The sequence below is a fragment of the Paenibacillus sp. IITD108 genome (genome assembly GCF_036541265.1).
In the GTDB taxonomy this organism is placed as follows: Bacteria; Bacillota; Bacilli; order Paenibacillales; family Paenibacillaceae; genus Pristimantibacillus.
Map to the genome: position 1 here is coordinate 1 of NZ_JAZHCT010000021.1, position 115,343 is coordinate 115,343.

The 115,343-nt window shown below is 45.5% G+C and carries 95 protein-coding genes and 1 pseudogene; 34 read left to right on the top strand and 62 right to left on the bottom strand.

The window, feature by feature from the left end; genetic code table 11:
- Window positions 1-286: 286 nt before the first annotated feature.
- The 6 genes from V1L65_RS18050 to V1L65_RS18075 all read right to left on the bottom strand — a co-directional run bounded on the left by V1L65_RS18050 (window position 287) and on the right by V1L65_RS18075 (window position 6,922).
- Window positions 287-1,285, bottom strand: a complete 999-nt coding sequence (locus V1L65_RS18050; protein WP_331700621.1) for a siderophore ABC transporter substrate-binding protein — start codon at window positions 1,283-1,285, stop codon at window positions 287-289.
- Window positions 1,286-1,317: 32 nt separating this feature from the next.
- Window positions 1,318-2,076: an iron ABC transporter ATP-binding protein gene (locus tag V1L65_RS18055; protein WP_331700622.1), complete on the bottom strand. Its 759-nt coding sequence runs from the start codon at window positions 2,074-2,076 to the stop codon at window positions 1,318-1,320.
- Complete coding sequence (locus V1L65_RS18060) at window positions 2,073-3,014, bottom strand: iron chelate uptake ABC transporter family permease subunit (RefSeq protein ID WP_331700623.1); 942 nt, start codon at window positions 3,012-3,014, stop codon at window positions 2,073-2,075. The genes V1L65_RS18055 and V1L65_RS18060 overlap by 4 nt, the downstream gene beginning before the upstream one ends.
- Entirely contained in the window at window positions 3,004-3,957 is a 954-nt protein-coding gene (locus V1L65_RS18065) for an ABC transporter permease (RefSeq protein WP_331700722.1), read from the bottom strand. The genes V1L65_RS18060 and V1L65_RS18065 overlap by 11 nt, the downstream gene beginning before the upstream one ends.
- A 477-nt stretch (window positions 3,958-4,434) precedes the next feature.
- Entirely contained in the window at window positions 4,435-6,033 is a 1,599-nt protein-coding gene (locus V1L65_RS18070; RefSeq protein ID WP_331700624.1) for an ABC transporter permease, read from the bottom strand.
- Window positions 6,026-6,922 (bottom strand): ABC transporter ATP-binding protein, encoded by an 897-nt coding sequence (locus tag V1L65_RS18075; RefSeq protein ID WP_331700625.1) that lies wholly within the window; start codon window positions 6,920-6,922, stop codon window positions 6,026-6,028. Before V1L65_RS18075 ends, V1L65_RS18070 begins: the two co-directional genes overlap by 8 nt.
- Before the next feature lie 142 nt (window positions 6,923-7,064).
- Here V1L65_RS18075 and V1L65_RS18080 point away from each other — a divergent pair, with 142 nt between their 5' ends.
- Window positions 7,065-7,670 (top strand): TetR/AcrR family transcriptional regulator, encoded by a 606-nt coding sequence (locus V1L65_RS18080; RefSeq protein ID WP_331700626.1) that lies wholly within the window; start codon window positions 7,065-7,067, stop codon window positions 7,668-7,670.
- Window positions 7,671-7,744: 74 nt separating this feature from the next.
- Here V1L65_RS18080 and V1L65_RS18085 read toward each other — a convergent pair whose 3' ends face one another.
- Both V1L65_RS18085 and V1L65_RS18090 read right to left on the bottom strand, forming a co-directional pair.
- Complete coding sequence (locus tag V1L65_RS18085) at window positions 7,745-9,274, bottom strand: UxaA family hydrolase (protein ID WP_331700627.1); 1,530 nt, start codon at window positions 9,272-9,274, stop codon at window positions 7,745-7,747.
- Complete coding sequence (locus V1L65_RS18090) at window positions 9,267-10,772, bottom strand: tagaturonate reductase (RefSeq protein ID WP_331700628.1); 1,506 nt, start codon at window positions 10,770-10,772, stop codon at window positions 9,267-9,269. Before V1L65_RS18090 ends, V1L65_RS18085 begins: the two co-directional genes overlap by 8 nt.
- A gap of 131 nt (window positions 10,773-10,903) precedes the next feature.
- Between V1L65_RS18090 and V1L65_RS18095 the strand changes: the two genes are divergently transcribed.
- A complete protein-coding gene (locus tag V1L65_RS18095; protein ID WP_331700629.1) occupies window positions 10,904-11,773 on the top strand; it encodes an AraC family transcriptional regulator in 870 nt (289 codons plus the stop codon).
- Window positions 11,774-11,844: 71 nt separating this feature from the next.
- Here the strand turns inward: V1L65_RS18095 and V1L65_RS18100 are convergent, their stop codons facing one another.
- On the bottom strand, window positions 11,845-13,893 hold the full coding sequence (locus V1L65_RS18100; protein WP_331700630.1) for an alpha-glucuronidase family glycosyl hydrolase: 2,049 nt from the start codon (window positions 13,891-13,893) through the stop codon (window positions 11,845-11,847).
- Between the two features lie 157 nt (window positions 13,894-14,050).
- Here V1L65_RS18100 and V1L65_RS18105 point away from each other — a divergent pair, with 157 nt between their 5' ends.
- From V1L65_RS18105 to V1L65_RS18115, 3 genes are all read left to right on the top strand, one after another.
- The gene (locus V1L65_RS18105) at window positions 14,051-14,728 is read left to right on the top strand and encodes a GntR family transcriptional regulator (RefSeq protein ID WP_331700631.1); all 678 of its coding nucleotides are present in this window, start codon (window positions 14,051-14,053) and stop codon (window positions 14,726-14,728) included.
- A gap of 118 nt (window positions 14,729-14,846) precedes the next feature.
- Window positions 14,847-15,923, top strand: a complete 1,077-nt coding sequence (gene uxuA, locus V1L65_RS18110; protein WP_331700632.1) for a mannonate dehydratase — start codon at window positions 14,847-14,849, stop codon at window positions 15,921-15,923.
- 6 nt (window positions 15,924-15,929) lie between these two features.
- Window positions 15,930-16,790, top strand: coding sequence for an SDR family oxidoreductase (locus tag V1L65_RS18115; protein WP_331700633.1), 861 nt, complete (start codon window positions 15,930-15,932; stop codon window positions 16,788-16,790).
- 533 nt (window positions 16,791-17,323) lie between these two features.
- Here V1L65_RS18115 and V1L65_RS18120 read toward each other — a convergent pair.
- The 22 genes from V1L65_RS18120 to V1L65_RS18225 form a co-directional block, all read right to left on the bottom strand.
- Window positions 17,324-17,611, bottom strand: coding sequence for a HesB/YadR/YfhF family protein (locus V1L65_RS18120; protein ID WP_331700634.1), 288 nt, complete (start codon window positions 17,609-17,611; stop codon window positions 17,324-17,326).
- A 71-nt stretch (window positions 17,612-17,682) separates the two neighbouring features.
- Complete coding sequence (locus V1L65_RS18125; RefSeq protein WP_331700635.1) at window positions 17,683-18,501, bottom strand: ABC transporter permease; 819 nt, start codon at window positions 18,499-18,501, stop codon at window positions 17,683-17,685.
- A complete protein-coding gene (locus tag V1L65_RS18130; RefSeq protein WP_331700636.1) occupies window positions 18,498-19,460 on the bottom strand; it encodes an ABC transporter ATP-binding protein in 963 nt (320 codons plus the stop codon). The genes V1L65_RS18125 and V1L65_RS18130 overlap by 4 nt, the downstream gene beginning before the upstream one ends.
- Before the next feature lie 3 nt (window positions 19,461-19,463).
- Window positions 19,464-19,661: a PLD nuclease N-terminal domain-containing protein gene (locus V1L65_RS18135; RefSeq protein ID WP_331700723.1), complete on the bottom strand. Its 198-nt coding sequence runs from the start codon at window positions 19,659-19,661 to the stop codon at window positions 19,464-19,466.
- A 4-nt stretch (window positions 19,662-19,665) separates the two neighbouring features.
- On the bottom strand, window positions 19,666-19,887 hold the full coding sequence (locus tag V1L65_RS18140; RefSeq protein ID WP_331700637.1) for a sigmaY antisigma factor component: 222 nt from the start codon (window positions 19,885-19,887) through the stop codon (window positions 19,666-19,668).
- Window positions 19,872-20,333 carry a DUF5345 family protein gene (locus V1L65_RS18145; protein WP_331700638.1) on the bottom strand — a complete coding sequence of 154 codons (462 nt, stop codon included), beginning with the start codon at window positions 20,331-20,333 and terminating at the stop codon, window positions 19,872-19,874. The genes V1L65_RS18140 and V1L65_RS18145 overlap by 16 nt, the downstream gene beginning before the upstream one ends.
- The gene (gene sigY / locus V1L65_RS18150; protein ID WP_331700639.1) at window positions 20,308-20,880 is read right to left on the bottom strand and encodes an RNA polymerase sigma factor SigY; all 573 of its coding nucleotides are present in this window, start codon (window positions 20,878-20,880) and stop codon (window positions 20,308-20,310) included. The genes V1L65_RS18145 and sigY overlap by 26 nt, the downstream gene beginning before the upstream one ends.
- A gap of 1,338 nt (window positions 20,881-22,218) precedes the next feature.
- The gene (locus V1L65_RS18155; RefSeq protein ID WP_331700640.1) at window positions 22,219-23,892 is read right to left on the bottom strand and encodes a PH domain-containing protein; all 1,674 of its coding nucleotides are present in this window, start codon (window positions 23,890-23,892) and stop codon (window positions 22,219-22,221) included.
- A gap of 1 nt (window position 23,893) precedes the next feature.
- Window positions 23,894-24,373: a PH domain-containing protein gene (locus tag V1L65_RS18160; RefSeq protein ID WP_331700641.1), complete on the bottom strand. Its 480-nt coding sequence runs from the start codon at window positions 24,371-24,373 to the stop codon at window positions 23,894-23,896.
- A 52-nt stretch (window positions 24,374-24,425) separates the two neighbouring features.
- Window positions 24,426-24,923, bottom strand: a complete 498-nt coding sequence (locus tag V1L65_RS18165; RefSeq protein WP_331700642.1) for a hypothetical protein — start codon at window positions 24,921-24,923, stop codon at window positions 24,426-24,428.
- A 74-nt stretch (window positions 24,924-24,997) separates the two neighbouring features.
- Window positions 24,998-25,426, bottom strand: a complete 429-nt coding sequence (locus V1L65_RS18170; RefSeq protein WP_331700643.1) for a hypothetical protein — start codon at window positions 25,424-25,426, stop codon at window positions 24,998-25,000.
- A complete protein-coding gene (locus tag V1L65_RS18175; protein ID WP_331700644.1) occupies window positions 25,423-25,569 on the bottom strand; it encodes a hypothetical protein in 147 nt (48 codons plus the stop codon). The genes V1L65_RS18170 and V1L65_RS18175 overlap by 4 nt, the downstream gene beginning before the upstream one ends.
- A 21-nt stretch (window positions 25,570-25,590) precedes the next feature.
- Window positions 25,591-25,740, bottom strand: a complete 150-nt coding sequence (locus tag V1L65_RS18180) for a hypothetical protein (protein WP_331700645.1) — start codon at window positions 25,738-25,740, stop codon at window positions 25,591-25,593.
- Between the two features lie 20 nt (window positions 25,741-25,760).
- Window positions 25,761-26,663 (bottom strand): hypothetical protein, encoded by a 903-nt coding sequence (locus V1L65_RS18185; protein WP_331700646.1) that lies wholly within the window; start codon window positions 26,661-26,663, stop codon window positions 25,761-25,763.
- A gap of 10 nt (window positions 26,664-26,673) precedes the next feature.
- The gene (locus V1L65_RS18190; RefSeq protein ID WP_331700647.1) at window positions 26,674-27,630 is read right to left on the bottom strand and encodes a type II secretion system F family protein; all 957 of its coding nucleotides are present in this window, start codon (window positions 27,628-27,630) and stop codon (window positions 26,674-26,676) included.
- Window positions 27,623-29,005 carry an ATPase, T2SS/T4P/T4SS family gene (locus V1L65_RS18195; protein WP_331700648.1) on the bottom strand — a complete coding sequence of 461 codons (1,383 nt, stop codon included), beginning with the start codon at window positions 29,003-29,005 and terminating at the stop codon, window positions 27,623-27,625. The genes V1L65_RS18190 and V1L65_RS18195 overlap by 8 nt, the downstream gene beginning before the upstream one ends.
- The gene (locus V1L65_RS18200) at window positions 29,002-29,850 is read right to left on the bottom strand and encodes a hypothetical protein (protein WP_331700649.1); all 849 of its coding nucleotides are present in this window, start codon (window positions 29,848-29,850) and stop codon (window positions 29,002-29,004) included. The genes V1L65_RS18195 and V1L65_RS18200 overlap by 4 nt, the downstream gene beginning before the upstream one ends.
- Entirely contained in the window at window positions 29,847-30,578 is a 732-nt protein-coding gene (locus tag V1L65_RS18205; protein ID WP_331700650.1) for an SAF domain-containing protein, read from the bottom strand. The genes V1L65_RS18200 and V1L65_RS18205 overlap by 4 nt, the downstream gene beginning before the upstream one ends.
- A 202-nt stretch (window positions 30,579-30,780) precedes the next feature.
- Complete coding sequence (locus V1L65_RS18210) at window positions 30,781-31,131, bottom strand: type II toxin-antitoxin system PemK/MazF family toxin (RefSeq protein WP_331700651.1); 351 nt, start codon at window positions 31,129-31,131, stop codon at window positions 30,781-30,783.
- Window positions 31,132-31,134: 3 nt separating this feature from the next.
- Window positions 31,135-31,416: a CopG family ribbon-helix-helix protein gene (locus tag V1L65_RS18215; RefSeq protein WP_331700652.1), complete on the bottom strand. Its 282-nt coding sequence runs from the start codon at window positions 31,414-31,416 to the stop codon at window positions 31,135-31,137.
- 230 nt (window positions 31,417-31,646) lie between these two features.
- Window positions 31,647-32,831: an alanine racemase gene (gene alr / locus V1L65_RS18220; protein ID WP_331700653.1), complete on the bottom strand. Its 1,185-nt coding sequence runs from the start codon at window positions 32,829-32,831 to the stop codon at window positions 31,647-31,649.
- A 136-nt stretch (window positions 32,832-32,967) separates the two neighbouring features.
- A complete protein-coding gene (locus V1L65_RS18225; RefSeq protein WP_331700654.1) occupies window positions 32,968-34,245 on the bottom strand; it encodes a DUF4367 domain-containing protein in 1,278 nt (425 codons plus the stop codon).
- A 268-nt stretch (window positions 34,246-34,513) separates the two neighbouring features.
- Between V1L65_RS18225 and V1L65_RS18230 the strand changes: the two genes are divergently transcribed.
- The 3 genes and pseudogenes from V1L65_RS18230 to V1L65_RS18240 all read left to right on the top strand — a co-directional run bounded on the left by V1L65_RS18230 (window position 34,514) and on the right by V1L65_RS18240 (window position 38,016).
- Window positions 34,514-36,079, top strand: a complete 1,566-nt coding sequence (locus V1L65_RS18230) for a histidine kinase N-terminal 7TM domain-containing diguanylate cyclase (RefSeq protein WP_331700655.1) — start codon at window positions 34,514-34,516, stop codon at window positions 36,077-36,079.
- A gap of 140 nt (window positions 36,080-36,219) precedes the next feature.
- On the top strand, window positions 36,220-36,579 hold the full coding sequence (locus tag V1L65_RS18235; RefSeq protein ID WP_331700656.1) for a hypothetical protein: 360 nt from the start codon (window positions 36,220-36,222) through the stop codon (window positions 36,577-36,579).
- A 91-nt stretch (window positions 36,580-36,670) separates the two neighbouring features.
- A pseudogene (locus V1L65_RS18240) lies at window positions 36,671-38,016 on the top strand (alkaline phosphatase).
- A gap of 224 nt (window positions 38,017-38,240) precedes the next feature.
- Here V1L65_RS18240 and V1L65_RS18245 read toward each other — a convergent pair.
- The gene (locus V1L65_RS18245) at window positions 38,241-41,582 is read right to left on the bottom strand and encodes an outer membrane protein assembly factor BamB family protein (protein WP_331700657.1); all 3,342 of its coding nucleotides are present in this window, start codon (window positions 41,580-41,582) and stop codon (window positions 38,241-38,243) included.
- A 297-nt stretch (window positions 41,583-41,879) separates the two neighbouring features.
- Between V1L65_RS18245 and V1L65_RS18250 the strand changes: the two genes are divergently transcribed.
- The 10 genes from V1L65_RS18250 to V1L65_RS18295 all read left to right on the top strand — a co-directional run bounded on the left by V1L65_RS18250 (window position 41,880) and on the right by V1L65_RS18295 (window position 51,923).
- Window positions 41,880-42,614 carry an HAD family hydrolase gene (locus V1L65_RS18250; protein ID WP_331700658.1) on the top strand — a complete coding sequence of 245 codons (735 nt, stop codon included), beginning with the start codon at window positions 41,880-41,882 and terminating at the stop codon, window positions 42,612-42,614.
- Window positions 42,607-43,449 carry a MurR/RpiR family transcriptional regulator gene (locus V1L65_RS18255; RefSeq protein WP_331700659.1) on the top strand — a complete coding sequence of 281 codons (843 nt, stop codon included), beginning with the start codon at window positions 42,607-42,609 and terminating at the stop codon, window positions 43,447-43,449. Before V1L65_RS18250 ends, V1L65_RS18255 begins: the two co-directional genes overlap by 8 nt.
- 22 nt (window positions 43,450-43,471) lie before the next feature.
- Window positions 43,472-45,052, top strand: coding sequence for an ABC transporter substrate-binding protein (locus V1L65_RS18260; protein ID WP_331700660.1), 1,581 nt, complete (start codon window positions 43,472-43,474; stop codon window positions 45,050-45,052).
- An 11-nt stretch (window positions 45,053-45,063) separates the two neighbouring features.
- Window positions 45,064-46,026 carry an ABC transporter permease gene (locus tag V1L65_RS18265; RefSeq protein WP_331700661.1) on the top strand — a complete coding sequence of 321 codons (963 nt, stop codon included), beginning with the start codon at window positions 45,064-45,066 and terminating at the stop codon, window positions 46,024-46,026.
- Complete coding sequence (locus V1L65_RS18270) at window positions 46,023-46,820, top strand: ABC transporter permease (RefSeq protein ID WP_331700662.1); 798 nt, start codon at window positions 46,023-46,025, stop codon at window positions 46,818-46,820. Before V1L65_RS18265 ends, V1L65_RS18270 begins: the two co-directional genes overlap by 4 nt.
- Window positions 46,820-47,848: an ABC transporter ATP-binding protein gene (locus tag V1L65_RS18275; RefSeq protein WP_331700663.1), complete on the top strand. Its 1,029-nt coding sequence runs from the start codon at window positions 46,820-46,822 to the stop codon at window positions 47,846-47,848. The genes V1L65_RS18270 and V1L65_RS18275 overlap by 1 nt, the downstream gene beginning before the upstream one ends.
- The gene (locus V1L65_RS18280) at window positions 47,820-48,602 is read left to right on the top strand and encodes an ABC transporter ATP-binding protein (RefSeq protein WP_331700664.1); all 783 of its coding nucleotides are present in this window, start codon (window positions 47,820-47,822) and stop codon (window positions 48,600-48,602) included. The genes V1L65_RS18275 and V1L65_RS18280 overlap by 29 nt, the downstream gene beginning before the upstream one ends.
- Before the next feature lie 433 nt (window positions 48,603-49,035).
- Entirely contained in the window at window positions 49,036-49,773 is a 738-nt protein-coding gene (locus V1L65_RS18285; protein ID WP_331700665.1) for an MBL fold metallo-hydrolase, read from the top strand.
- A gap of 275 nt (window positions 49,774-50,048) precedes the next feature.
- Window positions 50,049-51,524 (top strand): stalk domain-containing protein, encoded by a 1,476-nt coding sequence (locus V1L65_RS18290; protein ID WP_331700666.1) that lies wholly within the window; start codon window positions 50,049-50,051, stop codon window positions 51,522-51,524.
- Between the two features lie 84 nt (window positions 51,525-51,608).
- Entirely contained in the window at window positions 51,609-51,923 is a 315-nt protein-coding gene (locus V1L65_RS18295) for a hypothetical protein (RefSeq protein ID WP_331700667.1), read from the top strand.
- A gap of 1,305 nt (window positions 51,924-53,228) precedes the next feature.
- Here V1L65_RS18295 and V1L65_RS18300 read toward each other — a convergent pair.
- The 9 genes from V1L65_RS18300 to V1L65_RS18340 form a co-directional block, all read right to left on the bottom strand.
- Window positions 53,229-54,629: a sulfatase-like hydrolase/transferase gene (locus V1L65_RS18300; RefSeq protein WP_331700668.1), complete on the bottom strand. Its 1,401-nt coding sequence runs from the start codon at window positions 54,627-54,629 to the stop codon at window positions 53,229-53,231.
- A 24-nt stretch (window positions 54,630-54,653) separates the two neighbouring features.
- A complete protein-coding gene (locus V1L65_RS18305; protein WP_331700669.1) occupies window positions 54,654-56,210 on the bottom strand; it encodes an extracellular solute-binding protein in 1,557 nt (518 codons plus the stop codon).
- A gap of 32 nt (window positions 56,211-56,242) precedes the next feature.
- Window positions 56,243-57,109: a carbohydrate ABC transporter permease gene (locus V1L65_RS18310; RefSeq protein WP_331700670.1), complete on the bottom strand. Its 867-nt coding sequence runs from the start codon at window positions 57,107-57,109 to the stop codon at window positions 56,243-56,245.
- A gap of 84 nt (window positions 57,110-57,193) precedes the next feature.
- On the bottom strand, window positions 57,194-58,144 hold the full coding sequence (locus V1L65_RS18315; protein ID WP_331700671.1) for an ABC transporter permease: 951 nt from the start codon (window positions 58,142-58,144) through the stop codon (window positions 57,194-57,196).
- 276 nt (window positions 58,145-58,420) lie between these two features.
- Window positions 58,421-58,609, bottom strand: a complete 189-nt coding sequence (locus V1L65_RS18320; protein WP_331700672.1) for a hypothetical protein — start codon at window positions 58,607-58,609, stop codon at window positions 58,421-58,423.
- A gap of 335 nt (window positions 58,610-58,944) precedes the next feature.
- Window positions 58,945-61,239: a helix-turn-helix domain-containing protein gene (locus tag V1L65_RS18325; RefSeq protein ID WP_331700673.1), complete on the bottom strand. Its 2,295-nt coding sequence runs from the start codon at window positions 61,237-61,239 to the stop codon at window positions 58,945-58,947.
- Between the two features lie 116 nt (window positions 61,240-61,355).
- Window positions 61,356-62,207, bottom strand: coding sequence for a MurR/RpiR family transcriptional regulator (locus V1L65_RS18330; RefSeq protein WP_331700674.1), 852 nt, complete (start codon window positions 62,205-62,207; stop codon window positions 61,356-61,358).
- 40 nt (window positions 62,208-62,247) lie between these two features.
- Entirely contained in the window at window positions 62,248-64,161 is a 1,914-nt protein-coding gene (locus tag V1L65_RS18335; protein ID WP_331700675.1) for a hypothetical protein, read from the bottom strand.
- Window positions 64,162-64,303: 142 nt separating this feature from the next.
- Window positions 64,304-65,887, bottom strand: coding sequence for an FAD-dependent oxidoreductase (locus V1L65_RS18340; protein WP_331700676.1), 1,584 nt, complete (start codon window positions 65,885-65,887; stop codon window positions 64,304-64,306).
- 240 nt (window positions 65,888-66,127) lie between these two features.
- On the opposite strand from V1L65_RS18340, the gene V1L65_RS18345 reads away from it, so the two are divergent.
- The 7 genes from V1L65_RS18345 to V1L65_RS18375 all read left to right on the top strand — a co-directional run bounded on the left by V1L65_RS18345 (window position 66,128) and on the right by V1L65_RS18375 (window position 74,681).
- Entirely contained in the window at window positions 66,128-67,459 is a 1,332-nt protein-coding gene (locus tag V1L65_RS18345; protein WP_331700677.1) for an extracellular solute-binding protein, read from the top strand.
- A gap of 63 nt (window positions 67,460-67,522) precedes the next feature.
- Entirely contained in the window at window positions 67,523-68,443 is a 921-nt protein-coding gene (locus V1L65_RS18350) for a carbohydrate ABC transporter permease (RefSeq protein ID WP_331700678.1), read from the top strand.
- Between the two features lie 15 nt (window positions 68,444-68,458).
- Window positions 68,459-69,289, top strand: coding sequence for a carbohydrate ABC transporter permease (locus V1L65_RS18355; protein WP_331700679.1), 831 nt, complete (start codon window positions 68,459-68,461; stop codon window positions 69,287-69,289).
- Window positions 69,290-69,500: 211 nt separating this feature from the next.
- Complete coding sequence (locus tag V1L65_RS18360; protein WP_331700680.1) at window positions 69,501-70,793, top strand: ABC transporter substrate-binding protein; 1,293 nt, start codon at window positions 69,501-69,503, stop codon at window positions 70,791-70,793.
- A 32-nt stretch (window positions 70,794-70,825) separates the two neighbouring features.
- Window positions 70,826-72,613, top strand: coding sequence for a cache domain-containing sensor histidine kinase (locus tag V1L65_RS18365; RefSeq protein ID WP_331700681.1), 1,788 nt, complete (start codon window positions 70,826-70,828; stop codon window positions 72,611-72,613).
- Window positions 72,614-72,618: 5 nt separating this feature from the next.
- Window positions 72,619-73,362: a response regulator transcription factor gene (locus tag V1L65_RS18370; protein ID WP_331700682.1), complete on the top strand. Its 744-nt coding sequence runs from the start codon at window positions 72,619-72,621 to the stop codon at window positions 73,360-73,362.
- Between the two features lie 29 nt (window positions 73,363-73,391).
- Entirely contained in the window at window positions 73,392-74,681 is a 1,290-nt protein-coding gene (locus V1L65_RS18375) for an ABC transporter substrate-binding protein (protein WP_331700683.1), read from the top strand.
- Between the two features lie 759 nt (window positions 74,682-75,440).
- Here the strand turns inward: V1L65_RS18375 and V1L65_RS18380 are convergent.
- From V1L65_RS18380 to V1L65_RS18400, 5 genes are read right to left on the bottom strand one after another with little or no spacing between them, the layout of a single operon-like run.
- Entirely contained in the window at window positions 75,441-76,460 is a 1,020-nt protein-coding gene (locus V1L65_RS18380; RefSeq protein ID WP_331700684.1) for a DUF2804 domain-containing protein, read from the bottom strand.
- A gap of 33 nt (window positions 76,461-76,493) precedes the next feature.
- Window positions 76,494-78,347 (bottom strand): patatin-like phospholipase family protein, encoded by a 1,854-nt coding sequence (locus V1L65_RS18385; protein ID WP_331700685.1) that lies wholly within the window; start codon window positions 78,345-78,347, stop codon window positions 76,494-76,496.
- A gap of 38 nt (window positions 78,348-78,385) precedes the next feature.
- Complete coding sequence (locus V1L65_RS18390; RefSeq protein WP_331700686.1) at window positions 78,386-79,861, bottom strand: stalk domain-containing protein; 1,476 nt, start codon at window positions 79,859-79,861, stop codon at window positions 78,386-78,388.
- Between the two features lie 23 nt (window positions 79,862-79,884).
- Window positions 79,885-82,194, bottom strand: a complete 2,310-nt coding sequence (locus tag V1L65_RS18395) for a FecR family protein (RefSeq protein ID WP_331700687.1) — start codon at window positions 82,192-82,194, stop codon at window positions 79,885-79,887.
- Entirely contained in the window at window positions 82,191-83,912 is a 1,722-nt protein-coding gene (locus V1L65_RS18400) for a CHASE2 domain-containing protein (RefSeq protein ID WP_331700688.1), read from the bottom strand. Before V1L65_RS18400 ends, V1L65_RS18395 begins: the two co-directional genes overlap by 4 nt.
- A 345-nt stretch (window positions 83,913-84,257) precedes the next feature.
- Here V1L65_RS18400 and V1L65_RS18405 point away from each other — a divergent pair, with 345 nt between their 5' ends.
- A complete protein-coding gene (locus tag V1L65_RS18405; protein WP_331700689.1) occupies window positions 84,258-85,016 on the top strand; it encodes a type II toxin-antitoxin system Phd/YefM family antitoxin in 759 nt (252 codons plus the stop codon).
- A gap of 444 nt (window positions 85,017-85,460) precedes the next feature.
- On the opposite strand, the gene V1L65_RS18410 is transcribed toward V1L65_RS18405, so the two are convergent.
- The 4 genes from V1L65_RS18410 to V1L65_RS18425 all read right to left on the bottom strand — a co-directional run bounded on the left by V1L65_RS18410 (window position 85,461) and on the right by V1L65_RS18425 (window position 93,425).
- A complete protein-coding gene (locus V1L65_RS18410; protein WP_331700690.1) occupies window positions 85,461-86,648 on the bottom strand; it encodes an anhydro-N-acetylmuramic acid kinase in 1,188 nt (395 codons plus the stop codon).
- Window positions 86,649-86,896: 248 nt separating this feature from the next.
- Complete coding sequence (locus V1L65_RS18415) at window positions 86,897-87,676, bottom strand: SDR family NAD(P)-dependent oxidoreductase (protein ID WP_331700724.1); 780 nt, start codon at window positions 87,674-87,676, stop codon at window positions 86,897-86,899.
- 28 nt (window positions 87,677-87,704) lie between these two features.
- Window positions 87,705-88,346 (bottom strand): response regulator transcription factor, encoded by a 642-nt coding sequence (locus tag V1L65_RS18420; protein ID WP_331700691.1) that lies wholly within the window; start codon window positions 88,344-88,346, stop codon window positions 87,705-87,707.
- A 21-nt stretch (window positions 88,347-88,367) separates the two neighbouring features.
- A complete protein-coding gene (locus V1L65_RS18425) occupies window positions 88,368-93,425 on the bottom strand; it encodes an AAA family ATPase (RefSeq protein WP_331700692.1) in 5,058 nt (1,685 codons plus the stop codon).
- A gap of 172 nt (window positions 93,426-93,597) precedes the next feature.
- On the opposite strand from V1L65_RS18425, the gene V1L65_RS18430 reads away from it, so the two are divergent.
- Window positions 93,598-95,112 carry a sensor domain-containing diguanylate cyclase gene (locus tag V1L65_RS18430; protein ID WP_331700693.1) on the top strand — a complete coding sequence of 505 codons (1,515 nt, stop codon included), beginning with the start codon at window positions 93,598-93,600 and terminating at the stop codon, window positions 95,110-95,112.
- Window positions 95,113-95,370: 258 nt separating this feature from the next.
- Here V1L65_RS18430 and V1L65_RS18435 read toward each other — a convergent pair whose 3' ends face one another.
- From V1L65_RS18435 to V1L65_RS18445, 3 genes are all read right to left on the bottom strand, one after another.
- Complete coding sequence (locus V1L65_RS18435) at window positions 95,371-96,306, bottom strand: formylglycine-generating enzyme family protein (RefSeq protein WP_432505353.1); 936 nt, start codon at window positions 96,304-96,306, stop codon at window positions 95,371-95,373.
- Between the two features lie 363 nt (window positions 96,307-96,669).
- A complete protein-coding gene (locus V1L65_RS18440) occupies window positions 96,670-97,203 on the bottom strand; it encodes a chromate transporter (RefSeq protein ID WP_331700694.1) in 534 nt (177 codons plus the stop codon).
- 12 nt (window positions 97,204-97,215) lie between these two features.
- Window positions 97,216-97,872 (bottom strand): chromate transporter, encoded by a 657-nt coding sequence (locus V1L65_RS18445; RefSeq protein ID WP_331700695.1) that lies wholly within the window; start codon window positions 97,870-97,872, stop codon window positions 97,216-97,218.
- A gap of 318 nt (window positions 97,873-98,190) precedes the next feature.
- Here V1L65_RS18445 and V1L65_RS18450 point away from each other — a divergent pair, with 318 nt between their 5' ends.
- Window positions 98,191-99,360, top strand: coding sequence for an ROK family protein (locus V1L65_RS18450; protein ID WP_331700696.1), 1,170 nt, complete (start codon window positions 98,191-98,193; stop codon window positions 99,358-99,360).
- Between the two features lie 201 nt (window positions 99,361-99,561).
- Here the strand turns inward: V1L65_RS18450 and V1L65_RS18455 are convergent, their stop codons facing one another.
- On the bottom strand, window positions 99,562-101,346 hold the full coding sequence (locus V1L65_RS18455) for an ABC transporter ATP-binding protein (protein ID WP_331700697.1): 1,785 nt from the start codon (window positions 101,344-101,346) through the stop codon (window positions 99,562-99,564).
- On the bottom strand, window positions 101,315-102,151 hold the full coding sequence (locus V1L65_RS18460; protein ID WP_331700698.1) for a MerR family transcriptional regulator: 837 nt from the start codon (window positions 102,149-102,151) through the stop codon (window positions 101,315-101,317). The genes V1L65_RS18455 and V1L65_RS18460 overlap by 32 nt, the downstream gene beginning before the upstream one ends.
- Before the next feature lie 267 nt (window positions 102,152-102,418).
- Between V1L65_RS18460 and V1L65_RS18465 the strand changes: the two genes are divergently transcribed.
- A complete protein-coding gene (locus V1L65_RS18465; RefSeq protein ID WP_331700699.1) occupies window positions 102,419-103,099 on the top strand; it encodes a hypothetical protein in 681 nt (226 codons plus the stop codon).
- A gap of 1,069 nt (window positions 103,100-104,168) precedes the next feature.
- Here the strand turns inward: V1L65_RS18465 and V1L65_RS18470 are convergent.
- Window positions 104,169-105,284, bottom strand: a complete 1,116-nt coding sequence (locus tag V1L65_RS18470; RefSeq protein WP_331700700.1) for a CobW family GTP-binding protein — start codon at window positions 105,282-105,284, stop codon at window positions 104,169-104,171.
- 209 nt (window positions 105,285-105,493) lie between these two features.
- On the opposite strand from V1L65_RS18470, the gene V1L65_RS18475 reads away from it, so the two are divergent.
- On the top strand, window positions 105,494-106,615 hold the full coding sequence (locus V1L65_RS18475; protein ID WP_331700701.1) for an alanine racemase: 1,122 nt from the start codon (window positions 105,494-105,496) through the stop codon (window positions 106,613-106,615).
- A 114-nt stretch (window positions 106,616-106,729) separates the two neighbouring features.
- Here V1L65_RS18475 and V1L65_RS18480 read toward each other — a convergent pair whose 3' ends face one another.
- From V1L65_RS18480 to chrA, 6 genes are all read right to left on the bottom strand, one after another.
- Window positions 106,730-106,882, bottom strand: coding sequence for a hypothetical protein (locus V1L65_RS18480; RefSeq protein ID WP_331700702.1), 153 nt, complete (start codon window positions 106,880-106,882; stop codon window positions 106,730-106,732).
- Window positions 106,883-107,005: 123 nt separating this feature from the next.
- A complete protein-coding gene (locus V1L65_RS18485) occupies window positions 107,006-107,443 on the bottom strand; it encodes a thiol-disulfide oxidoreductase DCC family protein (protein WP_331700703.1) in 438 nt (145 codons plus the stop codon).
- Window positions 107,444-107,624: 181 nt separating this feature from the next.
- Window positions 107,625-108,242 carry a response regulator transcription factor gene (locus tag V1L65_RS18490; RefSeq protein WP_331700704.1) on the bottom strand — a complete coding sequence of 206 codons (618 nt, stop codon included), beginning with the start codon at window positions 108,240-108,242 and terminating at the stop codon, window positions 107,625-107,627.
- Between the two features lie 50 nt (window positions 108,243-108,292).
- Window positions 108,293-109,645, bottom strand: a complete 1,353-nt coding sequence (locus V1L65_RS18495; protein WP_331700705.1) for a sensor histidine kinase — start codon at window positions 109,643-109,645, stop codon at window positions 108,293-108,295.
- 20 nt (window positions 109,646-109,665) lie between these two features.
- The gene (locus V1L65_RS18500) at window positions 109,666-110,475 is read right to left on the bottom strand and encodes an acyltransferase domain-containing protein (RefSeq protein WP_331700706.1); all 810 of its coding nucleotides are present in this window, start codon (window positions 110,473-110,475) and stop codon (window positions 109,666-109,668) included.
- Window positions 110,476-110,564: 89 nt separating this feature from the next.
- Window positions 110,565-111,746: a chromate efflux transporter gene (gene chrA / locus V1L65_RS18505; protein ID WP_331700726.1), complete on the bottom strand. Its 1,182-nt coding sequence runs from the start codon at window positions 111,744-111,746 to the stop codon at window positions 110,565-110,567.
- 161 nt (window positions 111,747-111,907) lie between these two features.
- Here chrA and V1L65_RS18510 point away from each other — a divergent pair, with 161 nt between their 5' ends.
- The 4 genes from V1L65_RS18510 (at window position 111,908) to V1L65_RS18525 (ending at window position 115,342) form a co-directional block, all read left to right on the top strand.
- Complete coding sequence (locus V1L65_RS18510; protein WP_331700707.1) at window positions 111,908-112,735, top strand: S1C family serine protease; 828 nt, start codon at window positions 111,908-111,910, stop codon at window positions 112,733-112,735.
- Between the two features lie 142 nt (window positions 112,736-112,877).
- Window positions 112,878-114,299, top strand: a complete 1,422-nt coding sequence (locus tag V1L65_RS18515; RefSeq protein ID WP_331700708.1) for a ComEC/Rec2 family competence protein — start codon at window positions 112,878-112,880, stop codon at window positions 114,297-114,299.
- A 14-nt stretch (window positions 114,300-114,313) separates the two neighbouring features.
- Window positions 114,314-114,526, top strand: coding sequence for a DUF3006 domain-containing protein (locus V1L65_RS18520; RefSeq protein ID WP_331700709.1), 213 nt, complete (start codon window positions 114,314-114,316; stop codon window positions 114,524-114,526).
- 30 nt (window positions 114,527-114,556) lie between these two features.
- Window positions 114,557-115,342, top strand: a complete 786-nt coding sequence (locus V1L65_RS18525) for a DeoR/GlpR family DNA-binding transcription regulator (protein WP_331700710.1) — start codon at window positions 114,557-114,559, stop codon at window positions 115,340-115,342.
- Window position 115,343 lies beyond the last annotated feature (1 nt).

Here is a 115,343-nt window from a genome sequence, read left to right on the forward strand (position 1 = left end):
GAATTTTCATATACATTTGGCCATTTCGAGGCCGCACCGACCATTTATGTATGAAATTTCATATACAATCGCGATTTTCGGGTCATCTAGGCCGTTTCTATAAGAAATTTCAAGCACAACCGTTACCCCAATTACATTTATAGTGCCTACAATTAATCGATAGCCTTCTACTATAGGTTAAAAGTTCAGTAGGAGCATGGATTAACTCTTTCGCATCATTATTGGATTAGTTAAAAACGGCTTGCCTTCTATTATACAAGAAGACAAGCCGTCAAGCTTTCAATTATTATTTCAAAGCAGCTTCAACCTCATCAACCATCTCAGCAACGGAGATTAGTCCGCCGCCAGATAGATACCAATAATCCGGGTTAAGGTATGCAACTTGATTTTCTTTGAACGCCGTTGTATTTTTAACCAAATCATTGTTCAACGTTTCTTTCGCGTTGCCAGAGCCTTCTACTACAGCATTGCGGTCGATGACAAATAGATAGTCTGGATTTTTCTCTGCAATGTACTCAAACGTCACTGGCTGGCCATGTGTCGATACTTCGATCTTCGTGTCAACAGCTGTCAAGCCGAATACATCATGGATGAGACCAAAACGGGAGTTCGGTCCATAAGCGCTTAGATTGCCTTCGTTTGCCAAAATAACAAGACCGTTTTTACCGCTTGCTGCTGCTATTTCACGAATTTCAGCAATTTTTTTATCGATTTCCGTTAGTGCCGCTTCTGCTTCAGACTGCTTGCTGAAAATTTCACCTAATGTTTTCACATTTGATTTGAAGGACTCCATGAAATTTTCATTGTCTACGCCCATAAAGATCGTTGGTGCAATTTCTGAAAGTTCTTTGTAGTAGTCAGATTGACGGCCAGAAATAATAATCAGATCCGGCTTCATGCCATGAATGGTTTCCATGTCCGGCTCTTTTAATGCGCCGGCATTCACGTACTTGGAATCCTTATACTTCTCCAAATAACCCGGAACGCTAGATTGCGGTACAGAAGCAACCTCCACGCCTAGCTTATCTAGAGTATCCAATGTACCAAAGTCAAATACTACAACTTTCTGCGGGTTGACAGGAACTGTATCTTCGCCAAGCGAATGCTTGACAGTAATTTCAGTAGGCTGTGCCGGGCTAGATGGCTCAGAAGAAGGATTGCTGGATGGACTGTTGGACGGCGTGCTGCTTGCCCCGCCCGAATTGCCGTCATTTTTGCCCCCGCATGCTGCCAGCACCATCGTTAGTGCAAGCACTAATATCGCTAATGTTAAGCTTTTTTTCATTTCTTCCACTCCTATATATATATTTATAATTTTTATGTGAAATAAACACCAATTCGATTGCCATTTATATGTTGAATTGGAATGTCCATATCATAAATACTGGTAAGTACATCTCGCTCAATAATATCGCTCGTCGGGCCGTCCTTCACAATTTGGCCGTCTTTAAGCGCGACGATATGATCCGAATAGCAGGAAGCAAAGTTAATATCATGGATAACAAGAACTACTGTTTTGCCAAGCTCCTCAACCAACCTGCGCAGCACCTTCATAATTTGAACGGAATGCTTCATATCCAAATTGTTCAGCGGCTCATCGAGCAAAATATATTCGGTGTTCTGTGCAATTACCATCGCAATAAAAGCGCGTTGATTTTGTCCGCCGCTCAGTTGATCCAAAAACTTATGCTGAATATCGGTCAGATCCATATAAGCTATCGCTTCATCGACCTGCTCCCAATCTTCCTTCGTCAGCTTGCCCTGCGAATAAGGGAAGCGTCCGAAGCTTACAAGCTCACGAACGGTAAGCCGCAAATTAATATGGTTGGACTGCTTCAAAATGGAGATTTTACGCGCAAGCTCCGTGCTTTTCCATGCTGAAATTTCTTTGCCGTCAATCAGCACCTCGCCTTTGTCCTTCGACATCAATCGGCTCATCATGGAAAGCAGCGTACTTTTACCCGCTCCATTCGGTCCGATAAAGGAAGTAATTGTGCCCTTATTAATTTTCAAAGAGACCTTCTGTATGACTGGCTTGCCGCCATAAGCTTTGCACACATCTTTTACTTCAATCATGCTTTACTCTCCTTTAGCAGCAGGTATAGGAAATATACGCCGCCTATAAAGTTAATAATGACACTTACTGTCGTCTCAAAAACAAATACGCGCTCCACGATAAACTGGCCGCCCACCAAAGCAATAATGCTGATTAGAATTGAGCCCGGAATAAGTATCGTATGGCGATAGGTGCCCATAAATTGATAAGCCAAGTTAACGACCAAAAGGCCTAGAAAAGTAATCGGACCTACTAATGCTGTTGAAATGGCTATCAAAATCGTTACTACAATAAGCATATTTTTCACGACATAATCGTAAGGAACGCCTAAATTAACGGAATGCTCTTTGCCAAGCGACATAATATCAAAAAACTTGGTAAACCTTGCAGAATACAAAGCTACAGCACCCACAACAATAAAGGACAACACCAGCAGATCTGTCTTCACATTATTGAAGCTGGCGAACATTTTGCCCTGTATAATGAGAAACTCATTCGGATCAATCAGCACCTGCATAAACGTAGTCAAGCTGCCGAACAGCGTTCCTATCACAAGACCGATTAAAAGCAGTAAGTACAAATGCTTCCCCTCTCGCTTAAATAATAGCCAGTAGAGAAAAGCTACAAACAAAATCATGCCTGCAACCGATAAAGAAAAGTTCATATACTTATTCGTAATCGGCATGCTCATCGAGCCAAAAGCAAATATGATAAAGGTTTGGGTTAGCATAAACAGCGAATCCAGGCCGATAATATTCGGAGTCAAGATTCTGTTATTCGTCAACGTTTGAAACACCAGCGTAGCGTATGCTATCGCTCCACCTGTCAGCGCAATGGCCAGCACTTTTTTCACTCTGCGCTGCAGGGCATAGTCCCAATTGCTCGGCAGATCGATAAACATAAAGGCTGCAATAGCTAGAACGGCCACTACGACAAGCATCGTTAGCTTAAGCTTCATTGGATCTCCTCCTCAATAGCAAATAGAGGAAGATCACACTTCCGAATACACCGACAGTCAATCCGATTGGAATTTCGTAAGGATATATAATCAGTCTGCCAAACACATCGCATACGAGCACGAAGGTTGCCCCGAGCACAGCAGTATGCGACAACGTTTTCTTCAGATTATCTCCCATGTACAGCGTGACAATGTTAGGAATAACTAAGCCTAGAAACGGAATCGTACCAATTGTAACGATGACAACTACGGATATCAGCGCTACAATAACAAGACCTATATTGACAACCAGCTTGTGGTTCAAGCCGAGATTGACTGCAAATTCTTCGCCCATGCCGGCAATCGTAAACTTATTCGCATATAAGAAAGCTACAACCAATAGCGGAATACTTAAGTACATTAGCTCATATCGCCCGCTTAGCACCAAGGAAAAGCTTCCCTGCAGCCAAGAAGAAATATTTTGAATCAAATCATTTTTATAAGCAAAAAAGGTCGTTGCAGCACTAATCACATTGCCGAACATCAGCCCGACCAGCGGAATAAATATGGCATCCTTAAACTTGATGCGGTCGAGGATTTTCATAAATACAAATGTGCCAACTAGCGCAAAAACAAAAGCGATAAGCATTTTTTCCATCGTCGATGCTGCGCCAAAAATCATCAACGCGACTAATATTCCAAGGCGAGCTGCATCATCTGTTCCTGCCGTAGTCGGCGAAACGAATTTATTGCGGCTCAGCTGCTGCATAATAAGTCCCGCGACGCTCATGCTTACCCCTGCAATGATAATACTTATCAGTCTAGGCAAGCGGCTGATCAGCATAATTTGCCACTGATCATCTGTCATATGCCATAACCCAAGCGGCGTTACGTTCTTCACCCCGATGAATAATGAAATAAACGACAGGATGACAAGAAATATAATCATATATCGAAGCTTCATCATAAACCTCACAATACCTTGTCGGTTACAAAGATAATCATTCTCATACAGAGGCAAAAAAAAATAGCCGCCATATTTATTTGATGTTTTCCATTATCCGTATCCATACCCGGATCCAATGATAATGATTATCACATATAAATAATAATGCACAATTATGTATGCTGTCAATGTAAATCGGCTTTTTGCTTATACTTCCTTTATATTTATTCATTATATGTGACAAGAACGTGAACAGACCTGTGATCGTACTAAGAATGTGGCAGAAGTTTTTTAAGCTTGGCCGAATATTCGTTCGTTAATGAAGGAACCGTTACAGTTTTAAAACTGCCGGTCAAGGCGGGCAACCGGTCGAAAAATGCAAAAAGAAAGGATAACTGTGAGCATGATTGGGTCTGAAAAAAGACTCACAGTAGCATCCGCCCAAACTTGATCACAGTATCCTTTTACCGTTGCTCGTTGACCTGACTATAACAGTTACATGTAAACATCCCGTCTTCTATACCGGACAGTACCCAAAGCAATCAATCCAGCTGTTAGAAGCAATGTTAGCAGTAGCGACGGAACATTCACCTCCTCGACAGGTATGCGCGGTGCATAGTGAAAGACGGAAAGCTTTCTGAACCACTCCGGCAAATTCAGGAGATTGCCCAAATAATCTATAAAGAAGGTAACAATTAAATAGCCCCATACCAGAATCTTCCATTGTGGAGCGGCGCCAATGATCAAAGCAGTCAGGCCAACAATAAAGAGAATCGCAGGTAAATAGGCAAATATCCCTTTTACATAGATGCCAAAAGCAATTGGCTCCGCCATAACGGCTGTTGATGCGGCATATAAGCCTGCAGCGGTCATGATGGAATAGAGAACAGCGCTCGCTGCGCTAATGCTCAAGGCCTGCACTAACAGCTTATAACGGGAAACAGGCCGAGCAAACAGCAGATCGAGCCTGCCTTTGGCTTCCTCTTTTAACAAACGAAACGGCACTTGAATCACAGGCACTGTAATAAGAATTGCCATAACGACCAGAATGACCGCCAGAAACTGCTCCGTCATGCTGTATCCTGCTGCTCCTTCAAGCATTTTCCTCATCATTTCATTTTGCTGAAAGAACGACTCCAAATCGCCAAAAATAGATCCATATGAAGCTCCAAGTATAAAAAAACCAATAGTCCAGCTGATGATCATCGTTCTTTGCCATCTGAATTGAAGCCCTATGCCTGTTTTGAGCAAAGCTGAAGCGCGTGCCGTTCCTTTTCGCCCTTTTAGGACGCCCGCTCCCAAATCTCGCTTATGATTTAGCCAAAATGCAGCTGCGCCTATAACACCCGCAATTGCTGCCGCAATAATGACCGGCTTCCATGTCGGCGAAACATACACATTCGTTTGATAGCTCCAAGCTAACGGAGACAGACTCGACCAGTCGGTATTTTCAATATCCGTCATGGCCCGAAATAAATAACTAATTCCCAAAATAGCGAAGCTAATGCCTACCGTGCTTCGATGAGAAGCGGCCGCCTGCGCGATTAAAGCAGTTATTGCTGCAAAGCAAAGCCCCACCGAGCCGAGCGAAGCACCAAACAAAAAATTATCGGCTATTGGCATGCCTTCAATATTTAATATAGATAGTCCTGCCCCTAGCAAAATTGCAAGTGAAAAATTGATTGCAAACAGTTCCAAGCAGGCTGAACCAAGCTGAGCTAGCCGTCCTGCCGAGCGCGATCGAATCAGCTCAAGTCTTCCCTCCTCTTCATCCTCCCGCGTATGTCTCGCCATCAATAAAATATTCATAATTGCTGCAAATATAGCCATAAACAGTATCATTTCATGGCCAAACATAGCACCGCTAGTATAGTTATCGATTCCTTCCGAGGGACCAATCATCGCGATCATTGCAGGATTTTTCAGAGCTTCCGCTATTGCCTGCCTCTCAACAGAAGTAGGAAACATCTGGGCTAGCGAGATTGCCACAGTCATTGACAAAACCGTAAAGCCTGCAAGCCAAAGCATTATGCCAATCCGATCACTCCGCATATGCAAATAAAAGAGCCGCACTGTCCCAGTAAACTTATGCATCTCCTGCACCTTCTTTTTGGTAGTGGCCCATAAATAACTCCTCAAGCGTCGGAGGCGTGCTTTCCAAATACGTAATCGTATACTTGCTCAAGTGCTGAAGAATTGGGTTTAAAGCTGATGCTTCAGCCTGGAACGAAATCCGGCATCCTTCCTGCTTCAGCTCGTAAATGCCCGGCAGCTGATCCATTTCCGCCGCTTCTTCATTCGTTTCCACCTTATAAAAATGGCGCGTTAAATGCCGCAGCTCCTGCAACGTACCTGTTTCAATTATTTCTCCCTCGCGAATAATCGCAACACGATCACAAAGCTTCTCCACTTCCGAAAGAATATGGCTGGAGAGCAGCACTGTTTTCCCAGCAGCCTTCAGCTCCAGGACTGACTCCTGAAATATCCTTTCCATTAATGGATCAAGCCCGGAGGTTGGCTCATCAAATATATATAAATCAGCATCTGAGGCTAAAGCCGCTACTAGCGCAACCTTCTGACGATTTCCCTTGGAATAGGTTTGGCATTTTTTGCGGGGATCGAGCTCAAACCGTTTAATATAGAAATCCCGCTGTTTATCATTTTTCTGGCTGCTCAAATTCATCAATAAATCAATCACTTCCCCGCCGGTTAAATTCGGCCATAAATAAACATCGCCTGGAACATAGGCTATTTTCTTATGAATTTCCACAGCCTCCGCCCAAGCGTCTTTATTAAAAATTTTCATTTGTCCGTTAGACGGCTTAAGCAATCCAAGCATAATCCGGATCATCGTAGATTTACCCGCGCCATTAGGCCCGATAAATCCTAATATCTCGCCTTCTTCTACCGTCATATTAATGTTTTTTAGAGCATGAACGGTTCCGAATCTTTTACTGATTTGTCTCGCTTCAACAAAACTCACGGCCTTCACCTCTCAGTTTTGAACTTTTAACTCAATTACAGTTCAAAATATACGCTGTTTATTAACAATTTGCAATAGTTTTGAACTTTTTTTATTAGTAAAATTCAAAAGTCATATGGTATGATAGGCTTGAGGTGACAGGATGAACGGTTTTGAAAAAAGAAAGCAGCAAAAAATGAATCAAATTTTGCAAGCAGCTACTCATTTATTCAGTACGAACGGCGTACAGCAAACTTCTGTGTCAAATATCGCCAAGGCTGCTCATGTTTCGCAGGTAACCATTTTTAATTATTTCGAGTCCAAGCAAAAGCTTATTGAGCAAGCCATTCAGCATTTTATGGATATAGAGCATAGTAAATTTCATGACATCGTCCACAGTAAAGAGCTGTCTTTTGCTGAAAAAACAGAAAAGCTCATTATTAATAAATCAACGTTAGCCATAACGATTTACCCAGATTTTTATGAAATCATCATGCAGGAATACGCCAAGCCCGACAGCTGGATCAGTCAATCCTTTTGGGAAAGGGGTATGGAGCTTTTTCACTTATTTTTCGAACAGGGCAAAAATGAAGGAATGATCGACCCAAGCCTATCCCACGAAACGATTTTCTTTTATATCGATATGATGACCTCCTATTTGCAAAAGGAAGAGGTTTATAAAACAATACTGCCTCATACAAAAGAGATTATGAATTTGTTTTTTTACGGGATTGCCGGCAAGCAGAATAAACAAGAAGAAAAGCTTTAGTAGGCTTAATTAAAAAAAAAAGATCGCCCCCTGCCTGATTATCCAGACGCTTGGCGATCTTCTTCCTTTTTATATTATAAAATTACACCATCTTTGAATATAGCGATTTCTTTAAAGCCATTGCGTTCATTATGCGTTTGAACCTCGCCGGAGGCAAGGGCAATCAGCTGCTCCCACAGCTCATCAGTAAGCTCCTCCATCGTTTTTTCAGTCAGCAATCGTCCAGCGTTAAAATCAATCCAGTTCTTTTTACGCTCGGCCAAGCTGTTGTTCGTCGAAATTTTAACGGTTGGCACTGGTCCGCCGAACGGCGTGCCGCGACCTGTCGTAAAAAATACAACATGGGCACCGCTGGCTGAAAGCGCCGTAACCGAAACTAGATCATTGCCCGGCGCCTCAAGTAGGCTTAATCCGCGCTTCGTCACTCGCTCTCCGTAAGGAACGACATCGGATACGACCGCATGACCTCCTTTTTGCGTACAGCCTAATGACTTCTCCTCCAGCGTTGTAATACCGCCTGCAACGTTGCCCGGTGACGGATTTTCATAAATTTCCTGATCATGCTTAATGAAGTATTGCTTGAAATCATTAATCAAATGAACGATACTTTCAAAGATTTGCTCATTCTCCGCGCGATTCATCAGTATCGTCTCCGCTCCGAACATTTCCGGAACCTCAGTCAAAATGGCAGTGCCTCCTGCTGCAATCAGCCGGTCGGACACAGCCCCTACCAGTGGGTTAGCTGTAATTCCGGATAAGCCGTCAGAGCCGCCGCATTTTAAGCCCAGCTTAAGTCTGGATACCGGGACTGGCTCACGTTTGAACTGCTCAGCATACTCAACCAGCTGCTCCAGCAGCTCCATTGCCTCTTCTATTTCATCCGCAGCATCCTGCGATTTTAAAAACTTAATGCGCTGCTCGTCAAACTCGCCGATCGCTTTCCTAAACAGCTCAATTTGATTATTCTCACAGCCAAGCCCAATAACAAGCACGCCGGCAGCGTTAGGATGATGGGCAAGCGAAGCGAGCAGCTTCTGGGTATGCTTCAAATCATCTCCGAGCTGCGAGCAGCCGAATGGATGGGCAAAATGATATATGCCGTCTACACGATCACCGAATTCCATTGAGCCTCTGCGTGCAATAATTTCACACGTCTTATTAATGCAGCCTACCGTATTAATAATCCATATTTCATTGCGAATGCCAACCTCACCATTAGGCCGGACATAACCTTGGAAGGTCCGCTCTGCTGCCGCAAGCTCAGCTTGAAGGCTGCTCTGCGCTGCTTGCCCGGCTGACGCCGTTTTAACTGCTTCAACCGGCTCATAGGAGTAATCAAGAAAGCCTTTAAGGCCAGTGCCCATATTATGAGTATGAATCCAGCAGCCTGGCTGCAAGCTCTCCTTCGCCTTACCTATGGAATAGCCAAACTTTAGAATATCATCACCCTGTTGGACAGGTCTTGTTAAAATTTTATGGCCGGAAGGAATATCTTCCGTCACGGTTAACTGTCCTTCTTCGAGCTCAATCTTATCGCCCTTTGTGAATGGCTGAAGTGCAATAACAACATGATCCTTTTCATTTAACCTTACCCAGCTATTCATTTGCTGCACGCTCCATTTCTACAATCGCTTGCTTCAGCTCCGCCGTCAAAGCGGGACGAAGCTCTGCCACATTACAACCCCAAATATCCGAAGCAGCAAGCAGCAGAGCGATCGTTTCGCCAAGCGGCTGTTTGCTTCCGGCAGCTTCCCGCCATATTCCAGCTACCTTTGCAAGCATTGTCTCGTCGTCGCGAACTAGATAGGATTCTCCTTTAAGTGTCTTGCCAGCATATCCTTCGGCTGTTTGCTCCACCTTATAATATCTGAGCAGCCCGGCAAATCCCTTCAGCAAGCCTTGCGGTACTTTCTCCCCACGCTCAATATAGTAAAGAAGAGAAGGCAGCAATCTCGTAGTAAACTTGCTCAAGCTGTTCATAGCAATATCGGAAAGACGATGGCGAATAAACGGATTAAGAAATCTTTCATATACCTCGGTTGCGTATTTGCAAAGCTCCTCTTGCCCCATCGGCAGCGCCGGAATAATTTCACGCTCTACAGTTTCTTTTACAAATGCCCCAAGCTGTTCATGCTCTATCGTTTGGCGCACCTGTTCCATCCCATGCAATATCCCAATCGGTGTCATCAATGTGTGCGCTCCGTTAAGAATACGCACCTTGCGGGTTTGATAAGGCTTTAAATCCTCTACCCAGTGTACGTTCAGCCCAGCCTTTTGCAGCGGCAGCAGGCGCTCCAGATCGGCATCCGCTTCTATCGCCCACAAATGATAAGGCTCTGCAGTAGTAAGCTGACCGTCCTTATATCCCCATTCCTCGAACCATTTGAATGCCTGCTCATCATCCGGATAGCCCGTTACAATACGGTCAACAAGTGAGTTCAAAAACTGGTTATGTTCTAAGATCCATTTTTTAAAAGCATCTGGATAGCCCCAATCCTCGCTGTATTGCAGCACACACTCGCGAAGACGGTCGCCGTTGCGCTCCAGCAGCTCGCATGGCAAGCATACTAGCCCTTTGGAAGGATCGCCATTAAAAAAAGTATATCTTTCAAAAAGCAGCTTCGTTAATTTTCCCGGATAGGAATGTATCGGTTCGTTCTCCTTAAGCGCCTCCGGCTTGTAGACAAGTCCCGCTTCCGTTGTATTGGATACGACAACCTCCAGCGACTCGCTCTTCGCCAGCTCCAAAAATTTATTCCACTGCGAATAAGGATCGAACACCTCGCCGAACACAGAAATAATTTCCCTGCGCTCCACGTTGATTCCATTTTCCAAGCCGCGAATTACTAATGAATATACACCTTCCTGCGCAGCAAGAGCATCGATTTTGGGCTTGCCGCTTATTCTCGGCTGCGTAACTGCAATAGCGCCCTCATACAAGCCCTGCTGTCTGCAGGAATGAATCATCCAGTCAAAAAAACCTCGCAAAAAATTGCCTTCGCCAATCTGCAGCACTTTAATCGGGAGCTGTGCGGTCTGCTGATGCAGCTGCTTCTGCTGCTCGGTCCACTTTTCTATACGCCTATGAATAGTAGTATTCATCTGTTTACCCCCTCGGTTTAATACCTTCATTATATCGAAACAATAATGAGCCTATAAATACACTAATAAATCATATTTGTACTCTTTTTTGATGTTTGCTACACTATTTATGAAGAAATGGAGGGATAGCGATGAATCCATACCGCAGGCGCTTCGACAATCAATCCGTATTTCCATTTGAATTTGTTTATAAGGATACAAAAAGCGCGCAAAATGAGCTGCCTAATCATTTGCACGACTGGTATGAAATTGCTTTTATATATAGCGGCAGTGGAACTTTCTTTATTGACCAGGCTTACTACGATGCTGAGCCAGGCGATTTGTTTCTGATTCCGGCCAATACGATTCACCGTTCTTTTCCGCAGCAAAACAATCCCAAAACAGCAACTGCGATGTTCTTCAACGCATCATTTGCGTACAGTGCTCCGTTAGGTGATTCCTATACGTATTTGCGCTGCTTCGAGCTTGCCAAGCGGGAGCGAGCCTATCGTCATAAGCTTCAGGCGGAAGCCCAGACTAGTTTGATCGCAGCGCTAGATCGCATTCAAGCAGAGCTGACGCTGCAGCAGGTCGGTTACCGGCAGGCAGTCCAACTGGAGGTGCATCGCATGCTGCTGGAATTCAGCCGGCTCGACAGCCTTGCCGGCCATCATGCTGCAGGCAGAAGCTCGGAAGAGATGCCGGATTGGCTGGAAAGCTCGTTCAGCTATATTAACGAGCATCTGGAGCAGGCGGAATACTTGCGGCTTATCGAGCTTGCCAAGCGCGCCAACGTATCCGTTGCCCATTATTCAAGATCATTCAAGCGATTTACCGGTATGAATGTAACGGAGTTTGTCACTACGAAGCGAATCATTCGAGCGAAGGAGCTGCTGCGCGAAAAAAACAGCAATGTGGCCGACATAGCGCTGGCTTGCGGCTTCGAGAGCATTCCACATTTTCATCGGACATTCAAGAAGCTGACCGGCACAACGCCGGCTGGCTATAAATATAACGAATGAAGGACACACGCAAATGACCTCATCCGCCGTTGCCGGGTTTGAGGTCATTCTTATTTCTCAGCTATATAAAATTAGTAAATCGTGCGGCCTTGCTCATCGGCAATGCCTGACTTGCGGAAGAAGTACGTGTTGACGACGTCTCTCCAATGCTTGGCGCTCTCCAGCTGGATTTCCGCTCTGCCCAGCACATGCTCGTAACGATCCTTATCGATCACACCCTCGAGCTTTTTCCAATTGTTTATTTGCTCTTCAACCTGCTCTACCCCTAAGAAGTGTGTATCGTAAATATGCTGGATTACTGTTTTACCAGAATGCAGCTTATGCGTATACGGCACATGATGGAAAAATAGCAGCAAATCATCTGGACAAGCAGATACATCCTCATAGATCTCGGCATGCTGCTGTGCATACTGCGCCGCATAGCCTGTCCCTGTAGCTTCCGTACGATCTACGCCAATCCCGTCACGATCGGCAAAATGATACGTGCCCCACTTAGAATATTCATAGCCATCTATATCAGGGCCATAGTGGTAATGCGGAGTAACCATCCAGCCCACACCAAGCGGAGAGGTATAGTTCTCATAGGTTCTCCATGATCCCATCAGCCAGCCCACAATAATGTCAACTGCCTGCTCGTCTGGGCCGAACGTTTGATAGGTCCACTCCTTGGCAATTCTCTCGGCCGACAGCTCCGGATTCCAGAGCAGACGGCCATAGCCGTATAAATTAGCTTGCGCCAAATGATGTCCTGTCCAGTTATCGTCATTACCGATGCTTGTAACTGCTGCTATGCCCGAATGTGTGTAGGCGTACACTTGACCAGCTGCGATTTTTTTAATCGTAGTTCCTTCACCCTGCAAATACGTGTCATATTCAAGGGCTTCCTTCCATTGGGGTATCAGATAGCATACATGCCGCTGCTGCCCTGTGTATTCCTGCGTAATTTGAAATTCCATCATTTGATTCGTCTTTTCCATTGCTCCGAATAATGGAGATACCGGCTCTCTAACTTGAAAGTCCATTGGACCGTTTTTTATTTGCAAAATAACATTGCTTCTAAACTCGCCGTCCAGCGGCTTGAAATGATCATATGCCGCCCGCGCGCGATCCGTCGAGCGATCCCGCCAATCCTGATGGCAGTTATAAACGAAGCAGCGCCATAAAACGATGCCGCCATAAGGCGCCAGTGCATCTGCCAGCATATTAGCACCATCCGCATGATCCCTGCCGTATGTAAACGGACCAGGACGGTTTTCGGAATCAGCTTTTACAAGGAACCCGCCGAAATCTGGAATGTAGCTGTATACCTCCGCTGCTCTATCCTTCCACCATTGCTGCACCTGCTCATCAAGAGGATCGGCTGTCTCAAGCTCGCCCAGCTCGTAAGGTCCCGCGAAGTTAATACTTAAAAACAGCTTGATGCCATAGCCGCGGAAAACAGCGGCGATCTTGGCCACATCAGGCAAATAGTGCGCGGTGATCAGCTTTGTCTCCTGCAAAAATACGTTGACATTATTAATAACAATGCTGTTAATGCCGATGGATGCCATCATGCGGGCATAGTCTTTAATGCGCGGAGAGTTTGCCAAAATTTGATATTGGTCATAAAAAATAGATCGTCCTGAATAACCTCGCTCGATCGAGCCGTCCATATTGTCCCAATGATTGATCATACGCAATTGGAAGTATGGCTTTTCAGCTATTGCAATTGGCTGATTAATCTCTCCGGCCTGCAATAATCGAAGAAAGTGAAATACGCCATACAGCAGACCGCGGTCCGACAAGCCAGCGATAACAATGGTATTATTCTCTACCGATTCACGAATAAAAAAGGCTTCCTCCCCCATTGCAGCCAGCTCGGCAGTCACAAACAATTGCTCATATTGAGCCAATTGCCCAACGACGCCTACAACTATTGCAGCATGGTTGCCAGCCTTCTCCATAACAGCTGGCGCTTTGCCAGTAAGTCCGGCAATCCCTTGTGCCAGCTCTTCCTTGGCCGTTTGTGCAACAGCGGTTTGCTCCCCTACAACGACAATTTGCTTCAAATAAGGAGCCATCGCCTCCGTTTGCTTTCCTTGATCATAGCTCAACCATGCTTGATAGCCTTTACTATTCATGTAACTTTTCCTCCTATTTCATTCATGCGCTAGCATTGTCCTTCTTTCGTAAGCTTAAAAGCTGCATGATGTATATACGAAACGATTCCCCTTCCATACTACCACACTTGTATGGTAGTATGGAAGGGTGAACAATTGAACCGTCAGAGGTGAATATATGTATTTGGGTGAACGTCAACAATCGCTCTCGACTAGAGAAATGGTTTATAGAAAGCTGCGCGAGCAGATTATTACAATGGAGCTGGCTCCCGGCACTCCGCTATCCGAAAATGAAACTTCGACCTTATTCGAAGTTAGCCGAACACCTGTCAGAGAAAGCTTTATGCGCCTTGCGCAGGAGGGGCTTGTTCAAGTATTGCCGCAGCGCGGCACCTTCGTCTCCTTGATCGATACCGACTTGGTCGAGGAAGCTCGTTTTATGAGGGAGCAGCTGGAAGGCGCTGTTATTCAGCTGGCATGCCAGCAATTTGATCAGCAGGCGCTGCTTCAATTAGAAATGAATTTAAAGCAGCAGCAGCATATTATCGAACAATCCGATCATAAAGGAATGTTCGAGCTGGATCAGCAATTTCACGGCATCCTGTTCGAGGGCTGCAACAAGCTCAATACTTGGAATGCCATGCAGCAGCTGACTGTGCATCTGAATCGCAGCAGAAGATTAATGCTGGCGAGCGACCGCAATTGGCAGCATCTGTACGAGCAGCATCGCCAAATGTACAATGCTATCGTTGCGAAAGACGCCGAGCTCGGCAAGAAAATTATGGATCAGCATATTAACTTAAGCGTTCATGACCAAAAGCTGTTGAAGGAGAAATATCCTACTTACTTTAAATAACGTGATCTTTTCATAACGTACCGCAAAAATACAAAATAATTCATGTGCAAGTTTTGATAAAGTGGATTAATTACAATGCTGCTCCATTTAAAGGAGAGGGAGAGGGAGAGGGTTAAGCATGAAAATGACATTTCGTTGGTTCGGTGAAGGCAATGATCCTGTTCCGCTAGAATATATCAGGCATATTCCTGGCACAGATGGCATCGTATGGGCGCTGCATGATATTCCTGTGGGCGAAGTGTGGCCTATTGAAAAAATTCAGGCCGTTAAAGCTCAGGCAGATGCAGCCGGACTTCACACTGACGTTGTTGAAAGCGTTAATGTGCATGAGGATATTAAGCTAGGACTGCCTGCGCGGGACCAGTATATTGCGAACTATAAAGAAACGATTAAAAACCTTGCCACAATAGGAGTCAAAGTCATTTGCTACAACTTTATGCCAGTATTCGATTGGCTGCGTACAGATTTGTTCAAGGAGTTGGAGGACGGCTCAACAGCATTATTCTATGAAAGCAGTCGAATAGACAATATCGACCCTTTTGTGCTGGTGGAACAAATTAATGCCGATCGTTCTATGACAATGCCGGGCTGGGAGCCTGAACGCCTGCAGCATCTTGCGAAGCTTTTTGAAGCTTATCGCGAGGTTACTCCAGAAAAACTATGGGATAATTTAAAATACTTCCTTGATGAAATCGTCCCGGTTGCAGCCGAGCACGGAATGGCGATGGCCATTCATCCAGATGACCCGCCTTGGCCGATCTTCGGCTTGCCGCGCATTATCAATACACAGGAATCGCTGCGCCGCCTTGTCAGCCTGCATGATCATCCCGCCAACGGCATTACGCTATGCTCCGGGTCACTAGGCGCTAATCCTGCCAATGATATCGTGGCTATGATTCATGAATTCAAGGATCGCATTCATTTCGCTCATATACGCAATGTTCGGGTGTACGACAACGGCGACTTCATCGAAACGTCGCATCGCACACAGGATGGGACAGTCGACATTGCAGGCATCATGAAAGCTTACTATGATATTGGCTTTACCGGCTATGCGCGCCCTGACCATGGACGCCATATTTGGGGCGAAAAGTGCAGGCCTGGATACGGCTTGTACGACCGCGGACTAGGCATTATGCATCTTTGGGGATTATGGGACGCTTATCACTATGCGGATACGAAGAAAGGAGAGTAATGAACGATGACTGCTAAACAACAACCTGTACATGAATCCCTGCAAGGAAAAGTGGCTGTCGTTACCGGCGGCTCTGGCGTGCTGTGCCGTGTCATGGCATTGGAGCTTGCCAGACAAGGGGCGAAGCTTGCCATTCTGGGCCGTACGCCTTCCAAAACAGAAGCCGTTGCTGAAGAAATTCGCGCAGCAGGAGGCACCGCCATTGCCGTGCCTTGCGATGTTACCAGCGCAGATAGCGTGAAAGCGGCTGCCAAGCTGGTACAAGAGCAGCTTGGCGCATGTGATATTCTTATTAACGGCGCAGGCGGCAATCATCCAAGCGCTAATACAACAAATGAAATTTATAGGCCGGAAGATACAGGCAAAAACAATATAACGACCTTTTTCAATTTAAGCATTGATGGCTTCCGCCAGGTGCTCGATTTGAACTTTATCGGCACTTTGATTCCTTCGCAAATTTTTGCGGAGCAAATGCTGGATCGCCAGAGCCCGGTCATTATTAATATTTCATCCATGAGCGCTCCTTCTCCTATGACCAAGGTGCCGGCTTACAGCGCAGCCAAGGCCGCGATCAACAACTTTACGCAATGGCTGGCCGTTCACATGGCCGAATCAGGCATTCGCGTCAACGCCATCGCTCCCGGCTTCTTCCTGACAGAACAAAATCATAAGCTGCTAGTTAACGAAGACGGCTCGCTTACCGAACGTTCAGGCAAAATCATCTCTCATACACCGATGAGACGCTTCGGCAAGCCTGAAGATTTACTTGGCGCCTTGCTATGGCTCGTCGATGATACCGCTTCAGGCTTCGTTACCGGAACGACCATCCCTGTCGATGGCGGCTTCATGGCCTACTCAGGCGTGTAAATCAAGCAATTTAAAAGGGATTCTGCTGCGGTCAAGTTTGAGCGGAGGGCTGCTGTTGTCCGCAATGAGCGAAATGGTCACATATTCCGTTATTTACCTTAAAACTGCCATTTTTTTATTTTCGCGGACACCCATTCCGCTATACAGTTTTAAACAGGGCTTTTTCTGCGATTTATTGTCCAATAACGGAACGTCTGTCACTTTGCTGCCTCAAAACTGCGATTTTAGACGCAATAGCGGAACGTCTGACCAGCTAGGAAGATTGCTGATTCATTGGGGATGAAGCAACATCGAAAGGGTGGCGCTGCGATCAAGTTTGGGTGGAGGGCTGCTGCTGTACGCCAAATTTTGGGTATATATCAAACTTAAAATGACCTTCATAGGAAGACTCTCCCACTTCTCCATCCTCACAAGCGTACAACAAAGCCCCATTCCGGTCGGAACGGGGCTTTTAAGCTTTTAAAACTTCACAGCATCGAGCGGCGCCAATCCCAATAACAACACGCTCCCTGATGCTTATTATCTACACTGCGTTAAACGACCTTCATAATGATTTCCTCATACTGCTCATTAAAGCTGATATGCAGGTCCTTATCCTCTACATACCATACATTGTCTTCCTCCAGGAAGAACTGTATGCCTTCCACATTCGCCACCAGTCCTGGACTGCGTGGCTCTTCCTTTGCAATCCCGAGCGATAAGCCGGGATGTACGCTGCCGCACCCTCCTAGTCGGACAAAGATGCGTAAGCTGTCACCTTCGCTTAGATCCATTTCCTGCTTATACCATCTTGCAGCTTGCTGTTCTACGATCAGCTTCATCACTTATCACTTCCTCAAAGGGTACTTTAGTCTATTTTAGCCTATTTATGCCCTTTGGTCACCAATTATGATTAATGATCGACAGCCGTACTTGATTTTAAATAATAGGAAGCCGCAAATAATGCTGCAGCAATAACCGCTACAGTAGAAGCCAGCGACCAAAAAACCATCATCGGCGCCGCTATGCTGTCCATTACCGTCTGATAAGCATACCCGCTTAAAGCGCCTGGGCTCCACTTCATATATTTAGGCAGCAGCGAGGCTGACAGTGAAAGAACAAGAATGACACCAATAGCAGAAAAAGCTGCGCCTGCGCCGCTTCTAAGCAGCGTACTGAACAATATGGTTAAAGTGACAATAAGCGTAAGCCAAGTCCCATAAACAAGATAACTATTTAAAAATAACACGAGCTTTACTTCACCAAATAAAACGATTGTATAATAATAGGCTGCTCCATACCCTAACAACAGCGCAACCCATGCCAAAATCGTATTGGCTGCCCATTTGGATGAAATAAAGAACCAGGCGGGGATTGGCTTAACCAATATTAAAGAAGCAATGCCGCTATTGCGCTCAGCGGAAACAGCACCCATTCCGACCAGCGCAATGACAAGCACGCCAATCGTGCCGTATTGCTGTAAAGTAGAAGCCAGCACCTCAACCGCACTTGGCATAGGAATATCGATTACTGTGCCAGTCGGCAAATTGCCCGCCTTCTCTAATATAAGAGGCATATAATAGGTTGATAATGGCTGCATAATGCCAAGCACCATAAATACCAGCGGTACCCACACAAGCTTAAAGCTGCGAACCTGCTCCAGCAATTCCTTTTGCAGCATAGCCGTCCAGCGAGCAAGCCCTTTTGTTCTGTTCAATTGCACCGTGCTCATCGCTCGCTCACCACCCTCATAAATAATTGCTCAAGCGATGAATGGCCGACTTCAAGCTTGCTGATTTTCAGCTGATTGCGGGTTAAGTGCTCCATAAGCCATTGCCTTCCCTCGTCAAGCTGCTGTGCAGTAAACAAAATTAACCGCTCCTGCTTTTCAATATTATCAAACAAAGGTTTTCCTGAAACAGAGCTTACAGCAGCTTCGGCAGCGCGAAGCCATGATTCAAGCTTCTGCTTGCCTTCAGAGCCTTCTCCCTCCAGACGCACCTCTATAATCGGCTGGCGGTGCTGCTGCTGGACTTGCTGCAGCGAGCCCGAAAGTGCCACCTCGCCCTCACGAATTATTATAATATCATCGCAAAGCTCCTCCGCATCATGAAGTACATGCGTGGAGAACAATATCGTCATTTCACTTTTTAGCTCCTGCAGCAAAGACAGCACCTCGCGCCTGCCGATTGGGTCAAGCGCTGAGACAGGCTCATCCATAACGAGCAGCCTCGGCTCATGCACAAGCGCCTGAGCAAGACCAAGCCGCTGCCGCATGCCTCCTGAGTATCCGCCGATTTTTCGTTTTGCCGCCTGCTCCAGCCCCACTCTTTTCAGCAGCAGCCCAGCCTTCTTCTTCGCCTCTGCCGTCGAAAGCCCGCATAGCCTGCCAGCGTACACAACATACTCCATTCCGTTCATCCAATTGTAGAAGCTCGGCATTTGCGGCAAATATCCGATCAGCTGGCGGTAATCCTCAGGTCTAGTAGCGGTAACCTGTTTGCCTTCACGATATGCAATTGAGCCTCCGCTAGGCTCCAGCAGCCCCGTCAGCATTCGCAAAGTAGTCGTTTTTCCGGCCCCGTTTGGACCTAGCAGCGCTGTACAGCGTCCTTTTTCAATCGAAAAGTTGATTCCTTTGACTGCTTGAAAGCTTCCAAACGCCTTCGTCAAACCTGTAACCTCAAGCATCGTTTAACCTCCATTTTTCCTGCCGAAAATAAAAAATATAATTGATCCGATTAAATTGCCACATATAATAATCAGCACCCATACCCATTTCGGGCCATTCGTCGCTTCACTGCGGACGCATACCACCAATGCGCTAATCATTAGAATAAGCTGAAGAACAATAAGCGGAAGTATAAGCGGCAGCCAAGCTGAAATATTCAGATCATTAATACTTTCCATTGCCATTTCTCCTCCTGAACCATTCTTTACGTACAACAATCCAATAAACGATTAAAGGAATAGGCGACTGAATAAGCCCCCACAATCCCCAAAACCAATAATTGCTGCCATGCTTGCGAGCATCAATAAACAGCCAGGTCGATTGCGTAATCAGCACTGCGGCTACACATAACCAAAACCATATTGAATTAGCTAGTTCTTGTTCCATCTCGCCTGTTTCCTCTCTGTAAAAACACGGCCTGAGCGTACTGCCATAATTACCGCACCCGTTATGCCGGCTGCAGCTGCTGCTATTTGTATGCCAATAAACCAGACGGTATGTTCACCCAGCATCCACAGCATCATGCTAAGCAGCGGCAGAGCCGCCAGCCAAAATTTAAAAAGATCACGCTTTTGCCTTTTCGCTATTTCGCTTTTGCTGCTCGCTACAAATTGCTCAAATGCTTGAAGCTCTGGCACTTTAATCGTGTGAGCTTCCTCAAACCGTTTGAATTGCTCCACCAGCTGCTCTGTAATTTCCTGCTCCGATGAATCGGCATCCGCTGTCCTATTTTTATGAAAATGCAGCATTTCTTCTTCCTTTGGACTGATGTCCTTGGATTGGCTATCCAACGTTTTTTGCTGCTTTTCAGTTCGATTTACTCGATTGTTCATCCATAGTCAGCTCCTTCCTTAACTGAGAAATGCCATAGTGTATTCGCGATTTGACTGTGCCTTCAGGAATATCCAATATTGCTGCTATTTCCTGCTGCGTGTACTGATAATAGTATTTGAGCAGCACCGGCATTCTGACATGCTCAGGCAGCAAGCAAGCAGCCTCTAAAACATCAGGCCAATCCTGCATAGCACGCAAGGTGTCATAACGAATCGCATGATACATTTTCTCTTCCTTCAACCACTGTTGCTCCCTGGCCTCCTTGCGGGCCCGATCTATCATCAGCCGGGAGGCAATCGTAATCAGCCAAGTGGAGAACTTTGCGCTGCCGTTGAAAGAAGCAAGTTTTTCAATTGCTTTTACAACCGTATCCTGCGCAATATCCTCTGCCCTGTTTTTATCCATCGTAATTTTCAGTGCATAATGATAAAGAAAGCTATAGTTTTGCCGCAATAGCTCGGCGAGAGAGGCGCTATTGCCTTTCTTCGCTTGTTTGACAAGCGACTCTTCATTTTCCGCTTGTTTGACAAACATTTCCTCTTGCATGGGGCAGGCCTGCTCCCTTCTTAAGTAGCTCTTATCAGTAAGACGAATAAGTTCGCCGTTTCGTTCAAACGTATTAATAAAATTATAAAATAATCTGAATTTCAAATAATTTAACTTTCGCCGCTTATATTTGGCAGGTTAGTCTTGATGTAACTGGTAAGATTAGCAATCTGTTACTGTTAATGCGATCGCCGATTCGAACTTACTGCATCGCAGACCAAGCAATGATGAACCTCTAAGGGTTGCCACAAACGCTATTCGTGCAAAAATGACAGCTTGAATTTTTTAACGGTTGCTATTGCGCTTAATTTCCCAAAAAGCACTGATTTTGCTCAAGAAATGGTACAATAGCGCTCGTAGCAACCGTTAAATGCTCAAATGAGCTAAAATAATCGAAATAGCATTATTGGCAACCGTTAGGGCAACTTTGGCAGTTATTGATGCCGATTTTCGCTCTGGTCGAGTAGACGTGAGCCTCACGGCTCACGCCCCTCTTAGATCCTTACGTGCCCAATTAAGGCATACGGCTCCCATATCATCATTTGCAAGGTTGCAATGATCAGCTATAGATATTCACATAAATTTTGGGTTCGGGTAAAGGATTACGTTTTAGAAAGAGATTAAATTTGTCATGTGACTCGATCGACACCTGTTGCTTTGTGACCATCTAATTCCCTATGGCATTTCGTCAGCAGTTCCTCATTCAAGAGGTGATATAGCAATGTGAATTTCTCTTTTGGCTTTTCTTCTGCAATCTCTGCTATTCTTGATAGTTTTGTTTGCACTTTTGTACCTACCCCTGTGTGTAGAAAATGTGCCCATAACAAGATCGATGATATGTCACCGCCTTCCCTTCGCCGACATTACTCGGTTTCATCGGTAGTACGCAGTGATCCGACTCCCTGTCCATCATTTGACATTCTCCCTTGTGATCGGTTGTTTGTCATACTCCCTTGTGGGAGAACGGACAGGCTCTCCCAAGTTGCTGTGAAGTCATTGTATAGCATGCCTGGCTCTTCAACCCCGGGAGAGCTCATTCATCCTTACCTTTAACGCCTGAATGAGTGTTGTCTTCCGTACTTTCGAAAACGTCGACCTCTCCGCTTTACTCTTTTCGAGGCTCAATCACTTTCAGGCCTACTACCTAACTGTCTACGCTTAACGTCTGAAATTACTTCCAACCGTCCAAGACTCGCTATTGGTGACTTGTTTTTAGCCTTTCCAAGCAGGATTTCCACCCGCTAAACTTCACAACCTGGGCTTGGTCGCACCGAAAATTGAGTTATAACTTAACAAAACTCCCCTAATCGTAGCTATGTACAATCAGGGGAGTTTCTATTAATGCTGCGCCGGATTGGATCTGCTGTACCAGCGCCAAATCGGCTGAACATGCTGCTCGTCCATACATTTTACATGGTAGGCAAATGAGCTGCCCATTGCATTGGCAGATAAAGAAATAAGCTTTTTGCGTCTTTGTCCGGCTGTTCCAATCGTTTTCATCGCCATAATTTGCGGTCTGCGTATACTGCAGGTCACCCTGTTAATTACCCTCCAGCGAAACGTAAGCTGGCCCTCCTCAAGCAATAAGCCTGCCGATTTATGGCATGCCAGCCTCCAAATATATACAATAGGCAGCAGCAGCAAGGACCAGGCTCCATACCATTTAAACACCGTAATCAATCCAATATTGACGGCCAAAGTCAATATAAGCGGAACGCGAATATAATTAATTAAAGCTCGGCGAGGCGCTTTTAACAGGCTTTCCCCTGCTGGCATAGACAGCTGCGGAACAAACTGCTTCAGCATAAGCGCTACCTTGGAACGGTGAATATAAGGATGCAGCGTCAACTGCTCTTGCTTATCCGTACTCACAATTTGCAGCTGCAGCTCACAAAAGCCGAATGGCTGCCTCAGCAGGCTTTCCTTCATAATGACAGCCTGAACCTTTTTCGGATTGATAAGAAACGTTTTTTTCTCCAAAAGGCCGTAAGATATATACAGCTGACCAGCTTGTTTATTTATCGTAAAGCCGCTGTATTTCAGTACATAAAGTGCGATGGACAAAAGCCATACTGCTACTAGCAGCAATAAAATGATCGTTGTAATTACGATCATCCCGTATCGAAATACGCCGGCGCCGGAAGATTCCAATACTTCATCGACGGACTCCGCAGGCAACATCAGCTCAATTACATTGTTGGCAAAGGAATAAATACCTGCAATGAAAGCAAGCGCCAGCCCAAAATTCAAAGATGAAGCCGCTGCTTGCATAAGCTGCACAGGGGTAAGCTTCACACTGGCATCATCACTGTGTGCAGACGAGACAATGTTGGAAGAAAAATCTGTCCCGGAAACTGACTGTTTCTCCTTTGTTTCTTCTGCATAGGTATCCATTTCTACAACAGGCACATTCACGTCCTGATGCTCGACATAACGTCGTTCTGGCGCTTCGTTCATTAGCAGCTCGTCATCGCTTCGCTCATTAACATGACCTGCTTCGAGCTCCTGCTTTTTCTGCATCGACTGTTTTCGGGAGCGCAGCATAGCGGAAATATCATTTGCCGCCCGCAGCGATAATGCCGGCAAGGAGCCGTCGCCCTTCTTGCCTCCGCCCGGTGTTTCAATCGCAACCTGCGCTAGTCCAAGAAGGCGATGAATCAGCTTTTGCTGCACATTGACAGAGTGAATGCGCGAATAATAGATCGTCTTCTCATCTCGAAAGAAAATTCCTTTTCGAATGATAATGCGGTCTTCCTGCAGCCAGTAGCCGAACCGCTTCCATTCCATATAGCTCATCGCGAGAGCAAAGACAACCAGCACTGCGCCAATCGCAATCGTCAAAGGTGACAGCTTCAGCCACTTCGTATCTCGAATGATCAGTAAAATAATAAGCGGCAAAAAAGATTGAATGATTTGAAAAATGATATAAATGATATAAAGCGGATGCAGCATATGTCTTTGCTCCGAACCGCCGCCGCTTTCAGCCTTATTATTGCGTTCCTCGTTCTGCATACTATTCCTCCTGCTCCTCAACCCGCGCAAGTATGCCGATTCTTCGCTTCAGAGCTTCCGCCTCCTGCAGCTTGAGGCCGCTTATTTTATGCGTAGTCGCTGCTGTTACAACCTCTACACTGGCCAAGCTGTACTTGCGCATTAAAGGGCCGCTTTCAAGCTCAACATGCTGTACTTTTACCATCGGAACAAGCACATTGCTAATAAAAATTATGCCTGATTTAATTTCGAGCTCTTCTTCGAAAAGCTCATATCGGAATACTTTTTTCTTAATGGCAGGAGCAATCCACCCAAATACTGCTACCGACAATACGAATACGGCTACAGCGATCCATACCGGAACCATCGTCCAGTCCTTCAGCTGAGCAGCTATCGCATATGCGATAATAGCTAATAATAATATCCCATTGCTAATAAACTGAGAAATACGATACACCTTGAAATAATCAGGGTGCAGTTGTTTAGTAAGCTCACGAAGCATTCTAATTCTCCTCCAATAAAATCCTCCCTTCTATTACAGCAATATTTGTTTATCAAGTCAAATGATTTAGCAGGGTAAGCTCTGCTGTTCCTTTAATTTGCCATATGATCGGCTCCATTAATTGAAATGCACGCGGATATTCAATTTCTACAATCATTACGACTCCCGGACGATAAAGCTGCACACTGTAGTCATATGCTGCATTGTGATAGGAATAAGGAAAGCTGTAATGATCATTAATCACTTCGAATACCAGCACTTTAGCCTGGTGGCGCAGAAAGGAATGCTGCAGCGGCATTCCGCTGCGATCAAGCCTTAAATTTGTTTGCAAATACAGCCAGGCAGCTTCCTCCGCCTGCCCTTCGTCAATACGCAATATGCCTTTGCCGAGCGCCTCCATATTAAGCTGCTGCGCAGCGGCATGCGCGGATCGATTGATAGCCTGCTTCGCCAAAAATAAAGTTTTCATCGACATTTCCTGCTCAATCTGCAGCATATGCACGGTCAGCCAAACGGTCAGCATCGTCAAAATAAGTACAAGCTTATACAAGTCTATCACCACCAATCCGCGCTTATTATTTTCTTTGAGAAGTGCCTTATAAACCGGCACTTTGAATTCGCCGCTTAATAAGGCACATACTCGCTCATTTTCATGCCAAAAGCTTTCATTCTTTCATCCGCAGCTATCGGCTCGATCCCAATCAGCCGGTCAATCATAAATAGCTGCTCGTAAGGATAGCTAATTGTTAATGAAATGCCAGCGCCTCTAGGGACAGGCCTTGCCGCATTATTCGGATCTGCCCCTGTAGTCGAACTGAACTCGTACTGAAGCAAGTCCGGCTGCAGGCCGAATTGAGCTAGCCTCATTTGCGACTGCTGTTTCATAGCAGCACTGATATAGCCATAGGCGCCGCTTGCCCCAACCTCCAGCAAATAATCAACCTCCTGCTGCAGCACCGCCTGCCTGACGATTACAATATGCTTATAAATAGGCGAGAACATAAGCCAGCAAAGCATCGCTGAAAATAAGATGAACACCAGCAGCTGCTTCATGGGCTGAGCTGCCGAATATGCTGGGACATGGCTCCTCCTGAACGATTGACCTGCGTATTCATGCCATTCTCCCCGCCAGCAACTCCTTCATAAATGAGTATTGCCGTAATAATAAGCAGCAGTGTAATTAATAAAGACCTCATCTCTGCAACACCACCTCAATATTATGGAAGCATCTGGCTAATACGAGTATTGGCTGCATTGCCTTGGGATTCAATTTGGCTTCTTGTTCCTGTCGTATCCTTGGCAATAATAGAATTGAACAAAACTACAACGACCACCAGCAGCATTACTGTAATTAAAATATTGCGCATACTCTCACCCCCTTATTAATTTACTGCAATGTCATAAAAAGCTTCTGTCCTTCTCTTACCCACGGATATATAAATACTTGAAAGGTATACAATATCGGAATGCCTGCGAGAACAAACAATAAATAGGAGGTTGATTCCTTTTTGCTCTCCTTGGCAAGCTCCAGCTTGTCCTTATAATCTGATATTCTTTGCTTCAGCAGCTCGTAGTAATGGCTGCTTTCGTGCTGCCTGAGCGCATCGATCGTCTCAATAAAGCTCATTCCTTCGTCAGTGCCGAGACGTTCCTTCAGCCTCTGCAAAGCGAGCCGCGGATGATGATACCAATCTGCAAGCATCTGCTCCAGATCAGCTCGAATCATTTTTGTAAATGGAACGGTCCGCGTCAACTTTGCATGGATATGCAGCTGGGAATCGGATAAATAAAGCAATTGATTGCTGACGATATATATTTCTTTCGTTATTTGGAGCGTTCGCACTTTGCGAATGGAGCGCAGCCAGCTTTGATCGTACATTAAAAACAATAATGCTGCTGCAGCCATTGCCAATATTATGCTCGGGGGCATCGACGCTGGCATTGCTATATGCAGCTTAAGCATGACAAGCATCACAGCTATCGTTAAGGCCGCCATGATAACTGCAATACGCTTCCCAACAAAATACCAAGCAGCATCCGCTGAAAATCCGCATCCCTTTAACAAAAGCTCCCGCTCAGAAAAACTTTGCTGATCGCGGCTAATCCGCAGTAATTTCAGCAGCTTCTTCGGAGCTTCATGTTTTTTCCAGATCAGCAGACTTAAATGAGTCCAGCGATTTTTCCTTTTCGGTACAGCAATGCGCAAAATAATAAAAAGAGCGAGCGCTATTATGATAAATTGCAGCATCCATGAGCTGAAATAAACAAGTGAGTCCATCCATAGATACATCACATACCTCCTATAGTTTTTTGCGGGAAAGCCATAAGCCCATTAAGAAGGACAAGACAATCAGTATGAGCGCGTTAAGCAGCATATCTCTGCCTTCCGGATCGACTAAATAATAGTAGTAAGCATTGGCGCTGTTGTACCTAATATTGATGCCGACAAAGACAGCTAAAAAAAGAAGCGGTGAAAAATTAGCGATCCTGATTTCAAGCAAGCGGTTGCGTTCCTGCTCATTCGAGCGCCTCGCTTTACGCATATCAGCAAGCAGCTCGCGCAAGGAATCAGATATTTGCACACCTTCTGTCAAAGCGACGCGCAAAATTTCTGCAAAATGATCCGCCCAAACATGGCCAAGCGCCGATGAGAAAATAGATAAGCTTTCCTGGTCATCCTCACGAATTGATAAATTGCGGTACAGCTGTTCAAATACAGCCTGCATCGGACCCAGCAGCCGCTTCTCGTCAATCGCTCTTTGCAGCGCGATTTTTACCTGCCGCTCTCCTGTTACGAGATAGCATTGATAAAACAGCTCAATCGCCGGCAAAAAGTCCAGCTGCGCCTGCATCCTGCGATGCACAAGCCAGGCTTGCAGCATCATATAAGGCAAACTGCCGAGCGCTGCGCCGAACAATAGCGTTCCTTTCAGCGTTTGAAAAAAACAACCTCCGAAGGCTACTCCTCCCAGCAGCAAAAATAGGCTAAGCAGCAGCACGGATGCTGCAGACACGCGCAGCTGCAGCGTATCCAGCAATAGCGTCAAATGCCGCTCGATGACACGAAGCATAGTCCAGCCTTTTCCCTTGTCTGCAGAACCTTCCTGCAACAGCCGCTTCCAGCGGTTAGCCTGCGTGTAGCTAAGCCGGCTTTGCAGACTGCGCTCATCCCGCCACGCATAAAGCAAATGTCGCCACAGGACAAATTGCAAGCCGAACAATAATGCCATGAAAGCTAAAATAGAAACGCTATTCATCCCGCTTCCCCGCCTCGCTTCCCGCAAATAATCCGCTCTTTAAAGGCTTGTTAGGAAACAGCCAGCAATCAGAAGCTGCATCGTATACGGCTAAATTATTGACAACTGCCTGTCCGCCATGCCACGCAAACTCGCCTATGCGAGTTATAATACGGCGGTGATTAATGCAGCTCATCTCAATACCAATCTCAGTGACAAATTGTGTAACACGCTTGGCCAGCCGCTCTGGATTCATCGCCCTGCCGTCAAGCATGCACATATCGACAATCGCTTCCGGGACATCCTCCAGCGTGTTGGCGTGCACCGTCGTCATACTGCCGGCATGCCCTCTCGTACAAGCGCGAACATAAATATTGGCATCCTGATCGCGTATTTCCGCATGTATAATTCGCTGCGGCGATTGGCGCAGCGCCAGCTTGAAAGCCTGTTCTGAGTGATGAGCAGCATCATCCTCGGAAATTTCATATTCCACAATATTTTTGTTTGGAAAATCACGGCTAAGCATCATCTCGTAGCGGCCTTCAATCGTAATTATCCTTTCCTCATCAGGCAGCTCCGCAATCAGTGCTTTCATAAGGTTAGTTTTTCCGGAATTAGTAGGCCCAATTATGACCAGGTTCAGCCGATCATTTAGGATAGCTCTTAAAAGCTGCACAACCGTTTCATTAGCTGTACGGTAAATAGGTGAAGCCAGCACATCAAGCCCAAAGCTGGCCAGCGTATAAAACCGGATAGTCAGCGTTGGCAGCGAGGTGAATCCAAACCCGGTCATCGTTACTCTTGAGCCATCCCGCAGCATCACCTCAGCCCAGCGCTTGCGGGGATTTATCCGGTCATTATTATAAAGAACGAGATTTTGCTGTATGCGTTCCACCTCGCGTATATGGCTGAATGAGAAGCGCGATAGCCTGGCAGCACCTCTGCGCACCTCATAAATTCGTGTGCCTACGACTTGGATTTCCTCTAGGTCTGACTTGCCGACAAGAATTAGCTCAAGCACGTTTAAGCCAACTACCTCGGCAAACAATGCTTCGGCCAGCGAATCATACGGATGCTCATAATGCGAAATCGTATGGATGCGCAGACGAATCAGACGGTCCTCGATTATAGATAGAACCTGCTTTCTTTCCTTGGGGTAGCCCAATACAGCTCGATTAAGCACCTCCCCATAGCTTCTTCTTTCATCATCCGACAGCCCTCTTGGCGCGCTCAAAAAAGCTCTTATTTCGTCAGCAAGCTTGGCGAATTCCTGTCCGGCTGCGGCAATGGCCTGATCTAATAATGCATGCTGTGCTTCCAGCTCATGCTGACGCGCATGCTGCTCCATAGTAACCGCAAAGCCTGTCGGCGAAAATCGCGGCTGCTGCTCCTTCATGATGATCTGGCTCCGTTCCGGTGCATAATGAGACGTCGATACCAAGGCTGATTGCGGATAACGCCAGGCTGCTTATCCAGACGGTAGCGCTGCATGATTTTGTTTGCGCTCCCGTTCATCGCCAGCTTTCCAAGCTTGTCCTTCTGCAGCCATTGTTCATACTGTCCGCGATCCAGTTGATAATACATCGATTCGGTAAGCTGAAATTGTCCGATTGGCGACAAGTTCATTTCCTTATACACTTGCTTCATTTGAAAACCTCCATTTTTCCAAGGATAAGTTATCGTCAAGCATTCATATTCATGAGGGGCTACTTGATATAGCGGTGCTATATCGATCAGCCAGCGTTTCCCGTCCTCTTGAAAATGAGACAGTGCCGAGGTGGTCGCGATAATCTTGGTACTTGCTTGTCGCATCGCGCATATCGTAGCGGCATTGTCCCAGTAAGCGCCTGCGTCAACAATAATGACAGAAAAGGTTTGACGCGCCACGCTGAGCAAATGTTCAATATGCTGCGGCAAATAAAACTCAGCCTGATCCCGGTTCAAATTGCCGAATAATATAGATAGCTGCGGGAGCTTTTGTACCTTATACATAGATTGCTGAAGCTTTCTTGACGTTAAACTGAACGCCCTTAATTCCGGCTGCAGCTTGTCAAGCGTCTGCTCTGGCTCGTCTAATCCTAAATAACGGTGCAGCTTGGAGCTCTTTAAATGCAGGCAAAGATAAGCAACTGGCAGCTTGCTCTGCTCTGCAATACGATACGCAGCGGCAAATGCCGCCACTGTCGTTCCTATATTGGGAGTGGTGCCAATAAAGGCTATTAATGGCGCAGCTTCGCTCATTGCATATCAGCTCCTTTACCTGCTTCACTTTGCAGCATGCTAAACGATTCCGGACTGTAGGCAACGATCAGCTTGGCAGTGCCATCCTTACAAAGCTCATCCAGCTCCAGCCACTGCTGCTCCGTTAAATTCAAATTCAAGTATTCGATCATGGCATTGGCATCGCGCCTGGCTGCATACATGCGCTCCTGATTGCTTTCAGCCAATGACATCAAATGCGATTGCTCCATGCTGTCGACCTCGACATTGCCCGAGCTTTTCACTGAAGCGACAATAACAGTCTGTTCAAACAATCTGCGCGACACTTCATCGCCGGATACATAGATAATTACCCGGTCGCCTGCCCGAATGCCATTGGATATGGAGCGTATGTATTCCTTAGGAATCTGGAAGGTTGATTCGCTCTTGCGCGGCTGCAGATGATGATAATTAAGCCGCCAGCCTACGATCGGCTCCTGCTGCCCGATCGGCACCAGCGTTTCCAAACCGACAGCAGCCTGTATATCCTGCAGCATCTCGCCGCTATACGCAGCCTGCGGCAAATATCGGAGCTCCACATCAGCACCTGTTATCATTTCTCCTGCCGCTAAAAAACGTTTTGCGACAACGACTCCGATCTGCTTCTGCTCTGCCAGCTTGTTAAGCTGCAAATGATACAAGCCGTACACGAGCGCCGCCGATACGACGACTGCAATCATACTGATAACCAAGCTTCTTCCCTTGCCCATATCACAACCCCTTTCTTGAGCACAAAAAAAGAACGCTCACAGCAGCCGTTTGCCCGGCTTCGCTGTTCGCGTTCTTCGCTATATGCCCATATATAAAATCAATCATTATAAGAGTATAAAATCACTTGTACAAGGACCCTTATAATTCAAATAATACCAAATCATCACAGCACTGTCTATCCCTAAATATTTATGTTGTGTGTTAGAAGTCAATCAATCCAACGCTAATAAGCAAAGCGTCATTTACTTTACGCATTGTCTCATCATCCAAATGTGTAATTTTGTCCGTAAGGCGCTGCTTATCTATCGTTCTTATTTGTTCAAGGAGAACGACAGAATCCCTGTCAAAGCCATGCGTAGTCGCACTCATCTCCACATGGGTGGGCAGTTTCGCTTTCTGAATTTGCGCAGTAATAGCCGCTACAATAACAGTTGGGCTAAATCGATTGCCTATATCGTTCTGAATAACAAGCACAGGGCGGACCCCGCCTTGCTCGGAACCAACCACTGGCGACAAGTCGGCAAAAAACACATCTCCGCGTTTTACGATCAAACTCTACACCCCGCTAACAAGCCGACCCAAAGTAAGATCAGCTTCATCCTCCGCCAGAAAAGCTTCCGAGGCCATATTCAGGTTGATTTTAGCCATTTCCATGTACCCGCGCTGCATCGATTCACGAATTTGACGTTTTTTCCGCTCGACCAAATAAAGTTTCATTGCCTGGCGAATAAACTCACTGCGATTCGAATTTTCTTTTGCCACGATTCCGTCAACCTCCTCTAACAAATGATCGGGCAGACTAATCATAATTCTTTTTGTACTTTGCAAATTGGCCACCTAACCCGCACCTCCAAAACTTTTCCATAAAGACCTATTAACATTATGACTTATTTCCAGCGAACCTATACTTAAACATATCTATGTTGATCGTATATCAGATATGCTGTAAATATACATATATGACACCGATAGATTGACTACCTACTACTATTCGAGATCAAACGCTAAAATTCCTTTTCAAAATAGGAAATAAAACAGTGGAAAAAAAATGCTTTTGTCGAAGCTCGCTAGGACAGCGGATTTACGATTGCAACGATCGATTCTCCCTTTGCGTACACTCGCGGAACACGCGTCGCAAGCATGCATGTTACTTCATAATTTATCGTTCCCAGCTGATCAGCAACATCATCCACCGTAATCTGCTCGCTTCCTTGTTTTCCAATAATTACAACTTCCTCATCTTCATTGACTGGCAACCCGCTCTCGGCTATAGCCTGATCCAAACCGATCATGCACTGATCCATGCAAATTGTCCCCAGCACAGGTGATTTTACTCCCCGCACCAGTACATTGGCTTTGCCTGTCAGCATTCTGCTAAAACCGTCGGCATAGCCAATCGGGATCGTTCCGACCATCTCTTCCTGCTTTGTGAAATACCGCGTCCCATAGCTGACGCCCCAGCCTGCTGGGGCTTTTTTCACATAAGAAATTTTGGACTTCAAGGACATAACCGGCTCAAGCTTAATTTCCGTATGATTCACTTCTATCGATGGGTACAGTCCGTACATACCTATGCCAAAACGTACCATATTGCCAGCAAGCTCCGGCGTATCCATTCCCGCTGCACTGTTGGCAGCATGTATATAAGGCAAATTCCAGCCGCGTTCAGCAATCTCCTTTGCAATCCGGTCAAAACGTTCATACTGCAGCTTCGTATACGTTTTATTTGCTATATCAGCATTTGCATAATGTGTAAATAAACCTTCTACATACAGCTGAGGCGTATTGATGCATGCTTCAATGAAGCTTATCGTTTCCTCAAAGCCAAGCACGCCGAGCCTGCCCATACCCGTGTCTGCTTTAATATGAACCTTCAGCTTTCGACCTTGTGCTTCTTCCGGCAAGGCAGCAGCCGCCTGACGAATATCCTCACGGAACAAGCTGATCGTAATTCCATACTCCCTGGCAAGCGTAAGCCCTTCTGCCGGTACTGCGCCGAGCACAAGTATCGGGGTATGGATTCCTGCCCTGCGAAGCTGCAAGGCCTCATCGAGAAATGCCACTCCCAAATAGTCCATAGCCAGTCTCTCAGCAGCTCTAGCAATTTCGATAGCCCCATGACCATACGCGTTTGCCTTTACAGACGCAAGCAGCCGGCTATTAGCCGGCAAAGCTTGACGCATCGCGTTAATATTATGTTCAAGAGCATCCAATGAAATCTCTGCCCAAGTCGGGCGAAAATACGTATCCAAGTCGATCCCACCTTATCTTGCGTTAACATTACTGATCCGTACAAATGCATATCAAAATAATGTTATACGTTACACCTGCTACTGTCAATCAATTGGAGTCAAGAATCGACTGGTACGTATTGGTATATTTAACAGTTCATTTCCCCATCATGCCTTGAACGGATTGTGCCACTTTAATCATCTCAGATTCTGGCAAATCGGCGCTGGATAAGCGGAATTGCTGCCCTTCATACGTCCATGTCAAGGTTTGCAGCGTGTCTCCGGCAGTAAGTTCCCCGATTGTAAAGCCAAGATCGAGCATGATTCCCGGTACTAGAGAAGCCGCTACGTCCTTAGGCTGCGTTTGAATGAGCGTGTAGTTGTATACGCCCTCATACTTCGTCATCATGCCTGCATTTCCGCCGAACACAATATCTACAGAATCTTTAAACATAACGCCAGTTGGAATATAACTAGGCCCCATAGCGATAAAGCCTTGTTCAGTTATCACTTCATTGGCAGATGCTGTAGGCTTGCCTTTGCCTTCAGAGCCTTTTTCTGATCCTTTATTTTCAGCGCCCTTTTCCTCAGCGCCTTTCACATTGCCTTTTTCATTGCCCTTGCTTTCAGCTTCCGTGCCTGTTTTTTCACCGCGCTGTTCCTCTGTCTTTTCGTCATCGGTCATGCTGTCCTCGTGCGGATCCATTTCTTCTGCGCCATTTTCCTCGGAATCTGCCGGCTCATGCTCGGTTATTTGCTCTGGCGTCATCATTGTAGGAGTATCCCCTGCCTGATTGGAGGAATCCACTCTCATATTGGCATCAGTTTCAAATACGCTCTTATCGAAGTTCGTATTGAAATCAAAGGAAGCAAACTTCACATCAACCAGCACATTGGCATTCGTATCGCTTACTTCTACCTTCAGCGGCTTTAAGTCTGATTTGTTCAGCCAAATTTTTTGGCGTGAGAAGGAACCGTTATTGTAGTTAGCCATTACATCAAATACATATTCTTTGTCGCCAGCTTCGAATTGTCTGGAGCCGTCAACAAGAATACTTTGAACCAGCGTCTGATACAAATAAACTTGTCCCTGATTTTGCGGCCAGTCGCTTTGGAAACGGAACACTTTGTTAAGCTTTGGTGTCAGGACGAACACACCGTCATCATTTCGGAGCACGATTTGTGTAACATTCTTTTCTTCATTCGTTAGTTTAATGCGGTAATTTTGCGGCTTCTGATAGGATACCTCCACTTGATACGTTTGTGGCTGCTGCCCTGTATGCAATGTCATCGTCCCGCTGCCTTGATAGCTTTCCATACTGCTGATAAATTTGTCGAGCTCCTTAACCACGGACTCGGCATCCTTCTTCCCGCAAGCAGATAATATTAGTGTGAAACATAATACGATAGCCGCGGTCCATGCAATGCGACGCATGCGATCATCCCCTCTGCAAATAATGATTTAACTGACTGATAACATATTTATGAGGGGACTTGGCCAAATATGCGGACTAGTTGTGGGCTTGGCTAATTTATTTTTTGCTTCTATATATGTACTCTCTAGAATGCTCTTGCAAACATCTGCGTTTAGTAGAAAGCTATATCAAGCATATGTTCATATTTTAGCGTGTTCCAGGAATTCATTAACAATTTACGCCAATCATGTTACATTATATTCACATATATGAAAGAGGGTATAACTATTGGATTCGAAGCTAGCGGCATATATAACATTAGTTTGTACTTCGGCTGTTCTGAATTTATCTATGCTTGTCTATACTTATTTGAGAAGACATTATTATACAAATATCGCTAATCTGTTCATGTGGAATACATTAACTTCAATGATTTATTGCTTTGGTTATGCCTTTAGCTTAACATCGACTTCGTTAGAACAACTTAGATTTTGGAATATTGTACAATATGCAGGGATGCCATTTTTCCCTCCGTTAGGATTAATGTTTGTCATGCAATATTTGGGTTATAAATTAACGAGAAAAAGAATAATCGCTTTACTTATAATGCCTTGTCTTACTTTACTCATCAATGTTACAAATGAATCCCATCATTTATACTATAAAATATATGATATCCATCCGGTGCTTGGGGCTCCATATAGTGAGATTGCATATGGGGTATGGTTTGTAGTACATAATATTTACATTTTTAGCTGTATGTTCGCTGCGTTCTTATTGCTGCTTTCACGCTGGAAGGAAACAGTTAGTGTATATCGGCCTCAATTATTTGCCCTCATCTGCGGTCAGTTGCTTCCAGTAGTGACTGCATTTTTATTATTCATAGGAGTGACACCCGATGGTATCGATCCTGTACCAATGGTTATTTGGTTTTCTTCTGCTATGTACCTTTGGTCTATTACTTCCTCTCGAATGCTATCAATTATGCCAATTGCGAAGGAAACGATCTTTAATAATATGAATGATGGTGTTATTGTGCTTAATGATACCTATCAATTAATCGAATATAATCAAGCTTGTAAAAATATGTTTAGCGAATTGGATCGATCAACGATAGGGCAGCCATTTGATCAAGTTTGGTATATGTTAACGGGTCAATCATTTCCTGTTCAATTAGATACGATATCAGATAAATGGAGTGTTAAGATTCATCAAGCTGATTATATTTATCAACTGCGCATTTCTATGCTTCCGCAAACAAATAATAGGTCTGGCTTACTTATTATATTTACGGATATAACAGAGCTACATACATTACAACAAAAGTTAGAGCAGCAAGCCTATTATGATGAGCTTACGCAAATATACAATCGTCGTGCCTTTTTCCAGCAAACTGAGCAAAGCTTAATGAAAGTAAAGGATAATTTGTCATCTTTTACGATTATTCTATTTGATATTGATTTTTTCAAAAAAGTGAACGACACGTATGGGCATCAAACCGGAGATCAAATACTAGTACATGTGGCTCAAATATGTAAGGCTGAGCTGGGAGAACATATGCTATTTGCTAGATATGGCGGTGAAGAATTTGTACTCGCTTTAACTGGTTATACACTAGTGGAAGGGGAAAACTTCGCTAATCACCTTAGATTATGCATTGAACAGAAGCCTCTAGTTGAAAATGAACGATTTGTATCCGTTACCTCCAGTTTTGGAGTATCCGTAACGACAGGAGCTATGGAAGAAACAATCTATCAACTTCTTCAAAAAGCTGATGAAGCACTTTATGCTGCCAAAAGAGCTGGTCGAAATCAAGTACAGGTTTTTACTGAAAAGTACGAATTTGTGAAATAGTACAGCAAAATATTAAGAAAGGCTTCATCAAAAGATTGCGAAGCTGAAACAACGCCTATTTTCTATTCAATCTATACAGTTCATATCCGATATATATAATAAATGGGAAATCTGCAATAGTTTTTAAGGAGGCTGTTTACATGAACATATCAGCTGCAGCTCCAATGGGCGGGGGCTTTTCGAGCGGGCAGGGCGGGTCAATAGACAAGCAAATTCAAATGCTGATGAAGCGGAAAACAATTCTTTTCCAAAAAATAACCGATATCCTTAGCGGCGAGGACCCGCCCAAAGATAAAGAAGAAAAAATTAAAGTCATTAGAATAGAAGTTAATATGATCGATCTTCAAATTCAACAGCTCATTCAAAAGAAAATTGAAATGGAAAAACGGGGAAAGTCTGCGGTCGGAATTGGTCCAGATAAGCTTCCTCCATCGCCAAGCGATCTGATTCACCCCGAACGCGAGCAGAGGGAAAGTCATTTTATAAATATTCAAGTGTGATATTTACCAAAACACAATAATTTCCTTATAATTCGATAACATTGAAGCTGTACACTTCCATTGAAATCAAATAATGGAGGTTGATTCAAAGATGCTGCGAATTTCTAAGTTTAGTAAAAGAGCTGTACTATTGCTTTCAGCACTTGTACTGACAGCAGGATTGACGATTCCTTCTGTTTCTGCTGCAGAGGAAACAACGAGTCAAGTCAAAAACGTCATTATTTTAATTCCTGACGGCATGAGTGTGGGAGCGACAACTTTGACTCGCTGGTATCAAGGAGGAGCACCGCTGGCACTTGACGAAATGGCTTCCGGCTTAGTGAGAACCTATTCCGCTGATGCGCCGATCGCTGACTCTGCACCTGGCGGCACTGCGCTCGCAACGGGCTACAAAAGCCATACTGGATTCGTCGGCGTGCTGCCAGACGAAAATACAATGCCCGGACTTGGCAAGATTGCCGATGAAGATAAGCGCAAGCCGGTTGCTTCCGTGCTAGAGGCAGCAAGATTAGCAGGCAAATCAACAGGTATAATTGCAACTTCGGAATTTATGCATGCGACACCAGCTGATTTTACGGCACATTACCCTGACCGAAGCAACTATGATGCATTGAGTGAGCAGCAAGTTTATGCAGACCTCGACGTTGTACTTGGTGCTGGATACCAATATTTGCAGCCTGATGTCCGTAAAGACAAGGAAGATTTAATTCAAGTATTAAAATCTCGCGGTTACGATTATGTAACGACACCAGAGGCGATGCGCGCTTCAACTAATGATAAGCTTTGGGGCCTCTTTGCGCCAACCTCCCTGGATTATGAAATGGATCGCGATCCTACCAAGCAGCCAAGCCTGGCAGAAATGACATCAAAGGCGATTGATGTGCTTTCACGCAACGATAACGGATTTTTCCTTATGGTAGAAGGCTCAAAAATTGACTGGGCTGCACATGCTAACGATCCAATTGGAATAATTAGCGACGTAGCGGCATTCGACGATGCTGTCGCTGTTGCATTGAATTATGCTAAGAAGCATCAGGATACTGCTGTTGTGTCCGTCACTGATCATGGCAACGGAGGAATTACAATTGGCAATATTGATACGTCTCGTAATTACGATAAACTTCCATTATCCTATTTCATAGACCCGCTTAAAAAAGCAAAGTTGACTGGCGAAGGCATTGCCGGCAAGTTAAACAATAAAAAACTATTTGTGTTGGCACGCGAAGCATTTGAACAAAAAGGCGCCAAGTAGTTTGGAATAATGAGGATGTAAACAATCCAATTGTCGTTGTTACCAAAGGAAACGATACACTTGAGCTGCCCGTATACAAAAGTGTAGCGATTCTTAATAACAAGCACATTCAGCTCGATGGCGTAGTCGTATTTAACGGTAAAAAAACTTATGTGCCTCAATCCGCGATTGATTTGCTTCCATAATAGACTGCGAGACGATTGAGGGCATAACGCCGCTCTCAGCTGATTAGAAAAAATCCTACATCACTTCAAGTAAGTGTGTGCACAGCTTCCCAAGATAGAAGCATTGGAGCAGGTTACGGTAGATGAAATGGAGGCTGCAGTTGGCGGCCGCTAACTTATACTTTCTTATATTTTAAACAAAAACCTCGGCAGAACATTTCTGCCGAGGTTTTTGCAGCTTTCCTTCAATTTTTGTTTTCCAAACGATTCAAAATAACAGCAGCTTCTGCTCTCGACAACGTTCTTTTCGGTTTAAAGCTGCCATCTTCGTATCCCATTATAATTTCTTTTGCGATGATCGCTCCTATTAATCCGCGATAATGGCTCTGAATAGCCAGCCTATCCTCAACTTCCGCTAAAGCATCTTCTTGCTCCGTAAGCGCAAGCGCTCTGGCTGTCCACACTGCGGCTTCCTCCCGCGTTATAGGCTGATTTGGTTTAAATGAAGCTTCATCGCTGTCGATCCAGCCTAATGCAGCAGCTGTTTCAATACTTGCTCTTGACCAGCGTGCAGCTGAAACATCGTCAAAGGCCAGTGCACGGGCTTTGGCTGGTATTCCCAGCTTTTTCACAAGCATAGCCAAATACTGCTCTCTCGTTACTTCTGCTCCAGGTCTAAAAGTGCCGTCTGGAAAACCGCTGATGACCCCGGTGGCAGCCAGCTGACTGACTTGCTGCTCCGCCCAATGTTCTTTCATATCGGAAAACGGGTTATGAACTGCTTGTTCGATTGGAGAATGCACAACATTAACTTTGTAGAAAGTTAATCGTTGATTCTCGCTAATAGCAGCCACTTTGTAATCATCGGTTATGTTGCTTGCATAAACATTTTTCCCGTCTACTGTAAGCTGCCATTTCTTCTCGCGTTCAAGGTTATAGGCTGCAATGTAACTTTTTGCGTTAGAAAAAATGTCCTTCATCGTCAAAAGCCATTCCGAATCTTGTTCGTTGACAAATTGCAGAGTAAGGTCAATTAGCATAAAATCGATCCGATGCTCTTCATCCGAGGTCAGGTCTATAAAAGGATTAGTAGTAATAAAAACCAGCCTATCATCTTTTACTAGCGGATTCGCACCTGTTTTTACCTTCGTAAGCTTCTTCCATTTCAGCTTCCCATCTGAATCGAGGACGGTTATCGTACCATCATAGCTTATCGTAGTTATGCTGCCATCCTTTTGTACAATTGGCTTGTTGTATATATAAGTGGTAGGATCTAATTCATATTTCCAGCGTATTTCGCCATTACCAGCATTAATGGCATACATAGTGCCAACATAATGAGTTCGCACACCGAAAGTCATGCTTTCATTTTCATCAACTGGCTTATGCTTTATTGCAATAACGAAAAGGGTATCCTCCTGCTTATTAAATAAAGGCTCATAATGAACAAGCTCACCGTCAAGCTGAATCGCCCACATAGAATTTCCCTGTTTGTCTACTGCCTTCAAATCTGACTGCGCATAGCTGGTATTCCCGCTTTTTATATGACTATTCGACGTAAAGCCTGCGTATCTGTTTCCGTTCGCATCCCAGCCAAGCAATGTACTTTTCTTCTCTGTACCGAAGGATTCAATCAGCTCGTTTTTTCCAGTATCCGTTTCGTATACAGCGAGCTTTCTCTTATTTGTCCCCCAATAAAGCTTCCCGTCGGGGCCTAAAACGGGCTTTGCTGTCATGAACTGCTCCAAATCATGCTTCCATTTGAGTGTTCCGGCTTGATCATAAGCAGCAAGCTTGCCTTCAGAGCTATGAACATATACCGTTCCATCAGCGGCTATGATCGGATTCCAGTAGCGTTCATATGATGTATCATCTGTAGCGATTAACTCTGTTTCCCATTGTTTTTGCAGCGATGCATGGTAGGAATCAGAAAGCGGCTTGGATGAGGTGTCCACCACTTTTATATTAATTCTAGTTTGCAAATTATTGTACTTGGCTGTCAATGTTGCTTCTCCAGGGCTGACGGCATGCAGCTCTTCATTAGCGAAATAAGCAACACTCTTATCGCTGCTTTCATAGAGGATTGGCTTTCGATTCTCTCGTTCCTTATCATCTATCCAGCGTATAGACGCCGGAAGCAAATAGACACCTCCAACCTCAAATGTTGTGTGAATATTTCCGAAAGTTATACCAATCGCTTGATTATTAAAAAATGGGCTCGTAATTTCCAGCATCGCCGCCAGCCCGGCATCGGTGCCAATATAAATATGTTTTTCATCGATATAAGTCATATAATATTCAGAGCCTGTCTCATATTCTGTCCACTGCTTGCCCTCACGGTCGGTTAAAATAATTTGATCGAAGCCTTGAAATAAATACAGATTTTCATCTAACCAAATTGCAGGAGGAGCATACTTAATAGAAGGAGCAGACAGAAGCTGGCCATCCTTATCAACTGAAACTAACTTGTTTTGATAGGGCTGTATGCCTGCAACGCCATTGCTGCTAGTGCTATGCTTGTATGTTACACTGAAAAAAAGAAGCGTGCCGTCACGTTGCAAGCTAAGACTTCTACCATACTCCAGCACATTCGCTTCATTGCTGATACTTAGCTTCCAAAGCTGCTTTCCTTGAGCATCATACTTGGCAATATTATTATTTTTGGTTACAAAGTAAGCATTTTGCTGATCATCAAATAATATCGGCGCCTCTACAGCTCCATCAAGCTCATACTTATGTTTAATTGAACCGCTGCTTATTACAATCGCTTCAGTTGGTTTGTTGGCAATGCCTATCCCGAAACTAGTGGCGAGCTCCTCTGAAGTTGCATCCACTGTAAACAAAATCAAGTTCCCATTTGGATCAAATTGCGGTTCTCCATATTTTCGCTTATCAACCTTGAACTTCCATGCTGCCGTCCCAGACGGATTTAATTGCTCAACATGATATGCGCTTTTAAAAGTCAGCATGTTGTTGTTTTCCTTCTTTATACCGATAATTTCCGATGTATTATCCGATGTAAAGGTATAAACTATATCTTCAGCAGAACCAGAATACATCATTACATCAGTTATACCTGTACGCTCCAGTGCCTTCGTTCCATCAGGACGGAAACCTAACAAACTAAGAGACTCACTCACATAAATTAACCCATTATGTTGAACAACAATTTTACTGAATCCGTCTAAATGCGTTTCATACATCCATTTCTGTGTGCCGTCATTGTTGAAAGCATATAAATTACCGCCTGACCCAACATAGATTACACCATCCCTGCCAACTGTAACTTGACCAGTTTGACGTACCCAATCCGCTCGTGCTGGAGCTACCTCTGCCCGCCAGCGCTCTTTTCCTAATTGGTTGAAGGCGTATAATTTTCCTTTGCCGGTTAATATATAAGTCGTACCATCAGCTCCAATAGCCGGCGGAGCAATAACAGCGCCATCCACACTATTTCCCCATGTCTCGATTACATATCTCATGGATTGATCCGCACTTACATGATTTCCTACAGGCCAGATCATCAAGCACAGCGTCAATGCAATGACCAGTCTAAAAACTCGGGATATCTTTTTCCGGCTCCCCATATTTTCTAGCCTCCTCTATTTGCTATCACGATATACTAAGCTAGCCTAATAATAGAAGATTGTGGGAATGTTGTAAACATATACACCTCTGTATCACAATTTCCATTTGAAACGCCACGATTTCAAAACGCCTCTCCTTTTACACATTATTGAGCATTCCTTTACCGAAGCTTTTCATTTAGTTGATGTTGTACTAACACTTCGCCCTTAACCTATACATGAAATGAAAATGATCAAGCCTTTCTCGATTGATACTTTTTATTTCAAAGCATCTATGAAAGTTAGGAGCGTGAGGCAGTGAATTGGAGCACTAAAAAAGCGATCGCCTTTGATCTTGGCTACACCCTTGTCACGAACAATCGCGTACAGCTGCACCGGCAATTTCTTCGCAATCAAGGCATTGAGCTTGAGGAGGAGATTATACGGCGTGCTTACCATCTGGCAGACAAAAAGTTTATGCGCGCATATCCAAAAGTTATTTCAACCGGATGGGATTATTATTTCCCTTGGTTTGTAGGCAAGGTTAATTTTTTGCTAGGCCATCAATTCAATCTGATTGAGCAAACCAATTTTATGAAACAAGAGATCGACCGATTATGGCAGTCGGGACAGTCATTCTGGACTCCTTTTTCGTGGACTGTGGATACACTTCAAAAGCTTCGCGAACAAAACTTTCGGCTGGCGTTGCTTTCCAATTGGGATGCATCAGCGAGGCCCATACTATCGTTTCTTGAATTAGATGAGCTGTTTGATGTCATTATTATTTCGGACGAGTTTGGTTGCGAAAAACCGGATCCCTCGATCTTCCAAGAGCTGCTGCTGCAATTAAATTGTTCTTCTGAAGAGGTCGTATATGTGGGTGATAATTATTACGATGATGTGCCTGGAGCAGCCGAAGTCGGCATAGCAACACTTCTATTGAATCCTTACGGACGGCTTGGCATGGAAGAGCTTAATTATACGCCTGTCGTTCCAGACATTCGGCATTTGCTAGAGCTTCTTCCTTTGCACAGTCACGCCGCCTATGAATAGTCCGCTTCATGAACGTATTGAGGCTCAATTTCATGCTTTGGGGCGAGCTCAGCAAAAAGCAGCTACCTGGCTTATGAAAAACACCCATCACGCTGTGTTTATGTCCATTAAAGAAATCGCCCATGCTTCGGAAGTAGGAGATGCGACAGTGCATCGATTATTTATGGATTTGAATTACAGCAGCTTCGCCGAGGCGAAGAAGGAAATGCAGCAGAATGCGCACAGCCTGCGCACTATTCGCCGCTTGGAGAGAAGCCAGCAGGCTCCGCCAGCTTCTTGGATGAAAAAGGCCTTGGAGGTAGAACTGTACAATTTCCAGCTGACATTCACCGCTGCCCTGGAGGAAAATATCGACAAAGCCGCGGATTATCTGTGGCAAGCCAGCAAAATCTATGTGGCTGGCTGGAAAATGACTGCCTCCGTCGCACATTCATTATCCTATGCCCTGCACTTTGTATTCGGCAACGTGACTGTTATAGAATCGGCCTCAAGCTTGACAGAGCATGTCGCCAATATGAAGGAGGACTGCGTTCTGGTAGCCATGCAGTTTCCACGCTACTCCAAACCAATAACGAAGCTTGTGCAAGAAGCCAACAAAGCAGGAGCGACCTGCATTTTATTTGCAGATTCTCCGGTTGCACCGTCCGTTTCTTATTGCGATGTAAGCCTAGTCTCAGCAACCGAGTCCCCCGGATTTTTAGATTCTTACGTCACGCCATTATTGATAAGCCAGATGATTATTCAAGTTATCGCTCATAAGCATCCTGATTTCGTCAAGCAGCGGCTTCATAAACACGAGCAATTGTTCAGCACCTTTGGTATCTTTCGACACTAATACTCGTTCTGGAGGTATTCACGTGAAAACTATAAAAACTCCTGTCCTTCTTTTGGCGCTTGCTGTCATGATCATTGTTACTGCGTGCGGGCAAGCAAATCCGAACACTGCTTCCAATCCTGCCGGCTCTTCGAATGCGAACACCGGGCAATTCCCGTCACCTTCTCCAACGAATACTGCCGGATCAGGAGCTATTCCTGCAGGCGGCATACTCAATTATGCGATGCAAAATGATGTGGACGGCTTAGATCCGCATGCTACAGTCTCCGCTTCTACCTTCCTCGTCACTGACAATCTTTTTGAAACATTAGTTGGCGTCACACCTGCCGGTGAGCTTGTCCCGCAGCTCGCCACAGCATGGACCGCTTCTGAAGACGAGCTGGAGTGGACGTTCAAGCTGCGTCCTGATGTCACTTTTCATCATGGAGCTGCTTTCAACGCGGATGCTGTTATAGCCTCTTTCTCGCGTTTGCAAGGGGAGAGCAGTCCCCGCGCCAAAGATTACGCCAATATTGTTTCGATTGTAAAAAAAAGCGAGCTTGAATTAATGATGACTCTTGCCAACAAGGATGCCACCTTCATCTCCTCTCTTGCCAATCCTTGGGCAGCCATCGTGGAAGAAAGCGATGGGAAGCTTTATGGAACTGGACCGTTCAAGCTGGTCAGCTATGAGCCTCAGCAAAATATTAAAATTGAAAAAAATGAAAATTACTATGAGGCGGACTTGCCCTATCTTGACGGTGCAACCTTCACTATTATTCCTAACGAGACAACGTTGCTTGCCGGACTTCAAGCACAAACGGTTCATGTCGGCTCCATTTCTGGAGCACAGCTTCCTCAAGTAGAGGCTTCCACACATTTAAAAACACAAGGTTCCGTACAGAACAGTATTCAGCTGATGGCGATGAACACGGCAGTAGAGCCGCTAAATCATGTAAAGGTGCGCCAGGCGATGTCAATGGCTATTAACAAGCAGGACATTATCGATGGCGTAAGCTGGGGCTTCGGTACCGCTATGGGAAGCCATCTGCCGCATTTGAGCTCCTACTATATAGATACTAATGATGTGCTTCCATTTAACATTGAAGAAGCTAAAGCATTGCTGGCTGAAGCTGGTTATCCGGATGGCTTTACTCTAAAGATGAGATTGCCGGAAGGTTATACGTATCATGTCAATGCAGGTCAAATGATTGCTGATCAGCTAAGCAAAATCGGGGTTAAGGTAGATATTGAAATCATTGAATGGGGCGTATGGCTAGCTGATGTGTATGATGCCCGGAACTATGAATTAACGGTAATCAGCCATACTGGCCGTCTTGACCCGCATGCTTTCTTAAGCCGCTATCAATCTTCTTCAAAGGAAAACTATTTTAATTATGTTAATGCGGATATTGACGCCGCTATAGAAGAAGCAGCAATTGTCAGCGATGCCGAAAAGCGTCAAGAGCAGTATGCTTTTATTCAAAAAACTTTGGCGAATGAAGTGCCTGCCGTATATTTGCAATCTATGGAAGGTATTCTTGCGCTCAACAAATCCGTTCATAATCTGGCTTCCTTCCCAATCGGCATCATTCATCTTAAAGAAGTCTATCTATCTGAATAAGGATGAAGGAAATGAACTTTTTCATACAGCGACTTCTCTCGGCTGCTTTACTCTTATTTATAGTCTCGTTTGCCTCTTTTGGAGTATTGATGATTATTCCCGGCGATCCTATACGCCTGATGCTCGGCACCGAAGCTTCTCCCGATCTTGTGGAGGAGCTTGGCCGGCAGTATGGCTTTCATCTGCCTTGGTATGAGCGGTATTGGAATTGGCTGATACACGCCTTGCAGGGCGATCTTGGACAATCCTTTCTTTATAAGCTGCCTGTTACAGCTCTCATTATAGACCGTATACCTGTATCTGCATCCTTAACTGCTCTCTCCATGCTAATTACTCTAATCGTTGCTTTGCCGCTGGGGATAATCGCAGCTATTCGCAAAGGAAGCCTGCTAGACAAAATTATTCAAGCGCTTGTTCAGTTTGCGATAGCGATACCTAATTTCTGGATTGGCATTTTGCTTTTGATTGCCTTTTCTGTGCTGCTTCCCTGGTTTCCGCCGGGCAGCTATAAACCGCTCTCGGAAGGCCTGCTGCCGCATATGCAATCACTCTTCCTGCCTGCTGTAACACTCGCGATCGGAGAGGCGGCAGTGTTAATTCGAATGATTAGAGCTTCTTATATTGAAGTTTTGAATAAAGATTTTATGGTATTTGCGCACACGAATGGGCTGCCCAAAAGAAAAACCTATTTGCAGTACGGCTTGCGCAATAGCCTGATTGGTCCGATTACGATGCTGGGACTTCAAACGATGAGCCTGATTAGCGGAGTCATTATTATTGAACAGTTATTCACACTGCCCGGTATAGGACGTTTACTGCTCGTTGCCGTCCAGCAGCGTGATTTAATTTTAATGCAAGGGCTAGTCTTATTTATTACTTTTACAGTCATTATTATTAATCTTTTGGTAGATTTGCTGTACTCCATCGTTGATCCGCGCATCTCTTTTCAGCAAAGAAAGAAGGTGACAGCATGAAGTCCTTCAAAGCAGGCGTCTTTATGCTTTCTCTAATCGGAATCATGTTTATATTATCCTTTGTATACCTGCCTCATGATCCTTATTCGATGAATGTAGCGAACCGTTTCGCACCGCCAAGCTGGGAGAATTGGTTGGGAACGGATCAATATGGCCGCGATGTTATGAGCCGCTTGCTGTTAGCGTCAAGAAGCGCATTGATCGTCTCTTTGGGCGGAGTTGGAAGTGGAATGGCATTGGGCTGTTTATTAGGAGCTATTGCAGGCTATATTAGAGGGCTGGCAGGCAATATAATCATGCGTGTAATGGATGGGATGTTTGCTTTCCCTAATCTGCTGCTCGCATTGATCCTAGTTACGGTAATGGGTACTGGAACTTACAACGTTCTAGCTGCTATCGCCCTATTCAGCGTCCCGTCCTTTGCAAGACTAATGAACGGCTTCATTCTGGAAGCCGGATCCTACGGCTATGTAAAAGCTGCCCGCTCCTATCACGCAGGGCATGCCCGCATTTTATTTCGCCATATGATTCCTGCGGTTCTTCCCAAGCTGGGCGCACAAATTTCCGTTGCGCTCGGAGCTGGTATTTTAACGGAAACGGCTCTGTCTTTTTTAGGTCTTGGCGTTCAGCCGCCGCATCCGAGCTGGGGAGGCATTCTTAATGAAGCGCAAGCGTTTATTTATTTAGCTCCCACGTATCCGATTATTCCCGGCTGTTTGATATTCATCGCAGTTGCGGGCTTTAACCTGCTTGGCGATGGAATTGCAGCACGACATAAGGAGGCGGTGTCATAATGCTATCTGTACAACAACTAAGCATCGAATTGCTTGTCAATCAAAAGTGGCTGACCGCTGTGCGTCCGCTTAGCTTCGAGTTGAAAAAGGGAGAAATTATGGGGGTGATTGGTGAGTCAGGCTCGGGAAAATCACTGCTTGCCAAAGCGATTATGAATATATTGCCGAAGCGCGCGCGCATTGGAGGCGGCAGCTTATTTATAATTGATACAAATGTATTAGAGCTGTCCAGCAAAGAGCGGTTGAAGTGGAATGGCAAAAAAATAGCTTATATTTTTCAAAATCCGGCAGCGGCCTTAAATCCGATCATCACGATAGGGCAACAATTAATTGATGCTATTTACGCTCATCAGAAGCTTTCGAAAGCAGAAGCTATTCAGATCGCCAAGCAAGCTCTGCTTGATGTCGGCATCCAAGATGCCGAGCGCGTATTTAAAAGCTATCCGCATGAAATTAGCGGCGGTATGAAACAACGCGCCGTCATTGCAATAGCTGTTATTCATCAACCCGATTTGCTAATCGCAGATGAAGCAACGACAGCACTGGACGCGACTATTCGCAAGCAAGTTCTTGATTTATTTCGCATGCTGAGCCAAACCAAGAAGATATCCATTCTATTTATTAGTCATGATATTGCTGCTGTTAAATATGTTGCGGATCAAGTGCTCGTCCTATATGGCGGGCATATGCTCGAATACGGCTCAGGCCAAGCTGTGCTGAAGCATGCCAAGCATCCCTATACGGAAGATCTCTTAAAAGCAACTCCTTATCAGATCCAGGCAGGCGAGCGATTAAAGGGTATCGCTGGACAGGTTCCTCCTATTACACAAAATGAACAAGGCTGCATATATAAGGATCGCTGTAAGCTTGCTCATGACCGCTGCAGAGCGTTCGTTCCTGAATTCCGTCATCCTGCCTTGGAAAGTCTGCACAAGTACAAATGCCATCTTGATCTGTTTCCAAACACTCATCCTCTTGAAAAGGAAGCAGGTGAATCGCTTGAGCTCGTCCTCAGCGCCGTTACTTGAAGTTAGACAGTTATGTAAATCCTTCCCTACCCCCGGCCGTGGCAAAAAAAAGCTGGACGTGCTCAAAGGCATCAATCTAACGATCAATGAAGGGGAAATTATTGGGCTGGTCGGCGAAAGTGGAAGCGGAAAATCCACTTTTGGCGAATGTATTGGAGGGTTGCAATCGGCACCTGAGAATTCGGTTTTTTTTCGCGGAAAAGATATTACGCAATTAACTAAGCATGAATACAAAGAATATCGCCGCTCCGTGCAATTTATTTTTCAGGATCCTGCCGAAACCTTAAATCCTAGAATGACCGTCGCGCAAATCATTGAAGAGCCCATGCTTGCAGCAAAGATTGGATATAAACCTAAAGACAGGCTGCAGCGTATAGCACAGTTAATGGGAGATGTTGGTTTGAATACGTCTCTGATGCATAGCCGCCCTGCGCGCTTAAGCGGCGGACAATGCCAGCGCGTGGCAATTGCCAGAGCGCTGGCGGTAAAGCCTGCACTGCTCATTTGCGATGAGGCGGTTTCTGCCCTTGATTTGTCTGTACAAGCCAATATATTAAACCTGCTACTTGACCTGCAGCAAGCCTACAAAGTAAGCCAGCTCTTTATTTCGCATGATCTGCACGTCGTTCAATACTTGGCAAAGAAAGTAGCGGTCATTCATCAAGGGCTTATCGTAGAGGAGGGCAGCAGCAGAGATGTTCTGCAGCATCCGCAGCACGCCTATACCCGCTCCCTCGTCAGCAGCTCTTTATAAATTGGTTTTGTGGAAGGGGTTCTGAAGCGCACGCTAATGCTAACTGCATTTTCTGTACTTAGTTTTACGAAATTTGGTCGTTGAAAAACGCTAACGGAACTGAGACACGCTATTGTACGAAAATCAGCTTATTCTAAAATCTAAAGGAACTGAGAAACCTTATTTACTCAAAATCACTACCTAAACGGGGAAAAGATTACCTATAGCGCTCCACAGTTCCGTTACAGTTTTAAAATACTTTTTTATTGCTAAATAGAGCCTCTCAGTTCCGTTATAATTCTAAACTGATGGCATTACGACTTTTGCTCGGTTATTTAATACATGTAGAATCCTATATTCGATAAAAAAAGTATCTAGATGCACAAAATGCATTTAGCTGCCCAAATATGCTTGTCCCTTCTCAACTTCTACATTTACGAAAGGTTGTACATTTATGAAATTAACGATTATCGGATGCTGGGGTGCCTATCCGCCAGCAAACGAAGCGACCTCCGCCTATTTATTGGAAAAGGATGGCTTCCGCCTGTTAATTGATTGCGGCAGCGGAGCGATCTCGCAAATACAAAACTTCGTAGACTTAAGCGAGCTCGATGCCTTGATTGTATCGCATTATCACCATGACCATAAAGCAGACATCGGCTGCTTGCAATACAATATGTTTCTGCAGCGAATTGGCGGGCTTCGCTCCTCAGCCTTCCCTATTTACGGTCATTGTAAGGAACCTGAGCAATTCTCAGCGCTGAATTATATGAACTACACGGAAGGGCGCGAGATTACAGCGCACACCTCTGTTGTAATCGGACCTTGGACCGTCACATTTTGCGAAACCAACCATCCGTCTTATTGCTTGGCTATGCGCTTCGACGACGGTGAGCATACATTCGTGTACACAGCGGATACGCATTGGACGGATGATATGGTTCATTTCTGCTCGGATTGTGACCTGCTGCTGTCCGAATGCTCGGTATATGATCATGACGTCTCCGTCTCAAGCGGTCATCTAACACCGGAACTGACAGGAAAATTAGCTCAACAATCCCGCGCCAGGCAACTGATCATTACCCATTTGCCGCACTACGGAGCGCATGAGGACATTTTACAGCGTGTCACGGCGATCTATTCCGGTCCTGCTCAGCTCGCTGCTAAAGGGTCTGTTATTTATTTTGCTTAATTACTTCCGTTTAATCGCATGTTCAAAAAAATTCAGCGGCAAGACTCCGCGTGAGTTTCGTATAGAGAAGTTAAATGAGGTTTGAATTTATGAAAATATTACTAAAATCGCAACCTTTAAACTAATACACTCGTTTAATAGGCGAGAGGCGTACCGTTAAGGATTGCTAATCATGCTGAAGCAGGAGAGCTTACAGACTCTCCCAAAATCCAGGATAAGTGGTTTCCCGTACATCACAGACCTTCCCTTATCCTCTAAGCAAAGGAGACTTACACATGAAGAAAAAACTGAAAAAAACATTAGTCAGCTCGTTGTCCGTCGCCGTATTGTCTATGTCAGCAGCAAGTATCGTTTCTGCCAATGGAACGACTTCAGCCGCTTCGCCTGTTGATCAAGTAATAAGAGCTGAAGCAAACAGCGCTGAGCAGGTAAACGCGCCTAAATTTGCATCGATCAGCGGTGTTATTCAAGAGATTGCAGATTACGAAGCGGTAGAAAATGCTAAGATTATTACTGTAAAGTCCGCTGATGACAGCATCACTCGTTTTGTCGTTACAGATGCAACCTACGTAATGGACGAGCTTAAGGCTGGTAGTGAAATTGTTTCGTTCTACGATGCAAATGCACCTGTTATATTCATATATCCTCCGCAATTCAATGCAGTTGCAATAGCCGCTGTCAAAGAAGAGCGTACCGTTAAGGTCGACCGTTTTGACGATAAGCTGGTCAGCTCCGATGGCGACCTTAAGCTGAATATTTCGGAAGATACTAAAATTACACTTCAGGATGGCACTGCCTACACTGGCGAGCTTGCTGGCCGTGATCTAGTCGTTACTTACAGCGTATCGACAGATAGTATTCCAGCTCAAACAACACCTTCACATATTACCGTTCTAAACGAAAAGAAGGATAGCGAGGAACAAATGGAAGCTGAATACGCTGAAGTAAAAGGAACGATTAAATCGATTAATGAGCATGGCGCCAATAAAGATATGTCGCTGGTTGAACTGGAGCTTGCTGACGAACAGCCAGCTTACCTGGTTATATCAGACAAAACCTATGTTGACGAAAAGCTTGAGGTAGGCGCAGAGGTTGTTGGATACTTCAACACCAAGATGCCGATGATACTAATCTATCCGCCGCAATATAATGTTGAGGCGGTAGCTGTAGTCAAGGAAGGTCGCAATACAACCGTTGACCGTTTCGATAAAAACATGACAAATTCCGCTGGCACGCTGGCGTTGAAAGTTAGCGAGGATACGAAGATCGTAACGCCTGACGGCAAGCCTTTCACAGGCAGCCTGATTGACCGCAAGCTATTTGTGGAATACGGGGTTACAACTAAGAGCATTCCTGCTCAAACCAATCCTTCCCGCATCGTAGTTCTTGAAGACGAAAGCGATGTAGCTGTTGCTGAAAAAAGCATCGTAGTAGGCGGCAAGACAATCGAAGCACCTGCTGCATTTTCGAATGACGAAGGCACGATCATGGTTCCGCTGCGCGCCATTGCTGAAGAGTTGGGCTATGAGGTTGGCTGGAACGATGAAACAAAACAAATTACACTTGGTCATACCATCTCCTTGACAGCTGGCAAGGACGAATATATTTTCGCCAGAATGGCGCCGATCAAGCTTGGCACTGCACCTGTACTTTTTAAAGGCAACTCCTACGTCCCTCTTGCATTTTTCACAGAGGTAGCTCAGCTAAGCGATGCTTACGTGAGCACTGACAAAATTGTAGTTAACAAGTAAGCTGTCATTGCTGCTGTAGAATACGGCAGTGAAATAAACCGTACTTCCTATTGGACGGTATGCGATAAAGCGTACTTCTATGGGATGGTATGCGATAAAGCGTACTTCTATGGGACGGTATGCGATAAAGCGTACTTCCATGAGACGGTATGCGATAAAGCGTACTTCTATGGGACGGTATGCGATAAAGCGTACTTCCATGAGACGGTATGTGATAAAGCGTACTTCCATGAGACGGTATGCGATAAAGCGTACTTCCATGAGACGGTATGCGATAAAGCGTACTTTCATGAGATGGTATGCGATAAAGCGTACTTCCATGAGACGGTATGCGATAAAGCGTACTTCTATGGGACGGTATGCGATAAAGCGTACTTCTATAGGACATCACAAGGATAAACGGCTCGCTGTCCTTCGCTTGAAAGAAGGAGGCGCGTTTACCGATGAAGTATAGGAACAGCTATAAGGTGAAAACTTATACTTTCCTATACATTAAAATAATCCGCACTTCCTCTTGGAATGTGCGGTTTATTTTTGTTTGAATGCGTCAAGCTGATTGAACAAGCACACCTGGGCTGCTAAATACATTTTACTTTTCCTCCTCAAAACTACGATTTGGACTATAATAACGGAACGACTGACTATCTAGCGAAATTGTTGATTCCTTGTAGACAGGGCAACAAGCAATATGTGATAGTCGATACCTACCTTTATTGCTACGTACTTATTGAGGGTTTTTCAACAGTCTAAGTTTTTCAGGCTGTTGAAAAACCTTTACATCGCGAAATGTGCCAAATAAAAGTAGTTTGAGGATGCGCCGACCGGCTCTGTGTGAATTTTCATATACAATTGTGTTTTTTGGGGCATTTCAGCGAAATGTATATGAATTTTCATATACAATTGTGTTTTTTGGGGCATTTCAGCGTAATGTGTATGATTTTTCATATACAATTTTGTTTTTTGGGGCATTTCAGCGAAATGTATATGATTTTTCATATACAATTGTGTTTTTTGAGGTATTTCAGCGAAATGTGCATGATTTTTCATATACAATTGTGTTTTTTGAGGTATTTCAGCGAAATGTGTATGAAATTTCATATACAATTTTGTTTTTTGAGGTATTTCAGCGAAATGTGTATGAAATTTCATATACAATTGTGTTTTTTGAGGTATTTCAGCGAAATGTGTATGAAATTTCATATACAATTTTGTTTTTCGGGGCATTTTAGCGAAATGTGTATGAAATTTCATATACAATTAGCCGTTTTAGGTAGCGCCGACCGATTCTGTATGGTTTTTCATATACAATTTTGTTTTTTGAGGCGTTTCAGCGAAATGTATATGAAATTTCATATACATTTAGCCGTTTTGAGGTAACGTCGACCGGCTCTGTATGAGATTACTTCATTCCAAAAGTCAGTACAAACAACCGCACACTCTTAAGCACACTCTTACTCTACTGCCTCCTGCTTACACTCATGGTATACCAGAGCCTCCGCCATAATGGCCGATTCTACATCCTACACTATTACTTTACTGCTTCCTTTACACCCGTACACCCTTATATTCCACGGCATTGTCCATAGTTCCCGCTCCGGTCGACTAGACCTGCAACTTCCTGCTTCCATCTGCCGCCTACTCCGAAAAGGGGCCAGGGCTAGCGAATAGCCTTCGTCGCCCTGGCCCCGATCCTCCAGCTTCCTATTACTGCAGCCCCCGGTAAGCAACCTTGCCTTTACCAGCTGGTCCAACAAGATTGGCTTGCCCGTAGCCGTACACCTGCTGTCTGACACCGTCAAGGGCAGGATCAACATACTGCAAAAACCAATCCTCCAGCCCGGCGCGCATTTCCTCCAGCCTCTCTTGGTGCTCTGGCTGATCGATCAAGTTATGTTGCTCCTCCGGATCGTCCTGCAAGCTGAACAGCTCATGCGGCCCGTACGGATAACGGTGCACATACTTCCATTCCTTGCTGCGTATCATCCGAACTGGCCCGTACTCGTCAAAGATAACGATATGTTTATGCTGCGACTTGGATTCGCCCAGTAAATACGGCAGAAAGCTCGCGCCCGGCAAACTGTCATCGCCATGAGGCGGCAGTCCTGCATATTCCAATATCGTCGGCATGAAATCGTAGCCGCTTACGAGCTCATCATTGACGGCCCCTTGAGGAATGCGGCCAGGCTGCGAGAAGATAGCCGGAACCTTAACGGAGGTGTCGAACATATTTTGCGGGAAGGTCCCGTTGCCTTTTCCCCAAATGCCATGATGACCGCAATTGTAGCCATTATCGCTCATAAAGCAAATCATCGTATTTTCACGCATGCCCGTTTGCTCAAGCTGATCGATAATACGCCCAATATTTTCATCCATGGCTGTAATAGCGGCAAAATAGCCCTGCAGATTCGTATTCCGGTCATCCCAGTACGGCTCTGACTTGATTTGCCACGGGTGCTTCGGCTCTCGCGGACAAGAGTCAAATTCGCAATCAGCATAAGAATCAACCAGATGCTGCGGATGATTGTTAATCCACGGGGTATGCGGAGCCGTATAGTGCACGCTTAAATAAAAAGGCTGCTCCGCACTTTGCTTGGCAAGAAATGCAATGGCATCATCCGTGATCAAATCGGTCACATAGCCAGGCTCCTGTACAGGCTGTCCATCTCGTATCATAGGAGCGTTATAGTAACTGCCTCCCCCGAACTGATGAACATACCAATGACTGAAGCCCTTTTGTGGATTTATGCTGTCACCCAGATGCCATTTTCCGCTTAATCCGCATACATAGCCATTGTCAGCAAGCATTTCTGTATAGGTTGGCTGTCCTTGCAAATACTGAATAGCGTTTTCCCCCATATTGCCTTCGCAAATCCAGTCATGAACGCCATGCTGTGATGGAATGCGGCCTGTAAACAGCGAGGCGCGCGCTGGCGAGCATACAGGAGAGGTGCAGAAGAAATTCGTAAAACGAATTCCTTCTGCTGCCAGCCGATCCAGGTTAGGCGTTCTAATATCGGTATTGCCCGCGCAGCCCATTGCCCATGATCCCATATCATCGCAAAGTATGAATACAATATTAGGCTTGCTGCCCATCATTGAAGCCATATTTCCCACTCCCTGCTATTACTATTATTTCTGCTGAGCCTCATAGGCTGCATTTACAGCAGCAAGCACTTTATCGCCGCCCTGCTCGCGCCATTTTTTAGACAGCTCAGCTAGACCCTTATCAATATCCACCTTACCTGCGATCATATCAAGATAGTACTGGTTTGCAAGCTCGCTAAGAATGCCCGCTCCAAACACGCCGCCCATTTCAATTTCTTCAGGAGTCGTTGTATTAACCAAATTTGGTACCAAATTACTTGTTGCAATTTCTACTGACTGTTTTGCACGATCGGCCTGCGGTTCTGTCTGTGGCAAATAATTTCTAGTCACCGGCCAAACTACGTTGCCCCATGCCAGCGGATGCGCCCAGCCATTGGATGCGAAATTATCCTTCGCGCGTTCTTCCTCATTATAATTAATTTTGTCGCCGTCTTTCGTGTAATGAATGCCTTCAAAACCTAGCTCCAGCAATTCTCTGCCTTCAGGGGAAAGCATAAATTCTATAAACTGAGCAGCTTTCTTTGGATCCTTCGCTTTCGTTGTAACAGCTGTAAACAATCCGCCTTTTTTGTCCCCTACTACACCGTGCGTGCCTTCTGGTCCAGCCGGCGGGTCAATAAAGCCCAGTTTTCCTGTTGGCGTCAGCTCCTGCAAGCTTTTTTCAAGTCTGTTTACGTGTCTGAATAGCGGAGCAATCATAAATCCGGCCTTGCTTTGGAATAACTTCTGTTCACGTTTCTGAGTATCATTAAGCAAGAACTCAGGATCAATCAGTTTTTCTTCCCACAGCTTATGAATATACTCTACCCCTTGCTTGAACGCAGGATGCTCAAATACAGGCGCTACTTTGCCGTTATCATCCAAAATCCAATCACCATAAGGTAAGCCGTACGCATAGAAAATAAAGTTGAACGAGCTGTTAAAGCCGTTTTCTTTTGCACCCGTCAAGCCATACGTATCATTCACACCGTTTTTATCCGGATCTTTGGTTGCAACCGCTTTTAACGCTTCGTAAAATTCATCCAATGTTTTTGGCGGCGCAATATTTAACTCCTCCAGCCAGTCAGCGCGGTAAGTCATAGTTGCGTTCGACTTCTCTTCTATAAATGGATATCCGTAATATTTTCCGTCAACAGCAGTCCAGGAAAATTTGTCTTCCAGCTTTTCTCTTACTGTAGGCATATCTGGCAAATAATCGTTCAGCGGAACAAGCAAGCCTTCCTCAATCCATTGGCTGAGTGAAGAGGATGGGTATTGCGCTGTCACCACATCCGGGAAGTCGCCTGTAGCCATTGCCACATTGATTTTTTCAAAGCCGCCCTCCGGCACAAATTTAATTTCAAGTTCGATACCTAAGCGCTTGTTGATTTCTGCAATAATACGATCCCCCGGTTGGATTGGCTTGGCAGCCGAATCGCCAGGCGTCAAATAAACGATCTTAACCGGTTCTCCACTTCCCGAATCCGTCCCAGAGCTTTGCGGCTTTGTTCCTCCATTATTGCTGGAGCAGCCAACTAGCAAGGTGAATGCAAGAATGAAGCATATAATAGATACCAGTGTGCGTGAAGCATTCTTTTTCATGAAAAATCCCCCTATAATATTCTAATGATCAGCTACTCTTTTACTGCTCCAAGTGTTGCTCCCTGTACAAAATAACGTTGGAAAAATGGATATATCAGCATTACCGGAATAGTAGAAATCATAATCGAAGCCATCTTGATCGATTGCCCGAGCAGGAAAGGACTGTCCCCCCCTGATTGATACATCGCTTCATTATCAATAAGCATCGCTCTCATAAATAATTGGAGCGGCCATACGCTTTTGTCCGTTACATACATAACGGCTGTAAAAAATTCATTCCATTTGGCTACCGCGTAAAATAGTGAAATTGTCGCAATTGCCGGCATGGATAATGGCAGCACAATTTGAAATAATATACGATAGTCTCCGCAGCCGTCAATACGCGCTGCTTCCTCCAGACTTTCAGGCACAGAGGCCATAAACGTGCGCATAATAATCAGATTATACGTCTGAACCATCAACGGCATAATCATCGCCCACACCGTATTCATCATTCCCAGCTCTTTTACCACTAGATAGGTTGGTATTATACCACCACTGAACATCATAGTAAAAACAATTAAAAACATAATGACTCTGCCGCCTGGCAAATAGTTTTTCGATAATACATAAGCTGCCAGTGTTGTTACAATCATGCTCAATATTGTACCTACAACCGTCACAAATATACTAATTCCGTAAGAGCTCCAAAGCTGGTTCATACCTATAATGTACTCATAAGCCTCAAATGTAATCGTTTTCGGAATTAAGTGTAAATTAGATGCCATGCTCTCGCTAATCGGTGTAATCGATACAATTAATGAATCCCAGAATGGAAACAGGGTCAGCAAAGTGATCAACGTTAAAAAGGTGTAATTGCATGTTTGAAATATTTTAGCGCCTAAACCGGCCTTGTCCATAGTTTCTCTACCTCCTGCGCCTAACCAAAATGACTAATATTGAACGCTATCTAAAATAAACAGCCTCGCCGTTCTTTGTAAAAGCTAGAATATGCCTTGATCACCCTTCATTCGGGATAGCTGATTCGCGATGACCAGCAGCACAAAGTTAATGATGGATTTGAACAAGCCCAGTGCAGCTGCAAGGCTGAACTTTCCATCCGCAAGCCCTGTTCGATAGACATACGTATCAATAATATCGGCCACACGGTAAACGCCGGAATGATAAAGCACAAAAATTTGCTCAAAGCCAGCTTCCATCAAGCTTCCGATTCTAAGAATAAGCAAAATCATAATAGTTGTGCGAATGCTTGGCAAGGTAACATGCCATATTCGCTGCATTCGATTGGCTCCGTCCATCCAGGCCGCTTCATACAAGGAAGGATTTACTCCAGCAAGCGCCGCCATATAGATAATCGTATTCCAGCCGAACTCCTTCCAAATCATCGATCCTACAAGCGTGGAACGGAAATACGCTTCATCGCTTAAAAAGCCGATACTATTGCCTCCTAATGATCGAATAATTTGGTTAACAACTCCATCATCAGTAGACAATAAATTAATTAGCAGCCCGCCCATAATGACCCAAGAAATAAAGTGAGGCAAATAAATAATGGTTTGAACGGTGCGTTTGAATGCCATTTTGCGTACTTCATTAAGAAGCAGCGCAACAAATAACGGCAGCGGAAAACCGAAGAATAAGCGATACAAGCTTATTACAATCGTATTCCAAAATACTTCCCAAAACTTATCCAGCTGCAGCAGCGCTTCAAAATGCTTGAAACCAACCCAGGGGCTACCATGAATCCCCTTTATAATGCTGAATTGTTTAAAAGCAATCGTTGCGCCGTACATCGGATAATAATGAAATATTAAATAGTAGGCGATAGCTGGAAGCAGCATCAGGTATAAATTGCGGTAGCGAATAACTTTCCGCAAGCCTTCAAATCTGCTCCGTTTTACATGAACGTTCAGTCTTGTTGTAGGGGCTTCCAAATTGGCGAGCCTCCTTTCTTTTCGTTTTTGTAAGCACTTTCAGCATAAGTCTGGAAAAGGCTTTCAACAAGAATCAATCGATCGCATCAGGCTGAAATTACGAAAAGAAAGCGGTATCATTATATCAGATCCGATTCACTTCTTATAAAAACGGTTGATTTTACGGGATTTGGCGCACTCTCCGCTACTCTCTCCTACTGCTTAAAACTGACCAAAATTAGCCGACCCGAAATTTGTAACGAATCCCTGTTAGGGTGTCTATTAATTGTCGATAGGTCAATAAGCAATCGAAAGGGAGGTTACTACAATCAAGTTTGGGATTCCGACCGCTGTTATCGTCCAATTCTTTTGATGAAATAACCCCTGTAAAGGATTAAATTGGCCTACAAAGGCGGCGCTGCCGCTTCTCCATTCCCAATCTTGCTCTTCGTTCCCCTTTCGTTTTGCTTGCCAATAGTTGCCCATAATTAATCGACATCCTCCCTGGACACGCTATCCGACCGAAATTGGACGTCCCTAGCTGGTCAGTCGTTCCGTTATTACGCCCAAATTCGCAGTTTAGAAGCGGCAAAGTGACAGACGTTCCGTTATTGGTCAATAAATCGCAGAAAAAGCCTCTTTTAGAGCCGAATAGCGGAACGTGTGACCGCCAAATTAAAAAAAAGGTGGTTTTAAGGCAAATAACGGAACGTGTGTCCATATCGATTTATTGCAGGCAGCAGCGTCCCTCCGCTCAAACTTAACGACAGCAGCATCCCGGTCATTTACTTGTAACCTTATATTAAAAATTAAAAAAACGGCTATTGCAGCCGTTTTTCAATTTCGCTGTTGCGATATTCTGTCGGAGTTAAGCCCGTCATTTTTTTCAGCGTGCGATTCAAACTTTGCTTATTGCTGAAGCCTGACATTTCGGCCACCTCATTAATCGAATAATCCGTCTCTGCAAGCAGGCGGCACGCTTCCTTGAAGCGAATATCGGTCAAATAATCGATAAACGTCATGCCTGTCGTATCCTTAAACAGCTTCGATACATAATTGCTGTTCATAAAAATCATATCAGACACCATTTGCAGGCTGAGCTGCTCCCTGTAATGCTCACGAATATACGCAACCAGCTTCATCATAACCTCGGAATGCTTGGAGCTGCTTCTTGCCTCCAGGCTTTTAGCAATGCCCTCCATAATGCGCAGCAGGTAGCTGCTTATATCCTCCGTTGTTTTCAGCTTCATAAATTCATAATGCCAGGTGCTGCTCTCGATTTCTTCCTCGGGAAGCGACAGCTCAATTCTAACTTTAACAAGCGCGTTGAATAAATGGGAAAGTATTATATTTTTCAAATACATGCCCGATTGCTCGTCCTGCTGCACTTGATTCAAAATCATCGCTTTTGTCGCAACCGCCTTATCAAAACTTCCCGTCTTCAACTCGCCCGTCAAACGATCGATATACTGCTGATAATTAATAAATGAATTGCGGTTAGCGCGATTTACATTCAGATCATGAATGGACAAAATACTTCCTTTTCCGGATATTTTCTCATAAAGCAATACTTCGACCGCTTCCTCATAAGAAAGATGAATATCGGTCAGCCTTTCATATTTGCCGCCTATTCCGATCGTAATGACATCGATAAGCTCGATCTCCTCTGCAGCCTGCTGCTGTATTTTAGCGGCGAAGCGCTTCATTTCCTCCGTTTGCCGCTCATCGCTCTGCCAATTTTCATGATGCAAAATAAGCACGTCATGCTTATGATAAGCAGCAATATAAGCGCCCTTATAAGTTTCAGCAATCAGCTTTTCGCAAATGGTTCTGATATGAAAATATACCCAGTTTTTCAGTTTTTCATCCATTTGCACCGCTTCACCTGTAACCAGATGAGCTCTTAAAACGAGCACGATATAATTGGCAGAGCCCAAATCCATATCGTAATACTGCAGCTGATCGCTTGTAGCCTCTTCATCCGATAGTTTGCCCGAAAGAAGATTTGTCAGCAAATGATCACGCAGCAATAGCTCCTGAGCCTGAAATCTTTGACGAAACGCTTCATTTTCAAGCTGAATATGGTCGATTGATTTGCGTATATAACTGAACTCATCCTGATGCTTCTCGCGTTTATCCATATGAATGCCTAGCGCCTGCATCATGCTGCGAATTGGACGGTAATGACTTTTCGATATAATAAGCGCAAACAGCAGACCAACGACTAGTCCAATCCCGGCTATAAGGATCGTCATCGTAATTACTTCATAGGAGCGCTGGAACAAATCATCATAAGGGTTAATCGTGACGTAAATCCAATCGTTAAACGGAGAGCGCAAATACGTAATAAACATTTTTTTACCGTCGATCTTTTGCATAAAATAGCCGTCGCTGCTGTTTGAAAACGCTGACATATCAATCCAGTCGAATCGGTCAAGCAGCATGCTTTTATCTTTATAAGACAATACTTCGCCTTCGTCATTCAAAATAGCTACATTGCCAAGCTTGCGATTATTCGTATTTACTACTGCGTTGTAAAGCACATCTTCCTTCAAATTAATCATTAGCGCGCCTAATTTTTTCTGATTTCTAAGCGGCGTGCTTACCATATAACTAATAAAATGTTCATCTCTATTTACCGACTTAACCTGCGTAGCTTCCCAAGCCGATGTCAGCTTAGAGTTAAGAAAGCGCTCTAGCGTATCTCGATTGGAAAAGCTGTCCAGCTCTGTAATCCCTTCGCTGGAAATTAATTTTTTATTTTGAGCGCTGTACAAATAAATAGAATGAATGTAATTAGATGAGGTTAAACGCGTATCAAACGTTTTTGACGTTTCCATCAAAAAGCGGTACTCATCATCTAAATTCCAAGGCAGCATAACAGATTTAAGCACGCTCGAATCCAAGCTAAGCGCGGTTGTCATTTGCTGCACCTCATATAATGACTGATCGACTATTTTGCTTGTTTGCAGCAGCAGCTCATTATTGGCTCCCACAATTTCTTCTTTTAGCAAATTGGAGGTATAGTTGTACAGCAAGGATGCCAGCAAGCTAATACTTACAACGACAACTATCGTGATTTGCAGCAGCAAGCGCAAGTAGACAGATTTCTTCATTCTAATCCCCCTATTCTAGGTGCACCTTCTTAGAATAACAAAAAACTTATTTACTTCGCACCTGTTTTGATGCAAAATAAATAAGTTTTTATTGGAATTTTTTGAAATGGTTCGTTTTAGAACATTTTGTCAGATATCGCTTTTGCTGTTTTCTCACGGTTTCTAAGCGCGTCATCCTTCATACGCAGCGCTACTGCTACGTTTAAAATATCGATTATGGCAAGCTGAGAAATTTTGGCCGACATGGAGCTGCCCTGCAGCGGATTTTCTTTGGCAACCATAAGCAGCGAATGATTGGCCAGCTTCGTAATCGGCGAACGCGCATTGCTTGTAATCGCAATAACTTTAGCGCCGGCTGCTTTGGCAAGCTGCAAATTGTCGATTGTATCCTTCGTGCTGCCGGAAATAGACAAGCCAATTGCGACGGAACGCTCATCCATTAGAGATGCTTCAATCGCCTGAAAATGTGTATCCTGCTTGGCATAGCTTCTAATACCGATTCGTGAGAAGCTATGGGCGGCCTGTGCTGCCGATAATCCTGACGAGCCTACCCCGAAGAAATGAATGCTTTCAGCTCCAGTTATAAGATCGATCGTTTTGGCAAGCTGCTCCCGATTCAGCAGCTCTCTGGTCTGCTCCAATATTTGCAAATGAGTGGAAATCACTTTATGCTTTAGCGCAGCCGGATCATCCTGCTCCGTCACCTCGTTATGCAGATGGTCCGTCGGGCGCACCAAATCCTGGGCGAGCGACAGCTTGAAATCCTGAAACCCTTTAAACTTCAGCTTGCGGCATAAGCGCAGTACCGACGTCTCTCCGACATCCGCTTTTTCAGCCAGCTCAGTAACAGAGTAATAAATAACATCCTGCGCATGATCTAAAATATATTTTGCTGCCTTTTGTTCCGTTTTCGTAAGTCCGTTATAATGGCTTTGAATGTTAAGAAGCGTAGCTCCTACACTTTGCATGAATGCGATCATCCTTCCTTCAACAAAAATCATCCGCTATTTATCTGTATTTTTCGATTAATTGATCGCGAGCAAGCCCCATCATAAGTCCGGCTGCTATTTCAGCAACCGTCCAGCCTGATTCTATCGCCCATGGCCCCCAGCCAGCATCGGCAGGAGAAGCATACACTTCCTTCAGGTTTACATCAAACGCTCTTGCCCAAGCGCCATGAATATAATGATTATCGCTATGAATTTGCGCCTGAACGATGAATCTGGCATGCTCCTCCCACAAACGGAGGAAATCGTCATCCTTCGTTACAAAATAAGCCTGCATAAATGCGACTGGCAGCCAGTTGTTGGAATATAATAAATCTACAACAGGATCTCCGTTATGTGCAAGCAAGGAGCTTTCGCCTTCGCCGACCTCGTTGCGCATAACCGCTGTATAGCCGCTGTCCCACTCCAAATAAGCGCCAGACGAATGCCGGAATTTTTGTAAATCCTGCGTTACTTGATAGAGCCAATCTTTATATCGGTCAGCCCCCGTCACCCAATAAGCCCAGCTGAGCGGTAATATCAAACGGCAATATTCCTGCGTCTCGCTTTGCTCTCTCGTCGTGTTCGGATACACATTCATAATCGTATCAAGACCTCTTAGTGCGGTATCCAAAAATGACTGCTTGCCGCCAAGCTTGTACGCCAACAGCAGTGCTGCTATATAATAACCATTATAATGAGCGCTCGGCAAATTACCCGGCTCCATGCTTAGCTGTGCAATAGCGGCATTGGTCAGATCCTTATTGTCTGTCCGCATAATGCGAGTGCCGTCAACGCCCGTCGTTTGCACTAGAAACTCTAAAATTTGAAAAATTTGAGGCAGCTCGTCATCCTTATTCTCATAAAGCTGTTTGAGCAGCTGCGGAATAATAGCTCTTGCCACATCATCCTGATAGCAAACTCCCCAAGCTTCCTCGGTCCAGCGCATCATACCGCGAAAAGGTCCCCATTCCTTGCATACGAAATGGTCTATCATGTATTGATAAAGCTGATTGGATAACTCAAGGCTGCTTGAACGGCCATGAACAAGATGCTCCATATAATAGGCAAAAGATATTTCGCCAATACAATCCGCCCGCTGTACGCTGTTTATTTTTTGGCTTCCGTCACAATAAATTTCAGAGCCGAGCCCTTCAATTGCGCCTTCTAACCCATTATTTCTAACGATGTTAGCGCGTTCAAACCAGCCCATTGCAAGCTGCGCAGCATACATGGCCTGCTGATCGATCGTCCAATCCGCGCGCAAACTTCCAGTTGTGTAGCTCTGGGGAAGCTGCTCCAAATCGCAGGGTTGCCCGGTCAGCCACTCCATAATAAACGCAACGATCTTCTCTATTCGTGCTCTTGGCGCAAACCTTGCCCTAATAAAAGAACTGAGCCTAAACGAACATACAAGCAGCTGACCCTGATTCTCGAACCATAGAGCCCGGTCCGAAATATGCTTATGGAAATCCGAAGGCAGCTCTATTCCGTCATGAGCGTGTACCGTCGTATATTGCAAAATCGGCACGTTATGGCTGCACGCAATATCATGCGGCTTGATGCGCATGCCGCTCTGATCCTCCAGCAGCATGCCAAGCTCCAGCCCGTCGATTTGAACGTCCTTAGAGCAGAATACCAGTCTGCGAAACTGCGTGCTTTCCGGCGGCGCACAGTATACATGTCCAATGCTCGCAACGTATTCGGCAAAAACCTTTTTTCCCTTTTGCATTTGCGCTTCTATAATAATACGTTCGGCAGCCTTAAGCAGCATCGGCTTATTGTCTGTTCCGCCAAGCATCGCAATGGCGTCATATTGCTCAAAATCTACAGCTGGAATGCTGCGCGGTTCTATGACATCAACGGCCAGCTTCTGCAGCTTGATCGCATCAAGCAGATCGCTAGTGCCTGAAGTTATGACAGCTATCTTCTTCATCGCTTTGCCTACCATCCCGTCTTCTTCGATTTATATAATAAATAAAGTATACGCAACAGATTTAATATTGCAATTTTGTCCATAAAGAAGCACAACAGCCGCCCCTGACTGTTTCTTTGCAGGAGCGGCTTTGCCATTCTTATTATACGGAGTGTGTATGCGGCCACTCCAGTTCAAAGCCTTGATCCTTCAGCAGCTGCTGGAATTCTGTCAAATAGACTTTGTTTTCCCTTACTTCTTTTGGCGTAACTTGCTTCGTCATACAGTAAGCCGATAGATGGCCCACTGCTTCGCCAATGTTCCATTCCGAAGGATGCACTCTGTAGCAGCCATTCGTAATATGAGTCGTTCCGATATTTTTACTTGCAGGCAGCACGTTTTTCACGCGAACTGGAATGAGGCTGCCAAGCGGAATTTGGAACGGATAGGCAGATATATCGATAAATGTATTAAGGCCTGTGCTCGGATGCAAATCTATACGGTAGCAGCCCACGCCTACAGAATCCTCAAACGGTACTGCTGCGGTGAGCGGCGATTCCGGCTGCGCGCTAATATGCTGTTCCGTTACTGTAGACAAGGATTGAATTCGGCGCGCTTCGCGAATATACGGATATTTAGCCAAGCCATCCTCAGTTCCGACAACATCCTTTCTAAGCCGCAGGCCAGGATAGCCTTTGCCGCCATCAGGTCTTGGCGCTTCCGTCTGCATCCAATATAGAAGCGATAGGCTCAATTGCTTGGCCATGTATAGATGATGCTGCCTTTCTTCCTCGCTTACATCAATAATCGAGCCTAGCCAATAGTCGTTCTGCGGCCAGTTTACGATCGTAATGCTGCTGTCATAAGTGCCTTCTTCAAAGTTGTCCTTATCAATAATCTGACGATACTCCCATAGCGAGAAGCGGCCTGGCTCCGGGAACAAGGAATATTCAATCGGCTCAAGCGTATGCGGCACAAGGCCGTACCAGCTTAATTGCTTGGTTGGCCAGAACGGAGCCTGGTAATCCTTCCAAAAGTCATACTCCGCCGGCCGTTCAATCGTATGATTCTCGCCTTCGATGTAGTCCATCGCAAAGCAGTACGTAAACGCCTGCATATTTTGCGGCTCAGCCGGTCCGTCTACCGCATGCGGCTCGCCCAAGTCCTGCTTCGATTCAGCGCCAGTTACGTACTCTACGCCAGCCAGCGGGAGCAAATCTCCACATTCCGTCGCATCTATAAAGTATGTGCCTTGCAGCACGAGCTGCTTGCCTGTGCGCAGCCCTTGAACCGTTACTGCTGTTACCGCGTCATCCTTCGTCTCCGCATGAACTGGAATATGCTCTGTCATAATCGAAAGCTTACCGCTATTCACATAAGGTGCCAACATCTCAGTAAGTACATGCAGCGCTGCGCGCGGCTCATGGCTAATCCGGCTTACATTAGCTGTGCCGGGATTAAGGCGGTCGTTCTCCCTCGCTTTTTGTGTAACAGGGAATAGATCCTTATAATACTTTCTAATATTGTCGCGGAAATTACGATAGGACCTCGTACACCCAAAGGATTCTATCCATTTATGCTCATCTGGCGGCACCGCCTGATTCGTCAGCTGTCCGCCAATCCAATCCGTCTCCTCCGTCATAATGACCTGCTTGCCCATCTTAAGAGCCGATAATGCAGCCGTGCAGCCGCCCAAGCTGCCCCCGATGATTACAATATCAGCCTTCGTAACGTTCTGCGTAGTCATTCTAGCAACTCCTTAAAGTGTATAATAGATTTGTTTTTCAAAATAATAAATGCATCAGCTATAAAATTGGAGATTATATTCTTTATACTATTTAGTTTTGGAGAAAAAGTCAACTTTATATAAACATATGACCAAAGTGGTATTTTGCATGTTCAAAGTGCCTTATGTCTTGTTTCTTGGTCATGATAGAATGAAAGCGCTATCAAAATAAAACCGATTTGTTGAAAGGGGTTCCTACTCATGCGTAAATCGTTAACGATTATTTGTGCTCTTATGCTTTTGTTTGTTGCCGCCTGCGGCTCTGGCGGCAGTGAAAAGCCTGCCAGCAGTACTTCTCCTGCTGCAACTGGCCCAGCGACAAAAGAGCCTGAAAAGCAGACCGCATTAAATGGAGAAAAGAAAAAGCTTTCGCTTTGGTTTATTGAATCCGGCAAACGTCAAGAGATTATTGAGGCAGCCGTTAAAAAATTTATGGATGAGAACCAAGATATCGAGGTTGAAGTTGTTCAAATAGCAAATGACCCTTACAAAACAAAGCTATCCGTAGCGATGGGCGGCGGCAATCCGCCTGATCTGTTCCATTCATGGGGCGGCGGCTGGCTGAAGCAATTCGTGCAGGCCGATCAAGTGCTTGAGCTGACGGGCAAGATCGATGAAAGCTCTTATATTCCTGCAGCGCTTGGCGCAGCAACGTTCGATAATAAAATTTACGGCGTTCCTTTGGCCATGTCGCTCGTACCTGTATTTTACAATAAAGAAATTTTTGAAAAGCATAGTATCGAAATACCAAAAACATACGATGAGCTGCTAGCTGTCGTAGATAAGCTTAACGAGGCAAAAATCATTCCATTTGCTATGGCCAACAAAACGAAATGGCCGGCTGCCTTTTTCCTTATGTATTTTGCCAATCGCGTAGCTGGCTCCGAGATCTTCGGTGAAGCTTATGAGCGCAATGGACGCGGCTTTGATGACGAAGCCTATGTAAAGGCAGGGGAAATGATTCAAGAGCTGGTGAAGCGCAATGCGTTCAACCCGGGCTTTAACGGGCTTCAATATGACACTGGACAGTCTCGTCAGCTGCTGTACACAGGCAAGGCTGCGATGGAAATTCAAACCGCTTCCTACATTAATAATGTCCGTAACGAAGCGCCAGAATTTGAAGCGAAGCTCGGTATTTTCCCATTCCCTGTTATCGATGGCGGAAAAGGCAAAGCTACCGATCTGGTCGGCGGAATCTCGCCCGTATTTTCAATAGCTGCAAAAACGAAATATCCGGAAGAAGCTTTGAAGCTTGTTCAAGCGCTCACCTCATTGGAGCTCGCCCAGCAGTTGGCAGACGAAGCCGGCATGATCAGCGCGATACAAGGCGTAAATTACTCAGATCCATTCACGAAAGAAATGAACGATATGCTCACTTCTGCCACCTTTATGCAAACCTTCTATGACCAGACACTTCCTGCTGAGCTGGCGGAGCTTCACAAGGATACAACTCAGTCGCTATTCGGGCTGTCTGTTACTCCCGAAGAAGCCGCCAAGCAAATGGAGCAGCTTGCACAAGATTTATTGAAATAACGAATGGCGCGAGGGGAGGAGATTTCTCCCCTCGCCTCTAACGGAAGGAGCTGGACGTACGTTATGAGCACCGAACAGACCGTCACAAAGCAGCATGGAAGCAATAAGAAGCAATATGGCCTCTTTTTAATCTCATTTATCGCGCCAGCTTTGCTCATTTACTTGCTTTACGTTGTCTATCCGATCTTTGCCACTCTGTATTACAGCTTATTCAACTGGACCGGCATTCAAGCGGATAAAACCTTTATTGGCTTTGATAATTATGTGCGCCTTTTCAGCGATAAAGTTTTCTTAAAAACGATTTTCAACAATCTGGTTCTTGTAGTTGCCTCTGTTGCGACTCAAATCCCGCTCGGACTTGTCATGGCATTGATATTGTTTGCGCCTATTCGAGGGATGCGTTTATTCCGCACAGTTTACTTTTTGCCCTTATTAATGTCCACTGTTGCGCTTGGTATTCTATGGACATTTATTTATGACCCTATCTTCGGCATTGTGAACCGCTTCCTGGAAGCAATCGGTCTTGGGGCCTGGCAGCAAGGCTGGCTCGGCGATCCCAAAACAGCATTTATTGCAGTCATTATTACAATATGCTGGCAGTTTACACCCTTTTATATGATTCTATTCCGTGCGGCTATGTCTGGCATTCCAGATGATATATATGAAGCTGCCGAAATTGACGGATGCAGCGGCTGGAAGAAATTTTGGCTCGTTACATTGCCGCTTATCAAGCCTACCATTATTACTTCCTGTGTACTTTCCGTTATCGGCTCACTGAAATATTTTGATCTCATCTTCGTTATGACTGAAGGCGGTCCGGACAGCAGAACAGAGCTAATGGCAACCTACATGTACAAGCAAGCTTTCGCCAAATTCAATATGGGCTATGCAAGCTCTGTCTCCTTCTCCATGTTCATCATTGCTTTTGTCGTCGCTATCTTCATTCTTATGCTGGACCGGACAAGAAACAAGATCGATGAATAGTTCATTCAGAAAGGATTGATCCTGTTGCTATCTGCCTTCAAACGAATCAGTCTGTATGCTGTGGCACTGCTGTTTCTATTTTTTACCGGCTATCCCTTCTTATATATGCTTGCTACCTCTTTTAAAACGCAGGCTTATTTTTTCGAAAGCCCTACCTCCCTTTGGGGAACGTTTGTATGGGAAAATTATAAGCTAGTATTTGAGTTAGGGATTGACCGCTATTTTGTAAACAGCCTGCTCATATCCATTATAAGCGTCGTAATTGTTATTTTAACATCGGCAATGGTAAGCTTTCCGCTATCACGCATTCGCTTTAAACTGAATCGTCCGCTTTACTTTCTATTTCTCGCCGGCATGATGATTCCGGTTCATACCACTTTAATTCCTGTCTATGTTCTGACTAGAGAAATCGGTCTGTACGATTCGCTTTGGTCGCTGACCGGGCCTTATGTTGCCTTTAGCCTGCCGATTTCCATTATTATATTGACGCAATTTGTGAAGGAAATTCCAAAAGAGCTTGACGAAGCCGCCATCGTCGACGGAAGCACGCATGCCCGGCTGTTTTGGAGCATTATTTTCCCTTTGCTGACACCGGCGATTGCCACGATCGGAATTTATAACTTCATTCATATTTGGAATGAGTTTGTGTTTGGGCTTATTTTGATCACTACCCCTTCCAAAATGACTCTGCCATTAGGCTTGCGCGCATTTTACGGTGAATTCTCCGTTAATATTCCTGGTATTATGGCCGCGATTACACTCGGCACCCTGCCGCTTTTAATTGCCTATTTTACCGCGCAGGAGAAGGTCGTCAAAGGCTTGTCCGCCGGCGCCGTGAAAGGGTAGCCGCTCTGCTTTATGCTTATAAGTCAGCTTATTGCTCCAACGAGGAGCGGAGGCTGGCTTTTTGTTCACTTTTGAAAATTATCCATTGTTTACAATACCTATTGCATAGCTGATTTAACTGCGACTACAATGGAGGTCAGATAGAGGCTTCTCTCTTGAATTAGCTTGAGCGTTTCTTTTCAAATTTCTAACAAGGGACTGATTGACAGCCATGAAAAAGTCGGCAGCTGCCATTTGTATTCTCCTTGCCTTATTAACCTCATGCGGAGGCACCTCTCCAAAAACGGAGAACATTCCCGATCTACCACCTGACCAAGATGCAGCAGAAACAAAAAAGCTGGTCCTGTGGTTAATTGAAACGGGAAAACGATTAGATATGATTGAATTGCAGGTTGAAAAATTTATGGAGGAGCATCGTGATATTGAAATTGATATCGTACAAATTCCTAACGATCCTTATAAGTCAAAGCTTAAATTAGCGCTGGGCGGCAGCAATCCGCCGGATGTTTTTCATTCCTGGGGTGAAGGCTCGTTGAAGCAATACGTTCAAGCGGGACAGGTGCTTGAGCTTACGAATAATATAAATACCGATGCTTTTTTACCTGCCGCTCTTAAAGGAGCAACTTTCGACGAAAAAATTTATGGAGCGCCGCTTGCAATGACCGTTGTGCCTGTCTATTACAATAAAGAAATTTTTTCCAAGCATGGACTTGAAATTCCTGCAACATATGAGGAATTGCTAACTATAATCGATAAATTGAATGCCGAGAAAATATATCCGTTTGCGCTAGCCAATAAAACGAAATGGCCGGCTGCTTTATTTTTAATGTACTTTGCCAATCGTATAGCCGGAAATGAAGTTTTTGCCGAGGCCTTCGAGCGCAACGGGCGAGGCTTCGATGATGAAGCTTATATCGAGGCAGGCCGGCTCTTACAAGAGCTGGTTCAGCGAAATGCCTTTAGCCCCGGCTTCAACAACCTGCAATATGACGCGGGGCAGTCCCGCCAGCTGATCTATTCTGGCAAAGCGGCCATGGAAATTCAAACATCCAATTATATTAACAACGTCCGTAACGAGGCGCCTGAATTTGAAAAAAAACTCGGTATCTTTCCTTTTCCAGCTGTTGCAAGCGGCGAGGGTCAGCGTACAGACATCGTTGGCGGCATTTCGCCTGTCTTTTCCGTTTCCGCCAACTCTAAGCATCCTGAAGCAGCTGTCGCGTTAATCCAATCGCTGACTTCCTTGGAGCTTGCCCAAAGGATGGCTGACGACGCAGGACTCATCAGTGCTATAAAAGGCGTGCAATATTCTGATCCCTTTACCCGGGAGCTGAACAAAATGATGACCTCCGCAACAAGTGTCCAAACCTTCTATGACCAGACACTGCCTCCTGAGCTGGCCGAGCTGCATAAGGATACAACACAGGCGCTGCTCGGCAATGAGCTTACCCCTGAAGAAGCGGCTGCTCAAATGGAAAGGCTCGCTCAAGAGGTTTTGCGCTAGCCGTACATGTCAGACAGTGAGGAGGGGTAATCATGGCACGCTTAATCACATTGCTTCGCTTAAACCGTACGCGCGTACAGATACTGCTCGGCTTTTTAACCGTCATTGCCATTGTGCTTTCCATTGCCGGCGGATATCTTTACCGTACCTTGTCCGATCAGCTTGTCCGCGAAGCCGAGCAATATGTCGGAGCTACTGCCGAGCAGGCAAGCGCAAGGCTCGATGCTGTCTTTGCCCAGGTCGATGCCCTTACTCTTCAGCTGATTACAGATCCGCGCATTCAAGACCTTCTATACAAGGTGCATGTCGGAGAAGCGGTGTCCATTGAAGACAAGCTGTCCGTTCGGCCCATTTTATATCATCTGATGGCATTTTCATGGCAAATCGAAAGCATTGAGCTTTATGCCGGCGAAGATCCCTTCTATCCGCTGGAAAATCAAAATTTTCTTATTCGCATCGGACAGGAAGCGGCCACCTTTGCCAATTTGCGCGAAGGCCAGCTCGTCTGGACCAGCAATCGCCATAAAGCTGAAAAGCACTTGCTGGCTGTGAGGCAAATTCGTCTTCAACAGGACTACCTTGCAGCTGGCGGGTACGTTATTGTAAAAATTTCTGACGCGCTGCTAAGCTTTTTTCATACCGAGTTTTCAGCCTTCAAGGGCGGCACCATGTATTTATATGATCAGCGCGGCAAGCTCGTCGCTGCGAGCTCGCAAGCTTTGCTTGACGCCGAGCAGCTGCAGAAGCTGGCCGTTCAAACTACTGCCGGACAATCCGGGGAGGCTGCTGTATCCTCGCCCATTGTACGAATTAATAACACGGACTATTTGCAAATTATCCGGCAATCCAATGAAACGAATTGGTCCATATTGATGCTTGTGCCGCTAACAGCGATCACAGGCGGACTGCTTGTATTAAAAAAGGCCATTATTTTCGGAGTCTCGGTCAGCATTATAATCTGCCTTCTGTTAGTAGGCGCGCTGTCCAGTTTAATTACTAAGCCAATTATTAAGCTGCGCTCCAAAATGAGGTCTACGCTTAGCACCTTGCCTGAACCTAACAACGAGCACTATTTTAATTTTGAAATGAATGAACTGAATTTGTCCTACAATAAGCTCGTTCAAGAGCTGCATGATATGGTTGAAACGGTTTATGAAAAGGAGCGGCTGAAAAATCAAGCCGAAATTAAAATGCTGCAGGCGCAAATTCATCCGCATTTTTTATTTAATACGTTGGAATCACTGCACTGGATGCTCGTAGAAAAAAAAGAAACGGACGGCGCAAGAATGGTCATCGCTCTGTCCAGGCTGTTTAGATACTCAATACGTTCCACATCAAACGATGACTGGACGACGCTTGACGATGAGCTTAACCACTGCCGCATGTATTTAGAAATTATGGGCTACAGGCTTGGCCCTCGATTAAGCTGGCAGGTGCACTCTGAGCAAATGCTGCATACGCTAGCCCTGCCCAAGCTGATGCTGCAGCCCCTTGTCGAGAATGCGATTGCGCATGGCATCGAGCCTCGCGTTGAAGGCGGACATATTGCGATTAACGCACTGCCTGTTCATATTCATGGCAAGGCCCACGTGCGTATTGAAATTAAAGATAACGGACTGGGCATGAAACTGGATGCGCTTTCAGAGCTGCGGAGCAGATTGCAGGCTGAATCGGCCGCTCATGCGCAAACGCCAGGCTTAGGCTTGCTCAACGTTCAACACCGGCTCAAGCTGTATTTCGGCACCAATTATAGTTTACAGCTAAAAAGCTCACCAGGTGAAGGGATGCAAATTGCCATGATTATTCCAATAAGGAGCTGATTATAATGCTAAGCAGTCCTGTTATTCTGATCGCTGAGGATGAATTGCCCACCAGACGAGGCATCGTAAATACTTTGATGGAATGGTCGCAGGGGCAGCATACGCTGACCAGCGCTGCCAATGGGGTCGAAGCGCTTGAGTTTTCACGAACGCACCGTATCGACCTGCTTATTACCGATATTAAAATGCCCGGGCTGGACGGCATTGAGCTGCTGCAAGCGATGAAGGACGATGGACAAGATATTACTTCCATTCTGCTTACCGGATATGCAGAATTTGAATATGCGCGTTCAGCTATGTCGCTTGGAGCTGTCAATTATATTCTGAAGCCGGTGGAGCCGGCAGAGTTGGTCCGTGCTGTGAAGCAGGCGCTGCAAGCGAAGGCGCGTCAACCAACGATCGATAAGGATAAAGCACTGACTCCAGTAGTTAAAAATGAATTTGTGAAAAAAGCGCTGCAGTTTATTCACAGCTCTCTGTCCGAGCCGAGCCTTACAATCAGAGAGGTCGCTGATCATATTCATCTCAGCTCCGGTTATTTGTCCGTCTTGTTCAAGGAGGAGCTCAACATGACCTTTAGCGATTATATCGCCAGCCGCCGCATGCAGCTTGCCAAGCAGCTGCTGCTTCACACCGATAACAAAATTTATGAAATAGCGGAAGCAGCCGGCTTCAGCTCCTCCAAATATTTTGTAAAAGCCTTTCGTATGAATGAAGGGATTACCCCAAAACAATTTCGCAAGGGCTAGCAGGAAAGCGAGGTGTTTATTAGCTGCTTATGATGAAGAAACCGAATCGACTACTAAATCTTTCTGTACTGCTTATTTTAATACTGGCAATCGGCTGTTCCGCTTCCCCATCAATTAATGTCAATGAAAAAAATAGAGGAACGGTCAGCAACCCTACTAAAGTCACCTTTTGGAATATTAATACGAATGACAAGCGTCAAAAGCATTGGGAGGAAAGCATCCAGCGGTTTAATGAATCCCAATCGCGCATCCAAATCGTACCTTATTTTTATGAGATAGAAGCCTATAAAAATAAATTGAGTGTTGCCATGATGTCAGGCAAGCTGCCTGATATTTTCTACTATTGGTCGGGAGAGCCGTTTAAATATATGGTCGATTCGCAAATTGTAGCAGACTTGACGGAATGGTTAGAAAACGATCCTGAGCTCAGCAGCCGATTTTATCGGGGAGCGCTGCATAGCGCACAGTACTATGACCGTATTTATGGCATACCGATTTCTCTCAATAAGGTTATGCTCTGGTACAATAAGGAGCTGTTTGCAAAATACAAGCTGAAGCCGCCTGCTACTTGGGATGAGCTGCTTCATGCTGTTGCTGTCCTGCGAGAGCAGCAAGTCGAGCCGATAGCGATTTCAGGCAAGGAGCGCTGGCCGCTACTGCATTGGTTCGCCTATTTATCCAACCGCATAGGAGGCGCCTCGCCATTCGAGCGCGCAGCAAAAGGGGCAGACAATTTTACAGAGCGCAGCTTCGTAGAGGCGGCCTTATTGTTTCGCGAGCTGATTGACTGCAAAGCATTTATGACAGGCTTTCTCGGACTGGATATTGCTGCGGCGGAAGAAGCCTTTATTGAAAGAGAAGCAGCCATGTATTTGCAAGGAGACTGGGCGACAGAAAAGCTGCTGCGCAATCCGGACATTGGATATTTGCCCTTCCCTTCCATTCAGCAGGCAAAGCAATATAATGACTACTACGGCGGCTATTCGGTAGGATGGGCGATTGCTCGAAATAAAAATCAGGAGGCTTCCTTTGAGGTTCTGATGCATATGCTAAGCATGCCGGAACAGACGTTATATGTAGAACAGACAGGCTCTCCTTCCTCGCTGCAGCAGCTGGAGGTAGACCCTACTCATATGAATGCCGCTGTCTATGAATATATTAAAGCTGCTAATGAGACGCCTAAAACCTATTTCCGCTTCTACGACCAGGATCTGGATGACAGCCGCTCACAGCTGCTGCTTGACGCCATTATGAAAATTGCAGGCTCCGAGCAAATCACCGAGGAGGAAATTATCCATTTGCTGCAGCAAATTGAATAACTGCCTGTTCAGTTGGTGCTGTATGCCAGGCTGTTGAGTAATAATTCTAACGAAGCTGGCTAGGGTGTCGATTAATTGTGGATAGGGCAATAAGCAATCTAAAGGGAGGCTGCTACGATCAAGTTTGGGATTCCGACCGCTGATGTAGTCCAATTTTTTGATGAAGCAACCCCTGTAAAGGATAAAATTGACCTACAAAGGCGGACGCTGCCGATTCTCCATTCCCAATCTTGCTCTCCGTTTCCCCCTTTCCCATTGCTTATCAAGCGTTGCGCACATGAATCGCGACATGGACACACGTTCCGTTATTTGCTTCAAAAACGCGTTTTTTTTAATTTCGCGGTCACACGTTCCGCTATTCGGCTCGAAAGGGAGCTTTATTTGCTATATATGGATCAATAACGGAACGCCTGTCACTTTACCGACTCAAAACTGCTCTTTTGGGCGTAATAGCGGAACGACTGACCAGTTAGTTAGCTAGGGAAGCTAAAATTGGTCAACAAAGGCGGACGCTGCCGCTTCTCCATTCCCAATCTTGCTCTTCGTTACCCTTTCTTTTTGCTTGCCAATCGTTGCCCACAATGAATCGACACCCTCCTAACATTCGTTAGAGTTTCCGGACAAGTTTCTCAACAGCCTGATACCTGATATACACGTTTGAACCACACTTTTCACATCTACCTTCCTTCGATGAGCAATGAAAGCTCCTCATGCGGTTCTAAGTAACTACAGGCACAGCACCTCATCGCACTCACGCCGCTACCACTTGGCAGCATGATCTTCTGCCCAGCCAAGCAAATTAGAAATTATAATCTTTTCTCCGCTGTCATCAACGATATAACCGCTGTATGTGCCTATCAATTGATGAACCTTTGATGTAATAATAACAGCATTGGTTGCGGCTATACGTTCAAAAATAGGATCAAAGCGCAGCTTCACTCTATCGCTTCCCTTCGTTTCCAAATGCCACGGCTCCATATAATTTTGCTGATTATAGTTCCAAATCATATCCTCGTGAATTTTATGCAGCCTGCCGTTCACAACAAAACCATTTTCATTTTGCCCGGTACCATCCGTCCATTTGCCTCCAAAGTTGAGGCCGATCGTCCTGCCATCAGCCCGGCCTGAGGCAGCGCCCCAATTCCATTCTGCACGGTATGGCCATTTCCCCCTGCCAAAATCGAGACAGCCGTAGCTATCGGTCCGGGATATCGAATACGTTTCCTCATGCCAATGTATCGTGCCGGATGCAGGCAGCGCTTCCATCTTAGAAGTAAATTGAAATCTCTCCCTGCTCCACGGAATAACGACATTGAGAGATTCGTGATCTTGCGGACGCTCAATAAGGAGGCTCGCTGTAAAGGGCTGATTCAAACCGCCGAAGCTCGGACAGTGTACCTTAATGCTGGTGCTGCCCCCCAATTCCTCAAAGGCGATGGCGAGCTGCGGACTTTCATACCGGACAGAGGCGTACACCTCATCAGGCATATTGCAGCCTTTACCAAAAGGAACAACGACTGTTTTCTCTTGAAATTTTTTAGTAGCAAGATCAAGCGCATAAATAAAAATAACAGCCGCATAATCCAAATGGGATATCGTCGCTGAAAATAATAACTGCGGGCTCGTTACGCACCAATAGTTCCACTTTTTTTTGCGAAACAAACTGCCTTTTACGTTGCATGCTATAATCGGATGCCTTGCCCAGCCTACTCCATCCGGCGAAAGCTTGCCTTGCTGGTCGCACATTGCCACAGCTTCTACTATTTCCCGCGCCGTCATCCTCATCCTCCTGACAAATGTTCAATTATAATTCTATGATGTCTGATCCAACAGCTGCCTGATTTGCTCTACAGACTGGCGTGTTACTTGCTCGCCTGCGGAAATGCAAAAATTCATATCCTTAAAGCCAATCTGCTGAAAGCCCAGATCGGGACGCAATATGATATCTGCAAGCTGCAGCTCTTCCCGAACCATTTTGGCACTCATCATATCAATTGTATTCATCAAAGAGTCTATAAAATGCCGAGTTGTTCCTTTAGCAAATGATTCCGCGCTTACATTTACCGCAATAACGATATCTGCTCCCATGCTTTTAACAAGCGCTGCCGGGACTGGGTGGACAACAGCCCCGTCGATCAATGTTTTATTTTGAAATCGAACAGGCCTCATAACAGCTGGAATAGCTGTACTGGCGCTGATGGCATGAGCCAGCGAGCCGCGCGTCATAATATGAGCCTCGCCCGTAGCCACCTCAGAAGCTACCGCTGCGAAAGGAATTGGCAAATCTTCAATATTGCGCTTGCCCAAATGACCTTCTATAAAATCTACCATCGGTGTATTGTGTACAAAAGAGCGCTTGGGGAAGGTGGGCCGCACTAGCTGCCCCCAGCGCATTGTGGCGACTACCGCAGCGCAATCATCCGCTGACATGCCCGCGGCGAACGCCCCGCCGACAAAGGAACCGACGCTTGTGCCGGCAATATAATCGACCGGAATATTTTCTTGCTGCAATACACGCAGGACGCCAACATGTGCTAGGCCTCGCAGCGAGCCGCTTCCCAGAGCAAGGCCTATCTTGGGCCGTTCTCCTTCAGACCGGCTTCTGCCAAACCGCAAATGGCCGCTGGTAATCATTCTGCCTTCGCTGCGAATAAAAGCTTCCTTAATAATTGCTTGCAGCTCTTCTACATTATTTCTCAGGTACGGAAATAAGCTTAGCATGCGAAGCGCATCCTGCGAGAAGGCATATTCAGCATGGGCAGCCCCTTCACGGACAGCAAAATACTTAGCCAGCAGCGGAATATCCTCAACCCGCTCACGCAGGGGCGGTATTACAATAAGCTGTGCACGCTGCAGCGGCAGCTGAACGCTGGAAAGCAAAATAATTCTTGTTTCTCCATCTGTGCCGTCTATCGCGTGCAGCCACTCGCGGGACAGCTTTTCAGCATCGGAAATGACTAACGATCCGCCTCTTGCCGCCCGCAGCGTTGCTTCCCATTCCGATTGATTTAGTTTATCCGGCTGGATCGTTAACAGCGGATAAAGCCCTTCCGCTGCCAAATAATGCAGCTTAGCCGCTACATTCATTTTGCCCGTGCCTGGCTCGCCGCATATAACAACAGGCTTCGTATGCGAGGCTGCGGCATGAACCTGAGCGATAACCAGGCGGATCGCTTCGCTATCGCCTATAATATCACCATAACGCTCCTCATCCCGGCCTTCCTGCTGCTTTATAACCAGCACACTTTTTTCATGCTCTTCAACGACACGCGCATTGGAATTTTGTATGCGTTTGACCATAGCATTAATCATTTGCATGCGGAACTGCGAATGCTCATCCATTAATAGCAGCAAGCCTTCTCTGCCGATCGCATGGACCTGAACCTCGCCAATCGCCTCTACATTGGCACTGACTGTATCGCCGGTCAAGCAAGACATTTCTCCAAAAAACTGACCGTGCTTCAGCACGGCCAATTGTATTTTCACTTCCTGTTCTATATAAACACGTACCTCGCCCGTTGTTATGATGAACACTTTATCGCTTATTGTGCCCTTCTTCATAATCAGCTCGCCCGCTTCATACTGATAGAATTCGATGGCAATACCGGCTGCTATCAGCTTTTCTTTAATTTGAGCATTAATCAAAGGATATTGCTCATTATTCACTAGCAACGACCTCTTTTCACCCTGTTAAAGAACTAATCTTAATCCCTCATTAAAATAATAGCATTTTGCTCCTTCACCTCAATGGTGCGAAGCTGGGATATACGCTGCAAATAAGCTAACTCCACATAGCCCTTGCCATTAATAATAGGTGCATTTTCCTCGCCAAGCTTAAAGCGCACGCTCCAATCGTTTTTCACGATTTCTACCTCAAACGTTTCTTTATGCCACAGCACATCCGCCTGCCACTGCTCAAACAGATCTCTAACCGGCACAAATTGCTTGCCCTTGCTTTCATAAGGAATCACACTGTCAGTAAAGGATATGCGGTCATAATCAAACCATACCTGTGTCTGCTTCGGCGATTGCTCCAGCGGGATAGAATCGATAATATCTGCTTCTGTTTTCACCGTCTCAAGCTGCTCCAAATCAACCGCTACTGCTTTAATCTTACCGTTATGAGAATCAGACACATACAGCTTGCCGTCTGCATATGCAACTGCGGCTGGAACATTGAACTGCGCTTCTCCAATCGCTCCAAGCTGGTCGCCTGGCAGTCCTTGGCCGGCGACATTCACAACAAGCCCTTCTGCTGTAATCGCTCTGATTCTGTGATTCAAGCTGTCAGCGATAAACAAAATGCCATTTTCGTAGTGCAAGCCCTTCGGAAAGTTAAAGGCCGCCTGCTGACGAGCACCGTTCCGGTAACCGCCTTCACGGTATTCTGTTAATTCGTCAGCTGGCGTTACAGTTCCTGCAAACGTGCTGACTTTATTATCCGCTATTTCCCTGATCAGCTGGTTGCCGCTATCCGATACATAAATGCTGCCATTGTCGCCAATCGCCACATCAGCCGGTTCATTAAAGCGGGCAATACCAGCCGAGCCATTCAGCAAGCCTCCGCTGCTGTCCTGCTTGCCGGCAACGGTTGACACTTCTCCTGCTGGCGTAACTAGGCGAATGACATGGTTCATCGTATCCGCTACATATAAATTATCCTGCGCATCAATCGCGATGCCGCTGGGATGATTGAACTGCGCTTTTGTTTTCTCGCCGTCCAAATAGCCCTGCTGGCCAGTTCCCGCATGCGTATACACGACGCCATCTACAATTTTGCGAATCGTGTGGTTACTAAAATCGCTCAAATAAATAATTCCTTTACTGTCGACCGCAATATCCCGCGGATGAAAAAACATAGATTTCTCCAGTCCTGTATCCACATAGCCGCCAATTGGCTGGCCATAGCGGTCTACTCCGAGCTGTCCGCCTGTCATCCAGCTTTGCTGCATGTCAGAGGCAAGCTTCTCTATCGTATGATTGGCTGTGTCGATTACAATAAGTCCGCCATCACCTGCCGCCCATATTCCCGCTGGCTCCAGCCATGAGCCCGCAAGCTCGCTGACAGCCTTCTTGCTGCCGCTTTCTGCAGCTGAAACCCCGATTGCACTGCTGCTCATAAGCAGCAGCGCAATCAGCGCAGCTTTAAATCCTTTCCCGCCAAATCGTTGTCCTCTCATACTTGCACCCCCTTTTCTCGCATCTATATTACACGATTAAATATTTGAGTTACTACCTTTTCTTCCTGCTGACCGCCATTTGAAATATAAATATTCAAGTTCAAGCTTGCAGCACTGCCTGACTGGCCTAAGACTTGCTCCAGCCAGCTTTTCTTCAATGTAATTATCGCTTCAGCCGGCTGTCCCGGCTTCGTCTGAATTGTATACGCTGAACTCGGGACCGCTTCCTCCGCATCGCCATAGGTCAGCCTTGCAATCGACTCTGCATTATTCAAAACAACATGCTGCTGCAAATCACGCAGCATATAGATATACGAGGCTGGCTCTGTTTGGGTTGATTGTCCCCCGCTTGCATTCGTCCAAAGCTCAGGCGATTGTACTCCTGTGGCTTCATTTTTAAATAAACCGGTATTAAATTTCAGCGGCACCGTGCTGATTAATCCGTCTGGAATTGTTATATACAGCGATCCGCCATTGATGCCAGACGTATAGCCGATCATATATAAAGGCTGAAGCATACGCCCATCCCTGGCCAGCCAAATGCCGTCCTTTAACAATTGAGGATTGGCATTAACACCTGGAAAAAGCTGTACCGCTACGCCGCTCCCCAACGAATTTACATTTTCCCAATATTGCGCTGAAGTTTTAACGAGCTCAATATTTAGCGGATCTACGCTATTATCCTTGTCTTCATCGTTTAGATATATGGATAAACTAGCGCTTTGTGCGAATTCCAGCTCTGTCAAAAGGGTATTGTTCAGCACAATTTCAAACAGGTCTCCCGTCAGAGTGCGCCGATCATAATGTTGTGATTCATGAAGTTCCATAGTTATTGGTCCCGATATATCCTCATGGAAATAATCTAGTGTAATGGACAGGTTATCTGCCGTATGGCCATAAGGATAGATCGGAATTGCCAGCTCTGAAGCTTGATCTAAATAAATAATTTGTCTTGAAGCTGACCATACGACTGGAAGCGACTCAAACAATCGTTCCCGCTGAATATTGTCAGTGCCTCTTGATTTAATCGCCCCTTCCGTGAATGTAAGCCCATAATAATCCTGATCCAACGGCAGCTTCTCGCTGAGTGTAATGATGATCTGGTCGTAATTAGCTCCTCCTACTACTGCTGTAAACGGAATGCTAATTGGCGAGCCGTCCCCGTCAATTTCAATATGTGCCGCGCCGTCAACCATTTCATCGCTCCATTCTATCGGCTGATCAAATGGAATAACAATTTGATTCGACTCATTGTAGCGCTTATGAAATTGATTTTGAAAAAGCTCCCAATCTATTCTAGGCATTTGAATATACTGCTGCTCTACCGTTAATATATGCCCTGAACTGAATTCGAGCAGCAGCTCCTGCTTCACATCCTGTCCATTCTGCTGTACCCTTTCTATGTATTCATTGTTCAGTCGTATAGTTTGACTATCTACCACTTCGTACATCGTAGAGGGAAGCACATACACCCCTTTTTCTCCAAAACCGCCATCCAAATATTGCACGAACATTATCCGCGACAGCGTCTGTCCGTTGCCGTTATACTTGATATCGACTTTATCGCTGCCTTCATAAACCTTATCTACAGAAATCAAAGAAGGTGCGCCGCCGCCTGGGGTTCCTCCACTGCCACTGCCAGGGTTTACCGGCGGATCATATACGATAATATGCTTCTCTGCCTCTTCATCGTCTGCCATGCCTTCCTCGTCATAGAAACGGGCTTCTTGAATTTTGTCCAGTTTTTCCACCGACCAGGCGCCGGAATCATCCATATGGAAGCTTTCATCCGGATTAACGAAGATCGGCTCCCCGTCTTCTTGATTGGAAAGATCGATTCGCACTTGTCCTTCCAACACGCCAACCCATGTTCCTAATCCATCATAATAGACATAAAATTCCGTTCCCATAACACCCATAATCGCTGTTGGCGTTTTTACATTAAAGCGGGAATCGCCATCCAGCTTTTTAGTAATCTTCACCTTTACTTTGCCGCCGACTAGCGACAGCGTGGTTTTGCCTGACTCCGATTTTATGCTGCTGAGCAGTTCGCTAATGACAAGCTTTGTATCTGCGGCAACGGTAACCTCTTTGTTATCGTCAACCTGCAGCTTAAGGCTGCTCTTGCGTCCTGTCGTAAACGTATCGCCTTGCGTAAAGGACATATTTTTAAATACGGAAAACTGCTTCTCTCCGCCGCCCTTCTTCATTTGAACGGTGCCTGAAAGCTCCAGTACCTTTCCTACCTTTGCATAGTCCTTGGCAAAAATAGCTTGCGGGACTATTAGGCAGAGTATTAATACAGCTGCAACGAGCACTCTGCTAAGCTTCACTTTATTCCCTCCAATTCATAGATTGCAATCTTCTGTTCCTTGCCCTTCACTTGGATCTCGCCAAGAAATGCGGCATCTACTCTCTCCTTAACCAGCTCATATACTGCGCTGCTTACTATTATCTGCCCGGGCTTTGCCGAACTTTCCAGCCTTGCCGTTGTATTGACGGTATCGCCGATTACCGTGAAATCCATTCTTGTCTTGGAACCGATGTTGCCGACAACAGCCGGTCCAGTATGTATGCCTATGCCGAATTTAACCCCTTCTCCGAAGCGCTCCATCAGCTTTTTCTCCAGCTCTGCTGAGCCCTCCTTCATCGCCCATGCCGATCTGACGGCTTGCATCGCATGATCCTCCAGCGGAAGCGGCGCATTAAAAATCGCCATCGTCGCGTCGCCGATAAATTTATCAAGCGTGCCGCCAAATTTAAAAATACAATTCGCTGTCAAATCAAGGTACTCATTCAGGATGCCTACAATTTCCTCAGGCTCCACACGCTCGGATAAAGTCGTAAAGCCGCGAATATCGACAAATAGTACGGTTAATTCCTTGCGGCTACCGCCAAGCTTCAAGCCTTCCTCGCCATTTTTCAAAATCTGGTCCACAACCTCCGGAGCGACATATCTGCCAAATATTTGCGTCACTCGTTTGCGCTCCGCCAGCTCAACCACGTAATTATATGCTACTGAAGCAATGAAGAACGTAAATAACATGGCTATTAAATAAACAGATGATACAATCGTTCCGCTGTCATAAATCCATCTGCTTGCAAATAAAATAGCTGTCGCCAGCGCTGCAAGCGCTGCAAAGGAACCGATTACAGACCGCAATCTGCATAGCCAATAAGCAATCAGCGCGACGGCAATTAATATAGCCCCATCCCATTTCCAGTCCAGCTCTTTTTTATAATGCTGCTCCAAAATAGATTGAATAATGTTCGCGTGGATCTCCACTCCAAACATGCTTTGCTTGCTGTCCAGCGGGGTTAAATAATCGTCGTTCATGCCAACGGTGTACGGTCCCGCCAAAACGATGCGATCTTCAAAATAGTCAGCCGGCACATCCCCCTGCAGCACCATCGAGAACGGAATAACTTCAAATTGCTGAGGCTTGCCGGCATAAGCGATATGAAAGCGTTCAAAAGGATCAAGAGGCACATCCGCCTGCTCAATCCGTTGTCCTGTATGCTCCATATATTTGTTGGCAATAACCCAGGAGAAGCTGTCAATCTGCTCGCCATTATAGGCAAATCTGAGCAATGATTTGCGGACCACACTGTCACTGTCTGGAATCGTATTCAAATGACCAAGCGCTGCAGCCGCTTCCTTAAGCTCCGGGAAAGGCTCATACAGCTCGAGCGCTTCAATCATGCCACGCTGCGCATACTCATCAAACACCCCATAACGGGCTAACACTACATTGCCCGCCTCCCGGACAGCGTTAACAAATGCCTCATTCTCATCGCTATCATCCGATGGCAACGGGAAGGTAATATCAAGTCCGATTACAGCCGGATTTCCTTCCGATAAATATTCAATTAACTGAGCGTAGACTCTTCGATCCCAAGGCCATTGCCCAATTTCAAGCAAGCTTTCCTCATCAATAGCCAATATAGATATACGAGTGTCTATAGGCCTTGTATGCTGCAGCCATTTGTCTTGCATGCGCAGTTCCAGTGCTGACAGCACGTTTTGCTGCAGCAGAACTACAAATAGCAACGTTATAATGGCATGTAAATGTTTTAGTTTTATGTGCATTTCCTCCCTTATCCATGCACTTTTTGGCAATTGTAAGCGCAAGCAACGACAGTATTCTATTTTATTCTAACAGCCTTTAATCAGATTGACATCAAATTATGACAAAAAAATTACATTAATTATGTGATAATGCACTAATCGGGGCTGTCGACTTATTGTGGTATACCGCGCCTGCACATTTCTCGATAGGTTCGCACGTTTCTACGTGATCGAACGGCAAGCACAGCATCTCTCGTGCGGTATTTTGCCATTAGTCGATCGATATGATATATTAATCGTATGATCTTTGGACAATAATGTTACGAGGTGATTGAAATCAAAGATACGACAAAAATCATTACAGCAACTGAGTTCAAAACAAATCTGGGCAAGTATTTAGAATATGCAGCAGAAGATAATGAAATTGTCATCACAAAGAACGGAAATAAATTCGCACGATTGACGCCATACATTTCTCGAATCGAACGATATTTTAAAGTGAAGGAACGAGCACAAGACTATCAGTACAGCGGCAAGAAGGTCTCTTATGAAGAGTTTATGGAGATTTACGAAAATAGTGAGCTTCGGATGGAGTATATCAACGGCGAAATTATTCTGCTCGCTTCCCCTAGCACCTTCCATCAGGATATTTCAGGAAATCTATATGTTCATCTGCGGGCATATTTTAAAGGAAAGAAGTGTAAGGCTTTTTATGCTCCTTTTGATGTACATTTCTTTAAAAAAGACCTGGACACACCTGATGTCATGCAGCCAGACTTGCTCATTGTTTGTGATTACGATATGGCAGTGAATGAAAAAGACAAATATATGGGCACTCCAACGCTTTGTATCGAAATATTATCAAAAAGCACCCGCTCCAAAGATATGATTGATAAGCTGAATACATTTATGTTATCAGGGGTAAGGGAATTTTGGATCATCGATCCCGATAAGCTTTCCGTTTTAGTGTATAGCTTTGAGGATTTTACTATCGAAGAATTTGCTGCATACCGGTCAAATGAAGTGTTGCGATCCCGCTTTTTTGAAGGCCTTGAAATTGCAGTCAATGACATATTCGAAACATAGGGCGACTTCTGAGCGTCGATTAATTGTGTGCAACTATTGATAAGCAATGAGAAAGAGGAAACAGGGAGCAAGAATCTTTTTGAAACTATCCGCAAATAATCGACAGTCTCCAGCTAACGGTTGCAACAGACGCTATTCATGCGAAAATCGAGGATCAAATTTTCTAACGGTTGCAGTGGCGCTTAATCAAGTATAAATCACTATTTTCTATGCAAAATGATGAAATAACGCTCGTGGCAGCCGTTACAAAATTAAAATGCCTAAACAAGCTGAAATAGCGGCGTGGGCAACCGTTAGAGCGAAATTTGGCTGAAAATCAAAAATGGCGGCGCAGGAATATCTCCCCAGCGCCGCCAATCTAGCGAACTGCCTTCCATAAGCAAATTGTCTTCCAAAGGCGAACTCTTTCCCTTAACAAGCTCCGTTTGTTACTGCAAATTCCAATCAAGGCAAAGCAAGCTTTCCCATTACAGTTGCGGTGCTTGCTCCTGTAGCAGATGGCATGTTATTGCATTTCTCATACATAAAATCATTGCCCAGCAGCGCAAATATAATAGCTTCCTTCGCATCGGAGGAGACGCCTGCCTCATCGGCGGTAAGCACCTGCTGCTCAGGCAGCAGCTCCCCAAGCATACGCAGCAGCGTTTTGTTGAACGCTCCGCCGCCGCTGACAATAATTTGGTCAATATTCGTAAACGGCAGCACATGCTGCTTGCAGGAATCCGCTATCGTATGCGCCGTAAATGCTGTCGCTGTAGCCACAATGTCGGCATCCTTCAAGCTATAGCTGCGAGCTTTGGCAATAAATTCAGCGGCATAGCCAATGCCAAACAGCTCGCGACCTGTTGACTTCGGCGGCTTCATGGCGAAATAAGGATGCTGCATCATTTCGCTTACCAAGCCCATATGCACTTCTCCGCTGGCTGCCCAATCTCCGCTCACATCATAGGTTTTTTGGCCATTGGTCAACTGGTATACGACCTGGTCAATGACCATATTGCCGGGGCCCGTGTCGAAAGCGGTTACCTGATTCGGCTCTGCAGCAGCTGGAATAACAGCGCAATTGCCTATCCCGCCTATATTTTGCAGCAGCCTCGCTTGCTGAGGGTGCCTGAACAGTACAAAATCCCCATACGGAGCAAGCGGCGCTCCCTGTCCGCCAACTGCCATATCCGCTGTGCGGAAATCGCCGACTACCGGTATGCCCGTCTTCTTCGCAATAACCGATATGTCGCCAATCTGCAAAGTAGAGCGCTGCAAATAAATAGAATTAGGATCATCCTGAGGAATATGCCATACCGTTTGACCATGCGTGCTGATCAAGTCAATATCTTGAACGGACAATCCTGCATCCGAAATAGCAGCAAGCGCCGCATCGGCAAACAAATTGCCCATATAAAAATTCATGCCGCATACTAATGCTACATTTGAGTGTTCAACCGTACATAAAGTTTTCAGCTGCTGGCGCAAGCTGTCCTCGTATCCCGCACTGTAGAAATGGACCAGCTCAGCTTTGGCGTCATAGCCGCTCCCTTCTATCCGGACGATTGCGGCATCAATCCCATCCAGTGAAGTGCCTGACATTAGACCGACTACGAGCTTTGAAGATTCGTTGCTGTACCTCTGAAGCATTGCTAAACACCCTCTCCAATTGTTTTCCTCTATACCGTTTCCAGCTATTATTTATTATAGAAGTAACAATTTTTTATTTCAATATAATAATAGTGTTTAGAAATATTTTTTCAGGGTGTCGATTAATTGTGGATAGGGCAATAAGCAATCGAAAGGGATGCTACTACGATCAAGTTTGGGATTCCGACCGCTGTTGTAGCCCAATTTTTTTGATGAACTAACCTCTGTAAAGGATAAAATGGTCTGAGCTACTCCACGTAGATCATCTTTTTCGTCATGCCTCCATCGACAACAAGATCAGCGCCCGTCACAAAATCATTATCAGGCTGGGTCAAATAAAAGCATGCCTTTACGATATCCTCCGGCTTGCCAACCCGCCCGGAAGGATGCTGCAAGTGATCAACAGGGCGCAGCTCGCCGTAATCGATCGTTTCTATCCAGCCCGGACTAATCGCATTTACGGTAATTTTATCTGGTCCAAGCGATACGGCAAGAGCATGAGTAAGAGCAACAAGGCCGCCCTTGGAAGCAGCATACGCTTCAAAATTCGGCTCCGACATCGCCGCTCTCGTAGAAGCGATATTGATAATTGCTCCGCCTCCTTGTCCCCGCATTAGCTTAGCCGCCTCGCGCGAGCACAAAAAAGCGCCTCTTAAATTAGTATGCAGCACATCGTCCCACTGCTCCACCGTCAAATCATAAGGCGAGCTCCAAATGCCAAAGCCTGCATTGTTGATCATAATATCAAGCTTTCCGTAAGCAGCCTCTATGAGTGAAAATAACTGCTCTATTTGCTGCGGGTTGCTTATATCAATAACGTAAACGGCGTGCTGCACCTGCTTGCTCTTCAGCAGCTCGGCTGTCTCCTCCAAACGGCTCGGATTGCGGTCGACTGCAATAACTGTTGCCCCGGCCTCCCCGTAAGCAAGTGCAAGCGCACGGCCGATGCCGGCTCCCGCACCTGTTATAAGCACTTTTTTCTGATCGAATAAACAGCCCCTCAAGCCATTATCGTTAATCTCCTGCATATTACAGCCCTCCACATGCTTCATCATACTAAGACATAATCTGCTGCAGCTTGACTATCGCTTGTACCCGGTCGATCACTTCCAGCTTGCTATAAAGATTACTTATATAATTACGAGCTGTGCCTTCTGCAATATATAGAGCGGCAGAAATTTCACGATTGCTGTAGCCTTTGAGCAATAGCTTGGCAAGCTCCTGCTCACGGCTCGTCAGCACAATTGCAGAGGAATCCGGCAGCTTATTTTGCTGCGACAGATCCGTAATCTTACTGGCGAGCCTCGCTGCTACCGGCGCAGGCAAAATAAAATTGCCTTGAACCGTATCATGAATAGCTGCAATCATTTTATCTGCGTCCAAATCCTTCAAAATATAGCCGCTTGCGCCGCCAGCCATCCCGTCAACAATGTAATGATCCTCTAAAAACGTCGTCAATATTAAAACAAACACTTGCGGAAACTTGCTTTTAATATGCTTAAGCGCAGTAATGCCATCCATAACCGGCATCTGTATATCCATCATAACGAGATCGGGCTTGAGAGATTCTACTAAATCACATGCCTCTTGACCGTTGCCGGCTACGCCCACAACTTCAAATTCGTCCTCCAAATCAAGTATGGTACGCAGTCCTTCTCTAGTTAGCATTTGATCATCAACGACTAAAATTTTAATCATATTTATCACTTCCTCGGCGCCTTAAAACATATAAGGCAGCTTAATCTGAAGCGTACAGCCTTCATTTAATTTCGTATTAATGCTCAGCTCACCCTTCAACTGCTCGACGCGGTCATGCATCATTTTCAGCCCAAAACCGAGCTCCATCTCTTCCGCTCCAACACCATTATCGGTCAGTATAAATGAAACGGTGCTGCCGTCATTCTCAAGCACAAACTGAAAGGAGCTGCAGCCGCCGTGGCGAATCCCATTCGTCAAGCCTTCCTGCAAGGCATGATAAATTAACTTTTTATGCAGTGCGGGCAGCTGCGGCAGCGGCTCCATACGCACATCAATCGTCACGCCGGTATTGTGCATCGTATCTGCTATAAGCTGCTGCAGTACTGCCTCCATATTATAATATTTATCTTCCTTCAGCATATGGACGGAATGCCGGATTTCACTAAGACTGTGACGCACCAAATCCTGCGCTTCCTGCAAGCGTTCATAGGCTCCCTCTTTATCTTTAAGCATGAGGCGCTTGCCCGCTTCTATTTGTACAATCGTAGAGGTAAGCGTATGGCCGACAATATCATGAATTTCCTGCGCTATGCGGTTTCGTTCAGCATATACCGTCATCTCTGCCAGCGCCTCGGATGTCGTTTCCATCGATCTTTCCAAGCTGCGCGTACGCTGCACTACCTGATCCTCAAGGCTGTTTTTCAAATACTGGATGCTGGAGTAAAGCTTGGCATTAGACAAGGAAATCGCTCCTTGCGCGCTTAACAAGCGCAATACATTCAATCTTTCCTGCTTAAACACTCCGGTTGAAAGAGCATTCTCCAAATAAAGCACACAAACCAGCTTGCTCTGGTGCATAATCGGCAGGCAAAGCACTGATTTTAGCTGCTTCTTTTTTACATATTCAAGCTGCTCAAATATATGATGGCCGGCTGCATCATGAATGACCAGCTCCTCCAGCGTTCTCGCTGTATACTCAATAATTGGGACAGGAACAATTTGTCCGGCTTCAGACAGCGCGATAGATCGTATTTGAAGCGCATCAATCGTGCCTGATGCTTCAATCGACCAGCTGCCTTCCTGCTCAATTACGAGCGCCCCATACTCAGCTCCTGCATTTTGCAGCATGATATGCATGATAGCTTGCAGAAGCTTATCCATCTCTATTTCGCCTGACAACGCCTGCGCTGACAAAATAACCGATACATAATCTATTTTCTCTAATGCGTTTTGTTTTGGCAAATGCCATATATGGGCAAACTCCTGCTCCAAAAAAGCGGCCTTTCTGGTTGCCCCCCATCTCAAATAAGCATCATGGGCTTCGTATACATAAAGCTTTACCAGACCATGCTTCTGGCGTGTCATGCCATAACGGGCAAAGCTTTCAGCAATGACAGCAATATCAAACAGCTGCTCATGCTTAGTCGCTTCAATAAACGCTAGCTCGAATAGTTGCTCAGCCTGTCGATGCCTGCCCAGCAACGCCGCTAGCACAGCCTGCATACATAAATATTTAGCAAAATAAAGCGCGCTGCTGCGGTTTGCTTTTTGCTTGACAGCTTTAATGGAAGAACGAATTTGCTTCATGTCTTCACTGCGTTCCTTCTTGCTGTGCTGATTATACAATTCCTTAAGCGTTAGAACGTGAAAAAAATGAAAGTACGCTTCGTCAATCGTTCCCAATTTATTGTTTTCAAATGAAGCTTTGTTCTGTGCTAATATCGCTCTGGCGCCCTCATAATCCCTCTTTATATAACGAGCAACCAGCTCGTAATAATGAAGCCGTTCTCTAATTATAAAAGGGAGATTTCTGTCAGGAACGGAACCGTCCTCAAGCTCATTGCTGTCAGTCCCGCCGAATAGCTGTTCAGGCAAGCGGTAGTCAGACAGCTCGCATAACAGCTTTGCAAACTGTTTGATTTCTGTACCGGCCATATATTTTTCATTCATTGGCATTGCCTGCAGGCTGGCAAGCAGCGTAGAATACGTATCTCTTACCAGATGGCCGCTCTGCAGCCGATACAAGCAATTCAGCAAAATGCTTTGCTCCAAATGCCATGCAGCTGCTGCCGGAGAGCTAGCCGCCGATCCTTTCAAAATGTCGTTGAATTGAAGTAAATAATCAGGCTCAAGGCTGCGCCAGCTGTTGTAGCATAAGGTTAAAATCGAATAAACATGAAGCTTTAATTGATCCTCATTTTGCACGATTTCAAGGGCAAGCTTACCCCAGTAGTAAATGTCAGAAGGATTACCGTTTCTTTTTTCAAGCAAAAGGGCAAAGCCGGCGAAGCCATAAGCAGACTCCAGGGCAAAGCCGTAATCCATCGTCAGCTCTACCATTGTGAGCATAGCGCGTGTCCAATATATTTCATTGTTTGCGAAAAATGCATAGCTGGTTGCGGCAAGCAGCTCCATTACTGCTTGTATCCGCCGATCTGTCATGACTGGAAATGGGTCGAATTGCATTTGCGCATATCTTAATGCCTTACGGCTAACTCGCAGCCACTCCAAATGCCCGTTTACCGCACTTGTTTTTTCTGTAATAGGAAAACCAAGCAAGCTTAATGCTTTGCCGCCCAGTTCCGTCGCCTTGGTCAAGTTCCACTGCTGCAGCGCAAGTTTTATGAGCAGGCTGTAAGCTCCAGCCATATCCAGCTCATTGGCAGCATGCAGCAATACAATCTGCAGCAATCGTTCTGCTTCTCCATTATTCATGCAGCAGTATTCAGCCTCAGCTCTTTCGACGAACGCCTGGTACGTAATCGCATAGCAATGCTCCCAGCCATCATCGGTGAGCAGCGCAGTCGCTTTACGCAAATAAGGCCGCGCCGCTTCAATGGACTGCTTCTTTTTGGCATGCATTCCCGCTTCAAAATTAAGCTCGCCCAGACGCCGTTTAGTAAGCGGATCCTTATATACATCGTCGCCTTCGCCTTTGTCCAGATGGTCAAGCACAGCAAACAAATCAATCGGCTTTCCTTCTGCCCGCTGCCCGTCAAGCAGCATGCCGATTTGCAAATGAATAGCCCTGCCTTCACTGTCAGGCACAAGAGCATAAGCCGCCTGCAGCAATTCCACCTGCAAAAAGCTGTATATCTTCTCCTCCATCTGATGCTCGCATAGAAGCAGGCGATTGCTCACTGCATTCTCAGCCCACTCCTGCAGCATGCTGATCGGCTTTTTCGTTATTACCGAAAGTGATTCCAATTTAAAGCCGCTGCCAAAAAAAGCCGCTCTGCTTAATATAAAAGCCGTTTCCCCGGGCAATTGCTGCAGCTTCGCGCTCCATATCCTTTGCGTATCAGCGGCCTCAGCTGTATGAAGCATACGAATCGCTTCTATATCCCAATCCCACACTCCAGCAAGCTGATTATATTGAAGCAGCTGCTGTTCCTCCAGCTCCGCCAACAATTTTTTAAGCTTGCGCGGATGGCCTTCTGTTATGTGAGCAATAGCCGGGACCAGCTCATGCAGCTGCTCTGGATGGCAAGCTAAAGCATCTGCCAGCAGCAATTGCAGCTGCTGCTCAGAATAGGGCAGCAAGTCAATGCGCTCTATTCGATTTATACGCTCATAATCTTGTGATCGGCTGTCATCGTATGGATCTATTTGAAATGCACCGACAATAAATAATCGTTTAATGCCAGCCTCGCTTATCACATGCTGCAAAAATTGCAGAGAGGCCTTATCCGCCCACTGTATCCCATGCACAAAAAATATAATCATATGGTGTATGTCTACAAATACCTGTAACAGCTTCGTAAACGTATTCTGCAGGCTATTGTTATTCTGCTCATCCCATTGCTCGCTGCCTGCTTTGCCGATAATCAGCTCAATGCGCGGAATCAGCCTGGCAATAGTCTCTTCATTGCCTTGTACTGCGCCCATTAATGGAGACCGCCAAATATCCAGCTGCTCTTGATTTAGCGTGAGCAGCTGATCAACAAGCTGAGTAAGCAGCTTTATCCATATATAGAAGGACTCGCATGCTTCCTCTTTATAGCTCAGCTTTAATCTTATAACTAACCGCCTGCCTGTCTCAGCCTTGCGCAGCATGTCCCTTACTAATGCGCTTTTCCCTGAACCGGCATCGCCATTTAACATGACAGCTTCTGTGCTTCCGCTTGCCGCCCGTTCCAGCGCAGCTATCAGCTTGCTGCGTTCCGCAAGACGCACCATAGAATCATTCAGCCGCAGCTCAGGGATGGCAAAATCATGCTTGGCCAATCCAAATGGCTTGATTCTTCCCATTACACGAAATTGTACCAAGCACTCCTCCAAATCCGAGCGCAATCCCGATACGCTTTTATAACGTGCATCCGGCATCTTTTCCAAGCATTTGCTCACAATGCTCGATACGATCCTCGGAATTGCTTTGTTCGTTGTATGTACAGGCTCTGGCGTTACAGCCAAATGATAATAAACCATATCAAGCACATTATCCGTAGCAAAAGGCAGACCGCCCGCCAGCCATTCATATAAAATCATACCGATTGAATAAATATCGGAGCGGTAATCCGGTTTGTTATCCGTTCTCCCCGTAAGTTCCGGTGATATATAAGACAGCAGCCGGTCAGCACCCGCGTATTGCCAATCCACGGTCTTTCCGGCTGTGATCGCGCTAGTTCTAAAATCCATTGCATATACTTGGCTAAGATCCTGGCTGACCCAAAAATAATTTGTATGGAATCCATAAAGGTTAATTCCCGCAAAATGAATACGCCTTAAGCAATCTGCCAACGCGATTGACACCTTTAATAGCTCATCAAGCTTCATTTCTGTTCTTTTCTCGCGAATAAGCTGCGCAAGCGATAATCCGCCCGGATCATCCATCAGCAAGACAGGCCTCTGCGCAGAGGTATACAGCTGCAAGGGCTTCGGAGCGCCTATGCCTGCCAAATGGAGAAGACAAGCATATTCATTTTCGAAGGCAACAATGACGGAATCTCCGGAGTTGTAATTGGCAGCTACTTTGGCCAACACTTCGGCGCCATCATCCATTCTGACCATTCTATATATAGTTATGTCCGAATCAAACTCTATTTCCTCTAATACACGATAGCCGGGATACTGGAACATGACGGTTACCTGCCTTCTTGATCGCGCTTAAGTTTTATTTACACGATTAGAAAATAATATTTTCTATAATCCTACCAAATTTCATTTTTTGTATAAATACAAATGGCTTCGTTTCGTATAAAATAAATAGAAATTGCCTTTTCACTTCATTAGAAAGTACAGGTGTGCACATATGACATTGGAAAAAGCTCTGCTGCTATTTATTTGCTACGGTATTCCAATTTTCTTTTTCATTTATATGGCGACCGATGTGCTGCTTCGCAATAGAAAAAAAACAGAGCATATACTACTTAGCGTCATTTGCATTTGCTATTTACTTTTGTTTTCAGAGGAATATATAAGAAATCAACTATCGGTTGAGTACAGCCCCATGCTTTCGGCCGTTTGGCTGAGCAGCGTCGGCTTGCTCATACCCGGCATTGGCTTTCATTTTCTGATCAAATTCACTCACCTGGATAAGAGCATGCCGCGCTGGCTTTACCCGTATGTTTTTTATTTGCCTGCCATTTTCGTAATTATCAATCTTGTAACCGGTGCCAGACTTATATCTGCGCAGGAATTCGTGCAATCCGGCATGTGGAACCTGCCTGTATACAACTCTGGTTATTATATTGCTATGTCAGCAAGTATCGGCAATAACATTTTATATATCATACCGCTATTTATTGCGCTAAAGAAATCTGCGCTGCCCGAGCAGAAAGCGATTTATAAGCAATTAATTTTTGGTGTAACCGTCGCTATATTATGGCATGTAATTTTCGGGTATATCAATTATGGCGACATGCTTCCGCCATATCCTTATTTATACAGCGGCATGGTTTGGTGCTACTTCCTACGCCATACGATGAAAAAATACGATTTTTTGAACTTATATGATAAGCGTTACGAGAAGCTATTTAATATGAATCCCGACTCTATTATGCTAATGGATTTCAAAGGCATGATAAAAAATGCGAATCCTAAGGCTGAGCAGTTATTAGCGATGCTGCAAATCACGCAGTCCCAATTCATCTCACTTCTGGATGACCATTTAAAAGAAAAAATTAGTAATAAACAGGTCATTCATGAATATGAAACCGAGATAAGTTACCAAGAAAAGCGGATCGCAATCCTTGTCAACGCTGATTATGTATGGGTAGACAATGAACAGCATATTCTTTTTATCCTTCGCGACATTAGTGTTCAGAAGCAGTACCAGGAGGAAATTATATTTTTGGCTTATCACGATCCGCTGACACGCTTGCCTAACCGCCGCTTTTTTTATGAAAAGCTGGATGAAGCTATTTTGCGCGCCAAACAAAATAAATCCAGGATTGCGTTAATGCTGATTGATCTTGATCGCATCAAGCTGCTCAATGACAACTTCGGCCACCTTGCAGGTGATGAAGCTTTACAAGCAACAGCGGCAATTATTAAAGATGCTGTACAACATAAGGGGACTGCAGCCAGAATGGGCGGCGATGAGTTTATTCTTTTTATAGAAAATTTTACGGGCAATAAAGAAATAGAGCTGCTGACCAAGCACATGCACGACCAGTTCGTCAGCAGCCAAGCCAAATATGGCCTGAGCTCGCTCGGCATGAGCATCGGCATAAGCTTCTTTCCTGAAGATGCTATTGATGGCCAAGCGCTAATCAATATTGCTGACAACAATATGTATGATAGAAAGAAAGCTCGCAGAGCGTAGCTTTTTTAAACTTATTAGCCGGTCGCTTGCTCGAGCGACCGGTTTTATTTGATAACGATTGCTTGCGCTGTTTTCATAAGTATATAGTTAATTATTGTATTTCTGTAGTGAATACAGTCACCTTTTTTGTCATATGACAAAATAAGGGAGACTCCTTCGCCATTCTTTGAAAGAAGCGTTTACCGATAAAATACAAAAACGCCCTCTCAAATAGCAGTCTGAATGTAACTGCTATTAGGAGAACGTTTTGACGGATTGCTAAACAGATTTCACACAACGGAATCCAATATTCCCTGTAGAGCTGTCAGGCGTATTTTTACTTCTGGCTGCTACTCTATAACGATTGCAGTAGGACTTGTGACATAAATAGGAGCCTCCACGCATGGAGCGTTGAGCGCCTGATCGCGGCCCTTTTGGGTTTATACAGCTGTCAAGCTGGTAGCTTCTTGGATCAAACCAATCTGCACACCATTCCCATACATTGCCCGACATATTGTATAAGCCATAGCCATTCGGCTTGTAAGCATCTACCGGAGCAGTACCTATATAGCCGTCGCTGGCATGATTTTTGATCGGAAACTTGCCTTGCCATATATTGCAGTGATGCTCACCGTCTTGTTTCAGCTCATCGCCCCACGGATATCTGCGGCCAACCAGCCCGCCTCTAGCCGCATACTCCCACTCCGCTTCTGTAGGCAGCCGCTTGCCAGCCCACTCGCAGTAAGAATATGCATCATTCCATGACACATGAATGACAGGGTGATTCATGCGATCCTCTATATGTGAATCTGGGCCTTCGGGATGATTCCAGTCAGCCCCTTCCACCACACACCACCAAGGCGTCTGTTGTGGAACATTTTGTACTTTTTTATACTCTTCCTCAGACAAAAGAAGGTGGAAAACATAAGACCAGCCGAATTTTTCAGCGTCAGTCTTATAGCCGGTCTCTTTAATAAAAGCTGCGAACTGCTCATTAGTAACTGCATAGGGATCTATATAAAAAGGATCAACCGTTACCGACCTGATCGGTCCTTCTCCATCAGCAGGAAAGCCTTCTGCATCATTTGTTCCCATCAAAAACTCGCCGCCCTGCAAATAAACCATGTCTGCAGTATTCCCTGCTGTACGGCTTGCATGCATGACAGGCTCAGCATTGGCTTGTCCAGCTACTTCCGTTTCTTGATCAGCCTTCATTTCATTTCTGCTTGCACTGCAGCAGGCTGGCTTGTCTGCGCTCTGCTTAACAATCAGCTTGCTCGATATCGTACGCTTGTTCCCGACAGGCACTTGCTGCTCTTGCTGCAAGCCTTCAGCCTGTTGTATTTTTTGCGTCTGCTCTTGCTGCTGCAAGTTTTCAGCCTGCTGCTGTAATTTTTGCAACTGCTGTTGCTGCTGCTGCACTTGTTTTTGCTCCATTGCTTAATCCGTCCCTTCCTATGCTTAAGCTCATTTAATTATATTTTCAAGGATAAACGGCTCCGCCGTCCTTTGGACAAGCGCGTTTACCGATGAATGATAAAAACAAGTTTATTGTGAAAACTTATAAACGCTTATCATTTAAAAAATAATCATTCCCACACCCGCCGATGCAATAATTACGAGCAATGGATGCAGCTTATACTCGGACACAGCTATAAATCCTGCTGCACATAATATAATAGTGCCTACCGTTGCCCATGCAAAAAAGGGCTCTTCGCTTCCAAGAAAGCCAAAATGCAGCCCTGCATAAATAATAAGTCCTGTCACTACCGGCCTCAAGCCGTAAAAGGATGCTTTAAGCCAGCTGCTCTCATTATTGCGAAACAGGAAGCTTGCAAGAACGATGACGACAATAAGCGAAGGAAGCACAATACCCGCCGTTGCGATAATAGCGCCAGGAAGTCCCGCGGTATGATATCCGATCAGCGTTGCGCTGTTTGTCGCGATTGGACCTGGAGCCGAGCCGGAAATCGTAACAATTTCCTGAAACTGCGTGCTGCTCATCCAGCCCTTGTTTATCGCTTCAAACTGTACTAAAGGTATAACGGCATAACCTCCGCCAAAGGATAAAAAACCGATTTTCAGAAATACTATAAATAATTCCCAAAGCATAATATCTTCCCCCTACACTTGAAGCTTTGCTTTTGACTGCTCATCTGTCTTTGTGTTTAAAGAAGCGGCTTTTTCCTTTTTAGCAGCTCCGGATGGTTTTTCAGTTTGAACAGGAATCCCCAGCTTTTTTTTCACATTTACAATAATAATACCGATAACAAGACCGCAAAGAATAATATAAATCGGATTCAAGTGAAATATAATAAGCAGCACAAGCGCCGCCAAACTTACTGCTGCCGTCGTCTTGTCAAATAAAGCTGACTTCATCATACGATGAGCTGCAACAGCGATTAAACCAATAATCGCCGCATGAATGCCCTTCAACGCGGATTCCACCAGCGGGTGGCCTTCAATTGCGGAATAGCTCAAGCTAAGCGCAAGCACAATGGCAAAGGTCGGTAATGCTATACCGATTACAGCAGCTGTAGCTCCTAACGCACCTGCCAGCCTGTATCCGATAAATGCTGCTACATTGACAGCTACACCGCCCGGCGCTGAACCGGCGACTGAAAATAAATCACTAATTTCCCGCTCATTAAGCCAGCTGCGCTTCGTTACGACTTCCCTTTCCACTAGCGCCATCATCGCATAGCCTCCGCCAAACGTAACGGGACCTATTTTCATAAACAGCCAAAACAACTGTATGACCATTGATATTTTATCCTTCATTTTGCTCCTCCAATCCGATCTGTCCATACATAAGTTAGCTATAATAATTATAGCACTTAATTTCAATTTGAGAACATGTTAGAGCGAATTGGATAAAAATTTTGTTTTTTATTGTGAATCCCTAACGTATAATTTAATTATTACGGATTTTCAACTTTATAATTTATAACTTTATATCATATAGAAATTAAGTTATGATGGAAATGGCATTTATAGAAATGTCCAAACACTCCAGCTATACTAGGATTACCAACTGGAGCAACGGCTAACAATAATTTTTCGCCAATACTTGTGGAAATGAGGTTGAATCATTCAGCTATGTCCATAAAAAAAACGATTTTCAAATATATGGCCCAGCATAATATTGTATCCAAAGCGGACTTGCTTCAGCTTTTTCAAATGAACAGCAGCGCGCTTACACGCTTGCTTGAGGATTTGATTACCGAAAATCTGATTGAAGATTGCGGTCTCGGACAATCTACCGGCGGCAGAAAGCCTATTTTATATCAGGTTAACGCTCAGTACGGCTATTTGCTTGGTCTTGATATTTCCCGTACATATTCCATTTTAGGCTTGTTCAATATGAAGCTTGAACCGATTGATTTTGTAACATGGACGATGGATCAGGAGATGACGCCTGAACGTCTGGTCGCTTCATTGGAGCAGGCAGTTACGCACTTCAAAGACAAGCATCGCATCGCACCTGGCAAGCTGCTCGGCATCGGCATCGGAGCAGTCGGACCTCTGGAAAGAATGAGCGGCACAATTATTAATCCACAGTATTTTCATGCGCCGGGCTGGACGAATGTGCCGCTGCGAGAGCTGATCGAACAAAAGCTGCAGCTTGCTGCCGTTCTCGATAATGGCGCCAATACCGCATTGCTGGGCGAGTACTGGCACGATCGCAGCAACGAGATCAAACATATGCTCTATGTACATGTCGGTATTGGCCTTCGCTCCGCCATGATGTCAGGCGGCCAGCTCGTTTATGGAGCTGTAGACGTTGAGGATGCCTTTGGCCAGATGATTATTCAAACGGACGGCACTCGGCTGCATGCAAAGAGCAATTATGGCGTACTGGAAGCTTATGCCTCTATACAGGCGATGGAAAAGGAAGCCAGAACTCAGGTAAAGCTAGGTCGCAATCCGCTGAGCAGAGAGGTGTCGCCCGAACAAATCGACTTCCAGCTGCTGCTGCAGGAGCTGCACGAGCAAACGCCGTATGCCGTGCAATTATTTGAACAGGCCGCTGCCTATTTAGGCGTTGGACTTGCTAATCTAATTAATATTTTGCACCCGGAAAAAATAATTGTCGGCGGTCCGCTGAGCCATTACAGCGAGTTGTTTTTCCAAACCGCCATTGCAAGCGCACAAAAAAACATCTATGCCTCACCAAACTACCATCCCGTATTTTCAAGAGGCCAGCTTGGAGAAAAAGTCGTCGCTACAGGCGCGGCTACGATGGTTTACGAACTGCTCAATTTGTAATAGGATTGAGCCATGTTTGTTGCATGTTCATTGTACAAGTGCCTAATTAAAATGCAAAAAGCACTTTTAGCTGCTGCTAAAAGTGCTGATTAACCAGCTTGCTAACTTCATTGCTTGACTGGGCTCCAATGCTCCATACTGCTTACTTCATCTGCATTTTCAACGCTATTTTCATCCCCACTTCAACTTTATCAACTAGGCTTAGGATGCCTTATCGCTTATAAATTGCTGCTCGGCAAGCTTCGTATACAGCTTATGGGTTTGCAGCAGTTCTGCATGTGTTCCTTGGCCTGTCACCGTGCCTTGCTCAACAACAATAATTTTATTTGCATTTACAATCGTAGATAAACGATGCGCAATAACAATTGTCGTACGATCCTTCATTAGACGATTTAACGCCTCTTGCACCAGCTTCTCCGACTCACTGTCCAAATGAGCAGTTGCTTCGTCCATCAATAAAATATGCGGTTCACGCAGCATCGCTCGAGCGATTGCCAGCCTTTGCCGCTGGCCTCCTGAGAGCATAACGCCCCGTTCGCCAACCTCTGTCTCTAGCCCTTTTGGCAAGGACTCAATAAATTGCTGCAAATTGGCTTGCTGCAGAACTTCTTTCATTCGCTGCTCATCCACTTGACCAGGCTCCAGGCCATACATTAAATTATGTGATATCGAGCCGGCCATAATAGGACTCTCCTGCGATACGTATGCAATCCCCTTACGCCATTGATCGAGCGGAAGCTGCTCTACAGCATGCTCGCCATAGTATATTTCTCCGGAGCTTGGTGTATAATATCTTTCTATTAATGAGAAAAGAGTAGTCTTTCCCGCTCCGCTAGGCCCAACGATCGCCGTTAGTTGCCCCGCCTCAGCTTGAAAAGAAACGTCCTGCAAAATAGCTCGCTCCTCAGAATATTGAAACTGAACATTTTGAAAAACAATCGGTTTTCTTCCGCTAATGTCCTTTGAATTCAGAGCATAATCTTTTGAAGCGGAAGCCGCTTTTTCTTCCTGCTTTTCCAATGTTTTCTCAATGCCTTCACAAGGCTCCGCCATTAATTCCATCAGCCGCTCTGATGCCCCCATTGCTTTTTGGAATTGCGTAAAGAAGGAAGCCATTTGAGTAAAAGGCATTACAATTTGAAACATATATAAAATGATAGCGACGAGCTGCCCTGTGCTCAAATCCCCTTGCGCCACACGAACTCCGCCATACCCGATCAGCAGCACGAGTATAATAAGCATTACTGTCATCATCATTGGAGAAACGATTGACATAATCTTAGCTTCCTGCAAGCCGAATTTAAACAAGGATTGAATGCGCACTTTTCCTTGCCGCTGCTCAGTTTGTTCTGCGACAGAAGCTTTTACAAGGCGAATATCAGTCAATACTCTTCCAAGATCACCTTGAAACATCGCGGTTTCATCCTGCATCTTTTTAGATATTTTAAACATTCTCGAACCAAGCGGCCAAAGGATTAATAAAGCTGCAGGAACGGCAAGCAGCATAAGCAGCGTCATGCGCCAATCCATCCACAACAGGATAGATATACCGCCCAGAATCGATATAATGCCGCCCAAGAAGGATATAACATGACCTACAATAAAATCCTTAATTACATTTGTATCATTCGTAACGCGGCTCATCGTCTCACCCGAATGATTGCGGTCGAAGAAAGCTACTGGCAGCCGCATAATCCGGCCCCAAACCTCGCTGCGCAGCCCGCGGATAATATATTGTCCCACATAAGACATGGAATAAACGGAAAATGCCGACATCGTTGTCTGTAAGGCAAACACGGCGGCAATGACTACAATGGTTGCTGCTTGCAGGCTGGAGGCAGCGACCTCCTCCACCAAATTCATCGTTGCCATCGGAATCGCTAGCGCAAGCAACGTTTCACCGACACCTAATGCAGCCGCTGCAACAATAATCCACATTTTGGGCCGATGCTGGCTAATGAGCTGAAAAAAATCTCGAACCTTCATTGCTCTTCCCTCCTTGTTCTGTCAGTTCATTTACATGCATTAAAAGCTGATCCAAAAAATCCTGTTCTTCCTTCGTAAAATTGCTTGGGAAAATAAGCGGGTCAAACATATCCTTTTCCCCTATCTCAATGAACCTTTCCAGCTGTTCCTCTGTCAAGGACTCAAAAATTTTTTTAAGCGTCATTTGTGTTATTTCGATAAATTCCTTGCCAACAAGCAAAACCTCATCGTCCGTCGGTTTCTTTCCTTTCCGATGCAATTCCAGCAATCGTACAATAACTGAAGTAATCTGCGATTCCGCCTCCAGCTTCTCTTCTTCAGTGGCATCCATCATAAACAGCGCATCAACCGCTTCTTCCGGAAGCAGCTCCGACAGCCATGCCCGCTGCGATTCTTCATGTTGAATGTGGTGAATGAAAACGAGCAGCAGGTTGCGATCTATTTTATCCACCTTGCTTACGATGCTTTGCATGCGTTCTATCGTCTTCATGACACGCTCTAACTGCTGATGCTTTTTTTGCAATAAAAGATACTGATTTGCTAATATTTGCTTGAAATCCTGATCTTCCTCGGACATATGAACAGAAATTTCATCGAGTGAAAAATCTAGATATTTAAGAGTTAAAATGCGCTGCAGCTGCATAATATCTGTATCCGAGTAATAGCGATGCCCTTGGGCATTGCGCTCCGATGGCTTCAGTAAGCCTTGGCGGTCGTAATAACGAAGCGTTCGCTCTGTCACACCTGTAAGCTTTGCAAAAGAACCGATTGAATAGAGCCTGGCATGCCGCTCCTTATTGTCCATAACCATTCCCCTCCAACATACTAATTCTTATACTATGACTAGTTCTTATACGTTGACTAATTCTTATACTATGACTAAAGCTTATCACTTGACGTAACGTCAAGCACAAGCCCCTTTTTTACAATTTTCATATTTTTTCGCAACCTTCGGTACTTATGCAGCGTCAATTGTTTCACACAGTCCTTACTTGACCCAGTCAATTCCTTAATCAAAACAGTTTGTGATTGTGCGTTTACAACTAGATTTTAAACAACAGAGGTGGATCATATGAAAAAATGGCTAATGATTTGCATGACGTTACTATTTTTAAGCGGATGCAGCTTAACCGGCGGAAACAAGCCGCAAAGCAGCAGCTCCCCATCCGAGCAGCCGGCTTCCTCTCCAGCAGCTTCGCCTACAGCTGAAGTATCAACAGCACCAACTAACGAGCCTTCCGCTACGCCAGTCAAGAAGCTTACAAAGGAAGAGACGGCTGATGCGGTTGTTCAGGCGCTTAAAAATAAAGACATAGACGGACTGCGCGAGCTTATTCATCCAACAAAAGGAATCCAGTTCTCGCCTTACGTATATATTCAAAAGGATACCGCTCAAAAGTTCCAAAAAGACAAATTGCCTTCCTTTGATGATACTGCTTTATACGTATGGGGGGAGCATGACGGCTCAGGCGAAACGATTGAATTGACCTTCAAGGAGTATTACGAGAAATTCATTTATGATCATGACTATGCCAATAGCGAAAAAGTCGGCGCGGACGAGGTCATTCAAACCGGAAATATGGTGAACAATATTAAAGAAGTCTTTCCCGAAAGCTATATTTCCGATTATCATTTTAGCGGGTTTGACAAATCGTTTGCAGGGATCGATTGGGCAAGCCTGATCGTTGTAGTAGAGCAGTATGAGGACAACTGGTATGTCGTGGCGATTGCGAGTTCGCAGTGGACGGTATAAATATTGCAGGCAGAGTGGTCAGCATTTGCACAAATAAGCTTACAAAGAAGGACGCGGATGCCCGAGTTTCCAGCTTCCGTCTATAAAAAAAGCTTGCATGCCTTGGAATTACCAAGATCTGCAAGCTTTTTTGCAACTTTCGCGCACACATACTTTTTGCTCATTGCAGTCTCCGCACGTGTCCGACACTCCTATTCGAAGCACATGCGGCTCTCATCTGACTAACGACATGGACACACGATCCGTTATTTGCGCTAAATCCGCCATTTTTTTGATTTCGCGGTCACACGTTCCGCTATTCGGCTTTAGATGGAGCTTTTTCTGCGTTTTATTGATCAATAACAGAACGTCTGTCACTTATTCACCTCAAACATGCGATTATGGGCATGATAACGGAACGACTGACCAGCTAACAGAAAGAGATGAAACTGCGATCAAGTTTGGGATTCCGACCGCTGTTGTAGTCCATTTTTTTTGATGAGATAACCCCTGTAAAGGATAAAATGGGCCCACAAAGGCGGACGCTAACGCTTCTCCAGTCCCAATCTTGCTTTTCGTTTCCCCCTCTCTTATTGCTTCTCCAATAGCTGCTCACCATCGACTTCTTGGAAATACCAAGACCTGCAAGCTTTTTTGCAACTTCCGCGCACACGCACTTTTCTGCTCATTTGCAGTCTTCACCGCTCACAGCACCTTATTACAACTTCCACAGGAGTTACATTGCTGCAGCATCGATATAGCATCCTCACTCGCTAGCGCTACTACGCATTCGCAGCACTTCCGCTCAATTGCAGCTCCACACGTATGCGACACCCCTATTCGAAATTTCGTAAAGAATGAAAAGGTGCTGCCTGAGAGGAACTGTTTATTCTTTGTTTGTTACCTTGGCCGCTGTGAAGCGACAGCCTCATCACATTCGCTAGATTTACTATACTCTTGCATAGCTACCTTAGCTATCTATCTCATTATCCCATTACTTTTCTACTCAAAGATTTGATAGTGCTTGCTTTTCTACTCCAAGTTTTCGAGCTTGCTAGCTTTTCTTTTCTACTCAAAATTTCTGATATTGCTAGCTTTTCTTTTCAATTTCAAGCTTGGCAAGCTTGTTCAGCAGCTCCTCCTTGGAGAAATGCTCGCCAATAAAAACAGCTACGTCGTTCACTTCGCCCTGCGGATCAATTTTCATGAAATCGGATTGCTTATAGGCATATTGAAACAAGTAACGGCCAGCCGTATCGCTGAACGATACGATTCCCTTCGCCCGGTAGATGTCGCTGGGGAGCTCATCCAGCAGCTGTTCAAACTGCACGCTGTTCACTGCGCCCTGCAAATAGTAGGTTACCGACATGACATGGCTGTGCGAATGATGAAGGACATGATCGCCTTCATGCACATGACCTTCGTGCTGATGATTATGCTCCCCGCTGTGACTATGGCGATGCTCATGCTCACCATGTTCCACGTTATGCCCATGCCTTCCCAGTCCCATGTTATGCCCCTGCTCGCCATGCCCCACATGACGTCCATGCTCGCGCTTCTCCCAAACCGCTTCTATCGCCGCGGCGGGCTTTTCCTGCTCGGCATCAAGCCAGTCCCAACGGTCCAAATGGCAGCGAACTGTCGCAACAATAGGCGCATGGCTGTTATTTTCGCGCAGCAGCTGCTCTGCTTCCATACGCTGCTCCTGCTCCAGCCTATCGGATTTGTTAAGCAACAGCAGCGTAGCCGAGCGTATCTGCTCTAGCATGAGTTGATAGGTTTCTGAACGTTCAGACCTTCGGCGGGCAAGCAGCTCCGGCCCATCTACAACCGTAATAATAGATCGCAAATCTATATCCTTATACATTGCGGCCTCGGTAACGCCATCAATCGTCTCTAATGGGTTAGCCGCGCCTGTGGATTCAATTATTATTACATCCGGGTGATATTGGTCGATCAGCTGGCTAATTTCTATGCCCAAGTCACCGCGGATCGTACAGCATATGCAGCCGCTGAGCATTTCGGCCATCGGCACATCCCTGCTTACCAGCTGCCCATCAAGATTAATATCGCCAAGCTCATTCATAATAACGGCCGGCTTCAAGCCCTGTTGTTTATAACGCTCCAGAAGCTGTGTCAAAAATGTCGTCTTGCCGCTGCCCAAAAATCCGGACAGCAAATGAATAGGAATTACAGTACGGTTCATGCTCCCACCCCTGCTTGTCTTCAAAATTAATATTTTTCATCCGTGGTGCATCCTCAAACCAGGATGCCTGTGGCTTTTCTTCTTGTAATAGTCTATCCAACTGCCGATTAAAACGCAACGAGCCTCATTATGCATTGCATTTTGGCAAGGATCATAGTACGCTCTTGCAGTAATAGGGCTTGAAACATTACGGAGAGGAGACTTGTCATTTGAATGAGACAAACGTAACGATAGAGCAGTTGGAGACTCCTTATATCATGATAGATAGTGTCAAAATGGAACATAATCTGCGCAAAATGGCTGATGGCGCCAGAGAGCGAGACGTCGCATTGCGCCCGCATATTAAAACGCATAAGCAGCCTGAGCTCGCCAAACGCCAGCTGGAGCTTGGAGCTAGGGGCATTACAGCCGCTAAGCTCGCAGAAGCTGAGCTGATGGCTGCAGCAGGCATCAACGATATATTTGTCGCCTATCCTATAATCGGCAAGGTGAAGGCAGAACGCGCCGCCAGGCTCGCTGCAAGCGGCCTCCGCCTTATCGTCGGCGTAGACAGCATCGAAGGAGCCAAAATGCTCTCTCGCGCTGCTGAGGCGCATAACATTACGCTTGAAATCAGACTGGAAATCGAAACAGGGCTGCAGCGCACAGGCGTCGACATCGACAAAGCTGTTCTTATTGCAAAAACGATAGCCAGGATGAACAGCTTGAAGCTGACTGGAATTTTCACATACAAAGGCGCTGTACTTAACGGGCAATCCACTACCGAGCTTCGCGCTGCGGGTCATGAGGAAGGACAGCTGATGATTGCAGCGGCAGACCGGCTGCGGGCAGCTGGCATCGCTATCGACGAGGTGAGCGTCGGTTCCACGCCTACCGCTATGTATGCTGCTGAGATAGCCGGCATTACCGAAGTCAGACCGGGCACGTACATTTTTCAAGACCGCATGCAGGCTGAGCTAGGCGTAAGCAGCCTCGATGAATGCGCGGCGATTGTCTGGGCAACAGTAATTAGCAGGCCTGCGCCTGACCGGATTATTATCGACGGAGGAAGCAAAACATTCGCCACAGATATCCAGCCTGGCAAGCCGCCGCTTCATATGAAAGGCTTTGGTCATATTGTAGGCGATCCCGATGCCGTATTTGAACGCATGAACGAAGAGCATGGCGTTATTATAATTCGCCCTGAGACGACCTACGCTGTGGGAGACAGGATAATGATTATTCCCAACCACATTTGCAGCACCATCAACCTGCATAATTACGTTATTGTTAAACAGTCTGACGGACAGCTGCATAAAGCGGCTGTCGCGGCAAGAGGGCTTTTGCAATAGCAGGGCTGTCCTTGACAGATGCAAAAGGGGGTCCGACTATCCACTCAGGATAATCGGACCCCCTCTGTTATATTTGAGATTTACGATAAGCGGAGCTAATCGTATTTCAACATACTAGAACAAGCAAGCGCGAGTAATGATTACAAGAAGGATGAAAAGCACTAGAATTGCACCAGCATTAGAGAAAACTCCACCTACTCCGCATTGAGCGCCAGCTACTGGAAATGGAGCATTTGCGCCGCCAGAAACGTTAACACCGTAGTTCATTTGGTCATCTCCTTTTTTTTGAATGTACAGTATCCTATGACAAATTCAGCATTATGTATAGGCACTTCGGAAAATTGTGCGTTCGCTGATTTTTAGCTTGACTGTACATTAGCCCGCACCTTTTTATAGCAGTCCGTAATTCATCAGCTCTGACTCTGATTCAATAAAACGGCTGCTTAATTCTGCCGTCGGCATAAGGCATTGATCCGCTTTTCCGAATAAGCGATAACGGTTTTTTGCAACCAATTTATAGAACGCATCACGCACGATGCGCGGAACTATGATAAAAGCATAAAGCACAGACCATGCGCCGCCCAGCTCGCGGCATACGCGCAGCGCAGCCCCAGATCGCGTATAATGCTTCCCTCCTTGCAGCATAACGAAAGTATCTCTATAGTCAGCCGGCAACTCATACCGCCGCAACAGGCTCCTTCCAGCTGCAGATTGAAGCGAAGCAAACCTGAATTTGCCATGGCGGTCATGACGAATGACAAACCGGGTAATGTGCTGGCATAGCATGCATTCACCGTCTATAAGCAATATATGTGGCGTCAATCTCATCAGTCCCTCTTTGTCTTCTCACAAATATCTTTCTTATATTTTAAAAGAAAACAAGCTGATTCGTAAGTTCTAAGCTTTATAGTACCGCACGCTAAGATGAAGTATTGTCCTACTCCAGCTTCTATTCTGCTCAGCTTTTCTCGTTCTATTGCTGCTGTCCGGCTCACAATTAAAAAGTCTGTTAAAGCCCTTTGCGCTTTACCTTTTTCACCGCTTCCTTGCTGCTTTTCACGCCAAGCTTGCGCAGCATTTTGTTCACCTGGTTTTTAAGCGTGCTCTCCGCTTTGTACAGCTTTGCTCCAATTTGTGACTGCGTATAGCCGTCTTCGATCAGCTCGAATACTTCCCGCTCCGCCTGCGTCAGCTGCTTCAGCTGCTCCTCACGCTTCAGCCTCGCATATTCCTTGAGCAGCACTTCCATAGCAGCTGGCCGATGATAAGCGCTGCGAATAGCATGCGGCAGCTCCTTAAAATTAGCCTTGTCGATATAATTGACCGCACCAGCAGTAAAGGAGTCCCTCATCAGCTCTTCATCGGAAGCAGAAGTAAGCATAATGATTTTGCCTGGCTTCAGCTCGCTCAGCTCTACAGCAGTGTGAATGCCGTCCAGCTCGCTGCCCTGCAAGTGTATATCCATCAGCACCACATCGAACTCAGAATCAGCATAAAGGGAAATGGCTTCTGCCGAGGTCGCTGCACTGGCGCACACCTGCATATCCGCTTCTTTATTCAAATACGAGGTCAGCGCTGCAACCCATGCAGTATCATCCTCTACTATCAATATCCGAATTGGCTCCATGCTTCCTCCCTCGCTTTCATTTACTATTAATAAATAATTAGGAACAGGTACTATATTTTGAAAATAAGCTCAAACCGTGCGCCTTTCCCCGTTTCGCTGCTCCACTGCAGCTTTCCGCCGCTCTTTCTCATCACATTATAAATATATGATAATCCCAAGCCATAATTGTCGGCTGATGACTTCGTGCTGAAAAATGGATCAGCGACTCGGCTCAGCAGCTCTTTGGGTATACCAGGACCGTTGTCTTGTACTGCCAAAGAAAGCTTCCCATCCTCTCTCGCAATGCAAATGCGTATGCAGCCGCCGCCTTTCATAGCTTCAGCAGCATTCATTACTAGATTATAGATCGCTTCCCTTACATGAACCGGATCACAATTGGCAATCGGGTCACTGCAATAATCGGTATATACTGAAATATTGGAATCAGCCAATACCCCTTTGAGCTGCTCCAGCTGTTCATCGGCTAAATTATCGAGCCTAACAAGCTCGTTATGAATAACTATATCTTTCGTTCGCTCATGAATGCGGGAAACCATACTTTGCAAATGCGCCGAGGAGGCTTCAATGAGCTGTACATGCAGCAGCGCTTCCTCGCTCAATTGAGCCTCCCGCTTCAAATTTTCCGTGCTGATCATAATTTTCGCAGCATCATTTTTAACGGAATGATTGAGCAGCGCAGCGCCCGAGCTCACTGCCCGCATTGTCTCCTGCATGGGATCATATTCAATGCGCAGCTTAATGCCTAGAACGCCATATACGAAGGCGCTTAATAGCGCGATGCCAAAGGATAGGATAATAAAAACGGCGATCCAGCTGAAGAAATCGAATTGCGGATTAAACACATAAACAATATGTATCAGCACCGCTACCGCCAGCAATGTCGGCACCATCATCAGTGTCGTCATTATCCGGTTGCGGCGCAGTCTGGCATTTTTTTCTTTCCAGGCAGCTCTAATAAGGATGGCGCAAGAAGTCGTATAATATATTACTGCCCAGATTGAAAGAATGATTTCATTCCACTGCTTATCAATTCCTATTATCGTAAGCCCTATTGTAATCATTACAGGCACTATCAATAACAGGCTGATTCGGCGCATTACTGGCTTGGGCAGCTCAAAGCTGCTGTATACGATGCTGAACATCAGCACACCGTACGGCGAGAGCGTCTGGTTTGCCAAACTTACTATTTTTAATAAATAAGGTATATTATAATCTGCGAGCAGCCCCGTCAAGCCGCCTAAAGAAGACATGTATAGGAAAAAGGCCGCCCACCTATTTATCCGATTGCCGCGGTCAACGATGAGCAATACGGTAGCGGCTGCGCACAGCGCTATGAAATAGTAAAGCATGCCATTCACCCCATTGCTTAAAGCTGAATGCTTAACAATCCGCTCGTTCTTCATTCAGCCTGTATATTAACAAATTACATTTTAATACCGCTTCCACAGCCCAGCTTATGGCCGTCAAGCAAATATGCTTTTGCGCTCCGCTGCAGCGAGGTTTGCTCAGAATATAGGGAGGGATCATCCTGCAGCTGATTGAATATTCTTTCTTCTGCCTGTCTGATACTGTCATCGCATGCATAAATATGAAATTGCTTCTGAAAAGCTATAATATTGGATTCAGGCTTCAAAATATGGGTAAGTTTAGGATCAAGCAGCCAGGAGCGGCAAACAAATATGGGCGGTATGCCTCGGAAAAATGCGCGCGCCTGCTCGAACGACTGCTCGACACGCTGCTCATCAAGCGGCTCCCCCTCTGGAATATGAACATTGAGCACTAGCTGCCCTTCTGGCAGCACTCTGTCCTCAGCCGCTATGCTGCTGTCCAGCGCAATAGGTTGAAACTGCAATCTGCCCAGCTTGAACAAACGAAGCTGAACATGCTCCTTCAGCCAGCCATACTCGTTGATCCCGCTTTCGCCAAAGTTTCTCTCGCATGTACGGCACCAGATCGCAATATCGGAAAAGGTATCCCAATATACACTATCCGCAATTTCACGCAGCTTATACTCTTCGTAGGCATCAACAGCCAGCCGGACAAAAAAATAAAGCAAAAACTGGCGATAGCCGCTTTGCTGCTTGATGGCTTCATAAAAAGTAGTCTGATCACTCAAAAATTGCTGTTTGAATGCTAGGTATTGCTCCTCGGATACTTGAAGCGCATAACGGTCAATCACTTGGCAAGCTTCTGCCTGCAGATTAATCCCGTATTGAAATTGTTTAATATCCACCGTACGCCTCCTCCTATTTAACTCTTATCGATTTTCTTAGTATATCATCTTTTCACATCTTACTATAAGCGCTTCCCCTTGAATGCTTCTTATGGTTTAGCCAAACCAATAAGAAGCCCTATGATAACGAGCCAGTACGGCTTTATTTTCCACCTGATTAATAATAGGAATAACAGAATTGCGGCGATCGCATCAAACCAGCTGCGAATGGACTCCATCGCGATCGGTTTGACAAAAGCAGCGGCTAGTATGCCGATAACCGCAGCATTAATGCCTTGTATAGCGCTTCTGGCATGGCGGTTGCGGCTAAGCTCCATCCAGAACGGCATGGCGCCAATCATAAGCAAAAACGCGGGCAAAAAAATAGCAATTGTCGCGAGCACTGCTCCAAACCAGCCATCTGTCAAATAGCCAATGTAAGAGGCAAAAGTAAACAACGGGCCCGGCATAGCTTGCGTCATGCCATAACCTGCAATAAAATCTTCAGCATTAATGAACCCGCTTTGTACAAATTCGCTTTCCAGCAGCGGCAATACAACATGCCCCCCGCCAAATACGAGAGCGCCAGCGCGATAAAACTTTTCAAACATACCGATCCATTCATATGGCAGCCCTCTTGCCAGTATAGGTAGCAGAATAAGAAGTGTCAGGAAGAACGTCAGCAGCGCCGCTCCTGTCTTTTTGGACAGCTGTACTGAACGTACTGCCGTATTTTGGAGCAAATCCGCTTCGCTTTTTACCGCCCCTGCGGCAATCCCCGGCTTGGAGAGCAGCACCCGGCCAATTATGGCCGCAGCCGCAATAACGATAATTTGGACAAAGGGATTCGGCCATAAAAGGATCGCCGCTAAGCTGACTGCCGCAATAGCTATATGCATCCAGGAAGACAGCAGCTTGCGCGACATATCGATAATCGCTTGAAGCACAATTGCCACCGCAACAAGCTTCAAGCCGTGCAGCCAGCCAAATTCAGCATCCGAGCTCAAATAAAATATCGCAAAGCATACAAGCAGCAGTACAGACGGCAGCGTAAAGCCAATAAAGGAGGCGACGCTTCCCAGCATACCTCCGCGCAGCAGCCCGATTCCCATGCCAACCTGGCTGGAGGCCGGTCCGGGCAAAAATTGGCCCAGTGCGACAAGCTCGGCATATTGTTGCTCTGTCAGCCACTTTCTTCTATTAACGTATTCATTATAAAAATAGCCTAAATGTGCTGTAGGACCTCCAAATGAAGTACAGCCCAGCTTAAACGATATCCAAAACAACTGCATGAGCTTTAACAAAAACGCCACCCGCTTTACCTTTTTAGCTTCTATTTTAGCTGTTTCTTGCATTTCGGTTTGTAAATCTATTGTAAACTGCGATAATTGCTGATAGTTATTAAAATTTTGCTATAATAGGAAAAATGCTTCTATTAATATACGAAACTAGTTTGGAGGGGAAAAGCATTACGAAGCAGCGTGAAACCGATAGCGACCTGTTCGAGGAGTTTGATCCCGAGGACCCTAGTTTATATGAAGACAGTGAAGAGGATGAGCAGCTGGCGGAGGTGAGCAAGCAACGATCGCGCTGGATCAGCAAAATGATTATGATTGGCATCGCGCTTGCCCTGGTAGGCAATATACTCGCCTTCTGGCCTCAGGTTTATAACTTAAGCTCCATTCAATTTTTAATTAAAAACAATATTTTATCAAGCGATGCACATATACAGCAGTATAAAAAAGCAGTCGTAGTTATAAAGTCAGGCGATAGCAAGGGGACTGGCTTTAATATATCACCAAGCGGCGTCATCGTAACGAATGAACATGTAATCAGCAATGCCCGTTCTCATATCGTCTCCTTTTCTAATGGCAAAACGTTTAATGCGAAAGTAATAGCGAGCGATGCCGCTATCGATACGGCCGTGCTGCAAGTCGTATCCAGCGATCCGCTGGATCTTCCGGCACTTCCGCTGGCAGCGGATGCGCAAATGGAAAGCAAGCTGGGAGCCCATATTTATGTGATCGGCAATCCGCTCTTCTTCCGTTTCATTGCCAACGAGGGAGCTGTAACAGGTTACACCGGGCTGCAGGACTGGACGCAGCCGGTTATGATGATCGATGCTCCAATCTACAAAGGAAACAGCGGCAGCCCTGTCATTAATGAGGAGGGCCAGGTCATTGGAGTTGTATTTGCTACTTCAAAAATAAAAATAAACGGAAAGAGCAACAATGTCGGACTTGCGGTACCCATTGAATATGTGATGCCATACATTCCGTAAGCCGTTCAAGCTTATTAGCAGCTATTCCGCCTTCAAGCAAACAGCTTCCAATGCCAATGTAGGCTTTGGAAGCTGTTTTTATGACTATTTCCCTTTATTTTCTCACCTCTTTCATGTAATCTTTCATGGAGGAGATGAGTTTATGAACTGGAAATGGTTTCGACCGATTTTATTTATGCTTTCAGCAATCATGATACTTAGCGCATGCGGCGCCAAGCCGATTGCGGTTGACGGCCAAGCGCCGGGCAGCAGCATACCTATACATACAGAGAAGCCAAGCGATATCGCAAGCCAATCAGCCGGGCCGACTGACCATAATTCCGCTGAGAACAGTAAGAACGACCCGCAAAACGGCGGAGAAGCGCCTGCGAAGCCGGGTGAGGTCACGACATCATCTGGAAAAAATAGCGGCCAGCTCATTGTTCATTTTATCGATGTTGGCCAAGGCGCATCACAGCTATTAATTGGACCAACAGGCAAAACGATGCTGATCGATGCCGGCAATAATGATAAGGAAGCTTATATTGTCGATTATTTAAAAAAGCAGCAAATTAAAAAAATTGATATTCTAATTGGTACTCATCCCGATGCCGATCATATTGGCGGGCTGGATGCCGTCATTCATCATTTTGATATCGGAAAAATATACATGCCAAAGGTGCAAGCCAATACAAAAACATTCGAGGATGTACTATTGGCTGTAAAAAAGAAAAATTTGAAAGTGACAACAGCTAAGGCCGGCGTTGTACTCGATTGGGAAGAAAAAGTGGAAGCAGAAATGATCGCGCCCATCGAAGCGTATACGGATACGAATGAAATGAGTGCCGTCCTGCGTCTGGTCTATGGTGATACGAGCTTTCTGCTGACAGGAGATGCAGAGAGCAAAAGCGAAGCAGATATGCTAAAGACAGGCGCTAGCCTGCAGGCAGATGTGCTGCTCGTCAGTCATCACGGGTCTAAAACCTCAACAAGTGAACCCTTTTTAAAGGCTGTAAATCCAAAGTACGCTGTTATCCAATCCGGCAAAGATAATAAATACGGGCATCCTGCCAGCAATGTACTGGATAGACTGAAGCGCCACAACGTCAAAGTGTACCGAAATGACCTGCAGGGGCATATTATTTTCACTTCAGACGGTAAAATAATTTCAACTGCAAGCAAGCCTTCCGCACTTCCAAATGCAACGAAGCTGCCGCCTAGCGCCAAGCCGTCTGCACCGTCGGGGCAAACTGCCGCAACACCTTCGCCAGCGCCGCATAAGGAAAGACAGATTACAGCCAAAGCGAAAATAGATAACGCAAAACCAGCGCAAAACTCGCTCGTCACAGTGACCGTTACCGTAACGGATGAAAATGGCAAGCCCGTCAAAGGAGCAAAAGCTGAGCTTACGCTAGCTTACAAATCGACAACCTCCAGCTATGAAGGCATAACAGATGGCAAAGGGCATGCGGAAATTTCCTTTCGCATAGGCAGGGCAACCAAGGATTTTACCGTACAGGGCACTATTGATGTGTCCTATGATAATTTGAAAGCTTCCGCCAAAACGAGCTTCACACCACAATAACGGGGGAATGGACCATGAAAGGCATTATAGATCGCTTCGAAGGCAACTTTGCTGTAATTGAGATAGGTGGCGCAACGAGCAGCGTAAATAAATCTTTCGTCGATTCTGCTGCCAAAGAGGGCGACGTCGTCACGCTTGTTGATGGCGTATGGCAGGTAGACGCTGAGGCAACAGCGGAGCGCAGCAAGCATATGAAAAGCTTAATGGATAGTGTCTGGGAAGATTAAAAGGCCGATGCCGCAAGGAGGTTCACTTCAATGTCTCTAGTAGGCGAAGAACGGAAAAAACATATATTGGAGCTTATCGAAGCGCATGAAAAAGTGACTGTTGATCATTTGGCAGACACTTTTGATGTTTCGCGGGAAACGATTAGAAGATACTTAAACGAGCTTGAAGCGCAGGGCAAGCTGAAAAAGGTGTACGGCGGTGCGATCAAAGTTTCTTATGGCAAAATAGAGCCGGCTTACACGGAAAGAGAAACGCAGCATATAGCGGAAAAGTCAGTCATCGGCAAAAAAGCGGCCGAGCTGATTAAGTCCAATGAATTTATTTTTATCGACGAAGGCAGCACTACGCTGCAAATCATCCCTCATTTGCTCAGCATTCCGGCATTAACGATCGTAACCAATTCCTTTTCTATTATCAATTTATTAATGAGATATGAGAAGCAGCAAGCATTTACGGGCAAAATCATATTTTTGGGCGGAGAGGTAAACTCGCTCCATCAGCGGGTATGCGGAACGTTTTCAGAAAAAATGCTTGAAAATTTCTATGTGGACAAAGCCTTTATTTCAATTGACGGAATCACGATGGACCATGGCATTACGAGCCTTGATGCTGCCAAGGCGACACTGTCCAGCCGCATTATTGCGATGGCTAAAAATAGCTACGTTGTAGCCGACCATTCCAAAATTGGCGTGCGTGATTATTATAAAATTTCCGATTTAAACGCGATCGACTATATTATTTGCGACAAACAGCCTCCGGCAGAGTGGCAGTCCTATTTAAAAGCTAATCATACTTACTGGGTTACCGCTAATTGAA

Excerpts from the sequence above, each read along its gene's own strand:
- V1L65_RS18050 (WP_331700621.1), bottom strand. The coding sequence starts at position 1,285 with ATGAAAAAAAGCTTAACATTAGCGATATTAGTGCTTGCACTAACGATG.
- V1L65_RS18055 (WP_331700622.1), bottom strand. The coding sequence starts at position 2,076 with ATGATTGAAGTAAAAGATGTGTGCAAAGCTTATGGCGGCAAGCCAGTC.
- V1L65_RS18060 (WP_331700623.1), bottom strand. The coding sequence starts at position 3,014 with ATGAAGCTTAAGCTAACGATGCTTGTCGTAGTGGCCGTTCTAGCTATT.
- V1L65_RS18065 (WP_331700722.1), bottom strand. The coding sequence starts at position 3,957 with ATGAAGCTTCGATATATGATTATATTTCTTGTCATCCTGTCGTTTATT.
- V1L65_RS18070 (WP_331700624.1), bottom strand. The coding sequence starts at position 6,033 with ATGCATAAGTTTACTGGGACAGTGCGGCTCTTTTATTTGCATATGCGG.
- V1L65_RS18080 (WP_331700626.1), top strand. The coding sequence starts at position 7,065 with ATGAACGGTTTTGAAAAAAGAAAGCAGCAAAAAATGAATCAAATTTTG.
- V1L65_RS18085 (WP_331700627.1), bottom strand. The coding sequence starts at position 9,274 with ATGAATAGCTGGGTAAGGTTAAATGAAAAGGATCATGTTGTTATTGCA.
- V1L65_RS18090 (WP_331700628.1), bottom strand. The coding sequence starts at position 10,772 with ATGAATACTACTATTCATAGGCGTATAGAAAAGTGGACCGAGCAGCAG.
- V1L65_RS18095 (WP_331700629.1), top strand. The coding sequence starts at position 10,904 with ATGAATCCATACCGCAGGCGCTTCGACAATCAATCCGTATTTCCATTT.
- V1L65_RS18100 (WP_331700630.1), bottom strand. The coding sequence starts at position 13,893 with ATGAATAGTAAAGGCTATCAAGCATGGTTGAGCTATGATCAAGGAAAG.
- V1L65_RS18105 (WP_331700631.1), top strand. The coding sequence starts at position 14,051 with ATGTATTTGGGTGAACGTCAACAATCGCTCTCGACTAGAGAAATGGTT.
- uxuA (WP_331700632.1), top strand. The coding sequence starts at position 14,847 with ATGAAAATGACATTTCGTTGGTTCGGTGAAGGCAATGATCCTGTTCCG.
- V1L65_RS18115 (WP_331700633.1), top strand. The coding sequence starts at position 15,930 with ATGACTGCTAAACAACAACCTGTACATGAATCCCTGCAAGGAAAAGTG.
- V1L65_RS18120 (WP_331700634.1), bottom strand. The coding sequence starts at position 17,611 with ATGAAGCTGATCGTAGAACAGCAAGCTGCAAGATGGTATAAGCAGGAA.
- V1L65_RS18125 (WP_331700635.1), bottom strand. The coding sequence starts at position 18,501 with ATGAGCACGGTGCAATTGAACAGAACAAAAGGGCTTGCTCGCTGGACG.
- V1L65_RS18130 (WP_331700636.1), bottom strand. The coding sequence starts at position 19,460 with ATGCTTGAGGTTACAGGTTTGACGAAGGCGTTTGGAAGCTTTCAAGCA.
- V1L65_RS18140 (WP_331700637.1), bottom strand. The coding sequence starts at position 19,887 with ATGGAACAAGAACTAGCTAATTCAATATGGTTTTGGTTATGTGTAGCC.
- V1L65_RS18145 (WP_331700638.1), bottom strand. The coding sequence starts at position 20,333 with ATGAACAATCGAGTAAATCGAACTGAAAAGCAGCAAAAAACGTTGGAT.
- sigY (WP_331700639.1), bottom strand. The coding sequence starts at position 20,880 with ATGCAAGAGGAAATGTTTGTCAAACAAGCGGAAAATGAAGAGTCGCTT.
- V1L65_RS18155 (WP_331700640.1), bottom strand. The coding sequence starts at position 23,892 with ATGCAGAACGAGGAACGCAATAATAAGGCTGAAAGCGGCGGCGGTTCG.
- V1L65_RS18160 (WP_331700641.1), bottom strand. The coding sequence starts at position 24,373 with ATGCTTCGTGAGCTTACTAAACAACTGCACCCTGATTATTTCAAGGTG.
- V1L65_RS18170 (WP_331700643.1), bottom strand. The coding sequence starts at position 25,426 with ATGAAGCAGCTGCTGGTGTTCATCTTATTTTCAGCGATGCTTTGCTGG.
- V1L65_RS18175 (WP_331700644.1), bottom strand. The coding sequence starts at position 25,569 with ATGAGGTCTTTATTAATTACACTGCTGCTTATTATTACGGCAATACTC.
- V1L65_RS18180 (WP_331700645.1), bottom strand. The coding sequence starts at position 25,740 with ATGCGCAATATTTTAATTACAGTAATGCTGCTGGTGGTCGTTGTAGTT.
- V1L65_RS18185 (WP_331700646.1), bottom strand. The coding sequence starts at position 26,663 with ATGTATCTATGGATGGACTCACTTGTTTATTTCAGCTCATGGATGCTG.
- V1L65_RS18190 (WP_331700647.1), bottom strand. The coding sequence starts at position 27,630 with ATGAATAGCGTTTCTATTTTAGCTTTCATGGCATTATTGTTCGGCTTG.
- V1L65_RS18195 (WP_331700648.1), bottom strand. The coding sequence starts at position 29,005 with ATGAAGGAGCAGCAGCCGCGATTTTCGCCGACAGGCTTTGCGGTTACT.
- V1L65_RS18200 (WP_331700649.1), bottom strand. The coding sequence starts at position 29,850 with ATGAGCGAAGCTGCGCCATTAATAGCCTTTATTGGCACCACTCCCAAT.
- V1L65_RS18205 (WP_331700650.1), bottom strand. The coding sequence starts at position 30,578 with ATGGGCAAGGGAAGAAGCTTGGTTATCAGTATGATTGCAGTCGTCGTA.
- V1L65_RS18225 (WP_331700654.1), bottom strand. The coding sequence starts at position 34,245 with ATGCGTCGCATTGCATGGACCGCGGCTATCGTATTATGTTTCACACTA.
- V1L65_RS18235 (WP_331700656.1), top strand. The coding sequence starts at position 36,220 with ATGAACATATCAGCTGCAGCTCCAATGGGCGGGGGCTTTTCGAGCGGG.
- V1L65_RS18245 (WP_331700657.1), bottom strand. The coding sequence starts at position 41,582 with ATGGGGAGCCGGAAAAAGATATCCCGAGTTTTTAGACTGGTCATTGCA.
- V1L65_RS18255 (WP_331700659.1), top strand. The coding sequence starts at position 42,607 with ATGAATAGTCCGCTTCATGAACGTATTGAGGCTCAATTTCATGCTTTG.
- V1L65_RS18265 (WP_331700661.1), top strand. The coding sequence starts at position 45,064 with ATGAACTTTTTCATACAGCGACTTCTCTCGGCTGCTTTACTCTTATTT.
- V1L65_RS18270 (WP_331700662.1), top strand. The coding sequence starts at position 46,023 with ATGAAGTCCTTCAAAGCAGGCGTCTTTATGCTTTCTCTAATCGGAATC.
- V1L65_RS18275 (WP_331700663.1), top strand. The coding sequence starts at position 46,820 with ATGCTATCTGTACAACAACTAAGCATCGAATTGCTTGTCAATCAAAAG.
- V1L65_RS18285 (WP_331700665.1), top strand. The coding sequence starts at position 49,036 with ATGAAATTAACGATTATCGGATGCTGGGGTGCCTATCCGCCAGCAAAC.
- V1L65_RS18290 (WP_331700666.1), top strand. The coding sequence starts at position 50,049 with ATGAAGAAAAAACTGAAAAAAACATTAGTCAGCTCGTTGTCCGTCGCC.
- V1L65_RS18295 (WP_331700667.1), top strand. The coding sequence starts at position 51,609 with ATGGTATGCGATAAAGCGTACTTCTATGGGACGGTATGCGATAAAGCG.
- V1L65_RS18300 (WP_331700668.1), bottom strand. The coding sequence starts at position 54,629 with ATGGCTTCAATGATGGGCAGCAAGCCTAATATTGTATTCATACTTTGC.
- V1L65_RS18305 (WP_331700669.1), bottom strand. The coding sequence starts at position 56,210 with ATGAAAAAGAATGCTTCACGCACACTGGTATCTATTATATGCTTCATT.
- V1L65_RS18310 (WP_331700670.1), bottom strand. The coding sequence starts at position 57,109 with ATGGACAAGGCCGGTTTAGGCGCTAAAATATTTCAAACATGCAATTAC.
- V1L65_RS18320 (WP_331700672.1), bottom strand. The coding sequence starts at position 58,609 with ATGGGCAACTATTGGCAAGCAAAACGAAAGGGGAACGAAGAGCAAGAT.
- V1L65_RS18325 (WP_331700673.1), bottom strand. The coding sequence starts at position 61,239 with ATGAAGAAATCTGTCTACTTGCGCTTGCTGCTGCAAATCACGATAGTT.
- V1L65_RS18330 (WP_331700674.1), bottom strand. The coding sequence starts at position 62,207 with ATGCAAAGTGTAGGAGCTACGCTTCTTAACATTCAAAGCCATTATAAC.
- V1L65_RS18335 (WP_331700675.1), bottom strand. The coding sequence starts at position 64,161 with ATGAAGAAGATAGCTGTCATAACTTCAGGCACTAGCGATCTGCTTGAT.
- V1L65_RS18340 (WP_331700676.1), bottom strand. The coding sequence starts at position 65,887 with ATGACTACGCAGAACGTTACGAAGGCTGATATTGTAATCATCGGGGGC.
- V1L65_RS18345 (WP_331700677.1), top strand. The coding sequence starts at position 66,128 with ATGCGTAAATCGTTAACGATTATTTGTGCTCTTATGCTTTTGTTTGTT.
- V1L65_RS18350 (WP_331700678.1), top strand. The coding sequence starts at position 67,523 with ATGAGCACCGAACAGACCGTCACAAAGCAGCATGGAAGCAATAAGAAG.
- V1L65_RS18360 (WP_331700680.1), top strand. The coding sequence starts at position 69,501 with ATGAAAAAGTCGGCAGCTGCCATTTGTATTCTCCTTGCCTTATTAACC.
- V1L65_RS18365 (WP_331700681.1), top strand. The coding sequence starts at position 70,826 with ATGGCACGCTTAATCACATTGCTTCGCTTAAACCGTACGCGCGTACAG.
- V1L65_RS18370 (WP_331700682.1), top strand. The coding sequence starts at position 72,619 with ATGCTAAGCAGTCCTGTTATTCTGATCGCTGAGGATGAATTGCCCACC.
- V1L65_RS18375 (WP_331700683.1), top strand. The coding sequence starts at position 73,392 with ATGATGAAGAAACCGAATCGACTACTAAATCTTTCTGTACTGCTTATT.
- V1L65_RS18380 (WP_331700684.1), bottom strand. The coding sequence starts at position 76,460 with ATGACGGCGCGGGAAATAGTAGAAGCTGTGGCAATGTGCGACCAGCAA.
- V1L65_RS18390 (WP_331700686.1), bottom strand. The coding sequence starts at position 79,861 with ATGAGAGGACAACGATTTGGCGGGAAAGGATTTAAAGCTGCGCTGATT.
- V1L65_RS18410 (WP_331700690.1), bottom strand. The coding sequence starts at position 86,648 with ATGCTTCAGAGGTACAGCAACGAATCTTCAAAGCTCGTAGTCGGTCTA.
- V1L65_RS18415 (WP_331700724.1), bottom strand. The coding sequence starts at position 87,676 with ATGCAGGAGATTAACGATAATGGCTTGAGGGGCTGTTTATTCGATCAG.
- V1L65_RS18420 (WP_331700691.1), bottom strand. The coding sequence starts at position 88,346 with ATGATTAAAATTTTAGTCGTTGATGATCAAATGCTAACTAGAGAAGGA.
- V1L65_RS18425 (WP_331700692.1), bottom strand. The coding sequence starts at position 93,425 with ATGTTCCAGTATCCCGGCTATCGTGTATTAGAGGAAATAGAGTTTGAT.
- V1L65_RS18430 (WP_331700693.1), top strand. The coding sequence starts at position 93,598 with ATGACATTGGAAAAAGCTCTGCTGCTATTTATTTGCTACGGTATTCCA.
- V1L65_RS18435 (WP_432505353.1), bottom strand. The coding sequence starts at position 96,306 with ATGAAGGCTGATCAAGAAACGGAAGTAGCTGGACAAGCCAATGCTGAG.
- V1L65_RS18440 (WP_331700694.1), bottom strand. The coding sequence starts at position 97,203 with ATGCTTTGGGAATTATTTATAGTATTTCTGAAAATCGGTTTTTTATCC.
- V1L65_RS18445 (WP_331700695.1), bottom strand. The coding sequence starts at position 97,872 with ATGAAGGATAAAATATCAATGGTCATACAGTTGTTTTGGCTGTTTATG.
- V1L65_RS18450 (WP_331700696.1), top strand. The coding sequence starts at position 98,191 with ATGTCCATAAAAAAAACGATTTTCAAATATATGGCCCAGCATAATATT.
- V1L65_RS18455 (WP_331700697.1), bottom strand. The coding sequence starts at position 101,346 with ATGAAGGTTCGAGATTTTTTTCAGCTCATTAGCCAGCATCGGCCCAAA.
- V1L65_RS18460 (WP_331700698.1), bottom strand. The coding sequence starts at position 102,151 with ATGGACAATAAGGAGCGGCATGCCAGGCTCTATTCAATCGGTTCTTTT.
- V1L65_RS18465 (WP_331700699.1), top strand. The coding sequence starts at position 102,419 with ATGAAAAAATGGCTAATGATTTGCATGACGTTACTATTTTTAAGCGGA.
- V1L65_RS18470 (WP_331700700.1), bottom strand. The coding sequence starts at position 105,284 with ATGAACCGTACTGTAATTCCTATTCATTTGCTGTCCGGATTTTTGGGC.
- V1L65_RS18480 (WP_331700702.1), bottom strand. The coding sequence starts at position 106,882 with ATGAACTACGGTGTTAACGTTTCTGGCGGCGCAAATGCTCCATTTCCA.
- V1L65_RS18485 (WP_331700703.1), bottom strand. The coding sequence starts at position 107,443 with ATGAGATTGACGCCACATATATTGCTTATAGACGGTGAATGCATGCTA.
- V1L65_RS18490 (WP_331700704.1), bottom strand. The coding sequence starts at position 108,242 with ATGGAGCCAATTCGGATATTGATAGTAGAGGATGATACTGCATGGGTT.
- V1L65_RS18495 (WP_331700705.1), bottom strand. The coding sequence starts at position 109,645 with ATGAAGAACGAGCGGATTGTTAAGCATTCAGCTTTAAGCAATGGGGTG.
- chrA (WP_331700726.1), bottom strand. The coding sequence starts at position 111,746 with ATGCAGTTGTTTTGGATATCGTTTAAGCTGGGCTGTACTTCATTTGGA.
- V1L65_RS18515 (WP_331700708.1), top strand. The coding sequence starts at position 112,878 with ATGAACTGGAAATGGTTTCGACCGATTTTATTTATGCTTTCAGCAATC.
- V1L65_RS18520 (WP_331700709.1), top strand. The coding sequence starts at position 114,314 with ATGAAAGGCATTATAGATCGCTTCGAAGGCAACTTTGCTGTAATTGAG.
- V1L65_RS18525 (WP_331700710.1), top strand. The coding sequence starts at position 114,557 with ATGTCTCTAGTAGGCGAAGAACGGAAAAAACATATATTGGAGCTTATC.